We start from the raw sequence: 115,343 nt of genomic DNA on the forward strand, positions 1-115,343 counted from the left end.
TGGGCTCCGATGAATTCTTCCCCCGGCGAGCGTCTCTATGGCTGAACGGACGAGGACCCCGGCCTCGTAACCACTTCCTCATAGAGAAGAGCACGCCATGATCAAGCCGGCCCTGGCCGCGATTGCCACCTTCGCCGTTGCTGCCACCGCTGTCCTGACCGGGTGCGGTGACGATGCCGAATCGTCGACCCCGCTGCCCGGCAATCACGTCCAGGTGAACGGCCTCGATATGTACTACGAGGTGCACGGGCAGTCGAGCGACGAGCCGCCGCTGGTGCTGCTACACGGCGCACTGTCCGGTATCGGCACGGATTTCGGTGATCTTATTCCTGTGCTGTCGGAGAACCGCCAGGTCATCGCGATCGAACAGCAGGCGCACGGGCGCACCGCCGACATCGACCGGCCGCTGCGCACCGAGTTCATGGCCGACGACACTGTCGCACTGCTGAAACAGATCGGCGTCGAGAAGGCCGACATCTTCGGCTACAGCATGGGCGCGGGCGTTGCACTCGATATCGGTTTGCGCCACAGCGACGTCGTCCGCAAACTTGTGCTGCTCTCGGTGGGCCTGTCGCCCGAGGGACTGCATCCCGGCGTGCTGGACGGCATCACCCAAATCCAGCCCGAAATGCTGCACGGCTCACCGTTTCACAATGACTACCTTGCCAATGCGCCACGCCCGGAAGACTTCCCGACGCTGGTCGCGAAGGTGAAGGAGATGGACGCCAACCCGCCGACCTTCCCAGCCGACGCCGTCGCAGCCATGACCGCCCCGACCTTGACCATCATCGCCGACTCCGACATCGTGCGCCCCGAGCACGCCGTCGAAATCTTCCGCCTCCGCGGCGGCGGCATCATGGGCGACACCCCCGCAGGCCTGCCCGACTCCGAACTCGCCGTCCTCCCCGGCGCGTCCCACGTCACCGGAGTCCACCGCCCCGAACTCCTCGCCCCCATGATCACCACGTTCCTGGATCGCCCCACGAACTGACTCGAACCCTCCGAAACGGCCCGGGACCAAGTGTTCCGGGCCGAGGCGTGTGCGGGCACCCCGCGGTGGCGGCCGTGGTCGACCTGGCTGCGGCAGTGCGTGGCCGCCGGCCCCTTCATCCCGGCTGGCACCGAGCAGGCATTCGAGGTGCGATGCACGTAGCGTCAGCTCGATGGACGACACCGCATCTACTCGAACGAACGCCCGGCCTTCATCTTCGGCGGCCGACACCACCCCAACGACCACCGCCGAGATCCAGGCGCTCTTCCAGCACCTGGAAGCGGCGCTGTCCGCCAAAGACGCGGACGCTTTCGACAGCGTCTTCACCGAAGACATCGTGTTCACCAACCCGGCCGGCCGAATCTTTCGCAGCTGGAGCGAACTCCACAGCTACCACCGCGCCATGCTCGGTAAATCCCCGGCAGCACAGGCGCACTACGACATCACCGCTATCCGCCTGCTGACCACCGAGCACGCGATCGTCAACCTCGAACAATCCCTGCACACGCCGGACTTTTCGATCACCAACCGAGGCACTTGGGTCCTCATCCGCCGGGATGGTGTGTGGTGGGTGTGTTCGGCCCAGAACACCAATGTCGCAGACTCCATTCGGCAGATCGAGGCGGGACGCGGATAACGGGTGTGCTCATGGTTGGGATCTGGTGGTCCTCAGGTGATCGCGGCGATGATGGCGCGCGCGACCCAGTCCGCGTACCGCTGCTGGGACCACCCTCTGGCGAGCACCAGCCGTTCGTAGGTATCGATGGCGAGGTAATTCCACAAGACATCGCGTACCTCGTCCAGGTCGATTCCTTTGCGCAACTGCCCGGTCTCGAGCATGTGCCGACCGAGCATGGTCATCCCGGTCAGCCCCTCCTCGGCCAGCTTGTCCCACACCGGGCTGAGCGAATCATCGACGTGACGACCATCGCGGATCAACAACTGCACGCTTGCCGACCGCGCCTGCCGCTGAGCCAGACCGTGGACGAACATCTCGATCTTGCGGCGGACGTCGGGTTCGGCGAGTATCGCCTGCTGCTCGGGCCGTAGATAGACGGGAATATCTTCGTCGTCGCCTGCGATCACGATGTCGAACACAGCCTTGGCCAGTGCGGCCTTTGTGCCGAACGCCTTGTACACGCTCTCGGCCGACACCTCCGCCCGCTCTGCGATGGCCGCGACCGTCGTCGACCGGAACCCGTCACGTTCGAACAATTCCTCGGCCGCGACCACCATCGCGTGGCGACGGGCTCTGGCCTGCTCACGGCGGCGCGACGCATCGTAACGCCTCTTGACTTCGGTCATCATCGGTCCAATACTTTTAGATACAGTTCAACTTTATCCAAATTGGAGTTGTACCACAGACGGGCAGTCATCATGAGCACCATCAATCCTCCAGTCCTGGCCAGTGACCCGAAATCCGTGGCGATTCACGGTATCCACCTCATGGTCGACGGCAGTGTCGCCGACCTCGCCGAGGTCACCCACCCCGACGGATTCACCCACGAACGCAAGGCGGCCCCGCCATGGGCGCGCGGAAACGGTCCCGAGGCGCTCTACGCGCTGGCGTCGTGGCTACGCGACGCGTTCACCGACATGTCCTACGACATTCACACCGCGGCAGTCGACGACGATCTCGTGACTGTCTACGCGACGATGCACGGACGTCAGGTCGGGCCACTGGTCTTCTACACCGAGTCCGGCGCGGTGGACAATGCGTTCGCTCCCACCGGCAAGACCTTCGCGATGACCGAATCGCACTGGTTCCGTCTACGCGACGGCAAGATCGTCGAGCATTGGGCCAATCGCGACGACCTCGCAATGGCCCGGCAACTCGGCTGGTTGCCGCCCAGCCCCAGGTACCTGCTGCGATGCGCCCTGCTCAAACGCCAAGCGATTCGGGAAGTGCGCTCCGGTCGGTGATAAGCCCTCGGTGCCGACGTGGGCAGGTGCCGAACGTCCTGTCCTCGGTGCAGGAGGTGCGCCTAACTCATTGCGCGGCAGCGATCACCGGAGCAAGCCCGCCCGGAACCATGATGGCGTTGCGGTCGGTGATCTCCTCGCCGTTGACGTAGACGGTGGGAGTGCCTTGGAGGCCCGAGTCGAGTGCCTCATCGGTCTTCGCGCGCAGATAGCTGTCGTATGAACGGTTGGTAATGCATTCGGCCACAGCGGTATCGGTGTAGCCGGCGGATTCGGCGATCTCGATCAGTTCGCTGTCGGGCAAGCCGTCACCACCTTCGGAGGGTTGCCGGGCGAACATGTCGGAAAGCCACGCCTGGTAGTTGTCCAGGCCGGAGTTCGCGACGCAGAATGATGCGTTACCGGCCCGGGAGGAGTACTCGGTTTCGCTGGCGCGGTCGAGGAAGCTGATGACGCTGTATTCCACTGCGGCGGTGCCATAGCGCACGGCGTCCTCGAGGACCGTGCCGTTGGCCTCCTCGAACGCTTTACACGCGGGGCATTGCAGGTCCATGACGACCCGGACGGTCACCTTCGCGTCGGGCTCGCCGACCCGCACCGCGCCGTCGGCCAGCACGTTCTCGGGGGTGGAGTCGTCGGTCGCCGCTATTGCGATGCCCTCGACTTTTGTCGTCACCACACCACGAGCCAGCAATCCGATACCGATCGCGGCCGCGACCACCACCAGCACCAGGATGGGTGTGAGTACGACGAGAAGTTGTCGGTTGGGTCCCGTCTTCTGCGGCGGCGGCCACCCGCCCGGATTGGTGCTCATTCACATCTTCCCACTCGCCGGACATTCCTCGCCAGCCTAATGGGCGGCCCGGGGACCGGCGCGGCGGCAGCGGAAGCCCTTGCCATGGATCGGCTGGTAGGCCTACCGCACACTCGCCGAGCGGGCTCCTCTGCCGCACCGGCCGCCCAGTAGGCGCACGGTCGGGTGATGTGCCTTTCGGTAGGCATCGACGACAGGGGATTGCCGACTGGCGCCGCATGGTGTCGGTTTCGTCCAAGACAGCGGCGGCGGCGGGTTCATAAGCTGACCTCAGGCAAACGCCGAAGCTCACACTCAGGAGGATTTGATGGCACGCGAACTCGTCTACACAGGCTTCATGTCGCTGGACGGCGTCGTGGACTCGCCGGGCGGCACGGCCGAGGGGCATCGCAGTGGCGGCTGGGTGATGGACACCGAGTTCGTGCCGGAGGCCTACTCGCTCAAGGGGGAGGAGCTCGCCGAGACAACGGCGTTGCTGTTCGGCCGCCGCAGCTACGAAGCGTTCGCACCGCTCTGGCGCGATTCCGAGGATCACGCCGCGTACAAGGACCTGCCCAAATATGTCCTCTCCTCCAGTCTGACCGACGACGATCTGGTCGACGGCTGGGGCCCGACCACGATCCTGCGATCGGACGACGACGTCGAGAAGCTGAAGCAGACCGATGGCGGCGCCATCTTCATCCACGGCAGCGCCGAACTGGCCCGACGCCTGTCGGACGCCGACCTGATCGACCGGTACAACCTCCTGGTGTTCCCGGTGCTGCTGGGTGCAGGTAAGAGCCTGTTCGCCCGTTCCGACCGCGATAAGCAGCAGCTGCGCCTGCGGGATTCGGCCACCTACTCCAATGGAGTGGCCAAGCTCGTCTACGACGTCGTCCACTGACCGGTATCGAGCGCGATCGTGCCGCCGGCCCCGCCGCGAAGCTGTCCGGCTGTCCGCCCGACATACCGGCGCAGCGCGCGGGCGAGATGCGGTTCGTCGTAATACCCGAGCTTGTCGATGACGTCGCCGGGCGTCTCACCTGAGGTGAGCAGGTGTGCGGCGGTGCGGGCTCGCCCGATCTGCCGGACCGCGCCGTGGGTGAGCCCGGTCGCCGCCCGGAAACGACGCTCGAGCGTCCGCTCGGCAACGTCGGGCGGCGAACCTTGCAACGTCGCCGCGACCAGGGGATCGCGGACCACACTTCCGTCGTGGACGAGCCGATCGACGAGCGCCTCGACGTCCTCGGGCCGCGGAATTTCCAGGTAGGCGCCGTCGAGCCAGAAGGCCCGTTCGGTGACATCGGGCAACACGATCCCCCCGTCGACCAGCGACGTCGTTGCCATCGTGCGCAGCGATGTGCCGACGGCGAACTGGACACCGACAAATTCCGCCCCTTCAGGCACTGGGGCAGTGCCCGTGCGGGTCTCCGGACCGGTGACCGCCGCGCAGGAACGGCCCTCTTCCTTCCAGAACACCAGTCCCCAGGTCTCACTCGCGACCGAGGTCATCGTCGAGACCTGCTCCGCCCGGCACGTCCAGATGGATTCGACCCACGGTGAATCCGACGCGCGCGTCTCGAAGAGCAGTCCCACATCCGCATCCTAAAGGGGCAGTCGGCAGACTTCACGACCTTGTCTTGACACCTCACGATGACCCGCATATCTTAGCGATTGCATTTTGCAATCACCTGGAGGAGCGGTAATGGGCAAGGTTCGCGTCGATCTCAACATCTCCCTGGACGGATACGCGACCACCACCGATCAGACGCCAGATGATCCGATGGGCAAGGACTGGAACCGCCTTGTCGCGGCTTACGCGGCGACCCGGACCTTCCGGGAGCGCGTGTTCGGGGACACCTCCGGCGCGGGTACGACCGGCGTGGACGACAAGTACGCCGCGGCATACTTCGAGGGAGTCGGCGCCGAGATCATGGGCGCGGGCATGTTCGGCCTGCACGCCAACCCCGGCGACCCGGACTGGCAAGGCTGGTGGGGCCCGAATCCGCCCTTCGGCGTCCCGGTCTTCGTGCTCACCCGCGAGCAGCGCCCGACACTGGAAATGGCGGGCGGCACCACATTTCACTTCGTCCAGGACACACCCGAGGACGCGCTGGCCCTCGCCACGAAAGCCGCAGGCGACCTCGACGTCCGCATCGGCGGCGGCGCGTCTGTGGTGCGCTCCTATCTCGCGGCGGGTCTCGTCGACCAGCTCCACGTCGCCATCGCCCCGATCCTGCTCGGCCGTGGTGTGCGGTTGTGGGATGAGCTGCGGGAATTGGAGAGCGGGTTCGATGTGGAGAGTGAAGTCGCTGAGAGTGGGACGATCCACGTCACGTTTTCTCGCTGAGTGGCGGGGATCGCAGGCGCGCAGAGCCCGCTTCTCAGGGGAGGACCAGCTCGTATGAGGTGCTACGGCCGCCGGATTCCGTCCGGCGAAGAGCACCGAGTTCGATCAGCTCGTTGATATCGCGAAGTGCCGTGTCTTGCGAGCATTTCGCGATGATCGCCCACTTGCGGGTCGTCATCTTGCCGTCGAACCCGTCCAGCAGGCGGTTGATTATCGCTATCTGCCGTGTATTCAGCGATGTCTGCTGCCATCGACGCCAGAACCGGGTTTTAGCGAGCACCGCGTCCACGGTGTTGTCCGCGTGGGCAATTGCCCGCCGCATGGCGTCGAGAAACCAGAGCAGCCACTCGGTGACATCGAGTGTGCCCTTCTGCGTACGTTCCAGAATTGTGTAATAGGAGTTTCGTTCCCGCTGGATTTGGGCCGACAGGCTGTAGAAGCGTCGCGAACTGTTGTCGGCGCGAGCCAGCCACAGGTCGCCAAGGGCGCGCGCGATACGCCCGTTGCCGTCGTCGAAGGGGTGCACCGTCACGAACCAGAGGTGCGCCAAACCCGCTTTGATCAGAGCTGTGTCGTCCGGTTCATCGTTGAACCACTGGAGAAACCGATGCATCTCGGCATCGAGACGTTCTGCGGGTGGCGCTTCGAAGTGGACGCGCTGTTTGCCGTACGCACCCGACACCACTTGCATCGGCCCCGTGGCATCCGTCCGCCATGCGCCGATGGTCAGACGTGAAATACCGGAATATCCAGTCGGAAACAGGCCAGCTTGCCATCCGAACAGGCGTTCCGATGTCATCGGATGTTCGCTGCCGACCGTCGCGTCGAGGATCATCTCGACAACGCCGTCCACCCGGCGGTCCGCCGGGTCGACCGCGCCGATATCCACCCCGAGATGCCGCGCGACCGACGAACGAACGGAGGCGGCGTCGAGCATCTCGCCCTCGATCTCGGAGGTCTTGACGACCTCGGCGGTCAGTGACGCCAGACCTGCTTCGTTCCGCACCGCCTCGTCGGTGTCGGCGAGGCGGCCGAGGAGTCGGCCTTGGAAGTGGGCCACCTCGGCCAACGATCCGGCCAATCGGCCGATGTCGTAGGTCAGCGCAGGCCATGCGGGGTCCTCCCAGATGTATGGGTGCCTCCGACCGATCATGCGGTGATTCTAGCCGCTATTCACCGCACAATATGCGGCGAATAGCGGTGATAATCGCTGCATGGTGGGTGGGTCCTTCTCCGGTGCGGATGTGCCGGTAGTTGGTCTGCGTTGGAGGAGCACCGGCCCCAGGATGGCGTAATCACGCGCGATGCGCAGCTCAGTGGCATGTGTCAGGACCTCCAGGGTGCCAGTTTCTCCGGATTGCGAATCGCCCAGATTCGGGTGATTCGGCCATCGGAGATATCGAAGGCATAGACCGAAATGATGGTGTCGCCGAGCTGCGCTACCAGGCCGGGTTGACCGTTGACCGTGCGCTCGAGCAGGGTTACCCGGGGGCCGTGGGCGATGATTTCCATCCACGCGCGGGCGATCTGCACGCCGCCATCGATCGGGGCAGTGAAAGCCAGTGCCAGACCGCCGCCGTCGGCGGTCGCGGTCGCCTGCGGATCGAGCAGGCCGATCATGGCCCCGATGTCTTGCGTCTCCCAGGCTCGTTTGAAGTCACGGACCACCTCGGCGCGCTCGGTGTTCGATGGGCGCCGCGAGGTATCGATGCGGCGGCGAGCGCTGGAGGCGAGTTGGCGACACGCGGCGGGGGTACGTCCGACGATGTCGGCGACCTCGGCGAAGGAGTAGCGAAAGACGTCGTGCAGAACGAAAGCCACCCGTTCGGCCGGCGTCATGGACTCCAACACCACGAGAAACGCCATGCTGATCGACTCGTCGAGGGTGACCCGATCTGCGGGATCGGCGCTGCTCGAGCCATCGAGCCATTCGGTCCGGCCGGGTACCGGCTCCGGAATCCAGTCGCCCACATAGCGTTCCCGCCGTGCGCGCGCCGAGCCGAGCAGATCGAGGCAGATCCGGCCGGCGACCGTCGTCAACCATGCGCCGGGTGCCGCCACCTCCCGCCGCTGACCCTCGGTTTGCGCATACCAGCGCGCATAGGTCTCCTGCACCACGTCCTCGGCCTCGGTCAGCGAGCCAAGCAGACGGTAGGCGAGATTGATCAGCTGACGACGTTCGCTGATCACCGCGGGCAGTTGCGGGTCGGTCATGTCGGCTCCTTCGGTCTGCGCGTCCCTTACTGAATAGACGAATCAGCGACCAGAAATGTGAGCTCCGCGCAGCGTCTCGACGAGAGGCCGGGCGACGGGCGCGCCAGCCCGCCTGACATTCCGGACCGCTGCGTCGTCGGAAGATCGTGACACTTTCACCAGAAGATCCGACTTCCGAATTGATCAGAATCGGCATAATCCTCGGTAGTACCCGGCCCAACCGCAACGGCATGCAGGTCGCCGAGTGGGTTCTGAACACGGCAGCCCACCGCGGCGACGCCGAGTTCGAACTGATCGACCTGCGCGACCACCCCCTACCGCATCTGGACGAGCCCACACCGCCGATGTTCGGCCCGTCGCCGCACCCGCACACCCGCGCCTGGGCTGAGCGGATCGCCCCCTTCGACGGGTTCGTGGTGGTGACGCCGGAGTACAACGGCGGCGCCCCTGGAGTGCTGAAGAACGCCCTCGACCACCTGTTCGCGGAGTGGACCGACAAGGCAGTCGGCTTCGTCTCCTACGGTGCGGGCGGCGGCGCCCGCGCAGTGGTGCAGCTGCGGACCGTCTGCGGCACGCTGGGCATGGCCGACGTGGGCTACCAAGTAGCGATCTCGCTGCTCACCGATTTCGAGAACCACACCACCTTCACCCCGCGCGACCACCACGCCGCAGCCCTGACCACAACGCTGGACCAGCTCATCGCATGGAGCAACGCCCTCGCGCCCCTGCGCCGGTCGGCCCACCACATCAACTCCGAAGGAACCAATCATGATGACGCCGCACAACTTTCCGTCACGCCCTGACCACCTCGACGTGGACGAAGCCGAGATCCACCGGCAGATCGACAAGGTAATCGAAGGCCTGCGAGCCAAGGACCTCGCGGCCGTGCAGCGGCAGTACACAACCGACGTCGTCTCCTTCGACGTCGAACCGCCGCTCCAGCATGTCGGGATCGCGGCAAAACTCGAGAACTGGACGAGAGTTTTCCAAGTCTTCGAGAACGTGACCTACGAGATTCGCGACTTGACGTTCACGGTCGGCGGCGATGTCGCATTCGGCCACGCCTTCGCTCGTCTCAGCGGCACGTTGAAGAACGGGGCGGAAACCAGCGGCATGTGGGTGCGGGTCACGTACGGCATGCGGAAGATCGACGGGATCTGGTTGATCGCGCACGATCAGGTTTCGGTGCCGTTCGATATGACGAGTGGGAGAGGTGCGGTCGACCTCGAGCCATAGACGGAAATCTAGGTCCAGCTCGAATGGTGTCGACGAAGCCCGGCGAGTGGGGGAGGGAGTCGGGGCAAACGGGCACTAGACCACGTCTCGAGTGCGGCACCGCTCGAGCGGGTCGGCCCGCTCCCACGAGCTCGGTGTCGACGGCGTCTTCACCGATCACACGGGCACGACGCCGACTCGTTTGGCCAATTTCCCGAGTTCTCCGGTGGCGAGGTCGCGCCGCGCCTCCCGCAGCATCGCGCCGACCAGTTCGCGTACCGGCGCCAGCCCGCGCACATGCTGGGGCGCGGCGTGCTCGCCCCGGAGCAGCGCGTGGAGCGCCGCGCGGTGGTCGCGCTTCATTGCGTGTGCGCGGCCGACCTCGACGAAGAACTGTGCGTGTCGAACCCCGGACGGTAGGTTCCCCGGGTCCAGGGTCTCGGCGATGCGCAGAGCCACGGCAGGTTCACGCCGCTCAATGGCCGAACTCAGTTGCCATAAAGCAACATTTGCCGGCCCGAAGGTTCGATTGCGCGCCGTGCTCCGTCCTGGCTGCGAATCGGAGAGCCGCCCAGCCAGTTCAGCCGCTTCGTCAAGGTGGGGCTGTGCATCACCGCCAGCCAGTGTCTTGGTGAATCCGGCCTGCAGGCGTGCCATTCCCACCGTTTCCAGTTCGCCGCGCGTGCTGGCATCGGGTGTCAGCCGATCGGCTGTGCCGTTCGCTACCATCAGCGCAGCTGTCAAGGCGCCAGGGCGGGCGGTCAGAATCTGGGACTTCAGATACTGGGCGGCGGCAAGGGGTGCGAGCGAATCAGCGTGCGCCGCAGCGCGTTCGGACTCCTGCACAGCAGTCCAGGCCAGCGCATCGTAACCGCGCTGCCGCAAGGCCGACGACACACCGTAGGCGGCGGTCGCCAGCAGGTCCCAGGCCTGCGCGCTGCCACCGTCGGCTAAGCGGTAGGCATCGGTGAGTAGGTCGGACAGCAGCGGCCCGAGCGCGGCGTAGTCCCCGGCATGTCGCAGCCGGGACGCGTCCTCGACTGCCTTGCTGAGTTCATCCAGCGTGCGAGGAGGCCTTGTATCGGTCAGGTTTCCCTGTGTCCACAATGCGGTTTCGATGGCAGGCACCGTGCGGTGAAATGCGCTTGTGGATGGGTCGATTCGATCATCGCTTCCGGTCAGGTCGCCCAGCGTGCAGCCGAGGGCCTGTGCGAGGGCCAACAAGGTACGGCGCGAATCGACTGGCCGGAGGCCCGCCTCATATTTGGCAATCACCGATCGGCTCAGCCCGGACCGGTCTGCGAGCACCTGTTGCGATATGCCCCTTCGGGCACGAATCTGGCGCACCCGCTGACCGATGAAGGTATCCGGCTCGTCGTACATCCCGCGTACCTGCGCTTTCCCTGTCGAGTTCCAACGCCTTTACGTGCATTGTTCCACTGGGGAACAGTCCGCGCTCATATCAGCGGAAAGCTGAGAGCAGCCCCGCCGCCGGGTGGATTTGCCCTCGTCGGCGGGTGCCTACCAACAACATGACAAGGGGCGGTTGGGATGTGTGAGAGGCCGAAAGCGATCGGGTTGGTGCGGCGTGGGGTCTATGGCGGGGATGGGGCTGCCCTACACGCCATTGCCGAGCGGTACGGCTATCGGATGGTGTTCACGCTCGGTCTCGATGTGCGGCCGCTGGTGGCAGCGTTGGCCTTGGCCCAGCACCTCGGCGATCACGCGGCGACAGCGGTTGTCGTTCCGACTTATGAGCACGCGGAGCCGTATCGAATGATCATCACCGAGCTCGCCACTTTGATCACACCGATGCGGACCTACCCGCGCGGCTACCGCTGGCCGACCTCGGACGACGGAGCGCGGCCGTGAGCGGCACTTTGGTGCTTGTCGTCCTGGCTCTCGGTTTGATCGCTCTGACTGTATGGCTGTACTGGCCGGTGCGGACGATCGAGCACGATCGACCGACCGTGGCCGACATCGAGCGGCGACTATCGGCCGAACGATATGGTCGGCAAATACCATCGGGCCCAGGCCGCGGGCGATTTCTCACCGTTACTGAGTGATCCATCCCTGTCCGCCTTCGCTACGGATGCCGGCCGCCGGTCGCCTCGAAGGTCGGAAAGCATCGGGGGTTCTGCGGAGATCCGACGGTCCTCCAGCGCTGCCTTCTCAGCTGAACCTTGCGTAATCGCCCCGATGGTGCGCGAAGATCCGAATCATGGCTGTCACAACTGTAATCCCTGCATGGATGCGTCAGCAGATCGCGGCAGCGGACTACGACTCCTGGTCCAACGAGCAGTGCGCGGGTATCGAGATCGTGGACGGAATGGTCGTTGTGTGCCCGAGCAGGTCCAAGCGACATAACCGGTTAGCTCGGAACCTGGCTACCGCACTGGACGCGGCAGCTGGACCGGAGTGGAATGCAGACACGGATTTCGACGTCCGACTGCATGCTGTTCCGCTCACGAATCGCCGTCCGGACGTCGTGGTGTATCGCGCGGACACGATTGATATGACGCCTACCCGTCCCGAGCACGTGCTGATGGTCGTGGAGGTGGTCTCACCTGGATCAGAGACAACCGACCGGATCGTGAAGGTCGACCAGTACGCGAAGGCAGGCATTGCGTACTACTGGCGAGTCGAGCAGGCTGCGACGGGGGTCCCGTTGATCTACACCTATGTGCTCGACCCTGCGACCATGACCTACCGGACTGGTGAAATGTACACGGGAATCGTCGAAGTTGCGGCGCCCTTCTCGGTGGAGGTCGACCTCGGCGGGGTCTGACCTCGGCCGAGCCGGCATGTGGAGCTCACTGCTTGCGGGCGTGAGCCATTCGCGATGGGCTCACGTTCAAGTTACTAACATTGATGTTACTAACGTCAATGTTAGTAAACATCGGCCGATCGCAATCGAGCCATGATGGACAAGGTCACGGCTGCGGCCCGGTGCCATCGGTGAGGTGATGGTGGCGCGGCTTGCGTCTACTGTTCCTCGGACTCCCTCCCCGCAGTTACCGGCGCGGTCCAGGTTCGCGCACGCGGCCTTTCGGAGTGCTTACCCACCATCGTCACCCGACCGGCCTTCACATCCGCGCGCAACTCTTTCCCGAGTCCGACACACATCGCAACCAGAACCAACACAAACGGTGACGCGACAACGATTGCGCCCCATTGCAATGCGTCCAGCCCGCCGACCACCAGGAGTGTCAATGCGACGGCGCCGACGAGCAGGCCCCAGGCGATCACCAACCATCTCTGCGGCTCTTGGCTGCCCTTCGACGAGAATGTGCCGAGGACGATCGCGCCCGCGTCGGCGCCGCTGATGAAGAACACCCCGGCCAGGATGATTACCGCGATGCTGGTGACGGTGGAGAGGGGAAAGGCCGCCAGGACTTCGAAGAACGCTGCTTGGGCACTTTCGGATGCCACGGCCGCGATGTCGCGTTCACCGCTCAACTGCAGATCCAAGGCTGCGCCACCGAGGATGGAGAACCATACGATCGTGGCGAGGCTCGGTGCGATCAGCACCCCGAAGACGTACTCGCGGATTGTCCGGCCCCGGGAGATCTTCGCGAGGAAGCTGCCTACGTAGGGGGCCCACGAGATTCCCCATGCCCAGAAGAAGACGGTCCAGTCCTGCATCCACTGGCCATCGGCGAAAGCGCCGGTCTGGAAGGACATCGGCAGGAAGTTGAAGATGTAGCCGCCGAGCGCCTGTGACATCAGATTGAAGATGAAGGAAAACGGTCCGAGTACCAGGATGAAGAGTCCGAGTGCGATGGCGAGCAGGGTGTTGAAGTCGGCGAGCCGCTTGATGCCCTTGTCCACCCCCGCGACCGCCGAGAAGATGAACGCCGCCGTGAGCAAGCCGACCACGATGATCAGCACCAGCGTGGAGCTTTCGATGCTCGAGATGAATCCGAGTCCGGCGATGATTTGCAGGGTGCCGAGGCCGAGCGTCACCGCATTGCCGACCATGGTTGTCACGATGACCCAGGTGTCGATGCTCCGGCCGGCCAGTCCTTCCGAACGTTTGCCCATCAACGGCTGCAACGTCGCGCTGACCAGGGAGGGGCGTCCCTTCTTGATGGTCGTGTAGGCGAACGCGAGCCCGGCGACACCGAAGAACGCCCACGGGTGCAGCGCCCAATGGAAGATCGAATACTGCATGCCGACCACGGCTGCCTCGTCGGTGCGCGGCTCCGGCCCGCCGGGTGGCGGCTCTGCCCACAAGGTCACCGGCTCGTAGGCGCCGTAGAAGATCAAGCCGATGCCGACGCCGAGCGCGAACATCATGGCGATCCAGGAGAACGCCGAGTACGCAGGCTGTTCGCCGGGGTCGCCGAGCTTCACGCGGCCGTATTTGCTGAACGCGAGATAGAGGATGAAGAAGACGAATCCGGCCGTGGACATCACGAACACCCAGCCGAACTGGTTCGCGATGTAGGCATATATGTGTTCGCCCGCAACGCGCATCTGGTCCGAGAACGCCACGCCGACAATCAGAAATAGTAATGTGAGCGCCGCCGCGACGACGGTGACCGGCATGTCGATTCCGGTGCGCCAACTCTTTGCTTCGTGCTCTGTATCTCCCATTGATCCCCACATCAGTCGGCTGATCGAGTTGCGTTGGGCGTCCTGCACATCCTGTGAGCGGAACCTACCGCGGTAGCGGGCCGCGTACGCTGCCGCCGCCTGTATCGATTGTGCACAAATCCTCTGTCCGCACGGACGGTTCGGGCATCTCCGCCTCGGTGAACCCATACGGCGCAGTGAGCTCGAGAATGCGGCCTTCCGCACGCAGCACAGCCAACTCGCGGTTGTAGGCATCACGGAGGGAACCATCGGTCTTCCGGAAACCCGCAGCACCGCAACCGAGCTGAGGCTTCCCGTCGACCACGGCGGTGAACGGCGGCGACAACTCGACCTCGGCCGCCCATTCCGCCGAGCCGCCGTCCGGCCCGCCCGGCCCTGCCTGCTTGGCGCGATCCAGCATGGTGCGCAACGAAATACTGGTCAGCGCAAAGGCATCGCTGTGCCCGAGAGCGACCTGTTCGAGTCCATCGTCCTGACTGCCGACCACATGGATCTGCTCATCACGGACCCCGGCCGCTTGCGCATACGCCTGCTCCACCGCGCTGGCGAGGACGGCGACGGTCGCGCCCGTGCGAGCGACAGAGGCGAAGTCGGAGAGTCCCTTCGGATTCTCCTTCCGCACCAGTAGCCCGGACTGCGCGCAGTAGATCGGTTCGCTGAAGGCGATCTGCTCACACCGCGCCTTGTTGACGAACATGCCCGCCGATATGACATCGAAGGCGCCCGAGTTCACGCCGCCGATCAAACTTCGGAACGGCACGAGCACGCCCTCCAGCTTGCCGACGCCGATCCCCTCGAAAACCGCGCGATCGACCGCTGGAATCGCGCCGACCAGGCCGTTGTCGTCGTATGCATAGGGACGCTCGCCCGCATATCCGACCTTGACGACACCGGCCTCTCGAATGTTCTCCAGCGTGTCCCCGAGCCCGACCGCATCGCATCCGACGGTCAGCCCGGACGCGGTGAGGAGACCACCGGCCACCGCGGTCGTCTGCAAGAATCGTCGCCTCGACCAGACATCTGTCATTCCCGCTATCCCTCCGCCGACAACGTTGACACGCCCATGATCCACCGGTGGTGGCGGCTGTGCAGGCGTTCACGGGATCTGCTCGGGTGGCACGCCGCCGGGCTACCGATTCAGCCACGCTGGATCTTCCGTGGCAGGCACCGGCCTCGGCGGGCGGCGATGCGATGCCGCCCAAATGTGACAGTGACCATACCTCGTCACGAAGCGGATCTCGGCAACGTCATACGTGCACACGGTTTTGTCGATCTATCAGGAGGTCGGGCATCCATGAGCACGGTGGCACACCGGGCGGACGCGTTGGACCAGCGGTACCAGGCTTCCGCATTCGTCAGGCGGTCGATCAATAAGGTCTTCCCAACCCACTGGTCCTTCCTGCTCGGTGAGATCGCGCTGTACAGCTTCATCATCTTGCTGATGTCGGGCGTGTATCTGACCCTGTATTTCGACCCCTCGATGACCGAGGTCGTCTACGACGGCTCCTATCAGCCGCTGCGTGGATTGACGATGTCTCGCGCGTACGAGTCGGCCCTGAACATCTCGTTCGAGGTGCGCGGCGGACTATTCGTGCGGCAGGTACACCATTGGGCTGCACTACTTTTCGCCGCCTCGATGATCGTGCATATGTGCCGAGTCTTCTTCACCGGCGGCTTCCGCCGGCCGCGCGAGGCGAACTGGGTACTCGGCTCGCTGCTGCTGATCCTGGCGATGTTCGAGGGTTTCTTCGGCTACTCGCTGCCCGACGACCTGCTCTCGGGTACCGGTCTGCGCGCCGCGTTTTCGGGCATCACCATGGGAATCCCGGTGATCGGCACCTGGCTGCACTGGCTGATGTTCGGTGGCGATTTCCCTGGCGACATCATCATCCCGCGTCTGTACATCGCGCACGTGCTGCTGTTCCCCGGCATCATGCTCGCGCTGATCGCGGCCCATATCGCGCTGGTCTGGTACCAGAAGCACACCCAGTTCCCCGGGCCGGGCCGCACCGAGAAGAACGTGATCGGTGTCCGGATCGTGCCGGTGTTCTCGCTCGATCAGGGCGCGTTCTTCATGTTCACCCTCGGCGTGCTCGCGCTGATGGGCGGTGTGCTGCAGATCAACGCGATCTGGAGCATGGGCCCCTACAACCCTGCCCATGTGTCGGCCGGTACCCAGCCCGACCTCTATCTGATGTGGACCGACGGGTTCCTGCGTCTGTTCCCGCCGTGGGAGGCGTACCTGTTCGGGTACACCATCCCCGCGTCGAACTCGATCGTGGTCCTGATGGGCGTGGTCTTCGTGCTGATGATCAGCTACCCGTGGATCGAGAAGCGCCTCACCAAGGATCGTGCACACCACAACATGCTGCAGCGGCCACGCGACGTGCCGGTGCGTACCGCCATCGGTGCCATGTCGCTGACCTTCTATGTGGTGCTGACGGTGGCCTGTGTCAACGACATCATCGCGCTGCAGTTCAACGTCTCACTCAACGCGACCACCTGGTTCTTCCGCATCGCGCTGCTGCTCGGTCCGCCCCTGGCCTACTTCCTGGCCTACCGGATGTGCCTGGGCCTGCAGCGCAGCGATCGGCAGGTGCTCGAGCACGGCATCGAGACCGGCATCATCAAGCGTCTGCCGCACGGTGAATACATCGAAATGCACCAGCCGCTGGGTCCGGTCGACGAGAACGGCCACCCGATCCCGCTCGAATATCAGGGCGCCCCGGTGCCCAAGAAGCTGAACAAGCTGGGCTTGGCAGGCAAGCCGGGCTCCGGCTCGTTTCTCAGAGCGGACCCGGCGCCGGAGGCCGAGCTACTCATCACTTACGAGCATCAGCAAGAACACCGGCAGCTGACTGTGTTGCAGGAGTACCAGGATCGCAACGGCAGCAATGCCCATGGGTCTGGTGATAGGCAATGAGATTGCGGATCACCCGATCTGCGGGACCGGACTCCGGGGACTATGGACTCCTGGCCACCGCCGCCACAGTATCGAGCGACACCGCAGCCCGCACGGTGCGGAATATACTCCGCACCAACGGCATACGTTCAACTATCGCTCCCGCCCTTCGGCATCCCGAACCGAACCATTATCGCGTCCTGGTCTTCCCTCGCGATGCGGTGCGCGCCTACCGCGTGATCTGCGAGCACACGAAGTAGAGCGCTACTTGAAGACGCTGAGGAATCCAATATTCGAGTCGACGTAACCATACGCTTGGCTGTTTCCGTAAATTCCGTCATCACAATCAACGAACGTCCAGACGCCCAGATTAAAGGTATAGATGCTTCCGGGGTTCATCGTCCAGAAAACCGACAGCGATGGATCATCCAATTGGAATCCGTCCTGGAGGTTCCCGCCTGATCCGATTTCTCCATTGCTGAGACGGAGCCGCCAAATCTTGTTCTGGGCGGCAGTGAGAAAGTTTCCGTTCTCCATCACGGTGAGCTCGATGCCGCCCTCGCTTGTACCGTCTCCGTTCCCCGGTGCCGCAAGAACGGAATACTCGTGCCGCGCCCATCGGAGTGCACGCCCCATGACGAAAACCGGGGTAGTTGAATTCACATCCGCCACGGTGAGGGCAACGCCGACGCCCGCATGCGCGTTGAGGTGTGCGACGTCAGTGTTGACGCTCGCGCTTATACCTGCGTAACCACCATTTCCAGGACTCCCCACGGTCGCCGCATCCGAGAGCGAGTAGGCCCCGCCGTGGGTCGACCAGCGCCAGTCGAAGTGACAAGTAGTGAATACCTTTGTGGCCGCGCCGAATTTGAACAGATCGCCCGCCTTCAGCATCTGCTCGTTCAGCAGCTCTCGATTCAGAAGCTCGGCGTTCAGTTCAATTGGTTCGAACCTTTCCTGGGCCTCGTCAAAGGCTCGTTTCGACTCGGGATCGGACTCGATTTGCCGCCTCAAATGTTCCTTCTCGGCAGCGCGGAACTCGCTGTGAAGGGCCCGCTGATCTCTTTGTCGGGAAATATTCCTGGTGGATCGCTCGACTAGTGATCCGATTGATTTTTCAATCACTCCGCGCGTATCGTCGGGGACACCCTTGTCGTAAGTTATCTCGACCTGTGGGGGTTCTTCGTAACTCATGTCCGTCGCCTCCGGTTGATTCGCCGATGTCATCGCGTCCCAGCCGTTTCGAATTCGACTGTGGGACGCGATGATCCGTTCGTATCGATACCGACAAGATGGCCAACGTATCGATTGTCCCCGACGTACGCGGCAATGTCACTGATGCTTTCCCGAGCTAAGAGCTTCAACCTGCGGGGATGACGAGCCGTCGTCGGCAGGCGAGCGCATCGCGGTCAGACCTGGCGAAGCGCCCCGCCGTCGACTGCCCATTCGGCGCCGGTGACTTGCCCTGCCAGCGGTGACAGCAGGTAAGCGATGACCTGAGCGACGTCGATCGAGCAAAGCCGGTAGCGCCGCCCAGGTCATACTCACCGCGGAGTGGAAGTTCAGCTCGAAACTCTGTCGCCATTGTTCGTCTGTCACATCGAGAACCCGGCACGCGAAGTCAATCCGCCTGCATGCCGGTAGTTCTCGCCGGGCCGCGAGAAGTAGACCAGGAGTGTGCGCATGTTGCCCTCCGAGGTGAATGTTGCGGTAGAGGGGCTGGTTGTTGGAATGTTCTGGGTACACGCGGTCAGGGCCGCGGCGAGCCCGGCGGCGGTGCCGACCAGGAGCGTGCGGCGTCGAGACCGGTCATGGAAGAAGTCCGTTCTTCGGCAGCCGACCGTACATCTCGTCGGTGACCGGCTCGAGCCACTCGTTGCTGACGTCCTGGCCCGGGGTGATGAACGCGAGGTGGGAGAACCACGAATCGGCCTTCGCGCCGTGCCAGTGCTTTGTGCCTGCCGGAACCCGGATCACCGAGCCCGGTTCCATGCTGAGCGGGTCTCCTCCCTCGGCCTGGTACCAGCCGCTGCCCGCTGTGCACAGCAGTATCTGGTCACCACCACCGTCGGTGCCATGGTGGATGTGCCAGTTGTTGCGGCACCCCGGCTCGAAGGATACGTTGCTGACTGGGACGCTCCCGTCGGTCAGCGGGGCCAGGTAGCTCTGTCCGATGAAGTACCGCGCGTAAGCGTCGTTCTTGTCCCCGAGCGGGAAGATCTGCTCGAACTCGTTCTCACTCATGATCTCTCCTTGTTTCGGATCGTTGTCGACCGCGTACCGCAGCCATATGCTGTCGCCGTCCTGATCAGGCTTCGGGGATGTCGAGGGCGAAGTTCTCGCGAGTGATCTGGTCGGGTTCCGGTCCGCCTCGCAGGCCGGTGTCCAGCGCGTCGATCGAGGCGAGTTCGGTGTCGGTGAGGGCGAAGTCGAAGATGTCGAAGTTCTCGGTGATGCGGCTGGGGGTGATCGATTTGGGGATCGCCTGACGGTGCTGTTGCAAGTGCCAGCGCAGCATTACCTGGGCCGATGTTTTGCCATGGGTCGCGGCGATGTCGGCGATGACCGGGTCTCGCAGGGTCGAGGTGTGGCTGCTGTCGCGGTAGAAGGTGATGCCGCCGATCGGTGACCATGCCTGATTGAGGATCCCGTGTTCGGTGTCGGTGGCCAGCACCGCGGATTGGCGGAAGTAGGGGTGGACCTCGATCTGGTTGACCGCGGGCACCATGGTGGTTGCCTCCAGGAGGCGCTGCAGATGGTCCGGCATGAAATTGGACACGCCGATGGCGCGAACTTTCCCGTCGGCCAGCAGGGTTTCCAGGGCTTTGTAGGCCTGAATGGTCAGGTCGAATTCGCCGGGAAGGGCCTGGTGCAGGATCAGCAGGTCGATCCGGTCCAGGCCGAGTTTGCCCGCGCTCTTGGTGAACGAGTGCAGGGTCTGGTCGTAGCCGTAGTCGGTGATCCAGATCTTGGTTTCGATGAAGACCTGATCGCGGTCGATACCCGAACGGTGCAGCGCTTCACCGACCTCGCGTTCGTTACCGTAGGCAGCGGCGGTGTCGATGTGACGATAACCGACATCGAGTGCAGTCCGCACGGCGGCGATGGTCTGTTCGGGTGGGGTCTGGAACACCCCGAAGCCGAGGGCGGGGATCGTGACGCCGTTGTTCAGGGTGAGGTCGGGAACGACGTAGTCGGTCACAGGTTGCTCCTTTGTGTGGTGTTCGAGATCAAGGTGGTGGCAGCCGAATCACGGCCGAGTTCGGAACGCGGGTGGCTCATCGTGATGATCTGTTCGGCGCCGAACTGACGAACTCGCGTTCGTCGTTGTGGAATGACGTCACTGTTTGTCGACGGATTCGTCTGTTCGCTCGGGGGTGGCCGCCAGGCTCGCGAGGAGCTGGAGGCCATCTGCGGCGGGCGTGCCGGATGCGGCGGTGTAGACGAGCATGGTGAGGCCCGGGTGGGCGGGGAATTCCATGGCTTCGAAGGTGAGGTCGAGACGGCCGACGGCGGGGTGGTGTAACGATTTGTGGCCGGTGCGGTGGAATCGCACGTTGTGAGCGGCCCAGCGGGTCCGGAAATCCTCACTGCGGGTTGATAATTCGCCGATCAGTTCGATGAGTTGCTTGTCGTGGGGGTTGTGTCCGGCTTCGGAGCGCAGCATGGCGGCGATGTCGTCGGCGGCGCGTTCCCAGTCGACGAAGAAGTCGTGGGAGGCTGGGTCGAGATAGATGAACCGGGCGGTGTTGGCCGGTCGACGGTCATCGGAGATCATCGGCGCGTAGAGCGCTTTCGCCAGGGTGTTCGCAGCCAGCATGTCGTGGCGTGCGTTGCGCACCCAGGCGGGGGCGTCGGTGATGGCGTCGAGCACCCGCTGGAGGGAATCGGTGATCCCGGCTGTCGGTTTCGCGCTGCGCTGTCGGGCCGGTGCCGGGACCGCCGCGCGGGCGAGGTCGAACAGGTGGGTGCGTTCGGCGTCGTCGAGTTGCAGGGCGCGGGCGAGGTTGTCGAGCACGCTGTCGGATGCGCCGGCGAGGTTGCCGCGTTCCATCCGCACGTAGTAGTCGATGCTCACTCCCGCCAGCAGCGCGACTTCTTCGCGTCGGAGTCCGGTGACGCGCCGGTTGCCACCGAAGGCGGGGAGTCCGGCCTGTTCGGGGGTCAGGCGGGCCCGGCGAGAAGTCAGGAACTCGCGGACCTGTGCGCGGTGGTCGTCCATGTTCTCCACGGTAAACGCGTTGTCGTGGGTGATGGGGGTACTGCTGTTACCTGGAAGAGCCGTCACTCCCGCGATCGGATGCACGGGCGTGTACTCGATAGCGTGACCGTGCACCTTGCCTTCTACGCCGTCGCGCGCGATGTCGGCGGGCCGTGACGGCGGGCGCCGGGCGGGTCCGGGCCGGTGGTGTCGAACGCGATGACACCTTCACCCGGCTCGAACCGGATTCGAGTGCGCATCCTGGTATCGACGCCGCTTACCACACCGAATACGACCGATACGGCCGACAGATCGTCGGCGAGCACGCCACCGAGGTCACCTTGCGCCTCGATCCCCACACTTCCTGAACCCACCGAGGAGACATTTCATGCGAGCGACCTACATGTACGCACCGGGCGACGTCCGCGTCATCGATGTTGCGGACCCCGTCATCACCGACCCGACCGACGCGGTGGTGCGCATCGTCAAGAGCTGCATCTGCGGCTCCGACCTGCACCCCTACCACTCTATGGCCGCCAGCGCCGAGGGCAGCCCGATGGGGCACGAGGCCGTCGGCGTGGTCGAAGACATCGGCGCCGACGTCACCACGGTGAAGAAGGGCGACCTGGTGATCACCCCGTTCGCCTGGTCCGACGGCACCTGCGAATTCTGTCGGGAGGGCCTGCAGACGTCGTGTCGCCACGGTGGTTTCTGGGGCGGCGGGAAGGTCGGTGGGTTGCAGGCCGAAGCGGTGCGTGTGCCGTTGGCCGACGGCACGCTCTACCCGGTCGCGGTCGAGGAGAACTCTCCGCTGATCCCGTCTTTGCTGACGTTGTCGGATGTGTACGGCACCGGGTACCACGCCGCGGTGCAGGGGCAGGTGAACTCCGGGACCTCGGTCACCGTGATCGGTGACGGAGCGGTCGGGCTCATGGCGGTGCTCTCGGCCCGGCAGCTCGGCGCCGAACAGATCATCCTGATGGGCCGCCATCAGCAGCGCACCGACCTCGGTCGCGAATTCGGCGCAACCGACGTGGTCGCCGCACGCGGGGAAGATGGCATCGCGTCGGTCCGTGAGCTCACCCGCGGTGACGGTACTCATGTCGTGATCGAGGCCGTGGGGCATATGCCCGCCTTCGAGCAGGCCATCGGTGTGGTGCGTCCCGGCGGCGTGATCAGCCGGGTCGGTGTTCCCCAATATGCCGATGCCCCAATCGGGTTCGGCACCCTGTTCGGGCCGAACATCACCCTCACCGGCGGCCCCGCTCCCGCCCGCGCCTACATCGACACCTTGCTGCCCGGTGTGCTCGACGGCAATGTCGATCCCGGCAAGGTGTTCGACCGCGAGATCGGCCTCGACGAGGTCGCCGACGGTTACCGAGCCATGGACGATCGCGAAGCCCTCAAGGTCCTGCTCCAGCCCTGACGAAGAGAGGATCGATATGAGTGAGGTCATCGTGGTGGGACCCCAGACGAGATCGGTGCGCTCGGCGCGTTTCTGATGGGTCCCACCGGGGCGTTCATCGCTGGTAGCGACATCCTCGCCGACGGCGGAGTCACCGCGTCGTGGTTCTACGGGCCGTTGGTGCCCTAGTAGAACTCCACCCGCGGGCGCCCGACACGCCCGCGCATCCAGTCTACGGAGGGCCTCGTGCTCGGTCTCGAACTTGTTGTGGTGTTGGGTATTTCGATCCTGGTGTGCCAGGTCGCAGGTCGCCGACTGCACGTGGCGCCGACGATCCTGCTCGTGGCGGCCGGTGTACTGCTGTGGTTCGTGCCCGCCTTGCGGGCCGTGCATCTGCCGCCGGAGGCGATGCTACTGCTGTTCCTGCCCGCGCTGCTGTATTGGGAAGCGATCAGTACCTCGCTGCGTCAGCTGCGCACCGACTTTCGCGGGGTCATGTTGATGGCCACGGTCCTGGTCGTGGCCACTGCCGCGGCGGTCGCGGCGGTAGCGCACACGGCGGGCATGCCGTGGGGTCCGGCGTGGGTGCTCGGCGCGGCACTGGCTCCCACCGATGCCACCGCGGTCGGCGTCATCTCCCGGCTGCTGCCGTCGCGGCAGATGTCGCTGCTGCGCGCGGAAAGCCTCATCAACGACGGAACAGCACTGGTCATCTACGGGGTGGCCGTAGCGATAGCGGTCGGTGAGCAGGAGTTCAGCTGGCCGCGCATCGGGGAGATGTTCGCGGTGTCCTACATCGGGGGCGTGGTCGTTGGCGTCGTGATCGCGTGGCTCGGGCTGCGGGTTCGCCGCCACCTCGACGACCCCCTGCTGATCAACCTGGTCATCGTGCTGACCCCGTTCACCGCGTACCTGCTAGCCGAACTCATCCACGCCTCCGGGGTGCTCGCGGTCGTCGTGGCCGGTCTCGTGGTCGCTCGCGTGGCCCCACGCATCGGGTCCGCGCGAGCCCGGCGGATGACCGAGGACACGTGGTCGTTGATCACCTTCCTGCTCAACGCCAGCTTGTTCGTGCTCATCGGGCTCGAAGCGCAATCCGCGGTACGCGACCTCGAAAGCATGAGCATCGCCGGTGCGGTCGGCCTCGTGGTGATCGTCGCCGTCGTTCTTCTGATGGTGCGCTTGGTGTTCCAGTTCGGCGCGATCTACCTCATCCGGGCGCTCGATCGCCGCCCTTCGCAACGCGAGCGCCGGGTGAGTCATCGCTCGCGCATTGTCACGAGCATGGCCGGGTTGCGCGGTGCGGTGTCGGTCGCGGTGGCGTTGTCGGTGCCGCAAACCCTGGACTCCGGTGAGTCGTTCCCCGACCGAGACCTGATCATCTTCGTCACCATCGGCGTCATCGTCATCCAATTGTTGCTCCAAGTGCCCGTGCTTCCGGCCGTGGTGCGCTGGGCGCGCCTGCCTGCCGATCGCTCGTCCGAACAGGAATATCTGCTGGCCGGGAGCGCTGCCGTGCAATCTGCCCTCGAGGCACTCGACGACACGGCCGCAGCGCTCCACACCGATCCCGCGATCACCGAACAGGTCCGCCGCGGCTACGAAGACCACCTCCAAGCGCTGCGTGCCGCCCGGCGTCACGAAACCGGAGAGACACCGCTGCGCAAACAGCAATACGTCACACTGCGTCGGGCACTACTGGACCACAAGCGCAACACCGTGATCCGGCTGCGGGACCAGCAACGCATCGACGACACCATCCTGCTCCGGGTGCAAACCGAACTCGATACCGAGGAAACGCAACTGTCACCCCCGGAATTTGAATGAAGAACACCTGTCGTGCCCCATCGAGTCCGGCAGTTGCAGTGGGATGTGCGCGATTGGTTTGGCGGCACTTGCGCGAGAGCTGGCTTCCCTCGCGCGGTGGCGAGTTGACTTGGCACGTTGTGCCTTCGGCAGGACACGTAAAACATTGGCAACTGGAAAACACCTGGTCATAGTGGGTGCATGCCCGGTCTGACGATGTGTGCTGCGCCCGTAGCGCGTGGCCATCGTCGGTGACTGCTCGAGTTCGACGTGGCATAGCCTCGTGTCAACGTCGGTCGAATGTTGGATCAGGCACAATCTTCGTGATACCGGCGGTCGGGAGTGTTCAGTCCTTCAACAGGATTCGCTTCCGTGCCCCTGGAATCGGTGAATGTTTCCATGCCGCGTGCGCTGATAGAATCTTGTGAGATCCCGCGACGGAAGGAACCCGATGGGGCGAACAATGCCCACGACTGCCGCGCTGGTGCGCCGCGCCCTGGTTGTAACGCTGATTGCCGCGACGATCGGGGCGCCGAGCGCGGCGACGGCGACTGCCGAGGCGTTGCCGACTGGGGATGACGGCTTTTGCATCGATGAAAATACGCGTGTGCGCAACGGGTTGCGCGTCAGTGACGTCACTTGCATTCATGACCACAGCCGCTTCCACAATCACGAGCGCTTCCATATTCCGCCGACTAATTCTTGAACCCGGCTACCTCCCGAAGTTGCGGCTTCATGGCCACACACGTGCACGCGGAGCAAGGTCAGGTGCCCGTGCGTCGCAGCATGCACCACGTTGTCGGGTCGCTGTCCGGAATGGCCACCTCGGCAGTCACTTCGAAGCCGAGCCGCCGGTAGAACCGTAGGTTTCGCTCATCCGAGTGAATCGACGATCCTGCTAACTCGGTGTCCACCACCCGGGGTGAGCCTCAGGCGCAATGATGGACCGGGCGGTCCACTATAGGTAGCCTGGATGCATGCCGCGTCCACGCCAGTTCGATGAAGAGCGAGTCATGGCGGCCGTGCAGGCGGTGTTCTGGGACAAGGGTTACGCGGGCACGTCACTCGAAGATCTCCTGGCGGCCAGCGGACTGGGCAAAGGGAGTCTGTACGGGGCGTTCGGGGACAAACGGAGCTTGTTCCTGCGGGTGCTGCGCGAGTACGACGAGGCCAACGATCGGATGCTGCGTACGTGGCTGGAGCAGGCCGACCAGGCTATCGATGTGATTCGCGGTTTCGTGACCGGATCCATACGCGATCCTGGCGGTGAACAGGCCCGTCGAGGTTGCCTGCTCGCCAATACCGCGATGGAGCTCTCCGTGAGCACCTCCGAGGTGGCCGCCGAGGCCCGTCGCAGCTACGCCGCGACCACGTCCGTGCTGGTCGACGCGATACGGCGAGCGCAGCGCGAGGGCGACATCACTCCCCATGTCGACCCGGACAGCGCCGCCCATGCGGTGCTGGCGGGTCAGCTCGGGCTGATTGTTCTCGGCCGGGTCGGCCAGGATCCGGCCGCCCTGTCGATCATGGCCGAGACCCTGCTCAACGGTCTGTTGCCCGAGCCCTGAGCGTTCCCGCGGTGGCGCGAGAGAGAACGATGCCGCCCAAGTTCTTGACCAAACCGTCCATATCGGGTGTTATGGACGGGTCGGTCAATAATAGGAAGCGGGAAGTTGTCATGAAGATTCTGGAGGACAAGGTCGCGGTCGTGACCGGGGGTAACGCGGGTATCGGACGGGCGATCGCGCGGGCCTACCTCGACGAGGGTGCCCGGGTGTTCGTCGTCGGCCGCCGCCAAGCGCAGCTCGACGAGGTCGAGGCCGAACTCGGTCCCGGGGTGACCGGGGTCCGCTGTGACGTGGGCAGGCTCGAGGACCTCGACGCGCTCTACGCGACGGTCGCCGAGCAGGCGGGTCGGATCGACATCCTGGTCGCCAACGCCGGGATCGGGATCGTGGCGCCGTTGGGCGAGATCACCGAGGAGCAGTTCGACGCCATGTTCACCACCAATGTCAAGGGCGCGCTGTTCACCGTGCAGAAGGCGCTGCCGCTGCTTTCGCCGGGGGCGTCGATCATCCTCACCGGATCGACGGCGGCCTCGCGGCCCGAGCCGTACCTGCCCGTGTACGGGGCGACCAAGGCCGCGATCCGCAATCTGGTTCGCGGGTTCGCACACGAAGCCGGGGAACGGCGGTACCGGATCAACATGCTTTCCCCCGGCGGTACCCGCACGCAGGGTTTGGTCGACCTGATCTCGGCGGAGACGGTCGCCACTGCTGGGGCGTCGGTTCCGCTCGGCCGGTTGGCCGAGCCCGAAGAGATCGCCGCGGCGGCTGTCTTCCTCGCCTCGGACGCGTCCAGCTATGTCAACGGCTCCGAGCTCGCCGTGGACGGCGGCTCCGCCCAGGTCTGAGCCGCGCAGGCGCAAACCTGTCCGCCCGGCAGAAACTGTGGAAAGGCCGAGCGAATGGCACTGTTTGCTAACCAAGAGCTGTAGCGGCCTATCCTCCCGGGTTCGAGCCGAGGCGATCTCCTCGCGGCGCGGATTCATCCCTGCCGGGCCCGGGTGGTGCCGGTCAAGTGCTCCTCTCAAAACACTGTGCAGGCAACGCAACACGACCACGCGCGTTCCCGGGCCTGCGCTGTCGTCGAATTGCCTTGCCGAACAGCATAAGCCAGACGACGCTGGATCGGCACGTAGTGGTGGCAGGTGACCTCGGCCGTGCCGCTTGGACGGCAGAGGTTACAGACGACACCGTCAAGATTCACCAGCGTAGCCACACGGGGCCTCGGCAAGTGACACCCACGCGCCGCGGGCTCGTCGGCGGACACCTCCGACCGATCTCCTGATACGCAGAAGGCATTCGGATAGTTCCAATACCTGACGTCACCATTAACCCTGTTCGATGACGATCTGGATGACGTGGCGACGAGACTCGATTCCGCCCGCACGGGATTCGCTGCGGACTGGGGGAGGGGCGGGCCCGGAAGTTTCCGAGAAGCAGCCCGCCTGACCTGCATAGGTGTTGTGCCCTCGGCAGGATTCGAACCTGCGACACCCGCTTTAGGAGAGCGGTGCTCTATCCCCTGAGCTACGAGGGCTGGGGGTCGAGTCGCTGGATGACGTCTCCGCCGACCGGACTCCGATCCCGGTTGGAGAGCCTACCTTGTAGGGCCTGTGCCACGCGACACGGTGGATGTGCGGTCAGTTCGGGGCCTGCAGGGTTCTCGTTCGGCTGGATCTGTGTCGAACCGCAATCGAGCCGCTTCGAGCGGGGGGGAGCGCCGAGGCGTAACCGCTGGCCGCATCACCCTCCGGGTGGAAATGTTTCACACCGAGGGACGGCGTGTGTAGACCGTTCGGGTGATGTTCGCGGAGTGCGTAGCGCGAAGAATTCTCAGTGTGCACAGGGTGCACCGGCAGTGCCCGTTCGACGCGGTCGACCGCGACGGGGTCCCGCGATCTGTGACCGGAGGAGGTGTGCGGTGTCGAACCCGAACTCTGATCCGCAGCGATGGGGCTACCGCGAGCATCCGGTGTCCTACGGGCAGCCGTACCCGCAGCAGTCCTACGGGCAGCCGTACGCGTATCCGTCGGGGCCGCCCGGCATGGCGCCGTCTGCCCTTCCGGCGCCGCCGGCGTACGCGTACGCCTCGTGGTGGTCCCGAGTCGTCGCGTACTTGATCGACGCCATGCTGGCCGTGGTGCCCGGCGTGATCATCCTGTCGATCGGGCTGATTATCGCCACCGCTCCGACCAGGGCAGCGCGGGAGCAGTACGGACCCACTGCGGATGCCGACCCCAACGGGGCGGGCATCCTCATCGCAGTGGTCGGTGGCCTCACGCTGCTCGCGGTCATCGTGTGGAATCAGGTGATCCGGCAGGGCAGGACCGGCCAGTCGCTGGGGAAGAAGCTGCTCGGTATCGCGGTGATCCTGGAAGCAACCGGTCGGCCGATGGGCTGGCGCATTGCGCTCGGCCGGTGGGTCGTCCAAATGTTGCTCTACAACGCCGGATTCTGCTTAGTGTTCGGGATCCTAGGACTGCTGGACAGCCTATGGCCGCTCTGGGATGCCAAGCATCAGACCTGGCATGACAAGGTCGTCAACTCGGTTGTCGTGCGGGCACGTTGACACGCGTGCGGAGGTCGGCGCAGGGCCTGATCAGGAGACGCGCACCCGGGACTCCGCGTAATCGGCCGGGTCGAAACGCCGCGTCTTCCAGCTGTACAGCAAGGTCGCGCCAGGCCAGTTGTTGGTGATGCGACCGGAGGCGTTGCGGTACCAGCTGGAGCAGAAGTTCCAGGGGGTGTCCTTCAGGCGCTTCTGGAGCCAGTCGTCCCAGTTCTGCTCGGTGTCGGGGCGGGCGGCGAGGGCGCGGCCTGGGCGGGTGGTGAGGTATTCGACGATCTGGCGGATGTAGCGGGCCTGAGCTTCCAGCATGTAGATGATGGAACCGGCGCCGACGTTGGTGTTCGGGCCGTACATCATGAACAGGTTGGGGAATTCGGGAACGGAGACGCCGAGGTATGCGCGGGCGCCTTCGTCGGCCCAGGTGTCGGCGAGTTTGCGGCCGCCAGTGCCGTAGATGTTCATCGGGGCGAGGAATTCGGTGCCCTTGAATCCGGTGCCGTAGATGATGACGTCGACCTTGTGCTCCACCCCGTCAGCGGTGCGCACGCCGTTGGGCGTGATCTCGGTGATGGCGGTGGTTTCCACGTGCACATTCGGCTGGGTGAGGGCGGGGAAGTAGTCGTTGGACAGCAGTCCGCGCTTGCACCCCGCCTCGTAGTCGGGCGTGAGCTTGGCGCGCAGTTCCGGATCGGCGACCTGCTTGTCGCGGTGCCGGTCCGCGATCGCGACGACTGGGCCCTTGAGTCCGGGCACATCGGTGATGGCCAGGGCGATGAGCTCGAAGAACGACCACGCCACGAACCGTTCGGCCATCCGCAGCGGCGGCAGGTATTTGAACATCGTGTGGTGAATCGGCTTGTACGCGATATCGGGCTTGGGGATGATCCAGGCGGCCGAGCGCTGGAACAGCGTCAGCTTGTCGACCTGCGGCTGGATCTGCGGAATGTATTGGATGGCGCTGGCGCCGGTACCGATGCAAGCCACTCGCTTACCGGTCAGATCGACGCTGTGATCCCATTCGGCGGAGTGGAACGCGGGTCCGGTGAAGGTGTCCATGCCCGCGATGTTCGGCATGGCCGGGCGGGAGAGTTGGCCGACCGCGGAGATCAGCACATCGGCGGTGAGCCGGGAGCCGTCGGCGAGGCGGACCTGCCACTGCGCGGTCTGCTCGTCGAACTCGGCGTCGGTAACTTCGGTGCCGAACTGGATATGCCGGGTCAGCCCGTACTTGTCGGCGACCCCCCGCATGTAGGCATGGATATCGGCCTGTTCGGAAAACCGCCGCGGCCAATCGGATTTCGGCTCGTAGGACCAGGAGTACAGCGGAGACGGCACATCGCATGCGGCGCCCGGGTAGGTGTTCTCCCGCCATACGCCGCCGAGGTCGGCCGCGCGTTCCAGGATGGTGAAGTGACCAATCCCCGCGCGACGCAGCTCCAGAGCCATACCGAGCCCGCCGAAACCGGCTCCGATGATGATGATCGACGGCGATGTCATGGTTCGAGCGTAAGCCGGAAACGGGCTGGTCCGAAGAGATCGACGGACAAGAAATCCACATTTCCGGCCATGCGGGCCGGATGGCCTACTTCCCGGCGAGCTGCCGGGCGATGACCAGCCGCTGGATCTGGTTGGTGCCCTCGAAAATCTGCATGACCTTGGCCTCGCGCATGTACCGCTCGACGGGGAAATCCTGGGTGTAGCCGTAGCCGCCGAGCACCTGCACCGCGTCGGTGGTGACCTTCATGGCGGCGTCGGTGGCCACCAATTTGGCCACGCTGGCCTGCCGCGAATACGGCAGTCCGGCATCGCGGCGGCGGGCGGCATCGAGATAGGTGGCGCGGGCCGAATCGACGGCGGCGGCCATATCGGCGAGGACGAAACCCAGACCCTGGTGGTCGATGATGTGCTTGCCGAACGCTTCTCGCTCCTTGGCGTAGGCGACGGCGTCATCGAGTGCGCGCTGAGCCAAGCCGGTCGCTACCGCGGCGATGCCGAGGCGGCCGGAATCCAGGGCGCTGAACGCGATGGTCAGGCCCTCGCCTTCGTCACCGATCATCCGTTCGGCGGGGATGAACGCGTCGTCGTAGCTCGCGGTGGTGGTCGGGACCGCGCGCAGGCCCATCTTCTCCTCGGGCTTGCCGAAACTCAGCCCCTCGGTGTCGTTCGGGACCAGGAAACAGGAGACTCCGCGCGAGCCTTCGCCGGTGCGGGCGAACAGGGTGGAGAAATCGGCGCGGCCGCCATTGGTGATCCAAGCCTTCGAGCCGTTGATCCGGTAACCGTCCTCGACGGCGGTGGCGCGGCAGCGCAGGGCCGCGGCGTCGGAACCGGCGTGCGGCTCGGAAAGGCTGTAGGCGCCGATGGTTTCACCAGAGAGCATGGTCGGCAGCCAGCGCTGCTTCTGCTCATCGGTACCGAAGGTGAACAGCGGAAAACACGACAGGCTGTGCACGCTCACCGCCACCGCGACCGCGGCCCACCGTGCGCCGAGCTCCTCGAGCACTTGCAGATACACCTCGTAGGGCTGCCCACCACCACCGAACTCCTCGGGATACGGCAGGCTGAGCAGACCGGCCGCGCCGAGGGCCGGGAAGACGCCGTCGGGGAAGGTTTCGGTCTTTTCGCATTCCACGACCCGCGGTTGCAGTACCTTGTCCGCGAGGTCGCGGGTCAGCTCGATCAGGTCCCGGGCCTCCGGGGTGGGCAGCATTCGGTCCACAGCCATGGTGTCAACTCCCGCTGGTCGCGTCGTGTCGGATGCTGCTCACGTTATGCGCGTGCAGATGCACGTGAATCCCGGGTCGGCGGTCTACGCGGAGATCCCAGGGAAACCGCAGCTCAGGGCGTCGACCTCGATTTCGCGATAGGCGAGACCCTCGCGATGCAAGCGCGCACGGGTCTCGGTCGGGTCTATTTTTGTCACGGGGAGTTGGCACGACAGCGCGCAGGCGGCTAAACACTTGTCGGGTTCCGGACGCCGGGATCTGTGCCGGCGGCAAGCTGGGGGTGCCGCCGGCACGCACCCGACCGATCGTTGCGTCGTGCAGAATTCCGGCATGGAATCCAGTGCCGGGTCCCCGGGTGGCGCGGATCGAATATCGAGCAGCATAGACCCCGAGCCGTTGCGCGCTGGGCTTGCCGCAGTCCGGCACCAATGTGCCGATCTGCCCGTGATCGACGATCGCACCTGCGATGAACTGGTGGACTACGACGAGAGCGGGCTGCCGCACTGATGGCGAGGCCGGCGTGGGACATTCGGTTTGCGAGACCGGCGGCCCGAATTTATAGTGGTCGTAATCCGATTGGTGCTCTCTGGAAGTACAGCCGCAGAGTGGGAGCCCTCGCCTCATGATCCAGGCGTTGGAGTGGGCGGCAGATTTTGCCCACCCATTTTCCTGGAGGAATCCATGCATATCGGACTCGGAATGCCTATCGCCGATCCCGTCACCCTGCTCGATTGGGCTCGCCGTGCCGACGACGGACCGTTCTCGACCCTTGGGCTGCTCGACCGAGTCGTCTACGACAATCCCGAACCACTGATCGCGCTGTCGGTCGTCGCGGGTGCCACCAGCCGTATCCGAGTGCAGACCGAGGTGCTGCTTGCGCCCTTGCGGGACACCACCTTGCTCGCCAAACAGGTTGCGACACTTGACCGCATGTCCGGTGGACGGCTGGTGCTCGGCCTCGGTGTCGGCGGCCGTGCCGATGATCACCTGGCTACCGGTACCGAGTTGCGCACGCGTGGCCGTCGGCTGGATGAACAGCTGGCTCAGCTCCGTCGCCTCTGGTCCGGCGAGCCATACAGCGCCGATTGCGGGCCGATCGGTCCCGCGCCGATCCGCCCGGGTGGCCCCGAGCTGCTGTTCGGCGGCTTCAAACCGGTGGCATTGGAACGTGTCGCGCGCTGGGGCGACGGATTCCTGTCCGCGGTCCCGCCGAATTGGGCGGCCGATCTGTTCGACTCGGTCCGCAAGTCCTGGCATGAGCATGGCCGCGTGGGCGAGCCGCGGATCGTCGCCCAGGTCAATGCCGCACTCGGCCCCCAAGACGTTGTCGACGACGCCCGCGCGGCCATCGGCGCTTATTACGAGTTCACCGGCTGGGCCGAGAACATGCTGTCGGGGCTGCGCACCACTACCGACGAGATCCGCACGGTGATCAAGCAGTTCGCCGACCTCGGAGCCGATGAGGTTGTTCTGTACTGCTTCGGCAGTGATCCGGAGCAGGTCGACCGCATCGCCGATGTGATCGACTGACCTTTTGCCGTCGGTCTGGCATCTATATGCCGATGCCGGACCGACGCGGTGGATCCGGTCGGCGGTGCCACCCACCACCACGAAGTTCCCCACCCCACCCTGCCTACTGTTGGGTAGGCTCCCCGGTGTGATGTGGCTCATGTCCTGGTCGAGGTGCCGGGGCGTGGCCGTTCGCCCGAGAGTGAGGGGTCCTTTTCGATGTTGAGCACCATGCAGGACGACCAGCTGTCGCTGGCGACGTTGTTGAATTACGCGTCGACGTTCGTCGGTGATGCCACCGTGTCCACCTGGACCGGTGCGGGCGTGCGCACGATGACCTACCGCGAGGTCGGCGCCGATTCGGCGCGGCTGGCGAATGCGCTGCGTGGGCTCGGTATCGGCGACGGCGACCGGGTCGGCACGTTCATGTGGAACAACAACGAGCATCTGGTCGCCTACGTCGCCGTCCCGGCGATGGGTGCGGTACTGCACGCGCTCAACATCCGGCTGTTCCCGGATCAGCTGGTGTTCGTGGCCAACCATGCCGAGGACCAGGTCGTCATCGTGGACGGCACGCTGGTGCCGATGTTCGCCCAGTACCTGCCGCGGCTGACGACGGTCCGCCACGTCATCGTCGCCAACGGTGACGCGTCCACACTCACCGCCCCCGAGGGCGTGCAGGTGCACTCCTACCGGGAGCTGCTCGACGCGCAGTCCGACACCTTCGACTTCCCGGTCGTCGACGAACGTTCGGCCGCCGCGATGTGTTACACCTCCGGCACCACCGGTGACCCGAAGGGCGTCGTCTACTCGCACCGCTCGAACTGGTTGCACGCCACCCAGGTCGCCTCACCGAACGGTATGGGGCTCTACAACACCGACACCATCCTCGCGATCGTGCCGCTGTTCCATGCCAATGCCTGGGGCCTGCCGTACGCGGCGTTGATGGCGGGTGCGAATCTGCTGATGCCGGATCGTTTCCTGCAGCCGGGTCCGCTGCTGGAGATGATGGCATCGGTCAAGCCGACCTTCGCCGCCGCAGTGCCGACCATCTGGGGCGGTGTGCTGGCCGGGCTGGCGGCTGCGCCGCAGGACATCACTCATCTGCGATCGGCGGTCGTCGGTGGTTCGGCTGTGCCGCCGTCGATGATGCGCGCCTTCCAGGAACAGCACGGCGTGCGGGTGATCCATGCCTGGGGGATGACCGAGACTTCGCCGCTCGGCAGCGTCGCGCATCCGCCTGCCGGCGTCGAAGGCGAAGAGGAATGGGCCTACCGGGTCACCCAGGGCCGCTTCCCGGCCGGTGTGCAGGCGCGGCTGGTCGCCGATGACGGCAGCGTGGTGCCCAACGACGGTGAATCCCTCGGCGAGCTCGAGGTGCGCGGGCCGTGGATCACCGGCTCCTACTATTCGCCCGACGGCTCCGTGGTCGATCCCGACAAGTTCGACAACGGCTGGCTGCGCACCGGCGACGTCGGCAAGATCAGCCCGAACGGCTACCTCACCCTGGTGGACCGCTCCAAGGACGTCATCAAGTCCGGCGGCGAGTGGATCTCCTCTGTCGACCTGGAGAACGCGGTCATGGGTCACCCGTCGGTCGCCGAGGCCGCGGTCATCGGCGTACCGGACGAGAAGTGGGATGAGCGCCCCCTGGTGGCCATCGTGCTCGCCGAGGGTGCGGAAGCCGCGGAGAAGCAGGCCGAAGAACTGCGCGAGTACCTCGCGGGCAAGTTCGCGAAATGGCAGCTGCCGGAACGCTGGACGTTCATCACGGAGGTCCCGAAGACCAGCGTCGGCAAGTTCGACAAGAAGCGCCTGCGCGCCCAGTACGCCGACGGTGATCTGTCGGTGATCACCCTCGCCTGAGCTCATACGGAACGACGAACGGCCCTGCTCGGTTGTCCGAGCAGGGCCGTTCGCTGTGTTCGACGGTGTCGCGCATCCGTATTCGCGCGATACCGCGCGGCCCGCGACTAGCAGTTACGCAGTTCGGGGCTCTGGTTGAGCAGCTGCGCCCGCGTCCCGATGAAGGTCGTATAGGTCTCCCCGCCTACCGCCGCCAGCGGGAACGCCGCCACCCGGTGGCAGTTCTGGAAGGCCAGCTTCACGCCGAAATGCCGTTCCAGCCCGCCGCGGATGGCGTCGGAGGCCAAGGCGCGCAGCAGTTGACCGCGGGCGACCTCGTCCGGCGGCGGAACCTCGTTATCGGCGAATTCGGCCGTGCCGGACTGCAGTTCACCGGCGACGCGGCTGACCACTTCCCAGGCGTAGGGCAGTGAGTTCTTGACACATTCGACGAACTCGGCGTCGTCTACCTCGCCTCGTTCGGCGCGTTCGAGCAGTGCGGTGGGGACATCGAGGGACATAGCGCTCTCCTGTCGGTTCGCTGCGATCGGCCACCCGAGTCTAAACGAAAGTCGTTGTCAACAAGACCGGATTCGTCGTGAAAGTGCTGATTCCAGCGCGGTTTTCGTTTCGGCGGCGAGCTTCGCGACCAGCTCGGCGGCCGGTAACGGCCTGGTCAGCGAATGCGCTTGCCCTGCCCACAGGTTCACGGCGTCGGCGTCACCGGAGGTTCGGGCGGCTGCGCGCAATGGCCCTGTGGCGTAGTGGATCTCCGGGTAGGCGACGGGTGCGTCAGCGGTGAAGTCGGTGAGGAAGCGGTTGCGCAGGCCGCGCGCCCGTCGTCCGGTGAAGGCGCGGGTCAGCATGGTCGGGGTGTCGCCGCCGATCGCGTCGCGCACTAGTTGATTGGTACCGGCTTCCGGGGACTGGAGGAATGCGGTCCCCAGTTGTGCGGCGGCGGCACCGGCGGCGAGGGTCGCGGCGATACCGGCGCCGGTGGCGATGCCGCCCGCGGCGACGACCGGCCGGTCCGTCGATGTGGTGAGCAGTTGCAGCAAGGCCAACAGTCCGAGCGGATCGGCGGCATCGTCGGCAACGCGGTCGACGAAGGTGGCGCGGTGTCCACCCGCCTCGGAGCCCTGGGCGACGAGCAGGTCGGCGCCCGCCGTGATGGCAATCGTGGCCTCGGCGGGGGAGGTGACCGTCACCCACACCTCGGAGCCCACTTCGTGCAGGCGCCGCACCTCGGCCGCCGATGGGCAGCCGAAGGTGAACGTCACGACCGCGACGGGATCGGCGATGAGCAGATCCAGCTTGGCGTCCCAGTCGTCGGTGTCGTACTTCGGTTCGCCGACCGGGAATCGTGTGCGCAATGTGTCCAGATATCCGGTGAACACGGCGGGAGGGGTGGGCGTGCTCGGTACGAACAGGTTCACGCCGAACGGTGCCGAGGTGGCCGAGCGGGTGGCGGCGATGCGCTCGGCGAGGGCGGCCGCGGTGAGATATCCCGCGGCCAGTACGCCGAATCCGCCGGCCTCGGCGACCGCGGCGGTGAGTTCGGGAGTGGAGGGTCCGCCCGCCATGGGTGCGAGCACGATCGGAACGTTGACGTCGTCGATGATCACGGTTCGAGTGTCGTCCCGTTATCAACGACGCGCAGCCATGACCTGGCGATTACCTGCGCAGACGTGATCCAAACGGCCACGAAGGTTGCGAAATGGTCACGACGGGGTAGAGTTCCCGTCACAACGGATGCCGAAACGTTATTTCGCTCGGTACCGGCGGATCGTTACCAACGGTCGGCACCGGGATCGGCATTCGTGACCATTGTTCATCGGACGCTAGGACGAAGCTTTGCCGCAGCACCGAGTAGGCCCCAGTTCCGTTACCGTCTCCAGCCTCATCGGCGATGGTGCCGAGGGTCGGCCGACGCGGCACCGCGCCGAAGCCGGCCGCGTCGAGCGCGTGAAGGCCGCGGCCACCGCCGCCGTCGCCGCGGGCGCGCTGATCGGTACCGCTGCCCAGGTCGCTCCGGCCATCGCCTACGCGTCGCCGCTGCTGCCCGGTTCGCACAACGACAACGACGCCGACCATGATGTCGCGCCCGTCGCCTTCGCCGAGCCCGCCGCTCAGGCCCCGGCCGCCGAGGCGCCCGCCGCTCCGGCGCCGATCGCCGAGGCCGTCACCCCGGTGGCCGCTCCGATTGCTGCTCCCGTCGCCGCCCCGTTCGGACTCGGCGGTCTGCCGCCCGAGATCGCGGGCCCGCTGGCCCACGCCGAGCAGGTGCTCAAGGATCTGCAGCAGCAGGTGGCCCCGGCCCCCGCCGTTCGCCCCGTCGCGGGCGCCCTGAGCTCTTCCTACGGCAGCCGCTGGGGCGCGATGCACTACGGCATCGACTTCGCCGACGCACTCGGCGCACCCATTCACTCCGTCAGCAGCGGCACCGTCGTCGAGGCCGGCCCGGCCTCCGGCTTCGGCCTCTGGGTCCGGATCCAGCAGGACGACGGCACCACCGCCGTGTACGGCCACGTGAACGACATGTTCGTGCAGGCCGGTCAGCGGGTGAACGCCGGTGACGTCATCGCCAGCGTCGGCAACCGCGGCCAGTCCACCGGCCCGCACCTGCACCTGGAGATCTGGGACCAGGGTGGCGCCAAGATCGACCCGATTCCGTATCTGGCCTCCAAGGGTGTCCCCATGGAATGGGGCCCGTCGTCGCACTGATCCGGCCGCGACCCCTTCTCCTGGACAATTGAGACATTGGCGCTCGCCCGGATTTCGGGACCATCGGCAGGCCGCGAGGTGTGGCCGATGACCGAACTCGCCGACATATTCGAGCCCGGATCGCTGCACGGCAGGCTGTACGCCCTGCTGGTCCACCACCCGCGCACCCGGCTCCCCGATATCGCCGACCACCTCGACGTTTCCGAGGCCCAGGCGCGCACCGCGCTGGACCGGCTCTGTGACGTACAGGCCGCGGTCCGGCTCACCGATTCCGATGGCATCCCGGTGTGGGACGCGCACGCCCCCGAGGCGCTGTCCGAGTCCGAGGCCCGGCGCCGTCAGCAGGAAATCGCCACCATGCACGCGGCCGCCGCGCGGCTGAGCCAGACCTTCCGCTCCGTGCGCCGCTCACCGCGGGGCAGCGGCGCGGTGGTTCCGGTCTACGAGCGGCTCGAGATGCTGGCAGATTTCGAAGAACTGCAGGTCGGTGCCCGGCGCACGGTGAAGGTGATCGAACGCGGCCCGTTCCTCAGCGATGTGGAACGCGAACGGCGCCTGTTCGAACTCAAACAGTCCCGCATCGGTGACGGCATCCGCTACCGCACCCTCTACCAGGACACCATCTACCAGGACGGTGAGCGGCTGCGGCACGCCCTGGCCACCAATGCCCGCGGCGCCAGCGCTCGCACCCTGCCCGAACCGCCGTTCAAGCTGATCGTCGCCGATGACGAGCGCGCCAGCCTGGTCCTGCACGCCGACGAGCGCCGCTCGGACCCCATGGGCTTGCGCATCACCCGGTCCCCAGGGCTCGACCTGCTGGTCAAGACCTTCGACGTGCTGTGGTCGCTGGCCGCCCCGATCTCGGTGCATCCGGCCGCGACCGACCTCGACGAGCGCGATCGCGCGATCCTGACATTGATGGGCCTCGGCGCCACCGACGACACCATCGCGCGCAGACTCGGCATGTCGCGGCGCACCGTGGTGCGCCGGACCGCGCGCCTGCTGGAGCGGCTCGGCGCCAGCACCCGGTTCCAGGCCGGCGTGCAGGCGATCCGTCGCGGCTGGCTGTGACGAGGTTCATCGGAACGGGTAGTACTGCAACATCGGACCTGCCGTCCCGATATACCGGCTGCAACCGATGAGCGGGCGTGGGGATAGCCTGCGCAGAATTGGCACTGCCGGACGTAGTCCGTCTCCAGCCCGCGCACGGCCGGAGCGAATGCGGAGGTACGCCTTATATGATGGCCCGGACCGCGCCGGCCCGGGCTGACAGCGCCCTGGATGTGGGGCAGGGCCGGGTTTCTGGCTCGACGCGAGAGGTGAATGCACTCGAATGGAAACTGCCCGCCGTTCCGCTCGTGGTAGCCGTCGCCGCCGCTCGGGCAGCCCGTTGTTCGGACAGCTGCTCACCGCAGCGGTGGAGTCCTCGGCCTCCTCGGTCGCGATCCGGTACAACCCGACGGGTGAACCCGACGACGAGCGCACCCTGACCTATCAGGAGCTCGACCAGATGTCCTCGCAGGTCGCGCGGGATCTGATCGAGCGCGGTGTGGGTCCGGGTGATGTGGTCGCGATCGGGATCGCCCGCAGCCTGGAGTCGGTGCTCGCGGTGTGGGCGGTGGCCAAGACCGGCGCCGCCTATGTGCCTGTCGATCCCGGTTATCCGGCCGACCGCATCAACCACATCGTCTCCGATTCCGGCGCTTCCTTCGGTCTGACCACCATGGCGCATCGTCCGGTGCTCGGCACGGGCGTGTACTGGGTGGTGCTCGACGATCCGGTGTTGTCCGAGCGGATCGAGAAGCGGCCGAGTCATCCGATCTCCTACGCCGACCGGGTGCGTCCGCTGGACGAACGCCATCCGGCCTATGTCATCTACACCTCCGGTTCGACGGGCCGCCCCAAGGGCGTCGTGGTCACCCATGCCGGCCTGGCCGGCCTGGTCGCCGCCGAGCGCGAGCACTACGGGGTGACCGAGGACTCGCGGGTGCTGCACGTCTGCTCGCCGAACTTCGATGTGTCGGTGCTGGAACTGCTGCTCGCCTTCACCTCCGGAGCGACGCTGGTGATCGCGCCGCCGACGGTGTTCGGCGGATTCGAGCTGTCGGATCTGCTGCGTCGCGAGCAGGTCACCCACATGCTGATCACACCGGGTGCGCTGGAATCGGTCGATCCGGCCGGGCTCGACGACCTCGAGGTGGTCGTGGTCGCCGGCGACAAGTTCGGCCCCGAACTGGTCGGGCGCTGGGCCGACGGGCAGGAGTTCTACAACGGCTACGGCCCCACCGAAGCCACCATCCTGGCCACCAGCACCGCGCAGATGACCGCAGACGGCCCGATCACCATCGGGTCCGCCATCCCGGGCGTCGGTGCGTTCGTACTGGATGCGCGGATGCGGCCGGTGCCCGCCGGTGTGGTCGGCGAGCTGTACCTGTCCGGTCCGGCGCTTGCCCAGGGCTACCTGGGGCGCCCGGGCCTGACCGCCGAGCGGTTCGTGGCAAGCCCCTTCGGCGCCGACACCGGCAATCCGGGTGCGCGGCTGTACCGCACCGGTGACCTGGTGCGCCGCAGCGAAACCGGTGGCCCCGACGGCGGCGTCATCGAGTACCTGGGCCGATCCGATTTCCAGGTCAAGATCCGCGGATTCCGGATCGAACTGGGCGAGATCGACAATGCGCTCACCGCGCATTCGGATATCGACTACGCGGCCACACTGGGCAAGACGCTGCCCTCGGGTGCGACGGCGCTGGTCTCGTATGTGCTTCCGCGCGCCGGAACCACCATCGACACCGGCGAGCTGGCCGACTTCATCGGTGAATCGCTGCCGGGATACATGATTCCGGCCTCGATCATGGTGCTCGACGAGATTCCGCTGACCATGGTCGGCAAGCTGGACCGGGCCGCGCTGCCCGAACCGGTCTTCGCCGCGCGGGCCTTCCGTGCGCCGTCCACCCCGGTGGAGGAGATCGTCGCCGACGTCTTCGCGGCACTGCTGGTCGCGGGCGAGGACGAGCGGGTCGGCGCCGACGACGACTTCTTCGAGCTCGGCGGCAACTCGCTGCTGGCAGCCCAGGCCGCCGCGCGGATCGGCTCCGCGCTGGATGTGCGGGTGCCGGTGCAGCTGCTGTTCGAGGCGACCACCGTCGCCGCCCTCGCCGCCCGAGTGGAACAGCATTCGGGCTCGGCCGCCGGTCGCGCGCTGACCGCTGCGACCCGCCCGGAACGGATTCCGCTGTCCTACGCCCAGCAGCGGATGTGGTTCCTCAACCGCTTCGACCCCGACAGCGCGGTGAACAACATCCCCGTTGCCGTGCGCCTGTCCGGCCGCCTGGACGTGGACGCGCTGCGCGCCGCGGTCCGCGATCTGACCGAGCGTCACGAGGTGCTGCGCACCCGCTACCCGGAGGTCGACGGCGAGGGCTATCAGCTGGTGCTGCCGATCGGCGATCCGCGGGCGGTGCCCGCGCTGACGGTCGAGCCCGCCACCGAAGCACAGGTGCCCGAGCTGGTGGCTGCCGCGGTAACCGCCGGATTCGATGTCACCGCCGCGCCGCCGGTGCGGCTGCGGCTGCTGGTGCTCAGCGAAACCGAGCATGTGCTGATCTGCGTCATCCACCACATCGCAGGTGACGGGTTCTCGATGGGCCCGCTGACCCGCGATCTGATGGCGGCCTATGTCGATCGCACGCACGGCGGCGCCCCGGAATGGCCGCCGCTGCAGGTGCAGTACGCCGATTTCGCGATCTGGCAGCGCGAAATCCTCGGCACCGAGGACGACTCGGAATCGGTGCTGGCCCAGCAGATCGCCTACTGGCGTGACGAACTGGTCGCCCTGCCCGAGCAGCTGGAGCTGCCTGCGGATCGGCCGCGCCCCGCTGTGGCGTCCAACCGTGGCGCCACGCTGGGCTTCGAGATCGACGCCGACGTGCACGCCTCGCTGACTCGGCTGGCCCACCAGCACAATTCGACCCTGTTCATGGTTGTGCACGCCGCGCTGGCCGCACTGCTGGCCCGGCTGTCGGGGACCAGGGATATCGCTATCGGCACGCCCGTCGCGGGCCGCGGTGAGGCCGCGCTCGACGATCTGATCGGCATGTTCGTCAACACCCTGGTGTTGCGCAGCGAGGTCGATCCCGGCGCGTCCTTCGATGAGCTGCTTGCCGCGGTCCGCCGTACCGACGTGGAGGCCTTCGGGCACGCCGATGTGCCGTTCGAGCGGCTCGTGGAGTTGCTGGACCCGGTGCGCTCGGCGTCGCGGCATCCGCTGTTCCAGGTGATGCTGACCTTCCAGAACCTCGCTCAGACCGAGCTTGAACTGCCCGGGCTGAAGGTGGCGGGGGTGGATCTCGCGGTGCCGTTGGCCAAGTTCGATCTGCAGCTCGCGCTGGTGGAGAACATCGACCGCCACGGTGCGCCGCAGGGCATCTCGGCCGCGTTCACCTACGCCACCGATCTGTTCGACGCTGCCACCGTGCAGGATTTCGCCGACCGTTTCGGCCGAATCCTCGCGGCCGCGGCCACCGATTCCACCACGGTCATCGGCGACGTGGACGTGCTGGCGCCGGGCGAACGCGAACTGGTGCTGCGCGAATGGAACACCCCTGGCATTTCCATCCCCGAGGTGACGCTGGTCGACCTCATCCAGGCGCAGGCCCGCAGGCGCCCCGATGCCGACGCCATCCGGTTCAACGGCACCACCCTCGGCTTCGGCGAATTGCAGCGCCGCGCCAACCGGGTGGCGCGCGCCCTCATCGCCCAAGGGGCGGGTCCGGAAACCCTTGTCGCCGTGGCACTGCCGCGCACCGAGGAACTGCCGGTCGCGCTGCTGGGTGTGCTCACCGCCGGCGCCGGCTACCTGCCCATCGACACCACCTATCCGGCGCAGCGACTCGAGTTCATGCTCGGCGACGCGAAGCCGACCTGCATCCTGACCACTGCCGCCGAACTCGATTCCGTTCCGGCCGGTGATATTCCGGTGGTGCTGGTCGAGGATGCCGCGCCCTTCTCCGCCGGCCCCGTCACCGATGCCGACCGGATCGCCAAGCTGCGGCCGGACAATCTGGCCTACGTCATCTACACCTCCGGTTCGACCGGTGTGCCCAAGGGCGTCGGTGTCGCGCACCGCAATGTGGTGGAGCTGTTCGCCAACACACAGTCGGAGTTCGAGTTCGACGAAACCGATGTGTGGACGCTGTTCCACTCCTACGCCTTCGACTTCTCGGTGTGGGAACTGTGGTGCGCGCTTGCCAACGGCGGCGCTGTCGTCGTGGTCGACTATCTGACCTCGCGGTCACCGGAACAGTTCCGCGAGTTGCTGATCCGCGAACAGGTGACGGTGCTGAACCAGACGCCGTCGGCGTTCTATCAGCTGGCCGAGGCCGATCGCGCCGTGCATCCCGACGACGAAGGCAAGCTCGCGCTGCGCTACGTGGTCTTCGGTGGTGAGGCGCTGGATATGCGTCAGCTGCGGCGCTGGTACGAGCGCCACGGTGGTCCCGACGCCGCAGAGAACAGCTCGCCGTGGCTGGTGAACATGTACGGCATCACCGAGACGACGGTTCACGTGTCGTTCCTGTCGGTCGACGAGCAGCTGGTGGACAACCCGGCCAGCGTCATCGGACGGGCACTGCCCGGTCTCGACGCCTTCGTACTCGACGACCGGCTGCATCCCGCGCCGGTCGGCGTCGCGGGGGAGATCTATGTCGCGGGCGCGCAGCTCTCGCGCGGCTACCTCGGCAGGCCGGGACTTGCGGCGACCAGGTTCGTGGCCAACCCGTTCGGCGCGCCGGGATCCCGGATGTACCGCACCGGCGATATCGGTCGCTGGGTCGGTTTCGGCGGTCGCGCCAATCTCGAATACGCGGGCCGCAGCGACCAGCAGGTGCAGCTGCGCGGCTTCCGCATCGAGCTCGGCGAGATCGAGGCGGCGCTGCTGCGGTGCGCGGGCGTCGGCCAGACTGTCGCACTGGTCCGCTCGGATGAGCACACCGGTGACCGGTTGATCGGCTATGTCGTGCCCGCCGCCGATCGCGCGCCGGGCACCGAGCTCGATCCGGTGGCGCTGCGCACCGAGGTCGGTGAATTCCTCACCGGCTATATGGTTCCCGACGCCATCGTCGTGCTCGATGCACTGCCGCTGACTCCCAACGGCAAACTCGACCGCAGGGCGTTGCCCGCACCGGAGTTCTTCTCCGGCGCCACCTTCCGTGCGCCGGGTTCGCCGGTGGAGCAGGCCGTGGCCGAGGTCTTCGCCGGACTGCTCGGCGCCGCCGAAGTGGGTCTCGACGACGATTTCTTCAGCCTCGGCGGCAACTCGCTGCTGGCCACTCGTGCGGTGGCGCGGATCAACGAGGCGCTCGACGCCGGTCTCGCGGTGCGCGAGCTGTTCGAGGCGCCGACCGTCGCCGAACTCGCGGCCAGGGTGGAACCGGGTGCGGGTGGTGGGGCCGCACGGCCGCCGCTGGAGCGGGCCGAGCGCACCGACCGGGCGCCACTGTCGTTGGCACAGCAGCGGATGTGGGTGCTCAACCAGTTCGATCCGGCCTCACCCGCCTACAACATTCCGCTGGCCATCCGGCTCTCGGGCGCACTCGATGTGGCCGCGTTGCGCAATGCGGTGGCCGACGTGCTGGAACGGCACGAAACCCTGCGTACCCGGTATCCGGCGGCGTCCGGTCAGGACGAGGTGGCTTATCAGGAGATCCTGACGGTCAACGCCGCACTGCCCGGCGGGCTGGAAACGGTCACCACCGCGGACCCGATCAGCCGGATCACCGAATTGATGGCCACCGGATTCGATGTCACCGAACAGGTTCCGGTGCGCGCGCTGCTGCTCGGCAACGGAGCCGACGAGCATCTGCTCGCGATGGTCGTGCACCATATCGCCGCCGATGGCGCGTCCATGGCGCCGCTGGCCCGCGATCTGATGTCCGCCTACCTGGCGCGCATCGGCGGTAATTCGCCGCGCTGGTCGCCGCTGGAGGTGCAGTACGCGGACTTCGCGATCTGGCAGCGCGCGGTCATCGGCACCGACGACGACGAGAACTCCATCGCCGCACGGCAGTTGGCGTACTGGCGCAGCCAGCTCGACGGCCTGAGTGGTGAACTGGAACTCCCGCTGGACCGCCCGCGTCCGGCCATCCCGTCCATGCGTGGCGCGTCGACCGGGTTCGCCGTCTCCGCCGAGGTGCACGAGGCGCTGACCCGCCTAGCGCGCGAGCACAATTCGACGCTGTTCATGGTGGTGCACGCCGCACTGGCAGTGCTGCTGTCGCGGCTGTCGGGTGATGCGGATGTGGCCGTCGGTACGCCCATCGCCGGTCGTGGCGAACGCGCGCTCGACGATCTGGTCGGCATGTTCGTCAATACGCTGGCGTTGCGCACCCGGGTCGAGGCCGCAGGCGCCTTCGGCGAGCTGGTCGACCGGGCCAGGGAGACCGATCTGGCGGCGTTCGCGAACTCCGATATCCCGTTCGAGCGGGTCGCCGAGGTCGTCGCGCCAGGCCGGGCGACCGCGCACAATCCGCTGTTCGGCACGGTGCTGTCGTTCCAGAACAATGAACAGCCGAGTCTGCAACTGCCGGGCCTGAATGTGTCCGCGCTGGATGCGGGCGCCATTGCCGCGAAGTTCGATCTGCAGGTCAATGTCGACCCGCGGCACGAGGACGACGGCGCACCGGGTGAGCTGATCACCGTCATGACCTACGCGACCGATCTGTTCGACGAATCGACGGCGCAGGCCTTCGGCAGGCGCTTCGAGCGCATCCTCATCGCGGTGGCGGCCGATCCGCAGATCCGGATCGCCGATATCGATATCCTCGACGCCGTCGAGCGGGCGCGCATGACGGCCGCACCCGTGGCCAAGCCGGTGCAGGCCGAAGTCGCCGCCACCGCGGGTACCGCATTGAGCCAGACCCTCGCCGCTACCGTCGAGGACGATCCCGACGGCCCTGCGGTGGTGTCCGGCTCGGACGTATTCACCTACCAAGACCTCGACGCCAAGTCCTCGCGGCTGGCCAGGGTGCTCATCGCCCGTGGCAGTGGCCCCGGCGCCGGCGTGGCGGTGCGGCTGGATCGTGGCGTGGACGCGGTGGTTGCCACCTGGGCGGTGCTCAAGGCCGGTGCCGCGGTGGTGCCGTTCGAGGCGATCGGTGCGGCGGCGGTGGCGGGGCTCGACGTCAAGGTCGGTATTACCGCCGGCGGCGCTCAGGCGGTCGCCGGGGTCGATTGGCTGGTGCTCGACGACTCCTCGGTGAGCGCCGAGATCGCCGCGGAATCACCGCGTCCGGTCACCTACGCTCATCGCACCCGTGCCCTGCGTGGTTCCGATCTGGCCTATGCCGCCGTGGCGTCGGTGAGCTATGACGATCTCGCCGCCGCGGCTGCCCGGTTCGTCGCGACGGCCGAACTGAGCTTCGAATCGCGGTTGTTCCAGCACGGCAGTGCCGACTCGTTCGGTGCTGTGCTCGAAGCGGTCGCGGCCGGTTCGGTCGGTGCCTCGCTCGTGCTGGTGCCGGGGACGGCGGCCCTCGCCGACGAGCTGGCCGACGAGTGGGTCACGCATGTGCTGACCGATCGGGCAGGACTGGACGTCATCGACCCAGCGGCGCTGGAGGATCTGCGGGCCGTGGTGATCGACGGTGACGGTGCGGCGCCGGCGGCGTGGTCGGGTGTCGAGACGGTGCTGGCGCTGTCGGATCTGCGGCGGGCCTGAGAGCGGTGCCGAGCGACCGGCAGGCGGGCTCCGACCCGTTTGCCGGGCACCTCGATGGTGCCTCGCGCACTGGCGACCAACGCGAAGAGTTGGCTGGTCAAGTGACTAGGCGGCGTTTCGCTCGGTGAATGCCCCATGAATTCTTGCCCCAATAACTCGGGTCGGTGCAGGTGGGCAAGGCTTGTGATAAGTGCCACAGCGTATCGGTTTGGCGAATGGGCAGAAGCGCTGGGAGCCTGGCGAAGACGTGTTTCGACAGCTAGGTGGGCAGACTTTCATGATTGGTGCAGTCGAAGGACGACTGACTCATGAGCGGCGGTCCTCGGTGATCGGTGTCCGGGGACGCCGTAGGAGCTACCGCCGATGACTCGTCCCGCTCGTGTACGGCCGACCCGTACCCGGCGGCCGAGGGTAACCACACTTCCGCAACTGATGGCAGCTGCTGTCGAGGCGAACCCGGGCGGTCGCGCCGTGGTCTTCGCCGACGCCGCCGCCACACGCGGACAGCTGAGCTATGCCGAACTGGACGAAATGTCCACCAAACTGGCACGTTTGCTGATCGACCGTGGTGTCGGGCCCGAGGATCTGGTCGCCGTCGGCATACCCCGATCCATCGAATCGGTGGTCGCGGTGTGGGCCGTGGCCAAGTCGGGTGCCGGGTTCGTGCCGATCGACCCGAATTATCCGGCCGACCGGGTCCAGCACATGGTCAAGGATTCCGGCGTGGTCATCGGCCTCACCGTCGGCGCCGTCGCGGAAACCCTTCCGGGACATGTCGATTGGCTGTCCATCGACGATGACGCCGCGGTGCGGCTGCGTGATCAGTACTCGGCGGAACCGATCACCTTCGCCGACCGCGTGCGTCAGTTGCGGGCCGAACATCCCGCGTACGTGATCTATACCTCCGGTTCGACCGGACTGCCCAAGGGCGTCGTCGTCACCCAGGCGGGACTGTCGAGCTTCTGCGACGAACAGCGTGAGCGCTATCGGGTGAGCGCCGATTCGCGCACACTGCATTTCGCCTCACCCTCCTTCGACGCGTCGGTGCTGGAGCTGCTGCTCGCACTCGGCGGCGCGGCGACCATGGTGGTGGCGGCGCCGACAGTGTACGGCGGCGATGAGCTGGCGAGCCTGCTGCGCCGCGAAGGCGTGACGCACGCGTTCATCACCCCTGCGGCGCTGGCCTCGGTGGATCCTGCCGGCCTGGACGATCTGCGGGTTGTGGTGGCCGGTGGCGAGGCGTGCCCGCCGGATCTGGTGCGACGCTGGGTACGGCCGGTCGCGGACGGCACCAGGGAATTCTTCAATGGTTACGGTCCGACCGAGACCACCATCATGACCAATATCAGTGCGCCGCTCGGCCGCGACGACGCGGTCACCATCGGTGGCCCCATCCGGGCGATCACCGAATACGTGCTGGACGAGCGCCTCACCCCGGTGCCGACCGGGGTGGCGGGCGAGCTCTACATCGCGGGCGCGCAGTTGGCACGCGGCTACCATGAGCGTCCCGCTCTCACCGCGCAGCGTTTCGTCGCGAATCCGTTCGACGACAACGGTTCCCGTCTCTACCGCACCGGGGATCTCGTGCGCTGGACTTCCGACGGCGATCTGGAGTACCTGGGCCGCAATGATTTCCAGGTGAAGATCCGTGGTTTCCGGATCGAACTCGGTGAGATCGATGCGGTACTCGGCAACCATGAGTCGGTCGATTTCGCCGTGACGGTCGGGCATCGGCTCGACAGCGGTGCGACGATTCTCGCCGCTTTCGTGCACGCCGCCGATGGCGCGATCGTCGATACCGGTGCGCTGCTGGACTTCGCAGGCCACAGCCTGCCCTCCCATATGGTGCCGACCTCGGTCACGGTGCTCGACGAGATCCCGTTGACCCCGGTCGGCAAGCTGGACCGGCGCGCGCTGCCGACGCCGAGATTGCAGACCAAGACCTTCCGTGAGCCATCCGGCTGGGCCGAACTGCTGGTCGTCGAGGCGTTCGCCGAGCTGCTCGGTACCGAGGCGCCGATCGGCGCCGATGACGACTTCTTCGAACTCGGTGGCAACTCGCTGATCGCCACCCAGGTCGCCGCGCGGCTCGGCGCCGCCGTCGACGCGAGGATCGCGGCGCGGGTGATCTTCGAATCCCCGAGTGTGACGGCGCTGGCCGGGCGCCTGGACGCCGAGAGCGGGACCGGTGGGCGCCGCGCGCTCGCGCCCATGGATCGGCCGCCCCACATTCCGCTCTCACCAGCCCAGCAGCGGATGTGGTTCCTGAACCAATTCGATACCGAGTCGGCCGCGAACAATATTCCGTTCGCGCTGCGGCTGACCGGTGCCCTGGATCTTGCCGCATTGCGTGCGGCCGTCGGTGATGTGCTCGACCGGCACGAGAGCCTGCGCACGGTGTATCCGGCGACCGATGGCGCCGGACATCAGGTGATTGTGCCCGCCGAGCAGGTGCTGCCGGACCTCACGCCCGAGCCGTTGTCGCCGGAGCGGTTGCCGGGGTGGCTGGTCGAGCGGGCGCTGGCCGGGTTCGATGTGGCGGCCGAGGTGCCGTTGCGGATCGCGGTGGCCGAGCTCGGCTCCGACGATCATGTGCTGGCCGTGGTCGTACACCACATCGCGGCCGACGGTACGTCGATGGCTCCGCTGGCGACCGATCTGGTGACGGCGTATCTGGCGCGGATCGACGGGGCCGCACCCCGGTGGGCGCCGCTGCCGGTGCAGTACGCCGACTACACGCTGTGGCAGCGCGAGCTGCTCGGCGACGAGACCGATTCCGAATCGCTCGCGGCCAAGCAGCTCGTGTTCTGGCGCGCGGCCCTGGCCGGCATTCCGGACCGGATCGACCTGCCCGCCGACCGCCCGCGGCCCACCCAGTCCTCCGGACGCGGCGGCACACTGGCTTTCACGATCGACACCGACACCACGACCCGTCTCGACCGTATCGCGCAGGATGCGGGCGCCTCGCTGTTCATGGCGGTGCACGCCGGTTTCGCGACGCTGCTCTCGCGCCTGTCCGGTTCCGCCGACATCACCATCGGCACGCCGGTGGCCGGTCGCGGTGAACGCGAGCTGGACGGGCTGATCGGCATGTTCGTCAACACGCTGGTGCTGCGGACAGAAATAGATCCGCACGACACCTTCACCGAACTGCTCGCCGCGGTGAAGGACACCGACCTCGCGGCGTTCGCGCATACCGAACTGCCGTTCGAGCGGCTGGTGGACGCCCTGGACCCGGTGCGTTCGCAGGCCCATCATCCGCTGTTCCAGGTCGCGCTGTTCTTCCAGAACATGACCGCGCCCGCGGTGGATCTGCCCGGCCTGACGGCCGCCGCGGTCGAATTCGACGGCGCCGTAGCAAAATTCGATCTCCAGCTCACCGTGACTCCGACCGCGGACGGTGGCCTGTCGGCCCTGTTCACCTACGCCACCGACCTGTTCGACGAGGCGTCGGTGGCCGAGTTCGCCGCCCGGCTGCGGCGCACATTGCGCGCGGTCGCCGCCGATCCGGACCGGACGATCGGCGATATCGATCTGCTGTCGATGGTCGAGCGGGACCGGATCCTGCACGAGTGGAACGACACCCGCAATCTGCTGACCCCCGAACTACTGCTCGACGGCTACCGGCACGCCGTCGCCGCGCACGCCGATGCGGTGGCGCTGGTGTACGAGGGCAGGCAGCTGACCTACCGCGAGTTCGACGAGCGGGTGAATCGGCTGGCCCGGCTGCTGATCGAGCAGGGCGTCGGCGCGGAGTCGCTGGTCGGTCTCGCGGTCCGGCGTTCGCTGGATCTGGTCGTCGGCATGTACGCGATCGTGGCCGCAGGCGGTGCGTATGTGCCGCTGGATCCGGATCATCCGGCCGAGCGAATCGCGCACATTCTCGATACGGCTCAGCCGGTGGCGGTGGTCACGACCACCTCCGACGCGGTCGGAGTCCCCGCCGGAACCCCGGTGCTGCGCATCGATGCGATCGATCTGGAGCGCTACGACGCGACGCCGATCCGGTCGACGGAATTGCTGCGGCCGGTACGCCCGGAGCATCCGGCCTACGTCATCTTCACCTCGGGCTCCACCGGCCGCCCGAAGGGTGTGGCGGTCACCCATGCCGCCATCAACAATCAGATCGAGTGGATGCTCACCGAGTACCCGCTCGGCCCCGATGACGTGTACCTGCAGAAGACCGCGACGACGTTCGACGTGTCGCTGTGGGGTTTCTTCATGCCGTTGCGGACCGGCGCCAAGCTCGTCGTCGCGACGCCGGACGGGCATCGCGATCCCGCCTACGTCGCGGAAACGATTGCCGCGCAGCGGGTGACGGTCACCGACTTCGTGCCCTCGATGCTGACGGTGTTCGCCGCGCACACCGCGCCCGGTTCCTGCCCGAGCCTGGCGCATCTGTTCGTCATCGGCGAGGCGCTGCCGCCGGAGACCGTCGCGGCGCTGCGCGCGGTGACCGATGCCGCGGTGCACAATCTGTACGGCCCCACCGAGGCCGCCGTCTCGGTGACCTACTGGCAGGCCGACGCGGCCGAGCAAGGGTCGGTGCCGATCGGGCTTCCGCAGTGGAATACCCGTGTCTACGTGCTGGATTCGCGACTGCGGCCGGTGCCCGCCGGTGTCGCAGGTGAGCTGTATCTCGCGGGCGATCAGCTGGCGCGCGGCTATGTGCGGCGGCCGGACCTGACCGCTGATCGCTTCGTGGCCAATCCCTTCGGCGGCGCGGACCGTATGTACCGGACCGGTGACCTGGTGGTGTGGCGTGGTCCCGCCGATGACGCCGTCCTCGATTACCTGGGCCGCACCGACTTCCAGGTGAAGTTCCGTGGTCAGCGCATCGAGCTGGGGGAGATCGAGACCGCGCTGCTGGCGCAGCCGTCGGTGAGCCAGGCCGTTGCGCTCGTCGTGCCGACCTCGCTTGGTGACCAGCTGGTGGCCTACGTCGTGCCCGCGCCGGGCATTGCGATCGAACCGCTGGAGCTTCGCGCGGCGATCAGCGATCGTTTGCCCTCGTACATGGTGCCCGCGTCGATCGTCGCATTGGCCGAGTTCCCGTTGAACCCGAGCGGCAAGTTGGATCGTAAGGCGTTGCCGGAGCCGGTGTTCGAATCCCGCGAGTTCCGTACGCCATCGACACCGGTGGAGGAAATCGTCGCCGGAGTTTTCGGCGAGGTGCTCGGCGTCGGCCGGGTCGGTGTGGACGACGACTTCTTCGCCCTCGGCGGCAATTCGCTGATCGCCACGCAGGCGGTGTCCCGGCTCGGTGCCGCGCTGGGTGTGCGGGTGCAGGTGCGGGCATTGTTCGAGACCCCGACCGTCGGCGCACTGGCGGCCGCGGTGGAATCGCAGACGCACGGCCGCCGGACGGTCGAGCTCGGCGGTATCGAACGCCCGCAACAGCTGCCCTTGTCGCTGGCACAGCGGCGCATGTGGTTCCTCAACCGCTTCGACCAGGACGCCACTATGGGTTCGGCGGCCTACAACCTGCCGTTCGCGCTGCGGCTGACCGGTGCGCTCGACGTCGACGCGCTGGGTGCGGCGCTGGCAGATGTGGTCGCGCGGCACGAGGTGCTGCGGACGGTGTATCCGGAGACCACGGATGGTCCGGCACAGGTGGTGTTGCCACCGCATGCGGGTGCTCCCGTGATGAGCGTGCGCTCGGTAAACGAGGCCGAAGTGCCTGGTGCGGTATACGCACTGGCCTCGACCCCGTTCGACGTGACCGACGAGGTCCCGCTGCGCGCTGTGCTGCTGCGCGTGCAGGATGCGGGCTGGCAGCAACGCCGGGCAGCCGACTCGGCCGTGTCCACCGGGCGTGGTGACACGGACGAGGGCACTACCCCAGCTGCTGAGTCGGCCACGCATCGACACCTCGGCGCACTCGACGGGCGGCCGGCAGGGCGGCTCACCGGCGGTGGTCGCGCGGGCACCTATGTGCTCGCGGTCGTCGTGCACCACATCGCAGGTGACGCGTCGTCGATGGCGCCCCTCGTTCGCGACGTCATGGTCGCCTACGCCGCACGGGCGGCCGGTGCGGCACCGGACTGGCAACCGCTGCCGGTCCAATACGCCGACTACGCGCTCTGGCAGCGCGAGGTACTCGGCTCCGAAGGCGATGCGGATTCGGTTGCCGCACAGCAGATCGCGTTCTGGCGCGAGCAGCTGGCCGGCTTGCCCGATATGCTCGAGCTTCCCGCCGATCGGCCGCGGCCTGCGATCGCGTCGATGGCAGGTGCGCGGGTGCCGATCGAGATCGACGCCGACACCCACGCTGGTCTGGTCGCCTTGGCGCGTGCGCACAACGCGACGCTGTTCATGGTGGTGCACACGGCGTTCGCCGTGTTGCTGTCGCGTCTGTCGGCGTCCGGCGATATCGCCATCGGCACGCCGGTGGCCGGCCGAGGAGAACGCGAGCTCGACGAGCTGATCGGCATGTTCGTCAACACCGTGGTCTTCCGTACCCAGGTCACCGGCGGCGAATCGTTCGCCGACCTGCTGACCCGGCAACGTGAGTCCGATCTCCAAGCCTTCGCCCACGCCGATATTCCGTTCGAACGTTTGGTGGAGGTGCTGAACCCGCCGCGCTCGACCGCTCATCACCCGCTGTTCCAGGTCGGCATGTCCTTCCAGAACGTGGCGCGCGCCGAACTCGAATTGCCGGGTCTCGCGGTGAGTGCGGTGGATGCGGATCTGGATGTGTCGCAGTTCGATCTGCATCTGATCGTCGGCGACGCCTACGACTCCTCGGGTGCGGCCACCGGGATCGGTGGTTTCTTCACCTACGCCACCGACCTTTTCGACGAGGCCACCGTGCGCGGCTTCGCCGACCGGCTCGGGCGCGTGCTCGCCGGGGTCGTTTCGCGACCCGATGTCGTCGTCGGTGATATCGACCTGCTGGACGCCGACGAACGCGAGCAGGTGACGCTCGGGTGGAACGCCACCGAGTACCCGCTCGCCGGAGATGCGGCACCGACGCTGGCGGCGATCCTGGATGCGGCGGTAGCGGCCGAGCCGGATCGCATCGCGATCGTTGCCGAGCAGGTCGCCGGTTCGCATATCGAGGCCTACCCGGGCGAACGGCAGACCTCGACGCGCGACGCGAGCCTGACTGACTCGTCGCCGGGCGACAACCTCCCGTCGACTCGGTTCGTGAGCCTCACCTACGCCGAACTGGACGCGCGGGTCAACCAGCTCGCCCGCCACCTCATCGCTCAGGGCGTCCGCCCGGAATCCCGTGTCGCGCTCGCACTGCGCCGGTCGATCGATCTGGTCGTGGCGATGTACGCGGTGAGCCGGGCCGGCGGTGCCTACGTGCCGGTCGATCCGGACCAGCCTGCCGAGCGGACGCGCTACATTCTCGAGACGGCCGATCCGGTGTGCGTACTGACGAACACCGCGGCGGGATTCTCTTCGGCCGGGGCGCCGGTGGTGTCGCTGGACGAGCTGGATCTCGACGCGATCAGCGCCGCGCCGATCACCGATGCCGATCGGGTGGCGCCGTTGCGCGCAGACCACACCGCGTACGTGATCTTCACCTCCGGCTCGACCGGACGCCCGAAGGGTGTCGCGGTGTCGCATCGCGCGATCAGCAACCAACTGCATTGGAAGGCAGCCGAATTCGGCCTGACCGCCGATGACGCCGTTCTGTTGAAGACGGCCGCCACTTTCGACCTTTCGGTGTGGGAGTTCTGGTCCGCTGCCGCGTGCGCAGGACGCCTGGTCATCGCAGCCCCCGACGGCCACCGCGATCCCGCCTACCTGGCCGAACTCATCGCCGACCAGAGCGTGAGCACCCTGCACGCCGTTCCGTCGATGCTCGATGCCCTGCTGACCGCAGGCTTGCCCGCTTCGCTTCGCCGCATCCTGGCCATCGGCGAAGCCCTGCCCGGCGCCCTGGCCCAACGCGTGCTGCGGGAACGCCCGAGCACCGAACTATTCAACCTCTACGGCCCGACCGAAGCGGCCGTCTCCATCACCGCGCACCGCGTGACCCCCGCCGACCAGGCATCGGTGCCGATCGGTGCGCCCGAATGGAACAGCCGCGTCTACGTGCTGGACGCCCGTCTGCGCCCGGTCGCGCCCGGCGTCAACGGTGAGCTGTACCTCGCAGGCACCCAGCTCGCCCGCGCCTACGTCGCCCGCCCGGACCTGACCGCCGAACGCTTCGTCGCCAACCCCTTCGAACCCGGCACCCGCATGTACCGCACCGGAGACCTCGCCGCCTGGAACCGGTCGGGTGAACTGGAGTACCGGGGCCGCACGGACTTCCAGGTGAAGATCCGTGGATTCCGAATCGAATTGGGCGAGATCGAGGCGGCGTTGCTCGCGCTGCCCGGCGTGGCGCAGGCCGCTGTCGTCGCGAAGTCCGACGCGCACACCGGCGACCGGCTGGTCAGCTATCTGGTGCCCGACCTCTCGGCCGGTTGGGCTCGCGCAGAGCTCACAAGTGACCGCCCGCGTCACCGTGTGCATGAGTCACGTCACAGTGCGCACGAGTCCTCGCCCGTCACAGTCGATGTGGCGGCAGTGAAATCAGCGCTGTCGGCAGCACTGCCGTCGTATATGGTGCCCTCGGCGTTCGTGGTGCTGGATACGCTGCCGCTCACCGTGAACGGCAAGCTCGACCGGAAGGCTTTGCCTGAGCCGGAGTTCGAGGCGCAGGAGTTCCGTGCGCCGTCGACGCCTGTCGAGGAGATCGTTGCGGACGTGTTCGCCGGGGTCCTCGGTGCCGAGCAGGTCGGTGCTGATGACGACTTCTTCGCTCTCGGTGGTAATTCACTGCTGGCGACTCAGGTTGCCGCCCGTCTGGGTGCGGCGCTCGATGGCCGGGTCCCGGTGCGGACGTTGTTCGAAGCGTCGACAGTCGCGGGTCTCGCGCTGAAGCTCGAACAGCACGCCGGTTCCGGCCGCCGCGCGCTGACTCCGATGCCTCGGCCCGACACCATCCCGTTGTCTATGGCGCAGCAGCGGATGTGGTTCCTCAACCAGTTCGATACCGCCTCATCGGTCTACAACATTCCCGCCGCCATCCGGCTGACCGGCGAGCTGGATGCCGAGGCGTTGGCGGCAGCGGTCGGCGACCTGGTGGCGCGGCACGAAATCCTGCGCACCACCTACCCGCAGACCGACGACGGCCCGATCCAATCCGTCGCCGGCACGGTGTCTGTCGATCTGACCGCACGCCCGGTCGACGAGGACCAGGTGGTCGACGCGGTACGCGAGGTCGTCTCCACCGGATTCGATGTGACGCGCGAACTCCCGTTCCGCACCGCACTGTTCAGCATCACCGGCACCGACCACGTCCTGGTCTTCGTCGCCCACCACATCAGCGCCGACGGCTGGTCGATGGGCCCGCTCACCCGCGACCTGATGCTGGCCTACGCGGCACGCAGTGGCGGCAGCGAGCCGCAGTGGACACCGCTGCCGGTCCAGTACGCCGATTACAGTCTGTGGCAGCGTGAAACCCTCGGTGACGAAGCCGATCCGGACAGCCTCATCGCCACCCAGACCGGCTACTGGCGCGACGCGCTCGCCGGCCTCCCCGAGGAACTGCCGCTGCCCGCGGACCGGCCCCGCCCTGCCGCCGCGTCCTACCGCGGCGAAACCTTCGCCATCGACCTCGATGCCGAACTGCATGCCGCCCTGGAACGCGTTGCCGCCGAACACAATGCGACGCTGTTCATGGTGGTTCATGCCGCGCTCGCGGTTCTGCTCGCGAGGTTGTCCGGCACCACCGATATCGCGGTCGGTACGCCGGTCGCGGGCCGCGGTGAGGCCGAACTCGACGAGCTGATCGGCATGTTCGTCAACACGCTGGTCCTGCGCACCGAGGTCGATTCCGCCGCCGGGTTCGACGCCCTGTTGCGCGAGGTCCGCGGTAGCGATGTGGCGGCGTTCGGCCACGCCGACGTCCCGTTCGAGCGGCTGGTCGAACTGCTGGACCCGGTGCGTTCGGCCGCGCGGCATCCGCTGTTCCAGGTGATGCTGACCTTCCAGAACCTCGCGCAGACCGAACTCGCCCTGCCCGGCCTCACCGTGTCGGCCGTTGACCTCGAGGTCGCGGTCGCCAAGTTCGATCTGCAACTCACCATTGCCGAGCAGTCGGACGCTGCCGGTATGAGCGCGGTGTTCACCTACGCCACCGATCTGTTCGACGCCGCGACGGTGCGGTCGTTCGCCGATCGTTTCCAGCGGGTCCTCGATGCCGTCGCGGCCGACGCGGGCACCGTCATCGGTGATATCGACCTGCTCGCCCCCGGTGAGCGTGACCGCGTGCTGCACGCCTGGAACGCCCCCGGCGCCTGGGTGCCCGGCACGACGCTGCCGGATCTCATCGCCGAGCAGGCCTGGCGCCGCCCCGACGCCGTCGCCATCCGTGCCGGTGACACCACGCTGACCTTCGCCGAGTTGCAGCGGCGAGCCAACCGGGTCGCCCGTGCCCTCGTCGCGCGTGGCGCCGGGCCGGAGTCGCTGGTTGCGGTCGCCGTCGCACGCACCGAAGACCTACCGGTGGCCCTGCTCGGTGTGCTCGCCACCGGCGCGGCCTATCTGCCGATCGACGCCACCTACCCGGCCCAACGGCTCGAGTTCATGCTCGACGACGCCGCCCCGGTCTGTGTTCTCACCACGGCCGCCGAACGCGATCGCGTCCCGGTGGGGGAGCGGCCGGTGCTGCTGCTCGAGGACACCGCCGACTACTCCGACGTCCGGATCGACGACGCCGATCGCACGGCTCCGCTGCGCGCGGACAACCTGGCCTACGTCATCTACACCTCCGGCTCCACCGGCGTCCCCAAGGGCGTCGGCGTCACCCACCGGAATGTGGTGGAGCTGTTCGCCAATACCCAGCCGATGTTCGGGTTCGGGCCCAGCGACGTGTGGACGCTGTTCCACTCCTACGCCTTCGATTTCTCGGTGTGGGAGCTGTGGTGCGCGCTCACCCACGGTGGCAGCGTGGTGGTCGTCGACTATCTCACCTCGCGGTCGCCGGAGTTGTTGCGCGAGTTGCTGATCCGCGAACAGGTGACGGTGCTGAACCAGACTCCGTCGGCGTTCTACCAGCTGGCCGACGCCGATCGCGACGCCGACGGCGAATTGTCGCTGCGCTACGTGATATTCGGTGGCGAAGCGCTGGACTCGCGCAGGCTCGCCCGCTGGTACGAACGTCATCCGCTCGACGCGCCACGGCTGGTCAACATGTACGGCATCACCGAAACGACGGTGCACGTGTCGTTCCTGTCGCTGAACGAGGACACCGCCGAGCGTTCCGGCCTGATCGGCCGCGCCCTCGCGGGACTGGATGCCAGGGTGCTCGACAACCGGCTGCATCCCGCACCCGCGGGTGTGCCGGGCGAGATCCACGTAGCCGGCGCCCAGCTGACCCGGGGCTACCTCGGCCGTCCGGGTCTGACCGCGACCAGGTTCGTGGCCGACCCCTACGGTGCCCCGGGCTCCCGGGTGTACCGCACCGGCGACGTCGGCCGCTGGCGCGACACCGTCGCACCGGCCTCGCTGGAATACGCGGGCCGCAGCGATCAGCAGGTCCAGCTGCGCGGATTCCGGATCGAACTCGGCGAGATCGAAGCCGCCCTGCTGCGCTGCCCCGGAGTCGGCCACGCCGTCGCCGTGGTCCGCACCGACGCCACCACCGGCGACCGGCTGATCGGCTACGTGGTTCCTTCCGCGGGTTCCGCGCTCGACCTCGCGCAGCTGCGCGGCCAGGTCGGCGAATTCCTCACCGGCTATATGGTTCCGGACGCCTTCGTGGTGCTGGATGCCCTCCCGCTGACCCCGAACGGCAAACTCGACCACCGCGCGCTGCCGGAACCCGAGTTCGCGGGCGCCACCACCTTCCGCGCCCCGGAAACCGAACTCCAGCAGGCGGTGGCCGAGGTCTTCGCCGACCTGCTCGGCGCCACCCGGGTCGGACTGGACGACGATTTCTTCAGCCTCGGCGGCAATTCGCTGCTCGCCACCAGGGCGGTGAGCCGCCTGCGCGCGGTCACCGGCGTCTCGGTGGCGGTGCAGTGGTTCTTCACCGACGCCACCGTCGCGGGCCTGGCGGCCCGGCTCGAATCGCCCGCATCGGAACTCGACGCGGGTGCCGCCCTCGATGTGCTGCTGCCGTTGCGCGCCGAGGGCGAAGCCGAACCGCTGTTCTGCCTGCATCCGATGTACGGGCTTGCCTGGTCCTATGCCGGGCTCACCGGGCATCTGCCCGCCGGGGTGCCGCTGTACGGGCTGCAATCGCCCGCGCTCTCGGGCGAGGGCGAGCTCCCGGAGACACTGGCCGAGCTCGCACATCGTTATCTGACCGAGATCCGGACGGTCCAGCCGCACGGCCCGTACCGGCTGCTCGGCTGGTCCCTCGGCGGCGTGCTCGCCCATGCCATCGCCACCGAACTGCAGGCCGCGGGCGAGGAGGTCACGCTGCTGGCCATGCTGGACAGCCATCCTGACCCGGATGTCGCCGGATTCCGTGCCGCCGTACGGGAGGCGCTGGCCGAACTCGGGCTCGGCGCCGAGGTGCTCGGCGACGGCGATGATGTCTACGACCTCGGAGACGAGGCATTGGCCACATTGCACGCGATGATTCCGTCCGAACTGCTCGCGCTCACCCCGGAGCGGTTGCGGCGGGTCTATCGCGGCGCGGTCCGCTCGGCCGAGTTGATCTCCGGATATCGACCCGGGGTCTTCGACGGCACGGTCGAGTACTTCAGCGCCGCCCACGCGCATCCGCGCCAGGTCACGGGGACGCCGCGAGCTGCGGATTGGCAGCCGCACGTCTCCGGTTCGGTGGTGGATCACCCGATTCCGGTGAACCATGATCAAATGACCGCACCCGCGGCGCTGGAAGTGATCGGCCCGCGCCTGGCCGCCCTGCTCGAACCGCCCGCCTGAGGCGAACGTTGGCCGTGGCCGCCCGCCTCTTGCGCGGGCGGGGGATAATCGGGCCCGGTAGTTCGTCGGTGGCAGCGATGAACCACCGTGAACGGTAACGATCGGCACACGCCTACTCGATGCAGAGATGACGGCGTACTCCGTCGATCGGTCCGGGCAGGCCGAGGACACGACTACAGGCAGGGTGAGGCAGCTACATGAAACCGGTGGGTGGGCAGTGGCGCGGCGAGGTCCGGGGGACGATGCCGGCATGACACGTCCGGCACGAGTTCGCCCCACCCGCATCCGGCGCCCGCGGGTCACCACCCTGCCGCAACTGCTGGCCACCGCCGTCGAGGCGAATCCGGGGGGTATCGCGGTCACCTTCGCCGATGCCACCACCACGCTCGGTAGCCTCACCTACGCCGAGCTGGACGAACGCTCCACCAGGCTGGCGCATCTGCTGATCGCGCGCGGGATCGGCCCGGAGGATCTGGTCGCGGTCGGCATTCCGCGGTCGCTGGAGTCTGTGATCGCGGTCTGGGCCGTCGCCAAGACCGGAGCCGGCTTCGTCCCGGTCGACCCGAACTATCCCGCCGACCGGGTCGAGCACATGGTCACCGATTCCGGTGCCGTCTTCGGCCTTGCCGTCGCCGCGGTCCGCGACGATCTGCCGGATCGGGTGCAATGGCTGCTGATCGACACCGCCGAGACGGCCCGTGCGTTGGAGAGCTACCCGGTCGATCCGGTCACCTACACCGACCGGGTGCGGCCGCTGCGCGCCGAACATCCGGCCTACGTCATCTACACCTCGGGGTCGACCGGAAAGCCGAAGGGCGTGGTCGTCACCCAAGCCGGGCTGTCGAGTTTCTGCGATGAGCAGCGCGAGCGCTATCGGGTGACGCCCGAGTCGCGCACCCTGCACTTCGCCTCACCGTCGTTCGACGCCTCGGTGCTCGAACTGCTGCTGGCGCTTGGCGGCCCGGCAACCATGGTGGTGGTCGCGCCGACGGTGTACGGCGGTGACGAACTGGCCGCGCTGCTGCGGCGCGAGGGCGTGACGCACGCGTTCATCACTCCGGCCGCGCTGGCTTCGGTGGATCCGGCCGGAGTCGACGAGCTGCGTGTGATCGTCGCCGGGGGTGAGGCCTGCCCGCCGGAGCTGGTGCGGCGCTGGGTTTTGCCTATTTCCGACGGGCGGACCAGGGAATTCTTCAACGGTTACGGTCCCACCGAAACCACCATCATGACCAATATCAGCGCGCCGCTGGTGCCGGGCGAACCGGTGACCATCGGCGGGCCGATCCGTGCCATCACCGAGCATGTGCTCGACGAGCGCCTGACCCCAGTGTCGGACGGTGCCGTCGGCGAGCTCTACATCGCGGGCTCTCAGGTGGCGCGCGGCTACCACGACCGGCCCTCGTTGACGGCGGCACGTTTCGTCGCCAACCCCTTCGATCCCAGCGGCGCTCGGCTCTACCGCACCGGCGACCTGGTACGGGTCACGCCGGAGGGCACGCTGGAGTACCTGGGCCGTAACGACTTCCAGGTCAAGATCCGCGGATTCCGGATCGAACTCGGCGAGATCGATGCGGTACTGGCCGCACACGAGACCGTCGATTTCGCGGTGACGATCGGTCACCGGCTCGACAGCGGCGCGACGATCCTGGCCTCCTACGTGCACGCAGCACCGGGCGCGGTCATCGATACCGCGGCCCTCGACGCGTTCGCCGAACGCAGCCTGCCCGCGCATATGGTGCCCACCGCGATCACGGTGCTCGACGCGATCCCGTTGACTCCGGTCGGAAAGCTGGACCGCCGCGCGCTGCCGGAACCGCAGCTGCAGACCAGGGTGTTCCGCACGCCGTCCGGGCCGCTGGAGGAGGCTGTCGCCGAGGTCTTCGGCGAACTGCTCGGCACCGGTGAACCCGTCGGCGCCGACGACGACTTCTTCGAACTCGGCGGCAACTCGCTGATCGCCACCAGGGTCGCCGCGCGACTCGGCGAAGCGGTGGGTGCGCGGGTGCCCGCTCGGCTGATCTTCGAGGCACCGACCGTCGCGGGCCTCGCCCGGAAACTCGAGCCCTTGAAGGGTGCGGGCGGGCGCCGGGCGCTGACCCCGATGCCGCGCCCGGACCATATTCCGCTGTCGCTGGCCCAGCAGCGCATGTGGTTCCTCAACCAGTTCGACACCGCCTCGGCGGCCAACAACATCCCCTTCGCCGTGCGGTTGAGCGGCATGCTCGATGTGACCGCGCTGCAGGCCGCGATCACCGACGTCATCGAGCGGCACGAAACGCTGCGCACGGTGTACCCGGCCATCGACGGCACCGGCTACCAGGTGATCGTGCCCGCGGACGAGGTGGTGCCCGATCTGGCGCCGAAGCCGGTGACCGAGGCCGAACTCCCCGACTGGCTCGGGCAGCTCGCCCTCACCGGATTCGATGTGGCGGACGAGGTGCCGTTGCGGTTCGCGCTGGCCGACGTCGGGTCGGGACAGCACATCATCGCCGTGGTGGTGCACCATATCGCCGCCGACGGCGCCTCGGTCGCGCCGTTCATGCGGGATCTGCTGTCGGCGTTCCTGTCCCGGCGCAATGGCGCGCGGCCGTCCTGGGCGCCGCTGGCGGTCCAGTACGCCGATTACACACTGTGGCAGCGCGAAGTGCTCGGATCCGAGGACGATCCGGACTCGCCCGCCGCCACGCAGATCCGCTTCTGGCGCGACGCTCTCGCCGGGGTCCCCGACCGGATCGACCTGCCCGCCGACCGGCCACGGCCTGTGATCGCCTCCGGACGCGGCGCGGTCTACGACTTCGAGATCGATGCGCAGACCCATGCTCGCCTGGCCGAGATCGCCCAGCACACCGGTGCCTCGGAGTTCATGGTCGTGCACGCCGCCTTCGCGGTGCTGCTGGCGCGACTGGCCGCCACCGATGACGTCACCATCGGCACGCCGGTCGCGGGCCGTGGCGAGCGCGAACTCGACGCGCTCATCGGCATGTTCGTCAACACGCTGGTGCTGCGCACCCCGATCGACACCGGCTCCTCGTTCACGGCGTTGCTCGACACCGTGAAGGACACCGACCTGGCGGCCTTCGCGCACGCCGAACTGCCCTTCGAGCGCTTGGTCGAGGTGCTCGATCCGGTGCGTTCGCAGGCGCACCATCCGCTGTTCCAGGTGGCGCTGTTCTTCCAGAACATGAACGCGCCGCGCCTCGAGCTGCCCGGCCTGGCCGCCGAAGGCGTCGAGTTCGCCGGTGCGGTCGCCAAATTCGACCTGCAGCTGACCATCGTTCCGCGTACCGCCGACGGTGTTCCGGCCGGTCTCTCAGCCCAGTTCACCTACGCCACCGACCTGTTCGACGAACCGACGGTCGCCGAGTTCGCCCAGCGCTTCGATCGGGTGCTCACCGCGGTCACTCGCGATCCGCAGGCTCCGGTCGGCGAGATCGAGCTGCTCGCCGGCGCGGATCGGGACCGGCTGCTGCGAGAGTGGAACGACACCCGCTTCCCGATCACGTCCGAGCTGCTGCTCGACGGCTACCGGCGCACGGTCGAGCAGCGTCCCGACGCCGTCGCCGTGGTGTACGAGGACAAGGACCTGACCTACCGCGAGTTCGACGATCGGGTCAACCAGCTGGCCAGGCTGCTGATCGCGCAGGGTGTGGGCGCGGAGTCGCTGGTCGGTCTCGCGGTGCGGCGTTCGCTGGACCTCGTGGTCGGTATGTACGCCATCGTCACCGCCGGTGGTGCCTACGTTCCGCTGGATCCGGATCATCCGGCCGAGCGGATCGCGCACATCCTCGATACGGCGCAGCCCGTCACGGTGGTCACGACCACGACCGACGGCCGGTCGCTGCCCGAGGGCACGCCCGCGCTCTACATCGACACCGCCGATCTCGACGGCTTCGACGCGACGCCGGTGCGTCCGCAGGAGCTGCTGCGTCCGGTACGGCCGGACCATCCGGCTTATGTCATCTTCACCTCCGGCTCCACCGGCCGCCCCAAGGGCGTGGCCATCTCGCACGCCGCCATCCACAACCAGATCACCTGGATGCTCGCGGAGTACCCGCTCGGCTTCCACGATGTGTACCTACAGAAGACCGCGACCACGTTCGACGTGTCGCTGTGGGGCTATTTCATGCCGCTGCGGGCGGGCGCACGGCTGGTCGTCGCCACTCCCGACGGCCACCGCGATCCGGCCTATGTCGCCGAGACCATCGCGGCGCAGCGGGTGACGGTCACCGACTTCGTGCCCTCGATGCTGACGGTGTTCGCGGCGCATACCGCGCCCGGTTCCTGCCCGACGCTGCGCGAGGTGTTCGTCATCGGTGAGGCGCTGCCGCCGGAGACGGTGACCGCGTTGCGTGCGGTATCGAACGCCAATGTGCACAACCTGTACGGACCCACCGAGGCCGCGGTCTCGGTCACCTTCTGGCCCGCCGCCGGATCGATCGAACGCACCGTGCCGATCGGCCTGCCGCAGTGGAATACCCGGGTCTACGTGCTGGATTCGCGGCTGCGTCCGGTGCCCGCCGGTGTGCCCGGTGAGCTGTATCTGGCCGGCGAGCAGCTGGCCCGCGGCTACGTGCGACGCCCCGACCTCACCGCCGACCGGTTCGTGGCCAACCCCTTCGGCACCGGCCAGCGCATGTACCGCACCGGTGACCTGTGCGTCTGGCGCGAGGCCACCGCCATGGCCCCGCATCGCCTCGACTACCTGGGCCGCACCGACTTCCAGGTGAAGTTCCGTGGTCAGCGCATCGAGCTGGGTGAGATCGAGACCGCGCTGCTGGCGCAGGACTCGGTCAGCCAGGCCGTCACACTGGTCGTGGCGACCGCGCTCGGTGACCAACTCGTGGCCTATACCGTGCCCGCGCCCGGCCACACCATCGAACAGACCAGGCTGCTGGAAGCCCTCGCCGAGACGCTGCCCGCGTACATGGTGCCCGCGACGATCGTCGCGCTGGACGCGTTCCCGTTGAACCCGAGCGGCAAGCTGGATCGAAAGGCCCTGCCGGAACCGGTCTTCGAGATGCGGGCCTTCCGCGCGCCGTCCACGCCGGTGGAGGAGATCGTCGCCGGTGTGTTCGGCGAAGTGCTCGGACTGACCCGGGTCGGCGCCGATGACGATTTCTTCGCGCTCGGCGGCAACTCGCTGGTCGCCACCCAGGTCGTCGCGCGACTCGGCGCTGCGGTCGGCGCGCGGATCCCGGTGCGTGCGCTGTTCGAGACCTCGACGGTCTCGGCGCTGGCCGCTGCCATCGACTCGCAGACCCACACCGAGGACCGCATCGCCCTCGGCAGCATCCCGCGCCCGCCGCAGCTGCCGTTGTCGCTGGCGCAGCGGCGCATGTGGTTCCTCAACCGTTTCGATCAGGGCGAAGGCGCCGCCGCGGCAGCGGGTTCGGCGGCCTACAACCTGCCGTTCGCGCTGCGCCTGACCGGTTTGCTCGACACAGCAGCTCTCGGCGCCGCACTCGATGATGTGGTCGCCAGGCACGAAGTGCTGCGCACGGTGTACCCCGAGACGCCGCAGGGGCCGGTGCAGGTCGTGCTGCCCGCCGCCCAGGTCGGCCTCGATGTGGCGGTGCGCAAGCTGGCACAGGTCGATGTCGCGGGTGCGGTGTACGCGCTGGCGGCGCAGCCGTTCGATGTGACCGAGGAAGTTCCGGTCCGGGTGCGCCTGATCGAGATCTCCGATACCGCACCGGGTTCCGCGCCGGAGTATGTGCTCACGGTCGTGGTGCACCACATCGCCGGTGACGCGTCGTCGATGGGTCCGCTGGTCCGGGACGTGATGGTGGCCTACGCCGCCCGTGTCGCCGGCGAGGTGCCGTCCTGGGCGCCCTTGCGGGTCCAGTACGCGGACTACGCGCTGTGGCAGCGCGCGGTCCTCGGCGACGAATCCGATCCGGAATCGGTGGCCGCACGCCAGATCACGTTCTGGCGCGACCAGCTCGCCGAGCTGCCGGATGTGCTCGAGCTGCCCGCCGATCGGCCGCGTCCCGCCGTCGCGTCGATGGCCGGTGGACGGGTCGAGGTCTCGATCGACGCGGACACTCATGCGGGTCTGGTGAGCCTGGCGCGCAGCCATAACGCCACGCTGTTCATGGTCGTGCACACCGCGTTCGCCGTGTTGTTGTCGCGTCTGTCCGGGGCCGCCGATATCGCCGTGGGAACGCCGGTGGCCGGTCGTGGCGAGCGCGAGCTGGACGACGTGATCGGCATGTTCGTGAACACGGTGGTGTTCCGGACCCTGGTCGAGGCCGGTGAATCGTTCGAGGATCTGCTCGCCCGTCAGCGTGAGGTCGATCTCCAAGCCTTCGCCCACGCCGACGTGCCGTTCGAACGTCTGGTGGAGGTGCTGAACCCGCCGCGCTCGACCGCCCGTCATCCGCTGTTCCAGGTCGGGCTCTCGTTCCAGAACGTGGCACGCGCCGCGCTGGAACTGCCGGGTCTGAGCGTCAGCGGCGTGGACGCCGATCTGGCCGTGTCGCAGTTCGATCTGCATCTGATCGTCTCCGACATCTATGACGAGTCCGGCGCGCCTGCGGGTATCGGTGGCTTCTTCACCTACGCCACCGACCTTTTCGACGCCGCGACCGTGCGCGTGTTCGGTGAGCGGCTCGCGCGCCTGTTGGCTGCCGTGGTGGCCGACGCGACCGCACCGGTCGGCGATATCGACATCCTCGATGCCGCCGAGCGCACCGATGTCCTGACCACCTGGAACGACACCCGTCAGGCATTGCCCGATGCGGACCGCGCCACCCTGGTGACACTGTTGGACCGCACCGTCGCCGCCACCCCCGACGCCGTCGCGATCGTCGCCGACCAGGACGGCGAGCGGGTCGAGCTCGCGTATTCCGAACTCGATGCCCGCGTCAACCGCCTCGCCCGGCACCTGCTCGCGCTCGGCGTCGGCCCCGAGTCCCGGGTCGCCCTCGCCCTGCGCAGGTCCCCGGAACTGGTGATCGCCATGTACGCGGTGGCCAGGGCCGGTGGCGCTTACGTGCCGCTGGACCCGGATCAGCCGGGCGACCGCACCGGCTACATCCTCGATACCGCGCGACCGGTCTGTGTACTGACCGATGCCGCCACCGGTTTCACCACTTCCGACGCGCTGCTGGTGAGTCTGGACGACGTCGACCCGGCGACATCCGGGGCCCCCATCGCCGACACCGAGCGCCTCGCCCCGATCCGTCCCGGTCACACCGCCTACGTCATCTTCACCTCCGGATCGACCGGGCGGCCGAAGGGCGTGGCGGTCCCGCACGGCGCGATCGTCAACCAATTGCAGTGGAAGACCGCCGAGTTCGGTCTCGGCGCCGACGACGCCGTGCTGCTCAAGACGGCCGCGACGTTCGATCTGTCGGTGTGGGAGTTCTGGTCGGCCGCGGTCAGCGGCGGCAGACTCGTCATCGCCGCACCCGACGGCCACCGCGATCCCGCCTACCTGCACGACCTCATGGCGCGCGAACAGGTCACCACGCTGCATGTGGTGCCGTCCATGCTGGAAGCGCTGCTGGTCACCGCCGCCACCGCGCCGCACGCCCTGCGGCGGGTGCTGGCGATCGGTGAAGCACTGCCCGCCGGTCTGGCCCAGCGTTTCCGGACCGCGAACCCCGCTGTGGCGCTGTACAACCTGTACGGCCCGACCGAGGCCGCGGTCTCGATCACCAGCCACCGCGTCACCGACGCCGACCGTGCGACCGTCCCGATCGGTGGTCCGGAATGGAACAGTCGCGCCTACGTTCTCGACGCCAGGTTGCGTCCGGTGCCCGCGGGTGTGCCCGGTGAGCTGTATCTGGCCGGCGCGCAGCTGGCGCGCGGCTATTTCGGCCGTCCCGACCTGACCGCCGACCGGTTCGTCGCCGACCCGTTCGGTGACGGCGAGCGCATGTACCGCACCGGCGACCTCGTGCGATGGGTGCCTGCATCGCGCAGCGATTCGATGAGGGGTGGTGGCCGGGCGGCGGGTGGGCACCAGACCGGGGAGCTGGAGTACCTGGGCCGCACCGACTTCCAGGTGAAGATCCGTGGTTTCCGGATCGAACTCGGTGAGATCGAGTCGGCGCTGCTCGAGCTGCCGCAGATCGCACAGGCCGCGGTGCTGGCGAAGTCGGATCCGCACACCGGTGACCGGCTCGTCGCGTACGTGGTTCCGGCCGCGTCGTCCGCTCGGGTGGACCAGGTCGGACTGGAACGACGCACCGACCGAGCGGCATTCGATCTGGTTCAGGTGCTGGCCGGACTGACCATGGCGCTTCCGTCGTACATGGTGCCGTCGGCGTTCGTGGTGCTGGATGCGCTGCCGCTCAACGTCAACGGGAAGCTGGACCGTAAGGCGCTGCCGGAGCCGGAATTCGAGGCGCGCGAATTCCGTGCGCCCTCGACCCCGGTCGAGGAGATCGTGGCCGCGGCATACCGCGAGGTGCTCGGCATCGACCAGGTCGGCGCCGACGACGACTTCTTCGCACTCGGCGGTAACTCGCTGCTGGCGACCCAGGTCGCCGCCCGCATCGGTGCGGCACTCGATACCCGGGTCCCGGTGCGCGCGCTGTTCGAGGCGTCCACCGTCGCGGGTCTCGCGGTGAAGGTCGAACACACCAGCACCGATACCGTCCGCGTCCCGCTGGTCGCCAGGCCACGGCCGGACCGGATTCCGCTGTCGTTCGCCCAGCAGCGGATGTGGTTCCTCAACCAGTTCGACACCGCCGCCGCCGTCTACAACATTCCGGCCGCCATCCGGCTCTCCGGTGACCTCGATGTGGTGGCGCTGGGACGGGCCGTCGGCGATATAGTCGCCAGGCACGAAATCCTGCGCACCATCTACCCGAATACCCCCGACGGTCCGGTCCAGCAGGTGCTGGCGCCGGGCGAGGTGCCGATCGACCTGACACCCGCGCAGATCGGCGAGGAACGCGTCGGTCACGAGGTGGGCCGCGTGGTCGGCACCGGATTCGACGTCACGGTAGAGGTCCCCTTCCGCACCAGGCTCTTCCAGCTCGCGGGCAGCGAGTACGTGCTGGTGTTCGTGGCACACCACATCAGCGCCGACGGCTGGTCCATGGGCCCGCTGACCCGCGATCTGATGCTCGCCTACGCCGCGCGCAGCGGCGGCAACGAGCCGAGCTGGACGCCGCTGCCGGTGCAGTACGCCGACTACGCGCTGTGGCAGCGCGAAGTGCTCGGCGAGGAAACCGATCCGGGATCGGTGGCCGGTGCTCAGCTCGACTACTGGACCAAGGAACTGGCCGATCTGCCCGACGAGCTGAACCTGCCGTCGGACCGGCCGCGCCCGCCGGCCCAGAGTTTCGCGGGCGGCAAGAGCGAATTCGTCATCCCCGCCGACGTGCACGCCGCGCTGACCGAGCTCGCCCGCGCCCATAACGCCACCCTGTTCATGGTGGTCCACACCGCGCTGACGGTGTTCCTGTCCCGCATGTCGGGCACCGATGACATCGCCGTCGGTACTCCGATCGCCGGCCGCGGTGAGGCCGAACTCGACGATCTGATCGGCATGTTCGTCAATACCCTTGTGCTGCGCACCCGGGTGGCGCCGGAGCTGACCTTCGACGAGCTGCTCGCGGCCAACCGGGACACCGATCTGCGGGCCTTCGCCAACGCCGATGTCCCGTTCGAGCGCCTGGTAGAAGCCTTGGATCCGGAACGCTCGGCCGGACGACATCCGCTGTTCCAGGTGGCGCTGTCGTTCGAGAACCTGGCCGCGACCAGCTTCGAACTGCCCGGCCTCAGCTTCGCCGCCCTCGACCCCGCCGCCGACGCCGCCAAGTTCGATCTGCTGCTCACCGTGCGTGAGCAGCGCGACGGGCACGGCGCCGAAGCGGGTATCGCCGCCGAATTCACGTACGCGCGTGACCTGTTCGACGAGTCGACCGTGGCAGGCTTCGGCCACCGATTCCGCCGCGTCCTCGCCGCCGTCGCCCGGGACAGCGGCCGGGCCGTCGGTGATCTGGATATCCTCGACGACTCCGAACGCGTCGAGCTGACCCACCGTGCGGGCGGTCCGGCCGAACCGGTGCGCACCCTGCCCGAGCTGATGGCCGACGCCGTCGCCGCCAACCCCACCGGCACCGCCGTCGTGGTGGGCGAGCGCTCGTTCCGCTACGCCGAACTCGACGTCGCCTCCTCTCAGCTGGCCCGCGCACTGATCGAGCGCGGGGCCGGGCCGGATGTGCTGGTCGCGGTGGCGCTGCGTCGCTCGGTGGAATCGGTGCTCGCGCTGTGGGCAGTCGCCAAGACCGGTGCCGCCCTGGTGCCGATCGACCCCACCTACCCGGCCGACCGCATCGCTCATATGGTCCGCGATTCCGGTGCGGCGCTGGGTATCACGATGAACGCCGAACTCGACGATCTGCCGCCGATGACCGGCGGCGGCTGGATTCGGATGGACGATCGCGGCTTCACCGCGGACGTCGCCGGACGTTCGGACGCGCCGATCACCGCTGCCGATCGGCGCGGGCCGATCCGCGCCGCCAATGCCGCCTATGTCATCTACACCTCCGGCTCGACCGGTCTGCCCAAGGGCGTCGTGGTCACCCACGCCGGCCTGGCGAACTTCAGCGCCGAACAGGTACAGCGCTACCGGCTCGACACCTCCACTCGGGCACTGGCCTTCGCCTCACCGTCGTTCGACGCGTCGATGCTGGAACTGCTGCTCGCGCTCGGTTCCGCCGGCACCCTCGTGGTGGCGCCGCCGCTGATGTTCGGCGGCGACGAACTGGCCGAACTCATTCGCGCCGAAGGCGTGACGCACGCATTCATCACCCCGTCGGTACTGGCCTCGCTGGATTCGGCGGCGCTGTCCGGGATGCGCGGCATCGTCGCCGGTGGTGAAGCGGTCCCGGCCGAGCTGGTTGCCAAATGGGGTGGCGCGGGAAGCCGGGCCTTCCACAACGGATACGGCCCCACCGAGACCACCATCATGACCAATATCAGCGATCCGCTGCGTCCCGGCGATCCGGTGACCATCGGCGCGCCGATCCGCGGCATGCGTGCGCTGGTGCTCGACACCCGGATGCGTCCGGTGCCCGAGGGTGTCGCCGGTGAGCTGTACCTGGGCGGTATCCAGCTGGCCCGCGGCTATCACGCGCGACCCGGCCTGACCTCGGCGCGATTCGTTGCCGACCCCTACGGCGCGCCCGGCGAGCGGCTCTACCGTACCGGCGACGTCGTCCGCTGGCGTGGCGACGAGGTGGAATACGTCGGCCGCAACGACTTCCAGGTGAAGGTGCGCGGTTTCCGCATCGAACTCGGCGAGATCGACAGCGCCCTTGCCGCCCATCCCGGCATCGATTTCGCGGTCACCATGGGACGCGAGACCGCGGCGGGCGCCACCATTCTGGTGTCCTACGTGCTGCCCGAGCGCGGCATCACCCCCGACGTCACCGAACTCACCACCCAGCTCGGCCGGGTGCTGCCCGAATACATGGTGCCGACGGCGATCGTGGTGCTCGACGAGATTCCGCTGACGCCGGTCGGCAAGCTCGATCGGCGCGCGCTGCCGGAGCCGGTGCTCGAGACCCGCGCCTTCCGCGCTCCGCGCAGCGACGCTGAACAGGTGATCGCAGCGGTTATCGGCGAGGTGCTCGGCGTCGAACAAGTCGGCCTCGACGACGATTTCTTCGCGCTCGGTGGCGACAGCATCGTCTCCATCCAGGTGGTGTCGCGGGCCAGGGCCAAGGGCGTCGACTTCACTCCGCGCGATGTATTCCAGTCCAGGACCGTCGAGGCGCTGGCCGCCGCTGCCACCGTCGCAGGCGCCCCCGGCGACGAAGCGGGTGAACTGCCCGCCACCCCGACCGCGATCCGGCTGCTCGAACACACCGGCACCGGTGTCGAACCCCGCGCCATCGTGCTCGACGTGCCGAGCAACTGTCCGGCCGAGGACGTGGAGACCGCGGTCGGCGCCGTGCTCGATCAGCATCCGATGCTGTGGGTGCGCCTCGACCTGGCGGGCGCGGCGCCGCGGCTGCGCATCCCCGCCGTCACCGACCGGGTCGATCGCCAGTTCAGCTGGCTCGATCCCGAACTCGGTGAGACCACGCTGCCCATCGACGACGTGGTCGGCGCGGCAATCGACGCGCTCGATCCCGAACAGGGCCGCAATATCCACTTCGTGGCCACGGGTACTCCGGAGGCATTCCGGCTGGTGGTCGTCGCCAACGCGCTTGTCGTCGACGACTTGTCCTGGCGGACCATCATCGACCAGTTGACCGCCGCCTGGAACCGCGGCAGGCACGCCGCCCCCGCCGCGCCGGAATCCGGTCTCGGCGCCCTCATCCGGGCGATGGCCGAGCGGGCGTCCTCGCCCGCCATGGCCGAGGAAGCGCACTGGTGGCAGCAGAAGCTGGCCGCCGCCACCCGCGACGACCTGCCTACCGGTGCCGCTGATCTGCGGTCGCGGCGCAGGGTGTCACTCACCATCACCGGCGAGGGCACCGAGGCCGTGGCCGCGGTGGCCGAGGCCTATCACGCGAGCGTCGACGAGGTACTGCTCACCGCGGTCGCGCTCGCCCTGCACACCGCACAGCACGAAACCGTCACCCGCGCGGTGGGTTCGGTCATCCGGCTCGATGCCGACGGCCGCGCCGCCGCGGATATCGACGCGAGCAATATCGTCGGTGGCTTCCGCACTGCCTATCCGCTGCCATTGCGGCTGGACGGCGTCGACGTGCCCGATGCCTTGGTCGGCGGCCGGGGCGCGGGCGCCGCGCTCGCGCAGATCAAGGAACTGCACCGTGCGGTGCCCGGCCGCGGTGTCGGCTACGGCCTGCTCTGCTACCTGAACCCCGAGGCCGCCGCGGGCCTGCGCGATTTCGGCCGCGGCCGGTTCGCGCTGCGCTACCGCGACCTGCGTCCGGCCCGCGTGCACACCGACGTCCCGACCGACGATCTGCTGCTCGCGCTGACCGTCGACGCCACCGATGACGGTCTGCTGGCCCGTTTCGACTACGCGGCAGCGATATTCGCCGCCGACGAGGTGAAAACCTTCGCCGAGCACTGGATTCGCGCCCTCGGCGGCTTGGCCGAACACGGCCTGCGTCCGGACGCGGGTGGGTTCAGCCCGTCGGACTTCCCGCTGGTCTCGTTGCGGCAGGACGATATCGATCGCTTCGCCCGCGACTATCCGGAGCTGACCGATGCCTGGCCGGTGACGCCGCTGCAATCGGGCATGCTGTTCCATGCCCTGCTGGCCGACACCTCCGTCGACGTCTACACCACCCAGTTCGTCCTCGACCTCGGTGGCACCGTCGACCCGGCCCGGATGCAGGCCGCCGCGCAGGCGGTGCTGGACCGGCACGCGAACCTGCGCGTCGCCTTCGCCGACGACGCCGATGGTGCTCCGGTGCAGATCGTGCAGGACGGGATCGAGGTCCCGTGGCGGATGATCGATCTCTCGCATCTGGATCCGGCCACCGCCGTTGCCGAGGCCGAACGCATCACGACCGCTGATCTGGCCGATCATTTCGATATGCGGTCGGCGCCGCTGCTGCGTTTCGCACTGATCCGCACCACGGCCGCGGGCATCGACGCCGAGAGCGCCTACCAGCTGCTGGTCACCAGCCATCACATCCTGATCGACGGCTGGTCCATGCCGCTGCTGATGAAGGATCTGCTCACCCTCTACGCCCTCGGCGGCAACTCGCGGCATCTGCCGCAGGTTCCGTCGTACCGGGACTACCTGTCCTGGCTGGTCGCCCAGGACGCCGAGGCCGCCCGGCAGGCGTGGCGCACCGCGCTTACCGGGATCACCGAGCCGACGCCGCTGGCGCCGGTGGACCCGGGCCGGGAGATCTCGGCCGGTGTCGGTGAGGTCGGATTCGAACTGTCCCAGGCCGATACGACCGCGCTGACCCGCCTGGCCGCCCACCTCGGTGTCACCGTGAACACGGTGGTTCAGGCCGCGTGGGGTCTGCTGATCGGGCGCAGCGTCGACCGCGACGACGTCGTGTTCGGTGCGACCGTCTCCGGCCGTCCACCGCAACTGGACGGTGTGGAAGCCATGGTCGGGCTGTTCCTCAATGCCATCCCCGTGCGGGTCCGGCTCGGCGCCACCGACACCCTCGGCGGTCTGCTGCGGCAATTGCAGGCCGAACAAGCCGATCTGCTCGGCTACCACTACCTGGGCCTCAGCGATATCCAGGAGGCCGTCGGTGTGGAGGGGCTGTTCGATTCCCTCGTGGTGTTCGAGTCCTTCCCGGTGGACCGCGAAGGACTGGCCGAGGCCAGTGCCATCGACGGTATGAATATCACCGGCGTCGGCGCCGTGAACGGCACGCACTATCCGGTGACGGTCATGGTGGTGCTCGACCATCAGCTGCGGGTGTCGGTGAAGTACCTGCGCGACCTGTTCGACACCGACGCCGCCGATGCCCTCTCACGCCGGCTCGAGGCGCTGATCGGCCGGTTCGTCACCGATCCACAGGCCAAGGTCGCCGATATCGACGTGCTGTTGCCCGCCGAGGCCGCCGAACTGGCCGCGCGCAATGCCACCGACGTGCCCGAGCTGCTCGACGCTTCGACGCTGATGTCGCTGTTCGACGCCCAGGTGGCCCGCACACCGGATGCGCCCGCCGTCCGCTACGGCGCGCGGTTGCTGAGTTACCGCGAACTGGACGCGCGCGCCCGCGCGCTGGCCGCCGAGCTGGCCAACTTCGGCGTCGGGCCCGGCACATTGGTCGGCGTCGCCATGCGGCGCGGTATCGATCTGGTGGTCTCGATCTACGCGACACTGCGCGCGGGTGCGGGCTACGTGCCGATCGATCCGGATCATCCGGCCGAACGCAGCGAATACGTGCTCTCCGGTGCCGCACCGATCTGCGTCCTCACCACCACCGACGACGGATTCACCACCGGAACCGGTGTACCGGTGATCGCCGTGGACACGCTGTATCTGGCACCGGCCAACGGCTTCAGCCGTGCCACCGTGCGGCCCGACGACATCGCCTACGTCATCTACACCTCCGGCTCCACCGGCAAGCCCAAGGGCGTGATGATCACCCACCGGCAGATGGCCAACCAGTTCCGCTGGGCGCAACGCACCTACCCGCACGACGGCACCGATGTGGTGCTGCACAAGACGCCGATCACCTTCGACATCTCCACCTGGGAACTGTTCTGGCCGCTGCACACCGGCGCGGCCATCGTGGTCGCCGAACCCGACGGTCACCGCGATCCGGCCTACCTGGCCCGGACCATCGCCGAGTATTCGGTCACCACGGTGCATTTCGTGCCGTCGATGCTGGACGCGTTCCTCGACCCGGTGGCCAGTGGCGCCGCCGCGGCCGATTACCCGTCCCTGCGACGGGTGTTCGCGGCCGGTGAGGCACTGTCCGGCGAGACCGCCGCGACGTTCCGCGCGGCGCTTCCCGGCACCGAGCTGGTCAATTGGTACGGGCCCGCGGAAGCCACCGTCGTCACCGACCATCCGGTCACCGACACCGCGGCCACCGCGATCCCCATCGGCACGCCGGTGGCCAACACCCGGGTCTTGGTGCTGGATCGGCAGTTGCGGCCGGTACCGCCCGGTGCGGCCGGTGAACTGTATGTCGCCGGTGTGCAGCTGGCCCGCGGATACCACGACCGCCCTGCCTTGACCGCCGAACGCTTCGTCGCGGGCGCGGGCGGCACCAGGCTCTACCGCACCGGCGACGTCGTCCGCTGGACCGGTGCGGGCTCGGCCGCCGCACTGGAATACCTGGGCCGCAGCGACTTCCAGGTGAAGCTGCGCGGTCAGCGTGTGGAGCTCGGCGAGATCGAGACGGTGCTGCTCGCCGGTGAATCGGTGCGCCACGCCGCGGTCTCGCTGGTCCGTGCCACCACCGGCGACCGGCTGGTCGCCTACGTGGTGCCCGCGCCGGGCCGCACCGTCGACGAGCGCGAACTGCTCGCCAATGCCCGTGCCGCCCTGCCGTCCTACATGGTGCCGTCGGCGATCGTGATGCTGGAAGGGATGCCGTTGAACGCCAGCGGCAAACTCGACCGCATGGCTCTGCCGGTGCCGCAACTGGCCGGCCGCCCGTTCCGCGCGCCGACGACGCCACTGGAACGCACCATCACCGAGGTGTTCGCGGAAGTGCTCGGTGTCGAGCGGGTCGGCATGGACGACGACTTCTTCGACCTGGGTGGCAACTCGCTCATCGCCACCCGCGCGGTGAGCAGGTTGCGTACCCGCACCGGCGCCGAGATCCGGGTGCAGTGGTTCTTCACCGACTCCACCCCTGCCGACCTCGCCGACAAGATCCTGGCGGTGCTGGCCGGCGAGCACGACTACGACCTCGACTCCAATGCCGCACTCGGGGTGGTGCTGCCGATCCGGACCAGGGTGCCGCACGACACCGACGCGGCAGACCCGCTGTTCTGCATCCACCCGATGTACGGACTGTCCTGGTGTTACGCCGGATTCGCTCGGTACCTGCCCGCCCGGTACCCCATCTACGGCCTCCAGTCGCCTGCGTTGTCGGAGGAGCGCTACCTGCCGCGCTCGCTGGGCGAGATGGCGCGCCGGTACGCCGCCGAGATCCGCGCCGTCCAGCCCGAGGGCCCGTACCGGCTGCTCGGCTGGTCGCTGGGCGGGGTGATCGCGCATGCGGTCGCCACCGAACTCCAGGCGGCCGGTCACGAGGTGACGCTGCTGGCGATGCTGGACAGCCATCCGGCCATCGACGTCACCGATTTCCGCGCCGCCATCCGCGACGCACTGGCCGAACTCGGCATCGGTGACGCCCAGCTGCCCGACGGTGACATCCACGACCTGACCGAGGAGGCGCTGGCTGCGCTGCACGCCACCATCCCGCCGGATATGGCGGTGCTCACCCCGGAACGGGTGCGCCGTATCTACCGCAGCGCCGTCCGCTCGGCCGAGCTGATCGCCGAGCACCGGCCCGGTGTGTTCCGCGGCAGGCTGGACTACTTCAGCGCCGCGGGCCACGAGACGGCGGCCCGCAACTGGGACGCCTACGTCGACGGCGCCGTCGACGACCACCCGGTCGCGGCAGATCACGATCAGATGACATCGCCGGAAGCGCTGGCCGAGATCGGTCCGATACTGGCCGACCGGCTGGATCCCGCCCGCACGGCGGGTCGATCATGATCAGATATAAGCGGTTCCGGCATGATGGTGGCAACGGTGTGGTAACGATGCCTCCTGTTGTCACGACTACATAGACCGTATGGTCGGGCGTGACGCGGCGATGTCTGTCCCGGCCCGACCTGGGATGCCCGCCGACAGCAGTCGTCATGGGAATGCCCGATGAAATCTCGAGAAGAAGCGAAGGTGCGAAATTGACACGTCGACTCACCCGGCGCGGCGGCACTCGTGCCGCGGCGATGATCGCGGCAACGGCAGTTCTCGCGGGAGTCATGTCCGGAATCGGCGCATCCCCGGCGGCAGCGGCTGACCCGATCATCGACAACAGGACCCTGCTCGGCGACCCGACCGCGCCCGATGGTTCCCGCATCGTCAAGGCCGAGTACAAGGACGACCGCAACATCCGGTTGCACGTGTACTCCGCCGCGATGGACGAGAACGTTCAGATCGATGTGCAGCGTCCGGCCGACGCCTCGGTGCCCCGTCCCACCCTGTACCTGCTCAACGGCGCGGGCGGCGGCGAGGACGACGCCTCATGGCAGGTGAAGACCGACGCCCTCGACTTCCTGTCGGACAAGAACGTCAACGTCGTGCAGCCCGTCGGTGGCAAGTGGAGCTACTACACCGACTGGATCGCCGACGATCCGGTGCTCGGCCGCAACAAGTGGAAGACCTTCTTCACCGAGGAGCTGCCCCCGCTGGTCGACGGTGCGCTCGGCACCAACGGCACCAACGCCATCGCGGGCCTGTCCACCTCCGGCACCACCGTGCTCGCGCTGCCCATCGCCAAGCCCGGCCTGTACAAGGCTGCCGCCGCCTACAGCGGCTGCGCCCAGACCAGTGACCCGATCGGCTCGGAGTTCGTGAAGCTGACCGTCGAGACCTGGGGCGGCGGCGACACCATGAACATGTGGGGCCCGGTGGGCTCGGAGGAGTGGGTGAAGAACGACCCGTACGTCAACGCCGAGCAGCTGCGCGGCCTCGACCTCTACATCTCCACCGGCAACGGCCTGCCCGGCCGGTACGACACCCTGAACGGCCCCTACGCGCTTCCCGGCGCCTACGGCCTGGCCAACCAGATCGTCATCGGCGGTGTCATCGAGGCGGGCACCAACTACTGCACGAACAATCTGAAGGGCAAGCTCGACTCCCTCGGCATCCCGGCCACCTACAACTTCCGGGATTCCGGTACCCACTCTTGGGGTTACTGGCGTGACGAGTTCCAGCGCTCCTGGCCGGTACTGGCCAAGGGCCTCGGGATCTGATCCTCTCCGACACACGACGGCCGCCCCGGTAACTACCGGGGCGGCCGTCGCCGTTTCGACAGGTTCCTAGAAAGTTCGGGGATGAGGAACCGACCGATGGACTCAGTTGCCCCGGTATCCAGGTAAGTCATAGCCGGGCAACATAGTCCCCGGTCCTCGGGCCGGAGCGTGCAGGTGTGGCTAGTCGGCGAATACGGCCTTGCGCTTGCCGAGCATGGCGGCCGCGCCCTCCCGGAAATCGGCCGATTCCAGCAATTCGACCTGGCCGGACTTCTCGGCCGCCAGTACCTCGTCCAATGCGGTGAGGGTGGCAAGGTTGAGTGCCTTCTTGGTGAGTTCCAGCGCACGGCGCGGGCCGGCCGCGATCTTGTCCACCGCCGCCTCGACGGCGCCGTCGAGCTCGTCGACAGGGAGCGCCGCGGTGAGCAACCCCGCCTGCTTCGCCGCCGTGGCGGGCAGACGTTTACCCAGCAGCGCCATCTCGTTGGCCAGCGGGCGTCCGGCCGCCGCGGCGACCAATGCCGCGGCGCCACCGTCGGGCATCAGGCCGATATTGATGAAGGCGAGCAGCAGGTAGGAGTCATCGGCCGCGTAGACGAGGTCGGCGGCCAGGGCGATACCGACCCCGACACCGGCCGCGGCGCCACGGATACGTGCGATGACGGGCACCGGGGTGTCGACGATCGCGCGGACCAGGCGGTTCGCGGCGTCCATCGTCATCTCCGGGGTGATGCCGTTGGCGTCGGCCGCCAGATCTGCGCCGGTGCAGAAGTCGCCGCCGTCGCCGGTCAGCAGGATTACCCGCACGGCCGGGTCGTCGGCGACGGCCAGGAACGTGTCGCCGAGGGCGACCATCGTTTGATAGGAGATGGCGTTCTTGCGGCCTGGGTTGGTGATGGTGACCCGGAGGACCCGGCCGTCGCGTACCGCGGTGAACCCGGCGGCCGAAGATGATGAATCGTGGCTGACCATTTCCGCTCCCTGTAATGCGATTCGGCGGACACCGGCCGTGAATCGTGGTTAACTTTGCGAATTGTGGTTAACTTAGGATGATTTGTCCGGCGCTGTCAACCGGTGGCGCTGCCGCAGAACGGAGAGCAACATGGTCGCCGATCGCAGCGAGGTCGACCTCGTGCGCACGCGGCCGGCGGGCGGTCGAACCGTGCGCCGCAGGCCCAAGGATCGCAAGGTCCAGATCATCCGGGCGGCGGCTCGCGCGTTCAGCGAACGCGGGTACTACCCGGTCGGGGTGGACGAGATCGCGGCCGAGGTCGGCATCTCCGGTCCGGCGCTGTACCGGCATTTCGCCAACAAATACGCATTGCTGGTCGCTGCGGCCGAGGAAGGCGCGCGCCAGCTGCTCGACGTCGCCACCGCTGCCGACGATCCGGTGCTCGACCCGGCCGATCGCCTGGACGCGCTGATCCGCGCCGTCGCCGATCACACCATCGACATCCGGCGCGAAGCGGGCCTGTACCGCTGGGAGCGGCGCTACCTGGAGAAAGAAGACCGCGCCCGGATCAAGAAGCTCTACGACGGGCTCAACGCCACCTTCGCCGCACCGATCGCGCACTTGCGCCCGGACGCCTCGCCCGAGGACGTCGCATTGCTCGCCGCCGGTGTGTTGAGCACTGTCGGCAGCATCTCGGCCCATCGCACCGCGCTGTCCACCGCCCGGCTGTTGCCGCTGCTGCGGGACATGTCCACCGCGATCGTGCGTGCCGAGCTGCCCGCCGCGCCGAGCGCCGCCGACCCGGCGCCGCAGCCACGCGGTCTGCCGGTCACCTCCAAGCGCGAACAGCTGCTCACCGAGGCCATCCGGATCTTCGGCAGGCAGGGCTATCACGAGGCGAGCATCGAGGAAATCGGCTCGGCCGTCGGGATCAACGCCTCCAGCGTCTACCGCTATTTCAGCAGCAAATCCGATCTGCTGGCCGCGGCCTTCCACCGCACCGGTGACCGGCTCGCCATCGCCATCAGCGAGGCGCTGGCGGAGGCGACCGGTCGCGCCGACGCCGTCGACCGCATCGCCGACCGATATGTGCGGCTCAGTTTCGCGATGCCGGAGATCATGCCGGTGTATTACGCGGAGTTCAGCAATCTGCCGCAGGCCGAGCAGCACAAGCTGCGCGCGATCCAACGGCAGAACGTGCTGGAGTGGGCCAATCTGCTCGACGGCGATCCGATCGAGGCGCGGTTCCGGGTACATGCGGCGATCGGTCAGGTCATCGATGTCGGCAGGCTCGTTCGCTTCGACACGCGCACCGAGCACATCGCGAGGGTGCACGCATTGATGATGGCGGTCATGCTCGGCCCGTCGCGCTGACGCGCGTTCGATACCGGTGCCGTCGGGTGATGCTGCGCGGACTGCCCTGACGCCGGGTCGGTGCCGCCGCATGGCCTGCTGCTCGGGCCGCCTGTTCCGGAACCTCAGCGCCCGTGCCGCAGCCGGAACATGGTGCGGGCCAGCCGCAGCTGGCGAGGATTGCGGTCGAATGTGGTGAGTTTCAGCGGCGCCCGATACTTGGTGCGCGCAATGGCAAGGGTGCGGGTGAACTCCAGTAGGCCGAGCTCGCCGTGGCTGTGGCCCTGCCCGTACTCGCCGACGCCGCCGAACGGCAGCGCCGGAATCCCGGTACACGCGGTCGCGGAATTGATGGTCACCACGCCAACCCGCAAACGTTCGGCGAAGGCTTCGACGCTGGCGATATCGCGGGTGAATACCGAGACCGAGATCCCGCTGCCGACGGCGTTGACCCGCCGCACCGCCTCGTCCATATCGGCGACCTTGTTCACCACGAGCACCGGGCCGATGGCCTCGCCGCTGACGACAAGGCTCTCCTCCGGCACGTCGGTCAGCACGATCGGCTCGACATACGGTTCGCGGATCGAATCGAGCCCGCCGACCACCGCGCGCCCGCCGCGCGCGAGTGCGTCGCGCACCTGCCTGCGGACCACATCTGTCTGCTCTTCGAGGATCATCGGGCCGTAGGAGGCGTGCCTGGCCGCGCCAGGGCGCAACCGCCGCGCGTGCTCGACCACCAGCTCGAGGAAATGGTCGTACACCGACTCGGCGACGTAGGCGCGCTGCACACCGGCGGCGTTCTGGCCGGCATTGGCCATGGCGCCGAACACCGCGGCCTCGGCGGCGTCGTCGAGTTTCGCATCGACCTGCACCACCATGGCGCCTTTACCGCTGTACTCGACCACGACCGGCGTCAGGGTCTGGGCGCACATCTCGATCACCCTGCGGCCCTCGGCTTCCGGGCCCGCGTAGGCGATCTTGTCCACCCCGGATCGGCACAGGGCCGCAGTGGTGGAGCCGTCGCCGGTGATCGCTTGCAGCACCGGCTGATCGGGCGCCAGCTCCAGCCAGGTCTGGGCCAGCCACACCCCGACACCGGTGGTCAGCTCGTGCGGTTTGAACACCACGGCGTTTCCGGCTGCCATGGCGTAGGCGATGGAACCCATCGGCGTGAAAACAGGGTTGTGCCAGGCGCCGATCACCCCGATCACGCCGAGAGGCAGATAGCCGACCGACGCGCGCTGATTGCGGGTCAGCCAGTTCGAGTCGATGACCCGCCTGCCGAGGGTGCGCGCGGCATTGCGGGCGGCCCAGTCGAGATTCTCGATCGCCAGCATCACCTCGATGGCGGCGTCGGCCTCGGGTTTGCCGGTTTCCTCGCGGACGAGGTCGATCAGTTCCCCCGCGCGTCGGGAGATGCTGCGTTTCCAATCCAGCAGCCATCGTTTGCGGGCACCGGAACTCAGTTGGGCCCACCACTTTTCGGCTGCCCGTGCCGCGCGAACGGCGCGTTTCAGCTCGCTGGAACCCTGGACGGCATAGCTGCCGACCGTCTCCCCGGTGCGTGGGTCGTAGGAGGTAAGCACGCTCGGTCGGCCCGATCCTCCCGAACGCGCCGCCACATCAGGCTGCGCGGACTCGGCCATGGACCCAAGAGTATGGGCGCGGTCACCGGCCGACAAGGTACCTCCGCTGCCCTAGCACTGCCGAATACCCGCCGTACCTGCGCCTATTCGATCCCCTACCGATAGTGTGAGTAAGCGCACAGCCGAGTGGGCCGGTCTCCGGTGCGGCCGGACCGGTCCGAGCGAAATGCCAGGGCCGGTAACATCGCGCCCGGCGGTACGGATCACCAAGCGGGACGTCGCTGCGTGCGCTCCGGCATCCCGCCCCTGCCCGGCCGATAGTGGAGAGTTGATGCCGAGTTCGAATCAAGTCGAGTCGCCCGCGAGCGAACCCGCGGTCCAGGTCACGGACGTGCGGAAGTCGTTCGGTGAGGTGCACGCGCTGCAAGGCATCAGCTTCACCGCCGAGCGCGCCAGTGTGCTCGGCGTCCTCGGCCCGAACGGTGCGGGCAAGACCACCACCGTCAAAATCCTGTCCACGCTGCTGCGCCCGGATTCGGGCACCGCGATCGTCGCCGGTCACGACGTGCAGAAGGATCCGGCCGGTGTGCGCCGCTCCATCATGATGACCGGCCAGTACGCCGCGCTGGATGAGAACCTGTCCGGCCGGGAGAACCTGGAGCTGTTCGGCAGGCTGATGGGCCTGACCAAATCGGCCGCTCGCACCCGCGCCGACACCCTGCTCGAGGAATTCGACCTGGTCAGCGCGGGCCGTCGCGCCGTGCGCAACTACTCCGGCGGCATGCGCAGGCGTGTCGATATCGCCTGCGGTCTCGTGGTCCGGCCCGAGGTCGTATTCCTCGACGAGCCGACCACCGGCCTCGACCCGCGCAGCCGTCAGGGCGTGTGGGATCTGGTGAACGCGCTCAAGGCCCAGGGCATCACCGTCCTGCTGACCACGCAGTACCTCGAAGAGGCCGACGTGCTCAGCGACAACATCATCGTCATCGACAAGGGCACCGTCATCGCCGAGGGCACCGCCGATGAGCTCAAAGAGAAGACCGGCGGCAGCTACTGCGAGGTCGTCCCGCTGGACCCGTCGGATCTGACCAAGGCCGCCACGGCACTCGGCGATCTGGTGCCCGCGGCGGTATCGGCGGAACTCAACGGCGGCGACCGGCTGTCCATCCCGGCGCCGGAGGGGGCGACGACCCTGGCCGAGGCGCTGCGCAGGCTGGACTCGGCCGGGGTCGAGCTGGCCGATATCGCACTGCGCAGGCCTTCGCTCGACGACGTGTTCCTGTCCATCACCGGCCATTCGGGCGGCCACGCGTGACCGCTGCTGCCACCACCGAGGCAGGCGGCACCCAGCTGTTCGCCGAACTGCCCGTCGCCAAACTCTCGTCCTTCGCCCAGTGGCGCGCGCTCACCGGCCGCATCATCTGGACCATGGCCACCAAGGGTGAGCTGGTCGTCGCGATCATCACCCCGCTGGTGTTCACGCTCGGTTTCTATCTGCCGCTGCGCTACGTGATGAAGTTCCAGGGCATCGACTACGCCCAGTTCGTCATGCCGATCATCGTGCTGCAGACGATGGCGTTCACGATGATGTCCAATGCGCAGCTGTCGGCATTCGAAGCATTGACCGGGCTCAGTACCCGGCTGCAAACCATGCCGATCGGTGCCATGGTGCCGCTGTCGGCGCGGATCTCCGCCGGTGTGGTCCGTTCGGTGTTCTCGCTGACCGCGGCATTGATCTACGGCCACGTCATCGGGTTCCGGTTCGAGGCGGGCTGGGGGCAGGCGATCCTGTTCTGTGCGTTCTCGCTGTCCATCAGCATCGTGCTCTCACTCGGCGCCGATGCGCTCGGCAGCTTGACCAAGAGCCCGGAATCGCTGAGTCAGGCGCTGACCCTGCCGACGCTCATCTTCGGCATGCTGTCGTGTGGGTTCGTGCCGGAGTCCGGATTCCCGGAGTGGATCCGGCCGTTCGTGCGCAATCAGCCGATTTCCCAGCTGTCGTTCGCCCTGCGCGATATGGCCGCCGACGGCGTGACCTGGCAGGTGCTGTGGGTGCCGATGGCGTGGTTGATCGGCGCCGCGGTGCTCTTCGCCCCGCTGGCGGTCTGGGCGAGTGTGAGGCGGTCATGAGTTCAGTCGAGACAACCGAGGCCGTCGAGGTGACCGAGGCGCCGGAGACGGGGTGGAACACCCCGCTGCCGACTGTGCACGCGCGATCGGAGAGCTCGCTCGGTAACTGGTGGACCCACAGCCTGATCCAAACCAAGCGGCTGCTGCTGGTGTGGGCTCGCGATCCCGCGACGACCATCCAGACCATCGTGTACCCGGCGCTGACGCTGCTGATGTTCTGGATCGTGCTGGGCGATTCGATCACCATGGCCACCGGCAAACCCAGCGTCTACGGCACGGTTCCGATGATCACCCTGGTCGCCGCGATGTCGGGTGCGGTGGTCAGCGCGCTCGGTTTCAAGACCGAGAAGGCCACCGGGCTGCTCGGCCGGTTCTGGACCATGCCGGTGCACCGGGCGGCGGGGCTGACCGGGCGTCTGTTCGCCGAGGCCATCCGCGTGCTCGTCACCACCTTGTTCGTGATCGCGGTCGGCTTCACCATCGGCTTCCGCTTCGATCAGGGACCCGTTGCCGCGCTCGCGCTGATCGGCATTCCGGTGCTGTTCGGTGTCGGGTTCGCGGTGTTCGTCACCGCGCTGGCCACGCTTACCGAGGGCGTCATGCTGGTCAATGTCATCGGCATCATCAACACCCTGCTGATGTTCTTCAACTCCGGTTTCGTCCCGGTGTACGCCTATCCGGTCTGGTTGCAGGACATCGTCGCCAACCAGCCGATGAGCTGTGCCATCGACGCCATGCGCGGACTGTCCTACGGCGGTCCGGTAGCCGAGCCGATGGTGAAGACCCTGCTGTGGACCGTCGGCATGATCGCAGTCTTCGGCTACCCGGCGGTGCGCGGATACCGGCGCGCCGCCGAGACCGGCGCCTGATTCAGCCGATGCGCCGCGGTTCGCGGGTGGGCGCGGGTTCGTACTCGTAGCCCACCCAGCGATTGCGGTTGGTCCAGCCGACCAAGTCGTAGCGCCAGCGGAAGGGCCAGGTGTGCGCGACGGTATTGACCAGGACGGCGCCTAGCGCGGTGTAGTCGTCGTGCGCCGAGAGCAGTGCGCGCTGGCCACGAGGTGAGGCGGTGAAGAACGCCTCGAACATGGCGATCGACTGCTCGGTCGTCAGTCGGCCGAGGCCCCACAACCCACGCATCCGCATCCAGTAGACGAACCGGGCCCGCGGCGACCACAGCGCGGCGACCGGATCGCGGCCATCCGCAATCGCATCGACCGCCGTATCGACCAGTGCCAGCGAGTCCGCGACGCTGTAGCCGGTGCACGGGTGCATCATGCCGCCGCGAGAACCGAAGGGGACGACCCGGCCGGTGCCCTTTTTCGGGGGCGGCTGATCCAGCGGATAGTGCGCGGCCTCGGTCGGTTCGCTGCCGGTGAGCCGGATGCCGTGCGCGGCGAGCCGGTTCAGGGTGCGCCTGCGCAGTTCGTGCTGCGGCATCCCGCCGCGCAGTCCGAGGCTGGTCTCCTCGAAGATCACCGTGCCGTCACCGAGGGGCACCGAGTACAGGAACGACGGCGGTTCATCGTTGCTCGCGCCGTTGTCCGGGCGCCAGTCCAGCAGCAAGCCCTGGCCGTCGGTCACCATCGGGGCGGCGGTTTCGGCGTCGACGAAGATGCCGTGCGCGCTGGCGGCGCGACGCGAACCGAGGGCGGGCAGGCCGCGGGTGTCGGCGACGACGTCGGCGGAGATGATCGATCCGTCGTCCAGCTCCACCACATGCGGCTCCACGCGTACCGCGCGTCCGGCGCGGACGGTGGCCTGGTCCAGCGGCAGCGCATCGCGCAATCCAGGCTTGGACAGCACGCAGTACGGCCGGGGAATGCGGTGCTCGCGTCTGGCCCAGACGGTGGGCGCTTCGATCCGGGTGGCGATGGCGGTGGCGGGCAGCCATTCGGGCAGTTCGTCGACCCAGCAGGAGTACGTCGGCGGCCACAGCCGGTCCGGACGTGGATCTATCGCCGCGACGGTCAAGCCTGCGGCGGCGGCGCGATGTGCCAGCGCTCGGCCGGTCGGGCCGAGCCCGACGACACACACGTCGACGTTGTGGACCGCGCTGACTGCCATAGAGGCATTCAAACCGCATCCGACGCGCCGACGCAACCATCCGGCGTGTGTGCCGGGATATATCGATCCGCAAAGTGCCGGTGTTACAGAAAATTTCGAATCGTTCCGATTCCCGCCGACCTGGTGCTCACCGGTGCCCCTACTTCTGGTGTCCCCGCAATTCCAGTCGTGAAAGTTGTTGTGCCGCAACATAGCGTTGATCGCGGAGCATCGAGATGTTCCAATGTGAAGAAGGGACATCATGAGAGGTCGATACCTCCGGCAGCTCGGCCTGCTGGCCGCCGCCGTCACCACGGCCGCGATTCTTCCCGTCTCGGCACAGGCCGAGCCGCAGGATTCGCCTGTCGCATCGTCCATTGTTTCGGTTTCCGAGCGCGACGCACGCAATGTCACGCTCACCGTGCATTCGGCGGCGATGGATCTCGATATCCCGGTCGAGGTGATGCGGGCCGAGGACACCGGCGTCCCGCGGCCGGTGCTGTATCTGCTGCTTGGCGCCGGCGGCGGTGTCGACGGTGCCAACTGGGGGACCAAGACCGATGTCCTGGACTTCCTCGCGGACAAGAACGTGCACGCGGTCACGCCTATCGGCGGGATGTTCAGCTACTACGCCGATTGGCGCACCGACGATCCGCGGCTGGGCAAGCAGAAGTGGAAGACCTTCCTGACCAGTGAACTGCCGCCGCTGATCGACGACTACCTCGGCTCGAGCGGCCGCAATGGCATCGCCGGATTCTCGATGTCGGGTACCAGCAGCCTCGCGCTGGCGGCGACCACCGGCGACCTGTACGACGCCGCGGCCGCCTACAGCGGATGCGCCCAGATCAGCGATCCGGCGGGGCAGGAGTTCGTCCGGCTCACCATCGAGGAGTGGGGCCTGGCCGAGAAGGACAACATGTACGGCCCGCCCGGCGATCCGGCCTGGGCCGCCAACGACCCCTACGTGCAGGCCGAGGGGCTGCGCGGTAAGGCGCTCTATATCTCCAGCGGCAGCGGCCTGCCGGGTATGTACGACCAATACGGCGGAAAGTATTCGCTGGAAGGCCCGTGGCTTTTCGCGAATCAAATCGTGCTCGGCGGAATCATCGAGGGTGCGACCAATTACTGCTCGCACAATATGCAGACCCGGCTGAATGATCTCGGTATTCCGGCCACCTACAACTTCCGGCCGGACGGCACCCATTCCTGGGGCTACTGGCAGGACGCGCTCAAGAATTCCTGGCCGACGTTGGCTCCGGCGTTGGGGATATGACATGCGCATCGGAATACCAACCCTCGGAGCTGCCGTCCGCGGGGTGACCCGGCTCGCGTTCGTGGTGACGACCGTCGCATTCGCGGCGATCACCCTCGCACCGTCCGGGACGGCGCAGACCCTGTTTCCGCCGCTGGCCGGAGCCAACGACACCGCGTGCGTCACCGGGCCGAATCGGGAGCCGGTGGTGCTGGTGCACGGTTCCGGCACCGATATCACCCGCAGCTTCGGCGTGCTGGCTCCCGCCCTGCACGCCGACGGGCACTGTGTCTTCGCGGCGAACCTGGGCCAGGGGCCCGCACTGGTGGACGCGGTCAGCGGTCACGCGGGGTCTTCGGTCGGGGTGGGCCCGGTCGGCGCGGCCCTGTCCGGTCGTCCGGTCTGGGGGGTGGCCTCGATCGAGAACATGGCGGGCGAACTCGCCGCCGTGGTGCGCACGGTGCGGGAACGTACCGGCGCCACACGCGTGGCTCTGGTCGGGCATTCCACCGGCGGCACCGTGATCCGGCAGTACCTGCGCAATTACGGCGGGGCCGATATCGCGACAGTGGTGACGCTCGGCACGCCGTATCGCGGCACCACCTGGGACGGGCTGCGGGAGATGTACCCGGATCTGGCGGCGCTCGGTCTGACCGATGCCCAGATCGCCACCCAGGTCTTCGGCACCCCCGGTACGCAGCAGGCGGCGGGCTCGCCGCTGCTGAGCCGGCTCAACTCCGGCGGTGAGACGGTGCCAGGGCCGCGCTACACCGCGATCGCCTCCCGCGCCGACACCGTGATCACGCCCCCGAGCACCGCATTGCTCGGGCACACCGGCGATGACGCCCGCAACGTCTGGTTGCAGGACGGCTGCCCGGCCGACATCGCCGATCACAGCGCAATGCTCGCCGACGCCCGCGCCATCACGCTGATCCTCAACGCGCTCGACGGCCGGGACCGCCCGCTGCCCTGCTGAGCGGTGCTGCTATTTCGGCGTGACCCAGGTGGTGATGTCGGCGTGCACGACCTCGAGACCGTGCTTGTCGTAGATCGACACCGGCACCACGATCTCGGTGCCCTCGACGATGGCGTCGAAATCGGGGATCTGCGCCAGCTTCGCCACTGCGCGCAGTCCGGTTTCGGCTTTGGCGAGGTACTGCACGTTCATCGCCTTGGGGATCCAGCGGTGGGTGGCGGGCACGGTCGCCTCGCTGAGCATGCCCATCGCGACCTCGGCCAGGTTGCAGGCCGCGATGGCGTGATAGGTGCCGAGGTGGTTGTGGATGCCGAACCATTTGGGCGAGGTGACCTCGCATACTCCCGGTTCCAGCCGTACGACGTTGGGCAGCACGGTGCCGAAGTACGGCACCCGCGCGACCATGCCGAGCGAGAACAGGGTGTGGCCCAGCCGATTGTCGGGCAGCTTCTTCCAGCCGCGGTAGGTCGCGGTCTCTTTCGTCATGGACCGGTATCTTACTCTTCGGTAAGATAGCTGGGTAGTAGGCTGTGATGGCGCACGTCAGCGCCGTATTCGCGGGCGCGGCTACCCCGATTTGATCGGGCTGAGGGCTTCGGGCATACTGTTCGGGTTGCCTTGCACCGGCCCGTGCCCGTTTCCCTGAAGCGGTTGGTCGGGTGGGGCAGGCAGTACCAAATCGTGTACCTCACCGGATTCCGGTGTGGGTACGTCCGGGACAGTGTTCCGAGCCTGACATGGATTATTTCCGGGGCCGAGGAATGAGCGGACGGGCGACACGCCCGACCGCGTGGACCGGAGAACCATGACAGATGAACAGCGGCGAAGACTGGGTGCGTCCCGGTCGTGGTCTCCCACTGAGACGTCTTCGTGTGTTCGGACTGTGCAAATGAGGGTGATACGGAAGCCAGCTTCCGGATCACGGAACGTAAGCGGAGAAAAGGACACTTAGCGTGGCGGGACAGAAGATCCGCATCAGGCTCAAGGCCTATGACCATGAGGCGATCGACGCATCTGCGCGCAAGATCGTCGAAACGGTGACCCGCACTGGGGCCCGGGTCGTCGGGCCGGTGCCGTTGCCGACCGAAAAGAACGTGTACTGCGTCATCCGTTCGCCGCACAAGTACAAGGACTCGCGCGAGCACTTCGAGATGCGTACGCACAAGCGGCTGATCGACATCCTCGACCCGACGCCGAAGACGGTCGACGCGCTCATGCGTATCGACCTGCCGGCCAGCGTCGACGTCAACATTCAGTGACGGGGACTCGAGACATGACTGATAACAAGAACAGGCCAGCGGCCGGCATCCTGGGCACCAAGCTCGGCATGACCCAGGTGTTCGACGACAAGAACCGCGTCGTCCCCGTGACCGTCATCAAGGCCGGACCGAACGTCGTCACCCAGATCCGCACCGAAGAGCGCGACGGCTACAGCGCCGTGCAGCTCGCCTTCGGCGCGATCGACCCGCGCAAGGTGAACAAGCCGGTCTCCGGCCAGTTCGCCAAGGCAGGTGTGACCCCGCGTCGCCACGTCGCGGAGATCCGCGTCGCCGACGCCTCCACCTTCGAGGTCGGTCAGGAACTGTCCGCCGAGGTGTTCGAAGAGGGCACCTACGTCGACGTCACCGGCACCAGCAAGGGCAAGGGCTTCGCAGGCACCATGAAGCGCCACGGCTTCAGTGGCCAGGGCGCCTCCCATGGTGCGCAGGCCGTGCACCGTCGCCCGGGTTCCATCGGTGGCTGCGCCACCCCCGGCCGCGTGTTCAAGGGCATGCGCATGTCGGGCCGCATGGGTAACGACCGCGTCACCACGCAGAACCTGTCGGTTCACAAGGTGGACGCCGAGAACGGCCTGCTGCTGATCAAGGGTGCGATCCCGGGTCGCAAGGGCGGCGTCGTGATCGTAAAGAGCGCCGTGAAGGGTGGTGCGCACGCATGAGCGCTGTGAGCACTGAGAAGAAGACCAACCTGACCCTGCCGGTCAAGGAACTTGGTGGCAAGAGCAACGGCACCGTCGAACTCCCCGCGGAGATCTTCGACGCGACCGCCAACATTGCGCTGATGCACCAGGTGGTCGTCGCGCAGCTCGCCGCCGCGCGTCAGGGCACGCACTCCACCAAGACCCGCGGCGAAGTCCGCGGTGGTGGTAAGAAGCCGTACCGGCAGAAGGGCACCGGCCGCGCCCGTCAGGGCTCGACCCGCGCGCCGCAGTTCGCCGGTGGTGGCATCGTGCACGGCCCGAAGCCGCGCGACTACAGCCAGCGAACCCCGAAGAAGATGATCCGCGCCGCGCTGCGCGGAGCTCTGTCGGACCGTGCGCGTAACGAGCGGATCCACGTGATCACCGAACTGGTCGCGGGCCAGACCCCGTCGACCAAGACCGCGAAGACCTTCCTCTCCGAGCTGTCGGACAAGAAGAAGTTCCTGGTCGTGCTCGGTCGCGAGGACCTCGCGGCCTGGAAGAGCGTGCAGAACCTCGAGTTCGTGCACCCCATCGCGCCGGATCAGCTCAACACCTACGACGTGCTGGAAAGCGACGAAGTCGTGTTCAGCGTCGAGGCCCTCAACGCCTTCGTGCACGGGCCTGCTGAGGCGGCACAGGAGGAGAGCAAGTGACCACCATCGCCGACCCCCGCGACATCCTGCTTGCGCCGGTCATCTCGGAGAAGTCCTATGGGCTGATCGAGGAAGGTACCTACACCTTCCTCGTGCACCCGGACTCGAACAAGACGCAGATCAAGATCGCCGTCGAGAAGGTTTTCGGCGTCACGGTCACCAGCGTCAACACCGCCAACCGTCAGGGCAAGCGCAAGCGGACCCGCTTCGGTTACGGCAAGCGCAAGAACACCAAGCGCGCGCTCGTGACCATCTCGGCCGACAGCAAGCCCATCGAGATCTTCGGAGGCCCGGTCGCGTAAGCGCCTGGGAATCCAGAAAGTAGAGAAGAACTCATGGCAATCCGTAAGTACAAGCCGACAACCCCGGGCCGCCGCGGGTCGTCTGTCTCGGACTTCGCCGAGATCACCCGGTCGACGCCCGAGAAGTCGCTGATCCGCCCGCTCACCAAGAGCGGCGGCCGCAACGCCCACGGCCGGATCACCACCCGGCATCGCGGTGGCGGTCACAAGCGCGCCTACCGTCTGATCGACTTCCGTCGGCTGGACAAGGACGGCATCCCGGCCAAGGTCGCTCACATCGAGTACGACCCCAACCGGACCGCGAACATCGCGCTGCTGCACTACCGGGACGGCGAGAAGCGCTACATCATCGCGCCCAAGGGCATCACGCAGGGCACCCCGATCGAGTCCGGCCCCACCGCCGACATCAAGCCGGGTAACAACCTGCCGCTGCGCAACATCCCGACCGGTACCACCATCCACGCGGTGGAGCTGCGTCCCGGTGGCGGTGCCAAGCTGGCCCGTTCGGCCGGTATGAGCATCCAGCTGCTGGGTAAGGAAGGCCCCTACGCCACGCTGCGTATGCCCTCCGGTGAAATCCGCCGCGTCGACGTGCGCTGCCGCGCCACCGTCGGCGAGGTCGGCAATGCCGAGCAGTCGAACATCAACTGGGGCAAGGCCGGCCGTATGCGCTGGAAGGGACGCCGTCCCACGGTCCGTGGTGTCGTCATGAACCCGGTCGACCACCCGCACGGTGGTGGTGAGGGCAAGACCTCCGGTGGTCGCCACCCGGTCTCGCCGTGGGGTCAGCCGGAAGGCCGCACCCGCAAGCCCAACCGTCCGAGCGACAAGCTCATCGTCCGCCGTCGCAAGACCGGCAAGAAGCGCTGAAGGAGGAGGTAAGAAATGCCACGCAGCCTTAAGAAGGGTCCGTTCGTCGACGACCACCTCCAAGCGAAGGTGGACGTGCAGAACGACAAGGGCACCAAGCAGGTCATCAAGACCTGGTCGCGTCGTTCGACCATCACCCCGGATTTCATCGGTCACACTTTTTCGGTCCACGACGGCCGCAAGCACGTGCCGGTGTTCGTCTCGGAGAACATGGTCGGGCACAAGCTCGGTGAGTTCGCGCCGACCAGGACGTTCAGGAGCCACGTCAAGGACGACCGGAAGAGCAAGCGGCGATGACGACCGAAACTCAGAACCCCACTGCCCGGGCGACCGCCAAGCATGTGCGCGTCACCCCGATGAAGGCTCGTCGCGTCGTGGACCTGGTCCGCGGCAAGCGCGTCGAGGACGCACTGGCGATCCTGAAGTTCGCGCCGCAGGCCGCGAGCGAACCGGTTGCCAAGGTCGTGGCGAGTGCCGCGGCGAACGCCGAGAACAACCTCGGCCTCAACCCCGACTCGCTGGTCATCTCGACGGCCTACGTCGACGAGGGCGCCACCATGAAGCGTTTCCAGCCGCGGGCCCAGGGCCGTGCGTTCCGGATCCGCAAGCGCACCAGCCACATCACCATCGAGGTCGAGAGCGTGCCCACTGCCGGCGCCACTCGTGGCCGCCGGAAGGGAGGGGCAAAGTAAATGGGACAGAAGATCAATCCCCATGGCTTCCGCCTCGGTATCACCACCGATTGGAAGTCCCGTTGGTACGCCGACAAGCAGTACGCGGATTACGTCAAGGAAGACGTCGCGATCCGCAAGCTGCTGTCCACCGGCATGGAGCGGGCGGGCATCTCGAAGGTGGAGATCGAGCGCACCCGTGACCGGGTTCGCGTCGACATCCACACCGCGCGTCCGGGCATCGTCATCGGTCGCCGTGGCGCCGAGGCCGACCGCATCCGCGCCGAGCTGGAGAAGCTCACCAAGAAGCAGGTTCAGCTGAACATCCTCGAGGTCAAGAACCCCGAGTCCGATGCGCAGCTGGTTGCTCAGGGTGTGGCCGAGCAGCTGTCCAACCGTGTGGCGTTCCGTCGTGCGATGCGTAAGGCCATCCAGTCGGCCATGCGTTCGCCGAACGTCAAGGGCATCCGTGTGCAGTGCTCGGGCCGCCTCGGTGGCGCCGAGATGTCGCGCTCGGAGTTCTACCGCGAGGGCCGGGTGCCGCTGCACACGCTGCGTGCCGACATCGACTACGGCCTCTACGAGGCCAAGACCACCTTCGGTCGTATCGGTGTGAAGGTCTGGATCTACAAGGGCGACATCGTCGGTGGCAAGCGTGAGCTGGCCGCCCCGAGCGCTCCGGCCGGCGATCGCCCGCGCCGCGAGCGTCCGAGCCGCCCGCGTCGTTCCGGTTCCGCAGGCACCACTGCGACCAGCACCGAGGCCGGCCGCGCCGCCACCGCCGTGGCGGAGGCACCGGCAGAGACACAGGAGGGCTGACGCATGCTGATGCCTCGCAAGGTCAAGCACCGCAAGCAGCATCATCCGGGCCGCTCCGGTATGGCCAAGGGCGGCACCTCGGTGGCGTTCGGTGAGTACGGCATCCAGGCTCTCGAGCCCGCCTACGTCACCAACCGGCAGATCGAGTCGGCGCGTATCGCGATGACCCGCCACATCAAGCGTGGCGGCAAGATCTGGATCAACATCTACCCGGATCGTCCGCTGACCAAGAAGCCTGCCGAAACCCGCATGGGTTCCGGTAAGGGTTCGCCGGAATGGTGGATCGCGAACGTCAAGCCCGGCCGCGTGATGTTCGAAATGTCTTACCCGAACGAGGAGACTGCTCGCGAGGCCCTGCGCCGCGCGATGCACAAGCTCCCCATGAAGTGCAGGATCGTGACCAGGGAGGAGCAGTTCTGATGGCTACCGGAACACCGGCCGCAGAGCTCCGTGAGCTCACCGAAGAGGAGCTCGTCGCCCGCCTGCGCGAGTCGAAGGAAGAGCTGTTCAATCTGCGCTTCCAGATGGCGACGGGACAGTTGGACAACAACCGTCGTCTGCGTGTGGTGCGTCACGAGATCGCGCGTATCTACACGGTCATGCGTGAGCGTGAGCTCGGTCTGGCCACCGGACCTGCTGACAAGGGAGATGCGGCATGAGCGAGAAAGTGGAAGAGCGCAACAGCCGCAAGGTTCGTGTCGGCTACGTTGTCTCGGACAAGATGAACAAGACGATCGTCGTCGAGCTGGAAGACCGTCACCGGCACCCGCTCTACGGCAAGATCATTCGCACCACCTCCAAGGTGAAGGCGCATGACGAGAACGAGATCGCCGGCGTCGGCGACCGCGTTCAGCTGATGGAGACCCGTCCGCTGTCGGCCACCAAGCGCTGGCGTCTGGTCGAGGTCCTGGAGAAGGCCAAGTAAGCCTTTCTCTTCGGCTCGAGTCTCGAAGGCCCGCTTCCTTTCCGGAAGCGGGCCTTCGTCGTTTCTTGCCGGTATGCCGGGACTGCCCCGAATGTGATGAAGCCGAAACACGATATGCCCGTGGTGGGTTTGGCGTGTCGCGGGTATCGGGGGCTAACGTGGACGGGCTATGAGGGATGCTGCGACGACGACATCGGGAGCCTGGCGGATCGACGACGGCACGGGGGTGATGTTCCGGGACGCAACCGTGGCGTGGGCTTTGGCCGCGCATGAGGTGCTGGCCGAAACCGCTACGGGCTATGGGCATTTCGTGACGGTGAAAGAGCTGGCCGAGCGGGTGCAGACCGTGACGGGCGTGCGCACCGACGCACCGACCCGCACCTGGATGGATGCGATCCTGCGCAAGGTCGCGCGCCGCTGCCACAAGGCCGGTGAGCCGCCGCTGACGGCGCTGTGCGTCAAGCAGAACCACAAGGTCAGCGACAGCTACAAGTACGTGCTCGAACTAGCCGCCCTCCCCGTCCCCGCCGATATCGAATCGCACGCCGCCTACGCCCGCTGGGCGTGCTACGCCGCCCACGGCGCCGACGTCCCCGCCGACGGCGGCATCCCGCCGCTCGTCCCGCGCGGAGGTGCGGCCCGCCGCGGCACCAGCACCACGGCCGCCGCTGCGAAGTCCGACCCGGAAAGTCGCGTGGTGGTGTGCTCCAGCTGTTTCATCCAGCTGCCCGCCACCGGGATCTGCGAGCACTGCTGAGGAGGAGGCAAGTGCGCTGGTGATCAGCCCACTCGCCATGACCGAGGACGATCTTCACATCGAGCGCAGGGCCGTCGGCTGAGCTGTGCGGGCTTTCGATTCGGACCGCAGTAAATGCTGCTCGCCGGGCGCCGGGACGTGCAGGATGGAACGCGCGTTCGCGATTCACGCGTGCGCTCGACAACACGAATGGGTGTGATCATGCGATTCGGGATGTTCGTTCCGCAGGGGTGGCGGCTGGACCTGGTGGGGATCGAGCCGCAGCGTCAGTGGCCGGTCATCCGGGACTTCGCCCAGCGAGCCGACGCGGGCACGGAGTGGGAATCGCTGTGGGTGTACGACCACTTTCACACCGTGCCGGTGCCGACCGAGGAGGCGACGCATGAGGCGTGGTCGCTGGTGTCGGCGCTCGGCGCGGTAACCGACCGGATCCGCCTCGGCCAGATGTGTACCTCGATGAGCTACCGGAACCCGGTCTATCTGGCCAAGGTGGCGGCGACCGCGGATGTGATCTCCGGTGGCCGGGTGGAGATGGGTATCGGCGGCGGTTGGTACGAGCACGAGTGGCGGGCCTACGGGTACGGGTTCCCGTCGGCGGGGGAGCGGCTCGGCAGGCTGCGCGAGGGCGTGCAGATCTTCCGGCAGGCGTGGACGCAGGGCCGGGCAAGCTTGGACGGCAAGTACTACCAGGTCGATGACGCCATTGTCGCCCCGCGCCCGCTCCAGGAGGGCGGGATTCCCATCTGGATCGCGGGCGGCGGCGAGAAGGTCACCCTCGCCATCGCGGCGAAGTACGCCGACTACACCAACTTCGACGGCACCCCCGCCGGCTTCGCGCACAAGTCTGAGATCCTGCGCAAGCACTGCGCCGAGGCCGGGACCGAGTTCGAGGCCATCACCCGCACCGCCGACTACAACATCGCCATCGGCCGCACCGAGGCAGAGGTGCAGCAGCGCCTGGAGAATCTGCGCGCCCACCTGGCGCGGTTCGCTACGCCGGAGCAGGTGGATGCCTCGCTGAGTGCATTCCGCGGCATGCCCGGCGTCGGCACGGTCGATCAAGTGATCGCCAACCTGTCGGAGCTGCGCGATCTCGGCCTGGAGTACGCGATCTGCTATTTCCCCGAGGCCGCATACGACCTGTCGGGAATCGAGCTGTTCGAGCGGGAGGTCATCCCGGCGCTGCGCTGAGTGCCTCGGGCAATGCTGGAATCTGTCTGATCGGCGGCCTTACCTGGTGACGCTTGCCGCCGCCGGGACTGACCGGCTCAGGCGATCGTGGTCTGCCAGACGACGGCGGCGGCCAGCGCTCCGGCACCGTTGACCGACCAGTGCAGCGCGATGGGCGCGAGCAGACTTCCGCTGCGGTGGCGCAACCAGGTGAACACCACACCCGCCACCGCGGTGGCAGCCACCGCCAGCGCGATGCCCGCGATCTGGCCGGCGACGCCGCCGCCGACGATCTCGGACAGTCCACGGTTGCCCGAGGTCAGCCCGAGTGAGGAGGCGATATGCCACAGGCCGAACAGCAGCGAACCGGCCGCGAACACCCCGCGCGCGCCGTAGACGCGTCCGAGCGTGCCGTGCAGGACGCCACGGAACGCCAGCTCCTCCGGGATCACCGTCTGAAGCGGAATGATGATCATCGACGCGATGAGCGCGCCGGAGATGGTGGCGTAGCGGTCGGCCATGAAAAACGGCCGGGTGATCGGTAGCGCCGCACCGATCGCGACGACGGTGAGCACCACACCGACTGCGGCGAGTGCGTAGAGGGCGCCGCGCTTCCAATGCCGACGGGACAGCCCGAGTTCGGTCCAGCCGAGGCCGCGGCGCCGCATCATCATCAGCAGCATGAGCGCCGCGACCGGCACGGTGACGATATTGGCCCATGCGGTGGTGAAGTGCGCGATCAGATTGGTACCCGCCAGCACCGCGACCACGACCGCTATGTCGAGGTAAGCGTGGATCTTGTGGCGACGGAGCGGTACCGCGGCGTCGAGGACGGTGGAAGACATCGCCGTTAGTGTACGGACCGAACCTGTGCGTTCTGTGGGGTGGAGACGCTGATCACGGTGTGATCGATCCGGCCGCCCAGCCGTCCGGATCGGCCCATGCCTGCAGCGTGCGGCGGGTTTCGAAGCGACGTGGCTCCCCGCTGATCGGGTCGGTGAATTCGATGGTCGAGGCGAGTAGCTGGAGTGGGCGGGTGAAGTCGCTCACGGGCTTATCGGTGATGACGGGGTAGAAGTCGTCGCCGAGAATGGGAACGCCGAGCGAGTTCAGATGCAGCCGGAGCTGATGGGTGCGGCCGGTGTGCGGGTAGAGCCGGTACCGGCCGAGTCCGTCGCGGTGTTCCAGCAGCTCGATGTGGGTTTCCGCATTGGGTTCACCGGGAACCTCCTGCGCCGCGATCACCTGCTTTTCTTTGATGATCCGGCTGCGTACGGTCCGCGGGAGCTCCAGCGACGGATCGTAGGGCGCGAGCGCCTCGTACTCCTTGCGGACGGTGCGCTTGTGGAACATCGTCTGATAGGCGCCGCGGCGGGTGGGATCGATCACGAACAGCACCAAGCCCGCAGTGGCCCGGTCCAGGCGGTGCGCCGGGATCAGGTCCGGTAGATCCAGCTCTCGGCGCAACCGCACCAGCGCGGTCTGCAGGATGTGCTGACCACGCGGAATGGTCGCCAGGAAATGTGGTTTGTCCACGACCAGCAGGTGATCGTCGCGGTGCACGATCGGGATGTCGAAGGGCACCTCGGTTTCCTCCGGCAGATCCCGGTGGAACCACACCGCGCCGCCGGGGACATACGGCGCGTCGGGTGCGATCGGCCCGTCCAGATCGACGATGCCGCCCTCACGCAGCAGTTCGTCGATGCGGGCGGCAGGCACCCGGGGCAGACGGTGCACCAGATGGTCGCGGATCGTCGCCCACTCGCCGTCGTCCGGCAGCCGGAGTCGGGCCGGGTCCAAGCCGTACCGCTTCGGCAGCGGAGGTTGCTGCCTTCTTCTCATCGGTAACGACAGTAATCGACGGTCGGTTGCGAAGGTGCCGACCGTCGACGGCCATCGACCGGTTGGTGGTGTCTCAGAATCCGCGCAGCCGGTCCGGCGTGATGCGCACCGGCACCGAGTACTCGTCGAAGAATTTCTCCCGGGTCATGGAGATGCTGACCAGCCCCTCGGTGTACTTCTCGACGTAGGCGTCGGCTTCCTCGGCGGAGAGCTCGGTGTCGTCGACGCGAGCCGTGCCGGTCACCACCACCACGTCGCCGCCGGACTCGGTGCTGTTCAGATGCAGCGCGACCCGTGGGTTGCGGGCGACATTGCGCAGCTTCGGCCGGTCCGGCTGGCTGAACATCAGGAACTCGCCGTCATGCCAGAGGAACCACACCGGATTCGGCTGCGGGGTTCCGGTGGGGCCGACGGTGGTGAGCCAGACGACCTGCTCCTTGTCCAGGCGCTCGGCGACTCGGGCGCCGAATTCGGTCGACGTGTCGACGAGTTGCGCGGATCCGGTGGTGGCCATCGTGATCTCCTCGGTCGTTGCGGTCACTTGTGCAGCGATAACACCGTGACGTGTGCCCCCATTCCCGGGTACAACCCATCGGCCACTGAGGCCTACACTAAAGACATTGCACGACAACGGATCTGATCGGTTTCGGCAACCTGCGGCGGTGTCGTCCAGACGGCCGCCGTGGCGGGAGTGGGTTAATCTGCCGAGGTTGGTTCCTGGAACGGCGGGGGAGTGCGGCTCGGTGGGTATCGGAAGCATCGATGGACGGGTTGTCGACAGCGATACGGGGCCCGCGGGGTTTCCGCCGGTGACGCGGATGCTGCTGCACGCCGACGGGTCGACCACCCGGATGCTCGAAGCGCTGCTAGGGGAGACGTTGTCGCTCACTCTGCTCGACCAGCGGGTCTCGGCGGCATCGGGACTGTCCGACCGGGTACGTGAGTTGCTGGCGTGCACCAGCGAGGAACAGGTGGTGTCCAGGAGGTCCGAACTGCGCGTCGACGGCACTGCGGTATCGCGCAATGAAGTGACCGTCACGTGCCGGGACCCGCAGCTGACCGCGATCCTGACCGATGCCCGAATACCGATCGGACACGGTCTCCTGGCCTCACGCCGGTTTCTCGGCCGCACCGTCGTATCCACCGGCTGGGATATCTGGGATGGGGACGAAGCAACAGCGTGTGCCTACAAGGAGTACGTCTTGACCGACGAAACGACCGCCATCGCCCATATCCGCGAACAGTTCAATCCTGCCCTGGTCCCGAGCGGCGCGGCGCGGTGAAGGTACTGGTCGCCGGAGCTGGGATAGCGGGACTGACAACTGCGCTGAGCCTGCACGCCGTTGGCATCGATGTGCAGGTCATCGATGGTGTTCGGGCGCTGCGCCCGCTGGGTGTCGGCATCAATCTGCTACCACATGCGGTGGCGGAACTGACCGAACTCGGGGTCGGTGCAGCGCTGGCCGACAGCGCGATTCCCACCGCCGCGGCAGTGCATTTCGATCGATTCGGCAACCGGATCTGGAGCGAGCCACGCGGTCTCGCCGCCGGACACCGGTGGCCGCAGTACTCGATCCACCGGGGCGAGCTGCACACCATATTGCTGCGGGCGGTACGGGAGCGTCTCGGTGCAGACGCGGTGCGTGAAGGCCTGCGATTCGAGGCCGCCATCGAGGGCGCGGAGCACCTACTGTGCCGAGCCTACGACCGCGCGACCGATACCACCGTCGAGTTGGTCGCCGACGCGCTGATCGGCGCCGATGGTCTGCACTCCGCTGTGCGCGCGCAATTGCATCCGGGGGAACAGGCCCCGCGCTGGAACGGCATTCGCATGTGGCGGGGTATCGCCGAAGCCGAGCCCTTTCTCGACGGGCAGACGATGATCCTGGCCGGTTCCAACAAGGCGGCCCGACTCGTCGCCTACCCGATTTCACGTGCGGCGCAACAGCGTGGACGGGCCGTGATCAACTGGGTCGCCGAAGTCCGGGTCGACGACGAAGCAGCGCAAGATCCCGACTGGAACCGAACGGGTCGCCTCGCGGATGTGCTGCCCCACTATGCGGGCTGGCAGATCGCCGGACTCGATGTCGCCGAACTGATCTCGGCCAGTGGTGAGATCCTCGAGTACCCGATGGTCGATCGAGATCCCTTGCCGCACTGGGGTACCGGTCGCATTACGCTGGTCGGCGACGCCGCGCACCCGATGTACCCGATCGGCTCCAACGGCGGTTCGCAGGCGATCCTCGGCGCGCGGGTACTTGCCACCGAACTCGCCACCGCCCCGGACCCCGTCACCGGCCTCGCGCGCTACGAATCGGCTCGCCGCGAGCAGGCCAACGCCATCGTCCTCGCGAACCGAGAAATGCCGATGGACCGCATTCTGCATATGGTCGCCGAACGAGCGCCGACCGGATTCACCCGAATCGAAGACGTACTCACCGCCGACGAACTGGCCGCCATCGGCACCGGCTACCGCCGCACCAGCGGGGCACATTCGGGGCCGGGAACCAGACTGCCTTCGACACCGGGCTGACGTTGTCTGCGCCCGCATGCTGATCGGCCGGTCACGCACGGCTCGGCCGCGGCAGAGTCAGCCGGCCGCGCGGTCGTACTCCTCGCGGTTGGCGAGCACCTCGTCCATATGGGCCTCGGCCCACATCTTGATGCCGTACACGAGGCTGTGCAACGACAGGCCGAGGTCGGTCAGCTCGTAGGTCACCGTGGTGGGCACGGTCGGGGTCACCGTCCGGGTGAGCAGCCCGTCGCGCTCGAGGGACCGTAGCGTCTGGGTGAGCATCTTCTGGCTGACGCCGGCCAGTCGCCGCGACAATGCGGAATAGCGCATGGCGCGCGGTTCGCCTGCGGCGGCGGGCTCCGGGTGTGGGCCGTCGCTGCCGAGCGCGGCCAGCACCAGTGCCACCCACTTATCGGAGATCCGGTCGAGCAGTTGACGGCTGGGGCAGTTCGCCAAAAAGGCGTCGTAGTCCAGTTTCGCTTGTGCCCGCTGCTGAGCCGCTGTCGTCGTCGGCATCGACTGCTCCTTCCTGCCGTGCGGAGAGTTACGCACTCCGAAGTGCCTACTTCCCGATGGAGAGTTACCCATCCATTGTGGAGGGGCAACAACGGAAAATCTATAGGAGGCTGATATGTCCAGCACTTTCCGCGCCGCGGTCGTTCGCACACCGGGTGGCCCCGAGTCCATCGAGATCATCGACGTGCCGGTGGTCGAGCCCGGTCCGGGACAGGTCCGGGTCCAGATTGCCGGGGCTACGGTCAATCCCGTCGACCTGGCGGTGGCTGCGGGGGTGTTCCACCAGCTCGGGTTGATCGACCAGCCCGACCACACGGGTCTGGGGTGGGATTTCGCGGGCATCGTCACCGCTGCCGGGCCCGAGGTCGACATTCCGGTCGGCAGTCGGGTCGCGGGGCTGGTCGCCGGGTTCGACCGCGACTACGGGGCCTATGCCGAGCAGATCGTGGTCCAGGCGACGGATGTCGCGCTGGTACCCGATGGCCTCGACCTGGTCGAGGCGGCCACGGTCCCGGTCAACGGGCTGGCCGCAGCACAGCTGGTCGACCTGCTCGGTGCCGGCGCGGGCCGCGACCTGCTGGTCACCGGTGCCGCGGGCGCGGTCGGGGGGTATCTCATTCCGCTTGCCCAGGATCGTGGTTGGCGGGTGACGGGATTGGCGCGGACCACGGATGAGAAGTTCGTCCGTGGACTCGGTGCCGACTTCACCGCGGTGGCAACGCCCGGTTGGGACGCGGTCGCCGACGCTGCCGCGCTACAGGAGGAAGGGCTCGCGCTGGTTCGTGACGGCGGCCTGTTCGTCGGTGTGCAACCGAGCGCCGCGCCGGCGCCGCAGCGGGGTATCACGGTGCATGCGGTGCAGACCCGCCCCGACGGCGCCCGGCTGGCTCAGCTCCTCGAAGCAACCGCAGCCGGTGATCTGCCTGCACGGGTGTACGCAGTGGTGCCACTCGATGAGGTGGCCGACGCACACCGTTCGGTCGCCACCGGTGGCCTGCGCGGCAAGTACGTCCTGCGGCCCTGAGGCCCGCCTGCCCAGCTTGCGTGAAACCACCGCAGGCTGGGCGGGGGCCTCGGGCCCCAAGGGGCTGACACTTACCCATTAGATAAGGTAAGCCTATGCAAACACGGGAGTGTGGTTCATCCTGTGGAGGTGGCAGCGCGTCCCGCAGCTGATCGCTGATATCGGTTGCTGAGCGGTGGCTGGAATCGCCGTTGCTGCGATGTGTCGAGAGAGTGGAGAACCAGTGGACAGACTTCTCGTTGTCGGAGCCGGACCGAAGGCGATGGCCGTGGCGGCCAAGGCGCATGTGCTCCGCACCCTCGGTCTGCCCGCGCCGGATGTGACGGTGGTGGAGCCGCATGCGGTGGGCGGCAATTGGCTGGCAACCGGCGGCTGGACCGATGGTCGGCACCAACTCGGCACCAGCCCGGAGAAGGATCTGGGGTTCCCGTATCACTCGACCTGGGCGCGCGGCCACAACCAGGCGATCAACGAAGCCATGATGGCGTTCAGCTGGTCCTCGTTCCTGGTCGAGCGCGGCACCTACGCCGAGTGGGTCGACCGCGGCCGACCGAGCCCGCAGCACAACGTCTGGGCCAAATACCTGCAGTGGGTCGCCCGCAAGATCGATCTCGACCTCGTCGCAGGCAGTGTGCGAAAGATTTCGGCCGCGGCCGACGGCTGGCTGGTGACCGTCGCCGACGCCGATGGTGTGACCAGTGAGATCGATGCCGATCAGCTGATGATCACCGGTCCCGGCAATAGCGGCCGTGCGCTCGCCGACCATCCGAAAGTGCTGAGCATCGCCGAGTTCTGGGATCTGGCAGGCAAGCGGAAGCTGCCGGTGTCCTCGCGAGCGGCCGTCATAGGCGGTGGTGAGACCGCTGGTTCGGCCATGGACGAGCTGGTCCGCCACGACGTACTGACGGTCTCGGTGATCTCCCCTGGCGCGACCATCTACACCCGTGGCGAGAGCTATTTCGAGAACTCCCTGTTCAGCGACCCCGCGAAGTGGCGCGCGCTGAGTATCGACGAGCGCAGGGATGTGATGCGGCGCTGTGATCGCGGCGTGTTCTCGGTGCGGGTGCAGGAGTCGCTGCTGGCCGACAACCGCGTGCACCACTTGCAGGGCCGGGTGGTACGGGTGGCCGAACAGGGCGACGGTGTCTCGCTCACCTTGCGTAACGACTTGCGGCCGGATCAGCAGCACAACTTCGATCTGGTGGTCGACGCCACCGGCGGGCAGGCGCTGTGGTTCCTCGACCTGTTCGACGCCGATGCCGCCGATCTGGTCGAGCTGGCCATCGGTGGACCGATCACCCAGGCCAGGCTCGAAGCCTCGATGGGCCACGATCTGGCCGTCGACGGGCTCGACGCGAAGCTGTACCTGCCGAATCTGGCCGGACTGGCGCAGGGCCCCGGCTTCCCGAATCTCAGCTGCCTCGGCCAGCTTTCGGATCGAGTACTGGCTACGACGGCGACCAGCCCGGTCGCGGTGAACGCCGAACCGGCGCGATCGGGTCGCCCCTGAGCGGCCGCGCGGTTCCAGTAGGCTAGGCTTGCCTTACTTGGCATCGAGGATGAAGGTTTCGGTTTATGCGCATCGTGTCGTTCGGCTTCCAGACCTGGGGTCGCAAGACTCTGCAGGCTCTGATCGATTCGGAGCACGAGGTGGTGCTCGCGGTCACGCATCCGGCCAGTGCGGATTCCTATAAGGGCATCTGGTCGGATTCGGTGGAGGAGCTGGCGCGTGAGCACGGCATCCCGGTGCATCTGACCGAGCGCGCCGACGCGGAGACCATCGACCTGGTCAAGCGGGCCGAACCGGATGTCATCGTGGTGAACAGCTGGTACACCTGGATGCCCGCCGAACTCTACGATATGCCCACGCACGGCACCCTGAACCTGCACGATTCGCTGCTGCCCAAGTTCACCGGATTCTCGCCGGTGCTCTGGGCGATGATCAGCGGCGAGCGTGAGTTCGGCCTCACCGTGCATCGGATGGATGAGCAGCTCGACACCGGCGACATCCTGGTCCAGCACTCGCTGCCCATCGGCCCCGACGCCACCGGCACCGAGCTGGTGCTGGCCGGTATGGAGCTGATTCCGGGCGCGGTGAAGGAAGCGCTCGATGCGCTGGCGACCGGCACCGCCGAGTGGACGCCGCAGAACAAGGACGAACGCACCTACTTCCACAAGCGTTCCGACCGCGACAGCCGGGTCGACTGGAACTGGCCCGCCGTGGATCTGGAGCGCTTCGTGCGCGCGCTGTCGGCACCGTACCCGCGCGCGTTCAGCCACTACCGAGGCGAAAAGGTGGAGATTCTGGCCTCGCGCCTGTCCTCGGCCCGTTACGGCGGCACGCCCGGTCGAGTGATCGTGCAGGAGGACGGCGGCGCCGTGGTCTGCGGGCCGGACGCCTTCCGCGGCGGCAACCAGGCGCTGGTGATCACTCGGGTGCGCACCGCCGACGGCACCGAACACGATGGCGCCGAGTTCTTCCGCCGCGGTGGGTATCTCACCGATACACCCGCCTGACAGGCGATAACGAGTCAGCTAGACCAGGGGCGACGATTCAGCGCGGGGGCCGGAGGGAACCATGTCGAGGATTGCCAACGACGTCGCGAGCCCGCGGGCGCGCCGTACCGATCTCCTGCGCCGTCACGGCGACAGCGGTGTCGTAGGCCGGACGTCGGTGAGCACACCGGTGTCCGGCCCACGCAGACCGCTGGCACCCGGTCAGTCGAGGGCCTGGTTCCTGCACACCAGAGATCCCGAGGACGCCTCGCTCAATATCGGTGTGGCCTACCGGCTTTCCGGCACACTCGAGGTGGCGCGGCTGCGCCTGGCCGTCGATGCGGTCACCGCCGAGCACGACATCCTGCGCACCAGTTACGGCCTCGGTATCGGCGGCGAGCCTTATCAGGTCGTGCGCCCCGAACTGTCGCCCGCCTGGCTCGAGCACGATCTGTCCGGGCGGTCGGCGGCGGGGTCGACCCGCCGGGTCGAGGTGCTGGTGCGCCGCGAACTCGCCCGCCCGTTCGACCTGTCCGCGGACGCACCGCTGCGACTGACCCTGATCCGCACCGGTGCCGACGAGTTCGTGCTGGTGCTGGTCGCGCATACGATCGCATGGGACGACGAATCGCTGAGGGTGTTCACCTCCCAGCTCGAGGCGGTCTACAACGGTGCGGCGCCAGCACATCGCGCGGTCACCCGGTTCACCGACTCCGCCCGCCACGCCGACGACGGTGCCGGCCTCGAATTCTGGCGGCGCACCCTCGACCCGTTGCCCGAACTACTGGAACTTCCGGGCAGTCCGGTGGCAGGCGGCGCGGACAAGTCCGCCGAACGTCACGGCCGCGCGTTGCCGGTCGAGCTGGTGGCGCGGATGCGCGCTTTCGCCGATGCGACGGGTTCGACGTCCGGTGCGGTCCTTTTCGCCGCGTACGCCGCGCTCATTCATCGCTATACGGCCGCAACCGATTTCCTTGTCGCGATGCCGGTGACCCTGCGGGACCCGGATGCGGGCGCCCGCATCGGCTACTTCGGCAACACAGTGCTGCTGCGGGCCACCCCGCGATCCGATATCGCCTTCGCAGACTTTGCCGCAGCGATGCGCGATCGATTGGCGCAAGCGCTCGCGCACAAGCACATCGGCATCGACCGGGTCGTGCATGCGATCAACCCGGACCGCACCGGTACCAGCGACGGGCTCGAACATCTGGTGCGGGCAGGTTTCGGAGTCCGCACCAGCGGTGCGGGTTTCGCGCTCGACGGTGTCACGACCACGATGCTCGAACTCGGCGGTCCGCGGTTACCGGTACCACTGCGGTTCACCGTCACCCTCGATCCGGCGGCACCGCGCGTCGATATCGAGTACTGGCCGGGCCGGGTCGATGCGGAGCTGGCCGCGCAACTACTCGCTCATTACCTCCAGTTGCTCGACAGCGCGCTCGCCGATCCCCGGCAATGCCTCGGTGAGCTGGACATGTTCGGCGCCGACGAGCTGGCCGAGCTGCACGAGGTGTCCCATGGCGAGCAGGTCGAGACGGTGCCGCAGACGCTGGCGTCGCTGTTCGAGCGGCGCGTGGCGGCCGCACCGGACTCCGTGGCCGTCATCGCCTGCGCCGACCGCCCGTCCGACGACCTGGAACTGACCGGTGCCGAACTGAACCGGCGCGCGAACCGATTGGCGCACTGGCTGATCGGCCATGGCATCGGTACCGAAGACATCGTGGCGCTGCGCATGTCGAATTCCGCGGAATTCGTCGTCGCGGTACTGGCCGTGCTCAAATCCGGCGCCGCTTACCTGCCGATCGATCCGGCGTACCCGCAGGAGCGCATCGACTTCCTGGTCGGCGATGCCAGGCCGCGCCTGGTACTCGGTCGGGTCGAACTCGCTGCCGCCGAGGAATCGGCCCTCGCCCATCCCGAATACGATCCCGCCGATGCCGACCGGATTCGTCCGCTGCACCCGCAGAATCTGGCCTACGTCATCTACACCTCTGGCTCTACCGGTACGCCCAAGGGAGTGCCGGTCGCCCATGCCGCGATCGCCGATCATCTGCTCGGATTCAGTGCGCAATGGGGCATGACGGCCGAGGACCGGCTGCTGCAGTCGTCGTCGGTGAGCTTCGATGCGTCGCTGCTCGATATCTTCGTCACGCTGACACTCGGTGCCCGACTGGTGATCCCGCGTCCGTGCGCCTTCCGCGATATCGGCTATATCGCGGATCTGATCAGTTGCTACGGCGTCACCGTGCTGCATATGGTGCCGTCGATGCTGAGCGCATTGCTGCTGCTGCCCGAGGTGAGCGAATGGCGCGCACTGCGCCACGTCCCGGTGGGTGGCGAGGCGCTGCTCGGTGAGGTGGCCGATCGGTTCGCCGGTGTCTTCGACGCCGAGTTGCGCAACCACTACGGACCCACCGAGGCCGTGGTGTCGGCGACGCACATGCCGGTGGAGGGCCCGCAGGGGACGCGGATCGTCCCGGTGGGTGTGCCCAACCGCAATGTGTGTGCCTACCTGCTCGACGATCGGCTGCAACTGGTGCCCGCCGGTGTCATCGGTGAGATCTACCTCGGCGGTGATCAGCTTGCCCGCGGCTACCTGGACCGGCGCGGGCCGACCGCCGAACGTTTCGTCGCCGACCCTTTCCATCCGGGCAAGCGGTTGTACCGGACCGGTGATCTGGCGCGGCGCAATCGCGCGGGCGCGCTCGAATTCGTCGGCCGCGCCGACGAACAGGTGAAAGTGCGCGGCTACCGGGTCGAACTGGGCGAGGTACAGGCCGCGATCGCGGGTCATCCCGGTGTCGCGCAGTGTGTGGTGGTCGCGACGGTCGATCGTGTACTCGGTACCACCCTCGCCGCGTACGTCGTGCCAGCGGGCGGTGCACTCGACCTCGAGGATGTGCGCGACTATGCGGCGAAGACGCTGCCGGATTTCATGATTCCATCGGCTTTCGCACCGGTGGAACGGGTTCCGCTGACCGAGCACGGCAAGCTGGACAAGCGTGCGCTGCCCGAAGCGCGCCGCATCGGTGCCCGGACCCGGCGGGAACCGGCCACGCTCACCGAGATCCGGCTAGCGGCCCTCTTCGGTGAGATCTTCGGACACACCGAGGTGTGCGCCGACGCCTCGTTCTTCGAACTCGGCGGGCATTCCCTATTGGCCAACCAGCTGGTGGTGCGCATCCGCGCCGAATTCGGCGTGGAGATCGATGTGCGAGCGCCGTTCGACACCCCGACGGTTGCCGGGCTGGCCGCATTGATCGAGTCCCAGCCGGTGACCGTGGGTGCGAACGGTTTGCCGCCGCTGACGAAACAGTCTCGCCCCGAACGTATTCCACTCTCGGATGCCCAGCGCGCGGAATGGGCGGCGGGTGCGAAGGCGGTGGTGCAGACGGCGGTCCGGCTGACCGGCCCGCTGGACGAGGCCGTGCTGACCGCCGCGCTCGGCGATGTGGTCGATCGGCACGCCGCGTTGCGCACCGTTTTCCCGACTGATGGCGATGGGCCCCGCCAGTTGATCCGCCCAGCCTGCGACGTGCAGATCACCACCACGGCTCCGGTAGCGGAGGACGCAGTGGGTGCCGCATTGGCCGAGGCCGGTGCGCGCAGCTTCGATCTCGCCTCTGGTCCGTTGCTGGAAGCGCGAATATTCCTGCTGGACAACGATATCCGCGTGCTATCGCTGGTCGCGCATCGTCTTGTCGTCGATGACCGTTCCCTGCGCACCGTGCTCTCGGATCTGGCGATCGCCTACCGCTGCCGGGTGGGCACGGGCCGTGCGCCGCAGTGGCCCGCACCGGCGATCGACCATGCCGATTACACGCTGTGGCAGCTCGGGGTGGCCGAATCCGCGGCAGCGGGACAATCGCGACCGCCGCGGCGCGGCCTGCCCGCACCGGTGGACATTGCCGTCGATCGGCCGGACGCGGGAAGGTCTGCGCAAGCGCATACCGTGACCTTCGGCATCCCGACCGGGCTGCGGCACCGGCTCGCGGCGCAGGCCGAAGCTTGCGGTGCTTCGGAATTCGTGCTGTATCAGGCGGCTGTCGCGGCACTGTTACACGCGCTCGGGGCAGGCACCGATATCGCCCTTGCGGTGCCGGTCACCGGTCGCACCGATTCCGCGGCGGCCGATCTGGTGGGACCGCTGGCGCATATGCGGTTGCTGCGCACCGATATGTCCGGCGAGCCGAGCTTGGCCGAGGTGCTCGATCGCACATGGGCTGCGGTCCGCACGGTCGGCCGGGATGTGGATCTGCCGATCGCCGACCGGTCGACCACCGGCGAGCCTGCACCGCACGCGGTGGTTCGTTGCGAGGACGCGGCCGGGTTCGGTCAGGCGTGGCTCACCGATGACGTCCACATGAGGCTGCTGTCGCCCGAGCCGGCCGCGCCGCAGGCCCTGACCTTTACCTTCAGCACCTCAGATGACGGCGAGGTCGATGCCGGTGTCATCGCCGATGCCGGGCGCTACGAGCCGGCCACCATCGCGATGTTCGCGCGCTATCTGCTGCATGTGCTCGACCAGTTCGCCGACGTACCCGAACGCACCGTAGGAGAGGTGCGGCTGATGACCTCGGCCGAGCGCGAGCGGGTGCTCGGTGAATGGTCCACCGGTGTGGAGCCGTCCGATATTCGCAGCCCGGCAGCCCTGTTCCGGCACGGCAGGGCCGTTCCTGGCATCCGGGTGGCCCTGCGCCATGGCGCGGAGGTGCTCACCTTCGGCGAGCTGTTCCAGCGGCTGGACGACAGTTCGGCCGGTGCATGCGGCGCGGGCGAATCAGCGGTAGACCGGTTGATCGGTGCCGTGGCCGAGCTCATGCCACCGCCCGCCGCGCCTGCGCCGATCAGGGTGCGCGACCGCGACGACGACCTGCCGATCGCCGCCCCGGTACAGACGGTCACTATCGGTGCGTCGATCCTGTCCGCCGCTGCCTGCGCGGCGGCCGTGGCCGACCGCCGTTGTGTCGCCGCCGATCGCCGCTGTGCCGGGTCGGATCCGGCTCGCCGCCGCCCGGACGTGCGGCTGTTCGCGCTCGATCCTCGCGACCCGCAGCTGGTCGTGGATCTGCTCGCCGCGCTGACCGACGGCGCGACTCTGGTGCTCGCCACCGAGGTGCAGCGCACCGATCCGGTGGCGCTGGCCGCGGTCATCGCCGAGCACGCCGTCACCCAGGTGATCGCCCCGCCACGTCTGCTCGCCGCTGTGGCCGCGAGCGATATCGAGCTGCTGCCAACGGTGCTTCGGTGGGATGTCGCCGGAATCCATGGGACCCCGGGCATTTCCGTGCGGCTGCGGGAGCTTGCGCCGGATTCGGTCGCCACCTTCGCCTACCGGGTGCCCGGCTATCTGGGTGCTGCCGCGCGTGGCTCGCTGGGTGAGACCAGCCTGGCGCGCCCGGTACCGGGCGCGACGATCCTGCTGCTCGATCAGCGGCTGCGGCCGGTCCCGCCGGGGGTCCTCGGCGATGTCTATGTCGGTGGGATCGCACTGGCCTCGGAGTTCACCTGCGGCGAGGCGGCGGTCCGGTTCATCGACGACCCGTTCCATCCGGGACTCCGCCTGCTCCGCACCGGCGACACCGCCAGATGGACGGTCGATGGCCGGCTTGCCTTCGCGGGAGCTTAGCCTTACCTACAATCAACCGAATTGGTCGGGGTTGAACCGCAAGGAGTACGGAATGAGATTGGCACGAACGACAGCGCGGCGCGGGGTGCTCGCGCGGTTGGGAATGGCTGCGATCGCGACGGCACTCGCCGTCTCGGTGGCGGCCTGTGGCTCCGACTCCGGGAGCGACGGTGGCGAGGGCGTCACTGTGAAGCACGCCCTCGGCGAGACGACCGTCGAAGGCACACCCGAGCGTGTTGTCACCATCGGCAATCAGTGGCTCGACGCCACCCTCTCCCTCGGCGTGACTCCGGTCGGCTACGCCGACAACGTTTCCGTCGTGGCCGGCGGGCAGAAGGTGCCGTGGGAGCCGGACTCGTTGTCCGAGGCCACGGTGATCAAGCAGGGCTCCGATCTCGCCGAGCAGATCGCAGGCCTGGAACCCGATCTGATTCTGGTGCCCGCCTTCCTGGTGGATCAGGCGATGTACGACAAGCTCTCCAAGCTGGCGCCGACCATCGGCCCCGTCACCGAGGGCGCGCAGGTCGACCTGTGGACCGATCAGGTGACCACGCTCGGCAAGGTGCTGCACAAGGAGGACGCTGCGGCCAAGGTGATCGCCGACGTCGACACCAAGATAAAAGATGTCTCCGCGAAGTACCCGAACTTGGCCGGAAAGACCTTCCTGACCTGCATGCTGACCGGCCCTTCGCAGCTCATGGTGCTGGCCGACCCCGAGGACGGTTCCTCGAAGCTGTTCTACGATCTGGGGGTGAGTATTCCGCAGAACATCGTGGACGAAGCTCCCGAGGGCGGGCGGTTGGCGCTGTCGCCGGAGCGGCTCGGCGATCTGACCTCCGACATCCTGATGTGCGGTGCCATGCCCACCTACGAGCAGAAGTTCAAGGAACTGCCGGGTTACAACGAGCTGCCCGCCGTGAAGTCGGGCGGCATGACCTTCCTCGACACCATCACCATCAGCGCGATCAACACTCCGACCGCGCTGTCGGTGCCGTACGTGCTGGAAAAGCTCGACCCCACCTTCGCCGCAGTCGGCAAATAAGACGCGGATGGGCCGGGCACCCCGAGGGTGTGCCCGGCCCATCAGGACGGCCGGCTCAGCTCCACGGGACCTTGGCGAAGATGGACACGAGCGCTTCCACATTGCGGGAGCAGGGATTGTCGGCCGGAGTGGCCGGAGCGGGGCCCGGCGCCGGCGGGCGCAGGATGACCGTCACCTCACGGTTGGCGCTGTAAGGGGCGGTGATGCTGCAGTATTCGGCGGTCTCGCCAGGGTGGGGGAGAAAGACCTGGAACGGGCGGCCGAGTTGCTGCATGAGGCGGCGCGCGGTCGGGTCGTCGGGGTTCTGCGGGAACTGCTCCACCCGCTGGCGGACCCAGAACATCACGCCGATCCGCTCGGCTTCGCCGACGAGCCAGCTGCAGCCGTCGGAATCCTCGAGGTGCTGGCCGGGGGCCAAGCCGGGTTGACGGATCGGCTGGATTCCGGGGACACCGCTGATCCGATCGGCCACATCAGGCGGAACCAGTCCGCATGGGTCGAGTCCTTCGAATGCCGCAGGCGCCACGGCTGGTGCTTGCGTGTGGACCGGAGCGGTGGATGCCGGACCCGCGGCAGCGCCGATGGCGATCGCCGCGGCCGAGGTAGCTGCGAATGCAGTGAGCGCCTTGCGAAACAACGGTTTCCCTTCTTTGGCGGCTGGTTGTCGCCGCCGGACGCGCACAGACTACTGCCCAACCCGATCCGGTGACACCGATCCCGGCTCATTACCCGAAATCGGGGCGCTCGCAGGTGCCCGCGACGGCCGGCGACGCCCCTGTTCGGTGTGTGCGAGCCGATCTGGCGCTCTGGTTATTCGGATTTGCCATGTGTAGGCTTACCTAAGTTTTGGGATGAGCGGATCGTCGCCACCGCCCTGCCCGATCGCATCCGTCGATGCTGCGCCGGGTCGGCTACTTGCGGCATACGTGATGGAGGACGAGTAATACATGGCGCGCAGAGGTTTCTCGGCTGTGGTATTGAACGCGTTCGGCGTTCAATACCACAACGCCACGGTGCTGAGCACCGAACAGACGACACCACGGATGCGGCGAGTGTGGCTGAGTGCGCCCTCACTGTTCGATGAGATCGACATCGAACCCACCGCGTGGTTGCGGATCTGGTTCCCCGACCCGGCAGGCTCGGAGACCGAATTCCAACGCGGGTACACCATTGCCGAGGCGGATCTGGAAACCGGGCGCTTCGCCATCGATTTCGTCCTGCACGAACCCGTCGGGCCTGCCTCGGCCTGGGCGCTGGCCGTCCGGGGCGGCGAGACGATCGAGGTCACCTCTTTCGGATCGAAGGGTTTCTCGGTCGCCGAGGAGCAGGCCGGATACCTGCTGATCGGTGATTCGGCGTCGCTCCCGGCGATCAACTCCATCCTGGCCGCGGTTCCGCCGCAGATGTCGGTCGAGGTGTATCTGGAACAGCATCACGACGACGATCTCCTCATCCCGCTGACCTCCCACCCTCGCGCCAGGGTGCACTGGGTGCCGCGAACGTCGGAGGAGGCCCTCGCCGCCGCGCTGGAGGCTCGTGACTGGTCGAACTGGTACGCGTGGGCGGGCCCGGAGTCGAAGTCGCTCAAGCATGTCCGCGCGCGGCTGAAGGAATTCGGCTTCCCGAAGAACGACGTCTATACCCAGGCCTACTGGGTGCACGGTCGCTCCATGGGCAAGCAACGAGACGGCGCCGAAATCGAAGCCGCGCAGACAACGAACCTCACGCCTGCCCCCGCCGCGGACGACGCGGCCGTCGTTGCGGCCACTACCGCCGCGACCGAAGTCGCATCGGAGACCACGCCAACGCCGGAGCCGGCCGTGGCCACCGAACCTGCCGCCACGAGCGCTGTGCCACCCGGCAACTGGCGCTCGCAGGCGGCGAGCAAGCTCTTCGCCGAGGTACGACCCAAGCTGTATATCGCGGGTGTCCTGCAATTGCTCATCACACTGGTCCAATTGGCGCCGTACGTGCTGCTGGTGGAGCTCGCCCGCAACCTGCTGGACGGCAGCGACGAGTCCACCTTGTGGACGCTCGGATTGTGGGCGCTGGCGCTACTCGGTCTGGGTGCGCTGCTCGAACTCGCGATGCAATTGTGGTTGCACACCGTCGACGCGCGGTTCAGTCGTGACCTGCGTGGACGACTCCTGTCCAAACTCGCCAGGCTGCCGCTGGGCTGGTTCACCGCACGCGGTTCGGGCCAGATCAACAAGCTGATCACCAATGACACGCTGTCGCTGCACTATGTGGTGACCCACGCCGTCATCGACGCCGTCGCCGCGGTTGTCGCGCCGCTGGTGGTGCTCGGCTACCTGCTGTGGGTGGACTGGCGACTTGGCCTGGTGCTGCTGGTGCCCGTGCTCGTTTATGTCTTCATCATGTTCTCGATGGTGGCGCAGTCGCGGATCAAGATCGTGCAGTCGCAGCGCTGGGCCGAGCGGATGAACGGCGAGGCCGCCTCTTATCTCGACGGCCAGCCGGTCATTCGGATCTTCGGCGGTGCGGCGGCCTCATCGTTCCGGCGCAGTCTCGACGATTACATCCGCTTCCTCGATACCTGGCAGCGTCCGTTCGTCGGCAAGAAGGCCGCGATGGACATCATCACCAGGCCGGTCACCTTCCTGTGGCTCATTCTGGTCGTCGGCACCGCCCTGGTGGCCACCGATCGCCTCGATCCGGTGAACCTGCTGCCATTCCTGTTCCTCGGCACGACCTTCGGGTCCCGCCTGCTGAGCATCGGCTACGGCCTGTCCGGGCTGAAGGAAGGCCGCATCGCGGCGCGCAACATCCAGCTCACGCTGGACGAGGCCGAACTCGGCGTGCGTGCCGACGGCGCGAACTCGGCGCACCCGGCCGGCCGAGTCGTCCTCGACAAGGTGAGTTTCGGCTACCGCCCCGGTGTCCCCGTGATCGACGGCGTCTCGCTCACCCTCGAGCCGGGTACCGTCACGGCCCTGGTCGGGCCCTCCGGAGCGGGTAAGTCGACGCTGGCCGCGCTGATGGCGCGTTTTCACGACCTCGACGCCGGCAGCATCCGTGTCGGCGGCCGCGATATCGCCACGCTCACCGCCGATGAGCTGTATCAGCAGGTCGGATTCGTTTTCCAGGACGCCCAGCTGGTGCACGGCACAGTGCGCGAGAACATCGCCCTCGCGGTGCCCGACGCCACCGACGATGCGGTGCGGCAGGCGGCCCGCGACGCGCAGATCCACGAACGAATCCTGCGGCTGCCGCAGGGCTACGACACCGTGCTCGGCGCCGACGCCGCGCTGTCGGGCGGTGAGCGCCAGCGCCTCACGATCGCCAGAGCGCTGCTCGCCGACACCCCGGTGCTGATCCTGGACGAGGCCACCGCCTTCGCCGACCCGGAATCGGAATACCTGGTGCAGCAGGCCATCAACCGCCTGACCGTCGGGCGCACCGTGGTGGTGATCGCTCATCGCCTGCGTACCGTCACCGACGCCGACCGCATCGTCGTGCTCGAGGGCGGCCGGGTGGTCGAGTCGGGTACACACCCCGAGTTGCTCGAGGCCGACGGCCGTTACCGGCAGCTGTGGGAAGCCGGCGCCGTTGCCGCCGATCTGAAGGAGACCGCCCGATGACGAGCACCCTGCTCAGCCTGCTGCCCCCGCAGCGCCGTGCGCGTTTCGGTGGATACCTCGCGCTGATCGTCGTCTCGACCCTCCTGCGTGCGATCGGTGTGGTGCTGATCGTCCCGCTCGTCGCCGCGCTTTTCGGTGACGATCCCGCCGAGGCCTGGCCGGTGGTCGGTGCGTTGACCGTCGCGGTCGCCGCCGGGTGGATCGTGGACGCGATCGCCTCGCGCGTCGGCTTCGACCTCGGCTTCACCATCCTCGAACACGCGCAGCGCGACGTCTCCGCACAGGTCGCCCGTATCCCGTTGCGCTGGTTCGGCGAAGACAATTCGGCCACCGCTCGCCGCGCCATCGCCAGCAACGGCCCCGACCTGGTCGGACTGCTCGGTTACCAGGTGACGCCACTGGTGCAGTCGATTCTGCTGCCGTTCGCGATCGGCATCGGGCTGGTGCCCGTTGCGTGGCAGCTCGGCGCGGTGTCCCTGCTGGCCGTCCCGCTGCTGCTCGGCGCCCTGTGGGCCAGCGGGCGGATCACCCGCCGGGCCGACGAGGTGGCCAAGGAGTCCAACAGCGCGCTCACCGCCCGCATCCTCGAATTCGCTCGCACCCAGGCCGCACTTCGAGCCGCCCGCCGGGTGGAACCCGAACGCAGCCAGGTCGGCACGGCGCTCGCCACCCAACACGGCGCGACGACCCGCCTGCTGCTGCTGAACATTCCCGGGCAGATCCTGTTCAGTGTGGCCAGCCAGATAACGCTGGTGCTGCTGGCGGGCACTACGGCATGGCTCGCAGTGAACGACACCATCGGCGCGCCCGAGGCCGTCGCGCTCATCGTCGTGGTCGTGCGATTCCTGGAACCGTTCGGCGCGCTCGCCGATCTGGCGCCTGCGCTGGAGACCAGCCGGGGCATCCTGCGTGATATCCGGGCCGTCATCGACGCGCCCG

General features: G+C 67.3%; 78 protein-coding genes, 1 tRNA gene and 1 pseudogene (1 of these 80 cut by a window edge). 54 read left to right on the plus strand and 26 right to left on the minus strand.

Translation table 11 applies throughout. The features are described 5' to 3' along the window. Nucleotides 1–97: 97 nt before the first annotated feature. Both ACFXNW_RS05370 and ACFXNW_RS05375 read left to right on the plus strand, forming a co-directional pair. On the plus strand, nt 98–991 hold the full coding sequence (locus ACFXNW_RS05370) for an alpha/beta fold hydrolase (RefSeq protein ID WP_379416032.1): 894 nt from the start codon (nt 98–100) through the stop codon (nt 989–991). Nucleotides 992–1,163: 172 nt separating this feature from the next. Then, nucleotides 1,164–1,628 carry an SgcJ/EcaC family oxidoreductase gene (locus ACFXNW_RS05375; RefSeq protein ID WP_379416033.1) on the plus strand — a complete coding sequence of 155 codons (465 nt, stop codon included), beginning with the start codon at nt 1,164–1,166 and terminating at the stop codon, nt 1,626–1,628. 32 nt (nt 1,629–1,660) lie between these two features. Here the strand turns inward: ACFXNW_RS05375 and ACFXNW_RS05380 are convergent, their stop codons facing one another. Next, nucleotides 1,661–2,296: a TetR/AcrR family transcriptional regulator gene (locus ACFXNW_RS05380; protein WP_379416034.1), complete on the minus strand. Its 636-nt coding sequence runs from the start codon at nt 2,294–2,296 to the stop codon at nt 1,661–1,663. Between the two features lie 72 nt (nt 2,297–2,368). Here ACFXNW_RS05380 and ACFXNW_RS05385 point away from each other — a divergent pair, with 72 nt between their 5' ends. Continuing rightward, nucleotides 2,369–2,914, plus strand: a complete 546-nt coding sequence (locus ACFXNW_RS05385; RefSeq protein WP_379416035.1) for an ester cyclase — start codon at nt 2,369–2,371, stop codon at nt 2,912–2,914. 67 nt (nt 2,915–2,981) lie between these two features. Here ACFXNW_RS05385 and ACFXNW_RS05390 read toward each other — a convergent pair whose 3' ends face one another. Beyond that, the gene (locus tag ACFXNW_RS05390; RefSeq protein WP_379416037.1) at nt 2,982–3,728 is read right to left on the minus strand and encodes a DsbA family protein; all 747 of its coding nucleotides are present in this window, start codon (nt 3,726–3,728) and stop codon (nt 2,982–2,984) included. Nucleotides 3,729–4,035: 307 nt separating this feature from the next. On the opposite strand from ACFXNW_RS05390, the gene ACFXNW_RS05395 reads away from it, so the two are divergent. Beyond that, nucleotides 4,036–4,611 carry a dihydrofolate reductase family protein gene (locus tag ACFXNW_RS05395; protein WP_379416038.1) on the plus strand — a complete coding sequence of 192 codons (576 nt, stop codon included), beginning with the start codon at nt 4,036–4,038 and terminating at the stop codon, nt 4,609–4,611. On the opposite strand, the gene ACFXNW_RS05400 is transcribed toward ACFXNW_RS05395, so the two are convergent. Further along, nucleotides 4,593–5,303, minus strand: coding sequence for a helix-turn-helix domain-containing protein (locus tag ACFXNW_RS05400; protein ID WP_379416040.1), 711 nt, complete (start codon nt 5,301–5,303; stop codon nt 4,593–4,595). The two genes, ACFXNW_RS05395 and ACFXNW_RS05400, sit on opposite strands and share 19 nt — an antisense overlap. Nucleotides 5,304–5,412: 109 nt before the next feature. On the opposite strand from ACFXNW_RS05400, the gene ACFXNW_RS05405 reads away from it, so the two are divergent. Next, nucleotides 5,413–6,057: a dihydrofolate reductase family protein gene (locus tag ACFXNW_RS05405; RefSeq protein WP_379416041.1), complete on the plus strand. Its 645-nt coding sequence runs from the start codon at nt 5,413–5,415 to the stop codon at nt 6,055–6,057. 34 nt (nt 6,058–6,091) lie between these two features. Here ACFXNW_RS05405 and ACFXNW_RS05410 read toward each other — a convergent pair whose 3' ends face one another. Together ACFXNW_RS05410 and sigJ are read right to left on the minus strand one after the other, a co-directional pair. Continuing rightward, a complete protein-coding gene (locus ACFXNW_RS05410) occupies nt 6,092–7,210 on the minus strand; it encodes a Fic family protein (RefSeq protein WP_379416043.1) in 1,119 nt (372 codons plus the stop codon). Nucleotides 7,211–7,383: 173 nt separating this feature from the next. Continuing rightward, nucleotides 7,384–8,271 (minus strand): RNA polymerase sigma factor SigJ, encoded by an 888-nt coding sequence (sigJ, locus tag ACFXNW_RS05415; RefSeq protein ID WP_379416044.1) that lies wholly within the window; start codon nt 8,269–8,271, stop codon nt 7,384–7,386. A gap of 230 nt (nt 8,272–8,501) precedes the next feature. On the opposite strand from sigJ, the gene ACFXNW_RS05420 reads away from it, so the two are divergent. Together ACFXNW_RS05420 and ACFXNW_RS05425 are read left to right on the plus strand one after the other, a co-directional pair. Continuing rightward, nucleotides 8,502–9,074 carry an NADPH-dependent FMN reductase gene (locus ACFXNW_RS05420; protein ID WP_379416311.1) on the plus strand — a complete coding sequence of 191 codons (573 nt, stop codon included), beginning with the start codon at nt 8,502–8,504 and terminating at the stop codon, nt 9,072–9,074. Next, on the plus strand, nt 9,040–9,507 hold the full coding sequence (locus ACFXNW_RS05425; protein WP_379416046.1) for a YybH family protein: 468 nt from the start codon (nt 9,040–9,042) through the stop codon (nt 9,505–9,507). The genes ACFXNW_RS05420 and ACFXNW_RS05425 overlap by 35 nt, the downstream gene beginning before the upstream one ends. A gap of 156 nt (nt 9,508–9,663) precedes the next feature. Here the strand turns inward: ACFXNW_RS05425 and ACFXNW_RS05430 are convergent, their stop codons facing one another. Next, entirely contained in the window at nt 9,664–10,869 is a 1,206-nt protein-coding gene (locus tag ACFXNW_RS05430) for a helix-turn-helix domain-containing protein (RefSeq protein ID WP_379416048.1), read from the minus strand. Nucleotides 10,870–11,037: 168 nt separating this feature from the next. Here ACFXNW_RS05430 and ACFXNW_RS05435 point away from each other — a divergent pair, with 168 nt between their 5' ends. Both ACFXNW_RS05435 and ACFXNW_RS05440 read left to right on the plus strand, forming a co-directional pair. Further along, nucleotides 11,038–11,358, plus strand: coding sequence for a hypothetical protein (locus tag ACFXNW_RS05435; protein ID WP_379416050.1), 321 nt, complete (start codon nt 11,038–11,040; stop codon nt 11,356–11,358). A gap of 349 nt (nt 11,359–11,707) precedes the next feature. Beyond that, nucleotides 11,708–12,274, plus strand: a complete 567-nt coding sequence (locus ACFXNW_RS05440; protein ID WP_379416051.1) for a Uma2 family endonuclease — start codon at nt 11,708–11,710, stop codon at nt 12,272–12,274. Between the two features lie 197 nt (nt 12,275–12,471). Here the strand turns inward: ACFXNW_RS05440 and ACFXNW_RS05445 are convergent, their stop codons facing one another. Both ACFXNW_RS05445 and ACFXNW_RS05450 read right to left on the minus strand, forming a co-directional pair. Further along, on the minus strand, nt 12,472–14,253 hold the full coding sequence (locus ACFXNW_RS05445) for a BCCT family transporter (RefSeq protein ID WP_379416312.1): 1,782 nt from the start codon (nt 14,251–14,253) through the stop codon (nt 12,472–12,474). Next, nucleotides 14,150–15,112: a transporter substrate-binding domain-containing protein gene (locus ACFXNW_RS05450; RefSeq protein ID WP_379416052.1), complete on the minus strand. Its 963-nt coding sequence runs from the start codon at nt 15,110–15,112 to the stop codon at nt 14,150–14,152. The genes ACFXNW_RS05445 and ACFXNW_RS05450 overlap by 104 nt, the downstream gene beginning before the upstream one ends. A 267-nt stretch (nt 15,113–15,379) precedes the next feature. Here ACFXNW_RS05450 and ACFXNW_RS05455 point away from each other — a divergent pair, with 267 nt between their 5' ends. Next, nucleotides 15,380–17,008, plus strand: a complete 1,629-nt coding sequence (locus ACFXNW_RS05455; protein ID WP_379416054.1) for a cytochrome bc complex cytochrome b subunit — start codon at nt 15,380–15,382, stop codon at nt 17,006–17,008. A 243-nt stretch (nt 17,009–17,251) separates the two neighbouring features. On the opposite strand, the gene ACFXNW_RS05460 is transcribed toward ACFXNW_RS05455, so the two are convergent. From ACFXNW_RS05460 to ACFXNW_RS05475, 4 genes are all read right to left on the minus strand, one after another. Further along, entirely contained in the window at nt 17,252–18,181 is a 930-nt protein-coding gene (locus tag ACFXNW_RS05460; RefSeq protein WP_379416055.1) for a hypothetical protein, read from the minus strand. A 615-nt stretch (nt 18,182–18,796) separates the two neighbouring features. Beyond that, nucleotides 18,797–19,231, minus strand: a complete 435-nt coding sequence (locus ACFXNW_RS05465; RefSeq protein WP_379416057.1) for a cupin domain-containing protein — start codon at nt 19,229–19,231, stop codon at nt 18,797–18,799. A gap of 64 nt (nt 19,232–19,295) precedes the next feature. Further along, nucleotides 19,296–20,189, minus strand: a complete 894-nt coding sequence (locus tag ACFXNW_RS05470) for an aldo/keto reductase (protein WP_379416058.1) — start codon at nt 20,187–20,189, stop codon at nt 19,296–19,298. A 138-nt stretch (nt 20,190–20,327) separates the two neighbouring features. Beyond that, a complete protein-coding gene (locus ACFXNW_RS05475) occupies nt 20,328–21,209 on the minus strand; it encodes a helix-turn-helix transcriptional regulator (RefSeq protein ID WP_379416060.1) in 882 nt (293 codons plus the stop codon). A gap of 152 nt (nt 21,210–21,361) precedes the next feature. Here ACFXNW_RS05475 and ACFXNW_RS05480 point away from each other — a divergent pair, with 152 nt between their 5' ends. The 6 genes from ACFXNW_RS05480 (at nt 21,362) to ACFXNW_RS05505 (ending at nt 26,812) form a co-directional block, all read left to right on the plus strand. Continuing rightward, nucleotides 21,362–21,556 carry a DUF2255 family protein gene (locus ACFXNW_RS05480; RefSeq protein WP_379416061.1) on the plus strand — a complete coding sequence of 65 codons (195 nt, stop codon included), beginning with the start codon at nt 21,362–21,364 and terminating at the stop codon, nt 21,554–21,556. A gap of 20 nt (nt 21,557–21,576) precedes the next feature. Continuing rightward, complete coding sequence (locus ACFXNW_RS05485) at nt 21,577–22,614, plus strand: zinc-binding dehydrogenase (RefSeq protein ID WP_379416063.1); 1,038 nt, start codon at nt 21,577–21,579, stop codon at nt 22,612–22,614. Between the two features lie 225 nt (nt 22,615–22,839). Further along, nucleotides 22,840–24,420 carry a Na+/H+ antiporter gene (locus tag ACFXNW_RS05490; RefSeq protein WP_379416064.1) on the plus strand — a complete coding sequence of 527 codons (1,581 nt, stop codon included), beginning with the start codon at nt 22,840–22,842 and terminating at the stop codon, nt 24,418–24,420. Between the two features lie 442 nt (nt 24,421–24,862). Further along, complete coding sequence (locus tag ACFXNW_RS05495) at nt 24,863–25,105, plus strand: hypothetical protein (RefSeq protein ID WP_379416065.1); 243 nt, start codon at nt 24,863–24,865, stop codon at nt 25,103–25,105. Between the two features lie 271 nt (nt 25,106–25,376). Beyond that, nucleotides 25,377–25,967 (plus strand): TetR/AcrR family transcriptional regulator, encoded by a 591-nt coding sequence (locus ACFXNW_RS05500; RefSeq protein WP_379416067.1) that lies wholly within the window; start codon nt 25,377–25,379, stop codon nt 25,965–25,967. 110 nt (nt 25,968–26,077) lie between these two features. Continuing rightward, nucleotides 26,078–26,812, plus strand: coding sequence for an SDR family NAD(P)-dependent oxidoreductase (locus ACFXNW_RS05505; RefSeq protein ID WP_379416069.1), 735 nt, complete (start codon nt 26,078–26,080; stop codon nt 26,810–26,812). Between the two features lie 616 nt (nt 26,813–27,428). Here ACFXNW_RS05505 and ACFXNW_RS05510 read toward each other — a convergent pair. Continuing rightward, nucleotides 27,429–27,501, minus strand: a tRNA-Arg gene (locus ACFXNW_RS05510). Nucleotides 27,502–27,885: 384 nt separating this feature from the next. Between ACFXNW_RS05510 and ACFXNW_RS05515 the strand changes: the two genes are divergently transcribed. After that, nucleotides 27,886–28,533 carry an RDD family protein gene (locus ACFXNW_RS05515; protein ID WP_379416070.1) on the plus strand — a complete coding sequence of 216 codons (648 nt, stop codon included), beginning with the start codon at nt 27,886–27,888 and terminating at the stop codon, nt 28,531–28,533. Between the two features lie 30 nt (nt 28,534–28,563). Here the strand turns inward: ACFXNW_RS05515 and ACFXNW_RS05520 are convergent, their stop codons facing one another. Together ACFXNW_RS05520 and ACFXNW_RS05525 are read right to left on the minus strand one after the other, a co-directional pair. After that, nucleotides 28,564–30,030, minus strand: a complete 1,467-nt coding sequence (locus ACFXNW_RS05520; RefSeq protein ID WP_379416072.1) for a flavin-containing monooxygenase — start codon at nt 30,028–30,030, stop codon at nt 28,564–28,566. Between the two features lie 85 nt (nt 30,031–30,115). Continuing rightward, complete coding sequence (locus ACFXNW_RS05525) at nt 30,116–31,258, minus strand: acyl-CoA dehydrogenase family protein (RefSeq protein WP_379416073.1); 1,143 nt, start codon at nt 31,256–31,258, stop codon at nt 30,116–30,118. A gap of 331 nt (nt 31,259–31,589) precedes the next feature. On the opposite strand from ACFXNW_RS05525, the gene ACFXNW_RS05530 reads away from it, so the two are divergent. The 3 genes from ACFXNW_RS05530 (at nt 31,590) to ACFXNW_RS05540 (ending at nt 34,634) form a co-directional block, all read left to right on the plus strand. After that, on the plus strand, nt 31,590–31,766 hold the full coding sequence (locus tag ACFXNW_RS05530; RefSeq protein ID WP_379416075.1) for a hypothetical protein: 177 nt from the start codon (nt 31,590–31,592) through the stop codon (nt 31,764–31,766). 174 nt (nt 31,767–31,940) lie between these two features. After that, nucleotides 31,941–32,789 carry an LLM class flavin-dependent oxidoreductase gene (locus ACFXNW_RS05535; protein WP_379416076.1) on the plus strand — a complete coding sequence of 283 codons (849 nt, stop codon included), beginning with the start codon at nt 31,941–31,943 and terminating at the stop codon, nt 32,787–32,789. A 198-nt stretch (nt 32,790–32,987) separates the two neighbouring features. Continuing rightward, complete coding sequence (locus ACFXNW_RS05540) at nt 32,988–34,634, plus strand: long-chain fatty acid--CoA ligase (RefSeq protein ID WP_379416078.1); 1,647 nt, start codon at nt 32,988–32,990, stop codon at nt 34,632–34,634. Between the two features lie 107 nt (nt 34,635–34,741). Here ACFXNW_RS05540 and ACFXNW_RS05545 read toward each other — a convergent pair whose 3' ends face one another. Both ACFXNW_RS05545 and ACFXNW_RS05550 read right to left on the minus strand, forming a co-directional pair. Continuing rightward, on the minus strand, nt 34,742–35,134 hold the full coding sequence (locus ACFXNW_RS05545) for an SCO5389 family protein (protein ID WP_379416079.1): 393 nt from the start codon (nt 35,132–35,134) through the stop codon (nt 34,742–34,744). 57 nt (nt 35,135–35,191) lie between these two features. Next, nucleotides 35,192–36,238 (minus strand): nitronate monooxygenase, encoded by a 1,047-nt coding sequence (locus ACFXNW_RS05550; RefSeq protein ID WP_379416081.1) that lies wholly within the window; start codon nt 36,236–36,238, stop codon nt 35,192–35,194. A gap of 229 nt (nt 36,239–36,467) precedes the next feature. On the opposite strand from ACFXNW_RS05550, the gene ACFXNW_RS05555 reads away from it, so the two are divergent. From ACFXNW_RS05555 to ACFXNW_RS05580, 6 genes and pseudogenes are all read left to right on the plus strand, one after another. Then, nucleotides 36,468–37,337, plus strand: coding sequence for a M23 family metallopeptidase (locus ACFXNW_RS05555; protein ID WP_379416082.1), 870 nt, complete (start codon nt 36,468–36,470; stop codon nt 37,335–37,337). A gap of 87 nt (nt 37,338–37,424) precedes the next feature. Further along, nucleotides 37,425–38,408, plus strand: a complete 984-nt coding sequence (locus tag ACFXNW_RS05560) for a DNA-binding response regulator (protein ID WP_379416083.1) — start codon at nt 37,425–37,427, stop codon at nt 38,406–38,408. Between the two features lie 262 nt (nt 38,409–38,670). Further along, nucleotides 38,671–46,050 (plus strand): amino acid adenylation domain-containing protein, encoded by a 7,380-nt coding sequence (locus ACFXNW_RS05565; protein WP_379416085.1) that lies wholly within the window; start codon nt 38,671–38,673, stop codon nt 46,048–46,050. 429 nt (nt 46,051–46,479) lie between these two features. Then, nucleotides 46,480–58,950: an amino acid adenylation domain-containing protein gene (locus tag ACFXNW_RS05570; RefSeq protein ID WP_379416314.1), complete on the plus strand. Its 12,471-nt coding sequence runs from the start codon at nt 46,480–46,482 to the stop codon at nt 58,948–58,950. Nucleotides 58,951–59,200: 250 nt separating this feature from the next. After that, nucleotides 59,201–76,051 (plus strand): annotated as a pseudogene (locus ACFXNW_RS05575) (amino acid adenylation domain-containing protein); the annotation flags it as partial. A 236-nt stretch (nt 76,052–76,287) separates the two neighbouring features. Continuing rightward, nucleotides 76,288–77,313: an alpha/beta hydrolase gene (locus ACFXNW_RS05580; protein ID WP_379416315.1), complete on the plus strand. Its 1,026-nt coding sequence runs from the start codon at nt 76,288–76,290 to the stop codon at nt 77,311–77,313. A gap of 180 nt (nt 77,314–77,493) precedes the next feature. Here ACFXNW_RS05580 and ACFXNW_RS05585 read toward each other — a convergent pair whose 3' ends face one another. Then, nucleotides 77,494–78,285, minus strand: coding sequence for an enoyl-CoA hydratase (locus ACFXNW_RS05585; protein WP_379416086.1), 792 nt, complete (start codon nt 78,283–78,285; stop codon nt 77,494–77,496). A 130-nt stretch (nt 78,286–78,415) separates the two neighbouring features. Here ACFXNW_RS05585 and ACFXNW_RS05590 point away from each other — a divergent pair, with 130 nt between their 5' ends. Further along, complete coding sequence (locus ACFXNW_RS05590; protein ID WP_379416088.1) at nt 78,416–79,639, plus strand: TetR/AcrR family transcriptional regulator; 1,224 nt, start codon at nt 78,416–78,418, stop codon at nt 79,637–79,639. Nucleotides 79,640–79,743: 104 nt separating this feature from the next. On the opposite strand, the gene ACFXNW_RS05595 is transcribed toward ACFXNW_RS05590, so the two are convergent. Beyond that, nucleotides 79,744–81,264, minus strand: a complete 1,521-nt coding sequence (locus ACFXNW_RS05595) for an aldehyde dehydrogenase family protein (RefSeq protein ID WP_379416090.1) — start codon at nt 81,262–81,264, stop codon at nt 79,744–79,746. A gap of 271 nt (nt 81,265–81,535) precedes the next feature. On the opposite strand from ACFXNW_RS05595, the gene ACFXNW_RS05600 reads away from it, so the two are divergent. From ACFXNW_RS05600 to ACFXNW_RS05610, 3 genes are read left to right on the plus strand one after another with little or no spacing between them, the layout of a single operon-like run. Then, entirely contained in the window at nt 81,536–82,519 is a 984-nt protein-coding gene (locus tag ACFXNW_RS05600; RefSeq protein WP_379416091.1) for an ATP-binding cassette domain-containing protein, read from the plus strand. A gap of 35 nt (nt 82,520–82,554) precedes the next feature. Continuing rightward, nucleotides 82,555–83,334, plus strand: coding sequence for an ABC transporter permease (locus tag ACFXNW_RS05605; RefSeq protein ID WP_379416317.1), 780 nt, complete (start codon nt 82,555–82,557; stop codon nt 83,332–83,334). Beyond that, nucleotides 83,331–84,203 carry an ABC transporter permease gene (locus ACFXNW_RS05610; protein WP_379416093.1) on the plus strand — a complete coding sequence of 291 codons (873 nt, stop codon included), beginning with the start codon at nt 83,331–83,333 and terminating at the stop codon, nt 84,201–84,203. Before ACFXNW_RS05605 ends, ACFXNW_RS05610 begins: the two co-directional genes overlap by 4 nt. Before the next feature lies 1 nt (nt 84,204). On the opposite strand, the gene ACFXNW_RS05615 is transcribed toward ACFXNW_RS05610, so the two are convergent. Beyond that, on the minus strand, nt 84,205–85,401 hold the full coding sequence (locus ACFXNW_RS05615; RefSeq protein ID WP_379416095.1) for a lycopene cyclase family protein: 1,197 nt from the start codon (nt 85,399–85,401) through the stop codon (nt 84,205–84,207). Nucleotides 85,402–85,642: 241 nt separating this feature from the next. Here ACFXNW_RS05615 and ACFXNW_RS05620 point away from each other — a divergent pair, with 241 nt between their 5' ends. Together ACFXNW_RS05620 and ACFXNW_RS05625 are read left to right on the plus strand one after the other, a co-directional pair. Continuing rightward, nucleotides 85,643–86,653, plus strand: coding sequence for an alpha/beta hydrolase (locus tag ACFXNW_RS05620; protein ID WP_379416097.1), 1,011 nt, complete (start codon nt 85,643–85,645; stop codon nt 86,651–86,653). Nucleotide 86,654: 1 nt separating this feature from the next. Next, nucleotides 86,655–87,608 carry a lipase family alpha/beta hydrolase gene (locus tag ACFXNW_RS05625; RefSeq protein WP_379416099.1) on the plus strand — a complete coding sequence of 318 codons (954 nt, stop codon included), beginning with the start codon at nt 86,655–86,657 and terminating at the stop codon, nt 87,606–87,608. Between the two features lie 9 nt (nt 87,609–87,617). On the opposite strand, the gene ACFXNW_RS05630 is transcribed toward ACFXNW_RS05625, so the two are convergent. Then, nucleotides 87,618–88,094, minus strand: a complete 477-nt coding sequence (locus ACFXNW_RS05630; RefSeq protein WP_379416101.1) for a hotdog fold domain-containing protein — start codon at nt 88,092–88,094, stop codon at nt 87,618–87,620. Between the two features lie 467 nt (nt 88,095–88,561). Here ACFXNW_RS05630 and rpsJ point away from each other — a divergent pair, with 467 nt between their 5' ends. The 13 genes from rpsJ (at nt 88,562) to ACFXNW_RS05695 (ending at nt 95,759) form a co-directional block, all read left to right on the plus strand. After that, a complete protein-coding gene (rpsJ, locus tag ACFXNW_RS05635; protein WP_003938093.1) occupies nt 88,562–88,867 on the plus strand; it encodes a 30S ribosomal protein S10 in 306 nt (101 codons plus the stop codon). Between the two features lie 14 nt (nt 88,868–88,881). Continuing rightward, entirely contained in the window at nt 88,882–89,547 is a 666-nt protein-coding gene (rplC, locus tag ACFXNW_RS05640) for a 50S ribosomal protein L3 (protein WP_379416103.1), read from the plus strand. Beyond that, on the plus strand, nt 89,544–90,224 hold the full coding sequence (rplD, locus tag ACFXNW_RS05645; protein ID WP_379416105.1) for a 50S ribosomal protein L4: 681 nt from the start codon (nt 89,544–89,546) through the stop codon (nt 90,222–90,224). Before rplC ends, rplD begins: the two co-directional genes overlap by 4 nt. Continuing rightward, nucleotides 90,221–90,526 (plus strand): 50S ribosomal protein L23, encoded by a 306-nt coding sequence (rplW, locus tag ACFXNW_RS05650; RefSeq protein WP_379416106.1) that lies wholly within the window; start codon nt 90,221–90,223, stop codon nt 90,524–90,526. Before rplD ends, rplW begins: the two co-directional genes overlap by 4 nt. A 33-nt stretch (nt 90,527–90,559) precedes the next feature. Then, complete coding sequence (gene rplB / locus ACFXNW_RS05655) at nt 90,560–91,396, plus strand: 50S ribosomal protein L2 (protein ID WP_379416107.1); 837 nt, start codon at nt 90,560–90,562, stop codon at nt 91,394–91,396. A 15-nt stretch (nt 91,397–91,411) separates the two neighbouring features. Next, a complete protein-coding gene (gene rpsS, locus ACFXNW_RS05660) occupies nt 91,412–91,693 on the plus strand; it encodes a 30S ribosomal protein S19 (RefSeq protein ID WP_379416108.1) in 282 nt (93 codons plus the stop codon). Then, nucleotides 91,690–92,088, plus strand: a complete 399-nt coding sequence (gene rplV / locus ACFXNW_RS05665) for a 50S ribosomal protein L22 (protein WP_379416109.1) — start codon at nt 91,690–91,692, stop codon at nt 92,086–92,088. The genes rpsS and rplV overlap by 4 nt, the downstream gene beginning before the upstream one ends. After that, the gene (rpsC, locus tag ACFXNW_RS05670) at nt 92,089–92,886 is read left to right on the plus strand and encodes a 30S ribosomal protein S3 (RefSeq protein WP_163823677.1); all 798 of its coding nucleotides are present in this window, start codon (nt 92,089–92,091) and stop codon (nt 92,884–92,886) included. Between the two features lie 3 nt (nt 92,887–92,889). Further along, complete coding sequence (gene rplP / locus ACFXNW_RS05675) at nt 92,890–93,306, plus strand: 50S ribosomal protein L16 (RefSeq protein WP_067519522.1); 417 nt, start codon at nt 92,890–92,892, stop codon at nt 93,304–93,306. After that, nucleotides 93,306–93,545 carry a 50S ribosomal protein L29 gene (rpmC, locus tag ACFXNW_RS05680; RefSeq protein ID WP_379416110.1) on the plus strand — a complete coding sequence of 80 codons (240 nt, stop codon included), beginning with the start codon at nt 93,306–93,308 and terminating at the stop codon, nt 93,543–93,545. The genes rplP and rpmC overlap by 1 nt, the downstream gene beginning before the upstream one ends. Then, on the plus strand, nt 93,542–93,811 hold the full coding sequence (rpsQ, locus tag ACFXNW_RS05685; protein WP_379416111.1) for a 30S ribosomal protein S17: 270 nt from the start codon (nt 93,542–93,544) through the stop codon (nt 93,809–93,811). The genes rpmC and rpsQ overlap by 4 nt, the downstream gene beginning before the upstream one ends. Nucleotides 93,812–93,980: 169 nt before the next feature. Then, nucleotides 93,981–94,568 carry a hypothetical protein gene (locus tag ACFXNW_RS05690; RefSeq protein WP_379416112.1) on the plus strand — a complete coding sequence of 196 codons (588 nt, stop codon included), beginning with the start codon at nt 93,981–93,983 and terminating at the stop codon, nt 94,566–94,568. Nucleotides 94,569–94,769: 201 nt separating this feature from the next. Further along, complete coding sequence (locus ACFXNW_RS05695; protein ID WP_379416113.1) at nt 94,770–95,759, plus strand: LLM class F420-dependent oxidoreductase; 990 nt, start codon at nt 94,770–94,772, stop codon at nt 95,757–95,759. Between the two features lie 77 nt (nt 95,760–95,836). Here the strand turns inward: ACFXNW_RS05695 and ACFXNW_RS05700 are convergent, their stop codons facing one another. The 3 genes from ACFXNW_RS05700 to ACFXNW_RS05710 all read right to left on the minus strand — a co-directional run bounded on the left by ACFXNW_RS05700 (nt 95,837) and on the right by ACFXNW_RS05710 (nt 98,121). Continuing rightward, nucleotides 95,837–96,583 carry a CPBP family intramembrane glutamic endopeptidase gene (locus ACFXNW_RS05700; protein ID WP_379416114.1) on the minus strand — a complete coding sequence of 249 codons (747 nt, stop codon included), beginning with the start codon at nt 96,581–96,583 and terminating at the stop codon, nt 95,837–95,839. A gap of 52 nt (nt 96,584–96,635) precedes the next feature. Next, nucleotides 96,636–97,580 (minus strand): RluA family pseudouridine synthase, encoded by a 945-nt coding sequence (locus tag ACFXNW_RS05705; RefSeq protein WP_379416115.1) that lies wholly within the window; start codon nt 97,578–97,580, stop codon nt 96,636–96,638. Nucleotides 97,581–97,653: 73 nt separating this feature from the next. Next, nucleotides 97,654–98,121, minus strand: coding sequence for a TIGR03667 family PPOX class F420-dependent oxidoreductase (locus ACFXNW_RS05710; protein WP_379416117.1), 468 nt, complete (start codon nt 98,119–98,121; stop codon nt 97,654–97,656). A 202-nt stretch (nt 98,122–98,323) separates the two neighbouring features. On the opposite strand from ACFXNW_RS05710, the gene ACFXNW_RS05715 reads away from it, so the two are divergent. Then, a complete protein-coding gene (locus tag ACFXNW_RS05715) occupies nt 98,324–98,863 on the plus strand; it encodes a chorismate--pyruvate lyase family protein (RefSeq protein WP_379416118.1) in 540 nt (179 codons plus the stop codon). After that, a complete protein-coding gene (locus ACFXNW_RS05720; protein ID WP_379416119.1) occupies nt 98,860–100,113 on the plus strand; it encodes a flavin-dependent oxidoreductase in 1,254 nt (417 codons plus the stop codon). Before ACFXNW_RS05715 ends, ACFXNW_RS05720 begins: the two co-directional genes overlap by 4 nt. 57 nt (nt 100,114–100,170) lie before the next feature. On the opposite strand, the gene ACFXNW_RS05725 is transcribed toward ACFXNW_RS05720, so the two are convergent. Next, complete coding sequence (locus ACFXNW_RS05725) at nt 100,171–100,611, minus strand: winged helix-turn-helix transcriptional regulator (RefSeq protein ID WP_379416121.1); 441 nt, start codon at nt 100,609–100,611, stop codon at nt 100,171–100,173. A 115-nt stretch (nt 100,612–100,726) separates the two neighbouring features. On the opposite strand from ACFXNW_RS05725, the gene ACFXNW_RS05730 reads away from it, so the two are divergent. From ACFXNW_RS05730 to ACFXNW_RS05750, 5 genes are all read left to right on the plus strand, one after another. Continuing rightward, on the plus strand, nt 100,727–101,635 hold the full coding sequence (locus tag ACFXNW_RS05730) for an NADP-dependent oxidoreductase (RefSeq protein ID WP_379416123.1): 909 nt from the start codon (nt 100,727–100,729) through the stop codon (nt 101,633–101,635). A 223-nt stretch (nt 101,636–101,858) separates the two neighbouring features. Next, nucleotides 101,859–103,145, plus strand: coding sequence for a SidA/IucD/PvdA family monooxygenase (locus tag ACFXNW_RS05735; protein WP_379416125.1), 1,287 nt, complete (start codon nt 101,859–101,861; stop codon nt 103,143–103,145). Between the two features lie 65 nt (nt 103,146–103,210). After that, a complete protein-coding gene (locus tag ACFXNW_RS05740) occupies nt 103,211–104,152 on the plus strand; it encodes a methionyl-tRNA formyltransferase (protein WP_379416126.1) in 942 nt (313 codons plus the stop codon). A 61-nt stretch (nt 104,153–104,213) separates the two neighbouring features. Beyond that, nucleotides 104,214–109,760, plus strand: coding sequence for an amino acid adenylation domain-containing protein (locus tag ACFXNW_RS05745; RefSeq protein WP_379416128.1), 5,547 nt, complete (start codon nt 104,214–104,216; stop codon nt 109,758–109,760). Nucleotides 109,761–109,812: 52 nt separating this feature from the next. Beyond that, the gene (locus ACFXNW_RS05750; protein WP_379416129.1) at nt 109,813–110,802 is read left to right on the plus strand and encodes an ABC transporter substrate-binding protein; all 990 of its coding nucleotides are present in this window, start codon (nt 109,813–109,815) and stop codon (nt 110,800–110,802) included. Between the two features lie 55 nt (nt 110,803–110,857). Here ACFXNW_RS05750 and ACFXNW_RS05755 read toward each other — a convergent pair whose 3' ends face one another. Then, complete coding sequence (locus ACFXNW_RS05755; RefSeq protein WP_379416130.1) at nt 110,858–111,439, minus strand: DUF3558 family protein; 582 nt, start codon at nt 111,437–111,439, stop codon at nt 110,858–110,860. A 310-nt stretch (nt 111,440–111,749) separates the two neighbouring features. Between ACFXNW_RS05755 and ACFXNW_RS05760 the strand changes: the two genes are divergently transcribed. Continuing rightward, nucleotides 111,750–114,404 carry an ATP-binding cassette domain-containing protein gene (locus tag ACFXNW_RS05760; RefSeq protein WP_379416132.1) on the plus strand — a complete coding sequence of 885 codons (2,655 nt, stop codon included), beginning with the start codon at nt 111,750–111,752 and terminating at the stop codon, nt 114,402–114,404. Next, nucleotides 114,401–115,343, plus strand: the 5' portion of a protein-coding gene (locus ACFXNW_RS05765) for an ABC transporter ATP-binding protein (RefSeq protein WP_379416134.1). It continues 821 nt past the right edge of the window; the window shows 943 of its 1,764 coding nt (coding positions 1–943); its start codon is at nt 114,401–114,403; the stop codon falls past the right edge of the window. Before ACFXNW_RS05760 ends, ACFXNW_RS05765 begins: the two co-directional genes overlap by 4 nt.

It is taken from the genome of Nocardia sp. NPDC059180, from assembly GCF_042754945.1.
Classification (GTDB): domain Bacteria; phylum Actinomycetota; class Actinomycetes; order Mycobacteriales; family Mycobacteriaceae; genus Nocardia.

Excerpts from the sequence above, each read along its gene's own strand:
- ACFXNW_RS05585 (WP_379416086.1), bottom strand. The coding sequence starts at position 78,285 with ATGGTCAGCCACGATTCATCATCTTCGGCCGCCGGGTTCACCGCGGTA.
- ACFXNW_RS05475 (WP_379416060.1), bottom strand. The coding sequence starts at position 21,209 with ATGGACGACCACCGCGCACAGGTCCGCGAGTTCCTGACTTCTCGCCGG.
- ACFXNW_RS05520 (WP_379416072.1), bottom strand. The coding sequence starts at position 30,030 with ATGACATCGCCGTCGATCATCATCATCGGAGCCGGTTTCGGCGGGCTC.
- ACFXNW_RS05450 (WP_379416052.1), bottom strand. The coding sequence starts at position 15,112 with ATGACAGATGTCTGGTCGAGGCGACGATTCTTGCAGACGACCGCGGTG.
- ACFXNW_RS05445 (WP_379416312.1), bottom strand. The coding sequence starts at position 14,253 with ATGGGTTCACCGAGGCGGAGATGCCCGAACCGTCCGTGCGGACAGAGG.
- rpmC (WP_379416110.1), top strand. The coding sequence starts at position 93,306 with ATGGCTACCGGAACACCGGCCGCAGAGCTCCGTGAGCTCACCGAAGAG.
- ACFXNW_RS05760 (WP_379416132.1), top strand. The coding sequence starts at position 111,750 with ATGGCGCGCAGAGGTTTCTCGGCTGTGGTATTGAACGCGTTCGGCGTT.
- ACFXNW_RS05370 (WP_379416032.1), top strand. The coding sequence starts at position 98 with ATGATCAAGCCGGCCCTGGCCGCGATTGCCACCTTCGCCGTTGCTGCC.
- ACFXNW_RS05730 (WP_379416123.1), top strand. The coding sequence starts at position 100,727 with ATGTCCAGCACTTTCCGCGCCGCGGTCGTTCGCACACCGGGTGGCCCC.
- ACFXNW_RS05405 (WP_379416041.1), top strand. The coding sequence starts at position 5,413 with ATGGGCAAGGTTCGCGTCGATCTCAACATCTCCCTGGACGGATACGCG.
- ACFXNW_RS05615 (WP_379416095.1), bottom strand. The coding sequence starts at position 85,401 with ATGGCAGTCAGCGCGGTCCACAACGTCGACGTGTGTGTCGTCGGGCTC.
- rpsQ (WP_379416111.1), top strand. The coding sequence starts at position 93,542 with ATGAGCGAGAAAGTGGAAGAGCGCAACAGCCGCAAGGTTCGTGTCGGC.
- ACFXNW_RS05390 (WP_379416037.1), bottom strand. The coding sequence starts at position 3,728 with ATGAGCACCAATCCGGGCGGGTGGCCGCCGCCGCAGAAGACGGGACCC.
- ACFXNW_RS05530 (WP_379416075.1), top strand. The coding sequence starts at position 31,590 with ATGGAATCCAGTGCCGGGTCCCCGGGTGGCGCGGATCGAATATCGAGC.
- rplD (WP_379416105.1), top strand. The coding sequence starts at position 89,544 with ATGAGCGCTGTGAGCACTGAGAAGAAGACCAACCTGACCCTGCCGGTC.
- ACFXNW_RS05385 (WP_379416035.1), top strand. The coding sequence starts at position 2,369 with ATGAGCACCATCAATCCTCCAGTCCTGGCCAGTGACCCGAAATCCGTG.
- ACFXNW_RS05700 (WP_379416114.1), bottom strand. The coding sequence starts at position 96,583 with ATGTCTTCCACCGTCCTCGACGCCGCGGTACCGCTCCGTCGCCACAAG.
- sigJ (WP_379416044.1), bottom strand. The coding sequence starts at position 8,271 with ATGACCGACCCGCAACTGCCCGCGGTGATCAGCGAACGTCGTCAGCTG.
- ACFXNW_RS05610 (WP_379416093.1), top strand. The coding sequence starts at position 83,331 with ATGAGTTCAGTCGAGACAACCGAGGCCGTCGAGGTGACCGAGGCGCCG.
- ACFXNW_RS05465 (WP_379416057.1), bottom strand. The coding sequence starts at position 19,231 with ATGAGTGAGAACGAGTTCGAGCAGATCTTCCCGCTCGGGGACAAGAAC.
- rplP (WP_067519522.1), top strand. The coding sequence starts at position 92,890 with ATGCTGATGCCTCGCAAGGTCAAGCACCGCAAGCAGCATCATCCGGGC.
- ACFXNW_RS05580 (WP_379416315.1), top strand. The coding sequence starts at position 76,288 with ATGATCGCGGCAACGGCAGTTCTCGCGGGAGTCATGTCCGGAATCGGC.
- ACFXNW_RS05455 (WP_379416054.1), top strand. The coding sequence starts at position 15,380 with ATGAGCACGGTGGCACACCGGGCGGACGCGTTGGACCAGCGGTACCAG.
- rplB (WP_379416107.1), top strand. The coding sequence starts at position 90,560 with ATGGCAATCCGTAAGTACAAGCCGACAACCCCGGGCCGCCGCGGGTCG.
- ACFXNW_RS05435 (WP_379416050.1), top strand. The coding sequence starts at position 11,038 with ATGTGTGAGAGGCCGAAAGCGATCGGGTTGGTGCGGCGTGGGGTCTAT.
- ACFXNW_RS05535 (WP_379416076.1), top strand. The coding sequence starts at position 31,941 with ATGCATATCGGACTCGGAATGCCTATCGCCGATCCCGTCACCCTGCTC.
- ACFXNW_RS05745 (WP_379416128.1), top strand. The coding sequence starts at position 104,214 with ATGTCGAGGATTGCCAACGACGTCGCGAGCCCGCGGGCGCGCCGTACC.
- ACFXNW_RS05525 (WP_379416073.1), bottom strand. The coding sequence starts at position 31,258 with ATGGCTGTGGACCGAATGCTGCCCACCCCGGAGGCCCGGGACCTGATC.
- ACFXNW_RS05750 (WP_379416129.1), top strand. The coding sequence starts at position 109,813 with ATGAGATTGGCACGAACGACAGCGCGGCGCGGGGTGCTCGCGCGGTTG.
- ACFXNW_RS05425 (WP_379416046.1), top strand. The coding sequence starts at position 9,040 with ATGATGACGCCGCACAACTTTCCGTCACGCCCTGACCACCTCGACGTG.
- ACFXNW_RS05460 (WP_379416055.1), bottom strand. The coding sequence starts at position 18,181 with ATGAGTTACGAAGAACCCCCACAGGTCGAGATAACTTACGACAAGGGT.
- rplV (WP_379416109.1), top strand. The coding sequence starts at position 91,690 with ATGACGACCGAAACTCAGAACCCCACTGCCCGGGCGACCGCCAAGCAT.
- ACFXNW_RS05380 (WP_379416034.1), bottom strand. The coding sequence starts at position 2,296 with ATGACCGAAGTCAAGAGGCGTTACGATGCGTCGCGCCGCCGTGAGCAG.
- ACFXNW_RS05630 (WP_379416101.1), bottom strand. The coding sequence starts at position 88,094 with ATGACGAAAGAGACCGCGACCTACCGCGGCTGGAAGAAGCTGCCCGAC.
- ACFXNW_RS05690 (WP_379416112.1), top strand. The coding sequence starts at position 93,981 with ATGAGGGATGCTGCGACGACGACATCGGGAGCCTGGCGGATCGACGAC.
- ACFXNW_RS05695 (WP_379416113.1), top strand. The coding sequence starts at position 94,770 with ATGCGATTCGGGATGTTCGTTCCGCAGGGGTGGCGGCTGGACCTGGTG.
- ACFXNW_RS05725 (WP_379416121.1), bottom strand. The coding sequence starts at position 100,611 with ATGCCGACGACGACAGCGGCTCAGCAGCGGGCACAAGCGAAACTGGAC.
- ACFXNW_RS05565 (WP_379416085.1), top strand. The coding sequence starts at position 38,671 with ATGGAAACTGCCCGCCGTTCCGCTCGTGGTAGCCGTCGCCGCCGCTCG.
- ACFXNW_RS05485 (WP_379416063.1), top strand. The coding sequence starts at position 21,577 with ATGCGAGCGACCTACATGTACGCACCGGGCGACGTCCGCGTCATCGAT.
- rplC (WP_379416103.1), top strand. The coding sequence starts at position 88,882 with ATGACTGATAACAAGAACAGGCCAGCGGCCGGCATCCTGGGCACCAAG.
- ACFXNW_RS05410 (WP_379416043.1), bottom strand. The coding sequence starts at position 7,210 with ATGATCGGTCGGAGGCACCCATACATCTGGGAGGACCCCGCATGGCCT.
- ACFXNW_RS05705 (WP_379416115.1), bottom strand. The coding sequence starts at position 97,580 with ATGAGAAGAAGGCAGCAACCTCCGCTGCCGAAGCGGTACGGCTTGGAC.
- ACFXNW_RS05500 (WP_379416067.1), top strand. The coding sequence starts at position 25,377 with ATGCCGCGTCCACGCCAGTTCGATGAAGAGCGAGTCATGGCGGCCGTG.
- ACFXNW_RS05590 (WP_379416088.1), top strand. The coding sequence starts at position 78,416 with ATGGTCGCCGATCGCAGCGAGGTCGACCTCGTGCGCACGCGGCCGGCG.
- ACFXNW_RS05620 (WP_379416097.1), top strand. The coding sequence starts at position 85,643 with ATGAGAGGTCGATACCTCCGGCAGCTCGGCCTGCTGGCCGCCGCCGTC.
- ACFXNW_RS05560 (WP_379416083.1), top strand. The coding sequence starts at position 37,425 with ATGACCGAACTCGCCGACATATTCGAGCCCGGATCGCTGCACGGCAGG.
- ACFXNW_RS05595 (WP_379416090.1), bottom strand. The coding sequence starts at position 81,264 with ATGGCCGAGTCCGCGCAGCCTGATGTGGCGGCGCGTTCGGGAGGATCG.
- ACFXNW_RS05625 (WP_379416099.1), top strand. The coding sequence starts at position 86,655 with ATGCGCATCGGAATACCAACCCTCGGAGCTGCCGTCCGCGGGGTGACC.
- rpsS (WP_379416108.1), top strand. The coding sequence starts at position 91,412 with ATGCCACGCAGCCTTAAGAAGGGTCCGTTCGTCGACGACCACCTCCAA.
- ACFXNW_RS05420 (WP_379416311.1), top strand. The coding sequence starts at position 8,502 with ATGCAGGTCGCCGAGTGGGTTCTGAACACGGCAGCCCACCGCGGCGAC.
- ACFXNW_RS05375 (WP_379416033.1), top strand. The coding sequence starts at position 1,164 with ATGGACGACACCGCATCTACTCGAACGAACGCCCGGCCTTCATCTTCG.
- ACFXNW_RS05440 (WP_379416051.1), top strand. The coding sequence starts at position 11,708 with ATGGCTGTCACAACTGTAATCCCTGCATGGATGCGTCAGCAGATCGCG.
- ACFXNW_RS05600 (WP_379416091.1), top strand. The coding sequence starts at position 81,536 with ATGCCGAGTTCGAATCAAGTCGAGTCGCCCGCGAGCGAACCCGCGGTC.
- ACFXNW_RS05505 (WP_379416069.1), top strand. The coding sequence starts at position 26,078 with ATGAAGATTCTGGAGGACAAGGTCGCGGTCGTGACCGGGGGTAACGCG.
- ACFXNW_RS05495 (WP_379416065.1), top strand. The coding sequence starts at position 24,863 with ATGCCCACGACTGCCGCGCTGGTGCGCCGCGCCCTGGTTGTAACGCTG.
- ACFXNW_RS05540 (WP_379416078.1), top strand. The coding sequence starts at position 32,988 with ATGTTGAGCACCATGCAGGACGACCAGCTGTCGCTGGCGACGTTGTTG.
- rpsC (WP_163823677.1), top strand. The coding sequence starts at position 92,089 with ATGGGACAGAAGATCAATCCCCATGGCTTCCGCCTCGGTATCACCACC.
- ACFXNW_RS05740 (WP_379416126.1), top strand. The coding sequence starts at position 103,211 with ATGCGCATCGTGTCGTTCGGCTTCCAGACCTGGGGTCGCAAGACTCTG.
- ACFXNW_RS05430 (WP_379416048.1), bottom strand. The coding sequence starts at position 10,869 with ATGTACGACGAGCCGGATACCTTCATCGGTCAGCGGGTGCGCCAGATT.
- ACFXNW_RS05545 (WP_379416079.1), bottom strand. The coding sequence starts at position 35,134 with ATGTCCCTCGATGTCCCCACCGCACTGCTCGAACGCGCCGAACGAGGC.
- ACFXNW_RS05395 (WP_379416038.1), top strand. The coding sequence starts at position 4,036 with ATGGCACGCGAACTCGTCTACACAGGCTTCATGTCGCTGGACGGCGTC.